The sequence below is a fragment of the Rhodovulum euryhalinum genome, assembly GCF_004342445.1.
GTDB lineage: Bacteria > Pseudomonadota > Alphaproteobacteria > Rhodobacterales > Rhodobacteraceae > Rhodovulum > Rhodovulum euryhalinum.
The window spans coordinates 52,667-163,915 of record NZ_SLWW01000008.1 but is presented as its reverse complement, the minus strand read 5'-3'; the positions used below and the strand labels follow the sequence as shown (position 1 = coordinate 163,915).

The following is a 111,249-nucleotide window of genomic DNA, read 5'->3' as shown; positions in this document are numbered from 1 at the left end:
GACGACCGCCGCCGCAATGCGGCCCTGAAGAGACGACGAGGCCCGGATCCCGGCACTGCCGGGGCCCGGGCCTTTCCTTTGGGCCCCTGGATGGGCGGCGACAGCGAAACCGGAGGAGCTTTGCCCATGAAACTCAACATCTTCCGCCGTGCCGAGGCGCGGGTGCCGGAAGCCAAGGCCTCGGCCACCGGACCGGTGATCGCCTGGGCGGGATCGGGGCGCGTGGCCTGGAGCCCGCGCGATACCGTCTCGCTGATCCGGAACGGCTTTGTCGGCAATCCGGTCGGATTTCGCGCGGTCAAGCTGATCGCCGAGGCGGCTGCGGCCCTGCCATTGGTCTGCCGGGACGCCGAACGGCGCTATGAAACCCACCCGTTGCTTGAGCTGATCGGCCGACCGAACCCGGCACAGGGACGGGCCGAGTTGTTCGAGACCCTTTACGGCCAGCTTCTGCTGTCGGGAAACGCCTATCTCGAGGCGGTTGGTGGCGAGGAGGGGATGCCCTTCGAGTTGCACGTGCTGCGATCGGACCGGATGCATCTGGTGCCCGGGCGCGACGGCTGGCCGGTCGCCTATGATTACGCCGTGGGGGGGCGAAAGCACCGGTTCGACATGACGGTGGCCGCGCCCCCGATCTGCCACATCAAGAGCTTTCATCCGCAGGACGACCATTACGGCCTGTCCCCGATGCAGGCGGCGGCGACGGCGATCGACGTGCACAATTCGGCCTCGCGCTGGTCGAAGGCGCTGCTGGACAACGCCGCGCGGCCTTCGGGCGCGATCATCTACCGGGGTTCGGACAGCAGCCAGACGTTGAGCGACGAGCAATATGCGCGGCTTCAGGACGAGATGCTGGCCTATCACCAGGGCGCGGCCAATGCAGGACGTCCGATGCTGCTGGAGGGGGGGCTTGACTGGAAGCCGATGGGATTTTCACCCTCGGACATGGAGTTTCACCGCACCAAGGAGGCTGCGTCCCGTGAGATCGCGACGGCCTTCGGGGTGCCGCCGATGATGCTGGGGATCCCCGGAGACGCCACCTATGCCAACTACCAGGAGGCCAACCGCGCCTTCTACCGGCTGACGGTGGTGCCGCTTGTGGCAAAGGTCGCGGGGACCGTGGCCGACTTCCTGTCACGTTTCTCGGGCGAGCCCGTGCAGCTTCGCCCCGATCTTGACCAGGTGCCGGCGCTGGCCGCCGAGCGTGACACCCAGTGGAAGCGCATCTCCGAGGCCGATTTCCTGACCGAGGACGAAAAGCGTGCCCTCCTTGGCCTGCCGAAGCGGCCGGAGGGGTCATGAAACCCCCGACCGAACGGTCGGGCTCCCGGTTTCTCTATGCGCCCTTCGAGGTGGCGAATGCACGGATCGACGCCAACGAGCGGGTCTGGGAGGAGCGCTGGACGGCGCTCGAATTCCGGCTGGTGCGGATCGAGACCGCACTCGAACGGCTGGAAAGAAGGATGTGGCTGACCGTCTACGGCGTGGTCGCGGTGATCTTGACCGAAGGTGTGGCCTCGCTGGTGACGGCCGTGCCGTGAAAGGAGTTCGCATGATCGGATATGACACGCAAACCGGGCTGGAGCGGAAGTTCTGCCCGCCGGACGCGCCGCTTGCCCTGGGCGAGGGCGCGATGATTGAGGGATATGCCTCGCTCTTTGGCGCGACCGACCAGGGCGGTGACGTGGTGCAGGCGGGGGCCTATGGCGCCTGCCTCAAGCGGATGGCGGCCGAAGGGCGGCGGGTCAAGATGCTGTGGCAGCACGACCCCGAGCAGCCCATCGGCATCTGGGACGAGGTCCGGGAGGACGGGCGCGGCCTTTACGTCAAGGGGCGGCTTCTGACCGAGGTTGCGCGGGGACGCGAGGCCGCCGCGCTGGTTTCGGCGGGGGCGCTGGACGGGTTGTCGATCGGCTATCGCACCAAGCGGGCCGAACGGGATGCAAGCGGGCGACGGCTTCTTTCGGAGCTCGAGCTTTGGGAGGTTTCGCTGGTGACCTTCCCGATGCTTGCCGATGCGCGGGTGGGTGCCAAGGCGGAGGACACCGCCGAGGCGCTCCTGCGCGATCTGGCGGAGGCCTTCTCGGGCGCCCGCCGCGTGTTGGCCGAGGGCTGATCGCCACAGGCCGCAAGGACCGATCTCAACAAGGACGAGCGTGATGACCGAGACCGAGACCAAGTCCGGCGGGAGCCAAGCCCCGGCGGCGGAAGTAAAGCAGGCGCTGAACTCTTTCCTTTACGATTTCAGGGAGTTCCAGGCCGACGTGAAATCCAGGCTGCAACAACAGGAAGAGCGACTGACCATGCTGGACCGGAAATCCCAAATGACCGCTTCTGCCGCCGGGCGCCCCGCGCTGTCGCGCGCCGCCGATCTCGACGCGCCGCACAAGAAGGCTTTTGCCTCGTATCTGCGCAACGGCGACGACGACGGCCTGCGGGGTCTGGAACTTGAGGGCAAGGCGCTTGGCGCCTCGGTCGCGGCCGAGGGCGGTTATCTCGTCGATCCGGAAACCTCTGAGGCAATCAAGTCTGTGCTGAGGTCGACCGCCTCGATCCGAACGATCGCGCAGGTGGTCACCGTGGAGTCGTCGTCCTTCGACGTGCTGGTGGACCATTCGGACATCGGTTCGGGTTGGGCGACCGAGACCGCGCATCAGGTCGAGACCGATACGCCACTGATCGAACGGGTCTCGATCCCGCTGCACGAACTTTCGGCCATGCCCAAGGCCAGCCAACGCCTGCTGGATGATTCTGCCTTCGACATCGAGGGCTGGCTGGCCGCGCGGATCGCCGACAAGTTCGCCCGTGCGGAGGCGGCAGCCTTCATCAACGGGGACGGTATCGACAAGCCGAAGGGGTTCCTGTCGCATCCCCTCGTGCCCGAGGGCGCCTGGGCCTGGGGCAGTCTCGGCTATGTCGCGACGGGCATGGATGGTGATTTCGACGCGGTGTCGCCGTCCGACGCGATCCTCGACCTCGTCTATTCTCTGGGCGCTGAATACCGTTCCGGCGCGGCCTTCGTGATGAACTCTCGGACCGCGGGTGCGGTGCGCAAGATGAAGGATGCCGATGGCCGTTTCCTGTGGTCGGATGGGCTGTCGGCGGGCGAACCTGCGCGGCTTCTGGGCTATGCGGTGCTGATTGCCGAGGACATGCCCGACATCGCCTCGGGCACCGTGGCGATCGCCTTCGGCAACTTCCAGGCCGGCTATACCATTGCCGAGCGGCCCGACCTTCGTGTGCTGCGCGACCCGTTCTCGGCCAAGCCGCATGTGCTGTTCTACGCCACCAAGCGCGTGGGTGGCGATGTGAGCGACTTTGCTGCGATCAAGCTGCTGAGATTCTCGGCCGCGTGAGGCCCTGATCGAAACGGCGCTCCCGGGTGATCCGGGAGTGTCCGGGCGCGCGCCGGGGCTCATCCGGTCTGTCCAGCTGTTCCCTCCGTCGGGATGGACCGGACCGGCGCGCGCCAGCACTCAGCGGGGGGCTAGCGGAGAGACGACACGATGATGCTGATCGAGCAGACGACGCTGCCCGCCGCGGCGCTGCCACTGGAGCGGTTCAAGGCACATCTGCGCCTTGGGACGGGGTTCACCGACGACGGGGCAGAAGATGCATTGCTGGAAGCATTCCTTCGGGCGGCGATTGCAGCGATCGAGGGACGAACGGCCAAGGTGCTTTTGGCACGAAGCTTCACATGGGTGGTGAGCGGCTGGCGCGAGGGCATGCGCGAGGCGCTGCCGCTTGCCCCGGTCACCCGCATCGCGGAATTGAGGCTGCTCGACCGGCACGGCACGGTCTGTGTCTGCGAGTCCGGCACCTACCGGCTGGAACGCGACATCAACTATCCGCGCCTCGCGGCGGCCGGGATGCTGTTGCCGACGATCCCGCCGGGCGGGTCGGCCGAGATCGACTTCGACGCGGGCTTTGGTCCGGACTGGAACAGCGTGCCCCCCGATCTTTGCCAGGCTGTGTTCCTGCTGGCCGCGCATTTCCACGAGAACCGGCATGCCGCTGGCACGGGTGACTTCCATATGCCGTTCGGCGTGTTGGCGCTTACCGATCGCTGGCGGCGGCTCAGGCTGACAGCGGGGGGCGAGGCATGAGACGTACTCCTGTCCTGAACCGCCGTCTGGTGCTGGAGGCGACGGAGCGGGTGCCGGACGGCGCGGGCGGGTTCGTCGAGACCTGGGGCGCGTTGGGTGTGCTCTGGGCGCAGATCACGCCCCGCACCGGCGGTGAACGCGCCGGCGAAGAGCTGACGTTGTCACGCGTGCCCTACACCATCGTGGTGCGCGGCGCCCCCCCGGGGGCGGCGCGGCGGCCCGAGCCTGGCGAGCGCTTTCGCGAGGGCCCCAGGGTCTTCAATATCCGCGCTGTCACCGAAGCCGACCGGCACGGCCAGTACCTCACCTGCTTTGCGGACGAGGAGATCCCGGCATGAGCTATGGCGCGGCGGCCGCCCTGCAGGCGGCGATCTACCAGCGACTCGCAGGCGATGCGGCACTTGCGTCGCTGGTGGGCAGCGCGATCTATGACGTGGTGCCCGCGGGCGAGTTGCCCCCGACATATGTCAGTCTCGGCCCTGAAGAAGCGCGCGATGCCTCGGACAAGACTGGCGAGGGGGCGCTGCACTACCTGACGATCTCGGTGGTGACTGTCGCGGCGGGCTTTGCCCAGGCCAAGACGGCGGCGGGCGCGATCTCGGATGCGCTGGTCGGCGCGTCGCTGACGCTGTCGCGCGGGCGCTTGGTGGGCCTGTGGTTCGATCGCGCCCGCGCCCGCCGGGTAGGCACCAAGGACGAGCGCCGGATCGATCTGCGCTTTGCCGCCCGGGTCGAGGACGACTGAACACCTAATCTGGAGTGAGCGACATGACCGTGCAGTACGGCAAGGATCTTCTCATCAAGCTCGACATGACCGGGAACGGCCACTTCGAGACCATCGCGGGGCTGAGGGCGACCCGCATCAGCTTCAACGCCGAACAGGTTGATGTCACCAGCCTTGAGAGCCAAGGCGGCTGGCGGGAACTCCTGGCTGGGGCGGGTGTCAAGTCGGCCGCGATCTCTGGCGGTGGCGTTTTCAAAGACGCCGAGACCGACGCACGGGCGCGGCAGGTCTTCTTCGACGCCGAGACGCCGGATTTTCAGGTCGTGATCCCCGGCTTTGGCCTCGTTGAGGGGCGGTTCCAGGTGGGCTCGCTGGAGTATTCCGGGAGCCACAACGGCGAGGCCACCTATGAGTTGACGCTGGCCTCGGCGGGCGTTCTGACCTTTACGGCGTTCTGATCATGGCAAATCCCCATGCGGGCGAAGTGGCGCTGATCGTCGATGGCGAGCGGCGCGTTCTCAAGCTGACGCTTGGTGCGCTGGCCGAACTTGAGGCGGCGCTTGGTGCGGACACGCTGGTGGCGTTGATCGAGCGCTACGAGGAGGGTGCGTTCGCTACCCGCGATGTGCTGGCGCTGCTTCTGGCGGGACTGAGGGGCGGGGGTTGGCAGGGCACGCCCGCGGACCTGGCGCGGGCCGATATCGGCGGCGGGCCGATCGTGGCGGCAAAGGCCGCGGCCCAGCTTCTGGCGCGCGCCTTCACGCTTCCCGAGGCGGGTCATGACGGGCTTTGACTGGGGGGCGCTGATGCACGCCGGCATCCGGGGACTTGGGTTGAAGCCCGCGGAATTCTGGGCGCTCACGCCCGCCGAACTGATGTTGATGCTGGGCGCCGGGCGTGGCCCCGCGCCGATGAGCCGTGCACGGCTGGAAGAGCTCGCGAGCGCCTTTCCCGACAACAGGATCGATCGAGGATAACACATGGCCCAGGCAGAGGATTTCGAAGCATTCGAGGCGCAGATCGAGGCGCTGGAGACAACGCTTGGCGGCGCGCGGGGGACCGCCGCGGCCTTCGAGGTGGAACTGGTACGGATGCGCGAGAGCATGACGCTGACCAACCGCGAGGTGGGCGGCCTGTCGCGCTCGATCGGCAGCGGGCTCCGGCGGGCCTTCGATGGGTTGGTGTTCGACGGGTTGAAGCTGTCGGACGCGCTGAAATCGGTCGCGAACTCGATCGTGAACGCGACCTATTCGGCGGCTATCAAGCCGGTGCAGAACCAACTGGGCGGTCTGATCGCTGGCGGGATCGAGGGGCTTGTCAATGCCACCGTGCCCTTTGCAAAGGGCGGGGCCTTCACGCAGGGCCGGGTGATCCCCTTCGCCACCGGTGGCGTGATCGACAGGGCCACCCATTTCCCGATGCGGGGCGCGACGGGTCTGATGGGCGAAGCGGGACCCGAGGCGATCCTGCCGCTGTCGCGCGGGACCGATGGCCGGTTGGGTGTGAAGAGCGACGGGGGCGGACGGCCCGTCCAGGTCGTGATGAACATCACCACGCCCGACGTGCAGGGCTTTGCCCGCAGCCAGAGCCAGATCGCCGCCGAGATGGGGCGGCTGATCGCCCGCGGGCAGCGAAACCGATGATCCGGAGGAAGATGCATGGCTTTTCACGAAGTTCGTTTCCCGGCCAACCTGAGTTTCGGCTCGGTCGGCGGGCCCGAGCGGCGCACCGAGATCGTTGCGCTGGCCAACGGGTTCGAGGAACGCAACACCCCATGGGAGCATGCCCGGCGCCGATATGATGCGGGCGTGGCGATGCGTTCGCTGGACGATGTAGAGGCGCTGATCGCCTTCTTCGAGGCGCGGCGCGGTCAGCTCTACGGATTCCGCTGGAAAGACTGGTCCGACTACAAGTCCTGCCCACCGTCGGGCGAGCCTGCCTTCGGCGATCAGGTGATCGGCCATGGTGATGGTGCACAGACCGTTTTCCAACTGACCAAGAGCTATGCCTCGGGTTCGCAAACCTACGTTCGTCCGATCACGAAACCCGTCGCTGGTACGGTCAAGGTCGGCGTTGACGGCAGCGAGTTGGTCGAGGGTCTGGGGTTCACGGTGGACAGCACGGCCGGGTTCATCACGCTGAACGCCGTGCCCGAACTCGGAGCGAGGGTGACCGCCGGCTTCGAGTTCGACGTGCCCGTGCGGTTCGACACCGACCTTATCCAGACCTCGGTGGCAAGTTTCGGGGTCGGGGACGTGCCGTCGGTGCCGGTGGTGGAGGTGCGCGTCTGATGGCGATACCCGAGGCATTGCAGGCGCATCTCTCGGGCGGGTCCACGACGCTGGCCCGCGCCTGGGCCATCACCCGTCGCGACGGTGTGGAGTTGGGGTTCACCGACCATGACCGCGATCTTTCCTTCGACGGTGTTGAGTTCCGCGCCGAGACCGGGATGAGCGCGCGCGCGCTGTCGCAGACCACGGGCCTGTCGGTGGATAACTCGGCGGCTGTGGGGGCGCTCAGTTCCGAGGCGATCACCGAAGCTGACATCGCGGCGGGACGCTATGACAGGGCGGAGCTTTGGATCTGGCTGGTGAACTGGACCGACGTGACCCAGCGGGTCGCGCTGTTTTCCGGCAGTCTCGGCGAGATCACGTGCGGCCGCGGAGGGTTCGAGGTCGAGATTCGCGGCCAGGCCGAGGCGTTGAACCAGCCCCAGGGCCGGGTCTACCAGAGGCCGTGCTCGGCGGTTCTGGGCGACGCGGCCTGCGGGTTCGACACGAGCCTGCCGGGCTATTCGGTCAATGTCACCGCAAACACGATCGAGTCGCGGCGTATCTTTCGCTTTGAGGGGGTGTCCGGGTTCCAACCGCGTTGGTTCGAGCACGGGCGGCTCGAGATCCTCGGCGGTGCTGCATCGGGGCTTGTCGGTGCGATCAAGACCGATCGCGAGGAAGGCGGCGCGCGGTTGATCGAGCTTTGGTCCGAGATCCGCGGTCCGGTGGCGCCGGGCGACGCGCTGCGGCTGATCGCGGGTTGCGATCGAACGGCGGACACCTGTCGCTGGAAATTCAACAACTTCATTGGATTTCGCGGATTTCCTCACATCCCGGGCGAGGATTGGCTGATGAGCTACCCGTCGAAGTCCGGGGTCAATGATGGAGGGAGCCTGAACCGATGAGCAGGATTGGAGAGCGCGCCGCGGCAGAGGCGCGGCGCTGGATCGGCACGCCCTATCGTCACCAGGGCTCGATGCTGGGCGCAGGGGCGGATTGTCTCGGGCTGTTGCGTGGAGTCTGGCGCACGCTTTACGGTGCCGAGCCCGAACGTGTGCCGCCCTATACCCCCGACTGGTCGGAACCCCAGGGCGAGGAAACGCTCTGGGATGCAGCGCGGCGGCACCTCTTCGAAAAGCCCCTCGAGGACGAGGCGTCGGGCGACGTGATCCTGTTCCGTCTGCGCGAGGCCGGTGTCGCCAAGCATCTGGGCATCCAGGGCGATGCCGGGCCCCATGCGACGTTCATCCATGCCTATCACGGGCACGGGGTTGTCGAGAGCCCGCTTTCGACACCCTGGGCCCGGCGCATCGTGGCGCGGTTCGCGTTTCCCGAAAGGACGTAGCACATGGCGACAATCGTTCTGTCCGCGGCAGGTGCCGCGGCGGGCTCGGCGCTGGGTGGCTCGGTGCTGGGGCTGTCGAGCGCCGTGATCGGCCGTGCCATCGGCGCCACGGTCGGGCGGGCCATCGACCAGCAATTGCTGGGGACCGGGTCGCAGGCCATCGAGACAGGCCGGGTTGAACGGTTTCGCCTGACCGGCGCCAGCGAGGGCGCACCTGTGGGGCGCCTCTGGGGTCGGTCGCGGCTGGCGGGGCAGGTGATCTGGGCGTCGCGTTTCAAGGAGAGCGTCGCGACGTCGGGTGGCGGCAAGGGCGCGCCGTCCAAGCCCAAGCTGCGCGAATACAGCTATTCGGTAAGCCTTGCCATCGCGCTTTGCGAGGGCGAGATCGCGCGGGTAGGCCGGGTCTGGGCGGATGGCACCGAAATTGCCCCCGACGAGATCAGCCTGCGCGTCTATTCCGGAAGTGCCGAACAACTGCCCGACCCGCTGATCGAGGCGGTCGAAGGGATGGGGCAGGCACCCGCCTATCGCGGCATCGCCTATGTCGTAATCGAGGATCTGGACCTTGGCCGCTTCGGCAATCGGGTGCCGCAATTCTCTTTCGAAGTGGTGCGCGCGGCGGCGGGGGATGTCGAGGACCTCGCCCATCTGTTGCAAGGCGTCGCGCTGATCCCGGGCACCGGGGAATATGCGCTGGCCACCACGCCCGTCCATTTCCAGGACGCGCCGGGCGTCGCGCGTTCGGCCAATGTCAACACGCCCGGTGGCAAGACCGATCTTGCCGTCTCGCTGGAAAAGCTCAGAGGAGAGTTGCCGCGCATTCGCTCTGTCTCGCTGGTGGTGAGCTGGTTTGCGGGCGACCTCCGCGCAGGGATTGCCCGAATTCGCCCGGGCGTCGAGCAGTCGTATGTCGACGGTACGCCGCTGCGCTGGTCCGTTGCCGGTCTGTCGCGCGGTCAGGCACCGGTGATCCCGCGCATCGACGGGCGCGCTGTCTATGGCGGCACACCGTCCGATCAGAGCGTGATCGAGGCAATTCGGGCGCTGGCCGAGGGGGGGCAGGAGGCGGTGTTCTATCCGTTCATCCTGATGGACCAGCTGCAGGACAACGCACTGACCGACCCCTATAGCGGTGAGGAGGGCCAGCCGCACCTTCCCTGGCGCGGACGGATCACGCTGTCCTATGCGCCGGGCCATCCTCTGTCGCCCGACGGTACCCATGAGGCCACGGCCGAGGTGGCCGAGTTCTTCGGCTCGGCCGTCCCGGACGAGTTCACCTTCGACGGCCAAACGGTGCGCTATGGCGGCAGCGATGGCTGGAGCTATCGCCGCTTCATCCTGCACTACGCCCATCTCTGCGCGGCGGCAGGCGGTGTTGGTGGCTTCTGCATCGGATCGGAACTGCGCGGGCTGACCACGATCCGAGGCCCCGGCAACAGCTTTCCCGCAGTAGAAGCGCTGCGCGCGCTAGCAGCCGACGTGCGCGCGGTGCTGCCCGACACCAAGATCGGCTATGCCGCGGACTGGAGCGAGTATTTCGGCTATCATCCCGCGCATGCGCCCGGCGATGTCTTCTTCCATCTCGACCCGCTCTGGGCAGATCCGAACGTCGATTTCGTTGGCATCGACAACTACATGCCGCTGTCGGACTGGCGAGAGGGCGAAACCCATGCCGACGCGGATTGGGGTGCGATCCATGCGCTCGACTATCTGAAATCAAATATCGAGGGTGGCGAGGGTTTTGACTGGTACTACCCGAGCCGCGAGGCCCGCGAGGCCCAGACGCGCGTCCCGATCACTGATGGCGCCCATGACGAGCCCTGGATCTGGCGCTACAAGGATATTCGCAGTTGGTGGCAGACGCCGCACCACGACCGCGTGGGCGGCGTGCGGCAGGAGACGGCCACGCCCTGGGTGCCGCGTTCGAAACCGATCTGGTTCACCGAGTTCGGCTGTGCAGCCGTCGACAAGGGCACCAATGCGCCGAACCTCTTCGTGGATCCGAAATCGTCCGAGAATGCGTTGCCGCCCCATTCCACGGGCGCGCGCGACGACCTGATCCAGCACCAGTATCTGCGCGCAGTACTAACTTACTGGGCGGATCCCGTGAAGAACCCGGTGTCCGAGGTCTATGGCGGCCCGATGATCGACCTTTCCCGCGCACATGCCTGGGCCTGGGACGCGCGGCCCTTTCCGCATTTTCCGGGCAACCGCACGCTCTGGGCCGATGGCGACAACTATGCGCGCGGCCACTGGCTGAACGGGCGGGCCTCGGCGCAGGCGCTGGATGCGGTGGTGACCGAGATCTGCGCTGCCTCCGGTGTAAACGCGCTTGATGTCAGCCGGCTCTATGGGCTCGTGCGCGGCTATTTGGTGAGCGAGGTCGAGGGTGCGCGCGCCGCGCTGCAACCGCTGATGCTCGCCTATGGGGCCGAGGCCGCCGAACGCGAGGGACGGCTTGTCTTCTTCAACCGCGACGGCCGGCCCAAGGCCGTGATCGAACCGGGCCTGCTGGCGGTGACCGACGATCTGTCAGGTGAAGTCGAGCATGTGCGCAGCCCCGAGGCCGAGACCGCGGGGCGGGTGCGGCTGTCCTTCGTCGAGTCGGACGGCGCCTATGAGACCCGAGCCGCCGAGGCGATCCTGCCCGACGAGAACAGCCGCACGGTGTCGTCCAGCGAACTGCCGCTGGTGTTGACTGGGAGCGAGGGGCAAGCGGTGGTGGAACGCTGGCTTGCCGAGGCGCGCGTTGCCTGCGACCGGGCGCGGCTTGCGTTGGCGCCGTCCACGCTGGGGTTGGGGGCAGGCGACGTCCTGCGCCTGCCGGGCGGCGATTTCCGCATTGACCGGGTGGACCTGTCCGGCGCCCGCGAGATCGAGGCGGTGCGGGTCGAGCGCGGTCTTTATTTACTGCCCAACCGCGACGAGGCCCCGGTGCGGCAGGCGGCCTTCATGGCGCCGGTGCCGGTCTGTCCGCTGTTTCTTGATCTGCCACTTCTGACCGGGGACGAGGTGCCGCACGCGCCTCACCTGGCGGTGGCGGCCCAGCCTTGGCCCGGTACGGTTGCCGTCTATTCCTCGGTCAGTGACGCGGGCTACGAACTGAACACATTGATCGGGCAGGCTTCCGTCATCGGCGTGACCGAAACCGCGCTCGCCGCGGCCAGGCCAGCGCGTTGGGACCGTGGCGCGGCGCTTCGGGTCAAGCTGTCGGCCGGGGCGCTGTCCTCTGTGGGGCTGCTGGAACTGTTTGCCGGGGCCAATGCCGCGGCGATCGGCGATGGCAGCCCGAACAACTGGGAGGTGTTCCAGTTCGCCGAGGCCGCACTGGTCGCGCCGCTCACCTACGATCTGCGCATCAGGCTTCGCGGCCAGGCCGGGACCGACGGGGTGATGCCCGCGCTCTGGCCCGAGGGCAGCCGCTTCGTGCTGTTGGACGGTCGGCCGGGACAGATCGACCTGCCGCTTTCGGCCCGGGGGCTTGGCCGGCACTACCGCATCGGCCCGGGTCTGCGGCCGTTCGACGACTCGTCCTTTATCCATCTCGCCCAAGCTTTTGACGGCATCGGGCTCCGGCCCTTTGCGCCCTGCCACCTGGTCGCGCGGTCTGACGGACAGGGCGGCCTTGCAATCCGTTGGACCCGGCGCTCGCGGATCGACGGGGACAGCTGGGCCTCGGTCGAGGTCCCGTTGGGCGAGGACCGCGAGGCCTATCACGTGCGGGTCATCGGGGCGGGAGGCGAGGTGCTGCGCGAGGCCACGCCCACAGCACCCAGATGGACCTACACGGCCGCGATGCGGGCGGCGGATGCGGGTGCGGGCCCGGCCGTCGTCGAGGTGGCGCAACTGTCCGATCAGTTCGGGCCCGGACCCTATCAGAGGATCAAGATCGATGAGTGAGACCGCCAACCTTTCCCTGCCGCTGATTCAGGCCGCGCAGGCGCAGAAGCATGTCACGGTGAACGAGGCGCTTGTGAAGCTCGACGCGCTGGTGCAACTGCGCCTGGAAAGTGTCAGCCTCTCCGCACCGCCCACCGGCGCATCCGATGGTCAGGCCTGGGGTGTTGCCTCGGCCGCCACGGGAGACTGGACTGGGCAGGAGGGCCGGATCGCGATTGCCGACAATGGCGGCTGGGTCTTCGTACGCCCCCATGCCGGTTGGCGCGCCTGGGTGATCGATGCGGCGGCCGAGATGCGCCAGGATGGCAGCGGCTGGGTGCCGGTCGCGTCCGGTGGCGCCGTCGGGGCCTCGGGCGCGGCCCTCGATCTGCGGGTTCTGGAATTCGACCATGTGCTGGCGGTGGGTGGGCCGCAGCTTACGGCGACCGGGATCCCGTCGCATGCCATGGTCTTCGGCGTGACCGCACGGGTGATCGGGGAAATTACGGGGACATTGGTCTCCTGGAGCCTAGGCACCGAGGGGGCCGAGGATCGGTTCGGCAGCGGGCTCGGGACCGGGCTGAATTCCTATGCCAAGGGCATCTTGGGCCAGCCGATGACCTATTACACGCCTGCGCCTCTGATGCTGAGCCCCGAGGGCGGTGATTTCGCGGGCGGAATCGTCAGGTTCGCCGTCCACTACGCCGAACTCGGCCTGCCGGCAGCGGTCTAGGCGGATGCGGCCCGTTCTGCATGGCGACGTGGTAGCGGCCGCGCGCGCGCTCTACGTCCGGTCACCCGAGGAACGCCTGGCTGCCATGGCACTCATGCTGGCGCGTGCCGACGCGGCCGATGCCTACCGCAAGCGGTTTCATCGGGCGCATCCCGAATGGGGTAACGGCTCGCTGATGGCGCTTGCGTGCCGTCAGGATCTGCCACCCGAGCCACCGCTTGACGATCCCGACTATTGCCGCTGTCTGGCACTGGTCCTTGCTTCGCTCGCCGACTCGCGTATGTCCAAGGCCGCGTTCAGCGGGCGCTGTTGATGCAGGTGGATATGGTCGGATCGAGGTCAAGCCGCTTTTCGGCGATCGGCTCGCCGCAGTCGGTGCAGTAACCGAACCCCCCTTCGTCGATCCGCGAGAGCGCTGCCCGGATGCGCCGTTCAGCCATCGCACGGCGCGCCTGTTGCGCCTTGGCCATGGCTTGCTTTTGCAGCGCGTCCATCCGGCTGAGCCGACCGACCGTTTGCTGGTCGAGCGCAACGGTCCTCGTTCTGTCCTCCCCCAGCGCCGTGTCGGTGTCCACCGCGTCCAGTATCGCCATCAGCCGGGCCCGGAACCTCGCGATCCTCGCTTCATCCATGCTCACGTCCTCGCGCGCGGGTTACGTCCTGACTTGGTTTCCCCGCCATGGCTGGTGTAGTCTTGTCCCGCAATGAAAGGGACTACCCATGGCCGAGACGAAACCGCGGCTGACCGAGCTTGATCCGGTCTGGAAACGCATCTGTGACGAAGCTGCCGCGGCCGTGATCGACGAGCCGCTGCTTGGCGGTCTGATGCATTCAAGCCTTCTGCACCATGGCGGCCTTGATGATGCGCTGGCCTACCGTTTTGCGTTGAAGCTCTCGTCGGGCGAGATGTCCGAACAGCTTTTGCGCGAGATCGCGGATGCAGCCTATGCCGACGATCCCGGACTTGGCAAGGCTGCCCGGGCCGACCTGATGGCAGTCTACGACCGGGATCCGGCCTGTCACCGCTTCATCCAGCCGATCCTGTTCTTCAAGGGCTTCCAGGCGTTGCAGGCCTATCGCGTTGGCCACTGGCTGTGGCAAAGCGGGCGCCTCGACATGGCCTATTTCGTTCAGATGCGCGTGTCCGAGGCGTTCGGCGTCGACATCCATCCCGCTGCCCGGCTGGGGCAGGGGATCATGATCGACCACGCCCATTCCATCGTGATCGGTGAGACCGCGGTCGTCGGCGACAACGTGTCGATGCTGCACTCGGTGACGCTTGGCGGCACCGGCAAGGAAGAGGGTGACCGCCATCCCAAGATCGGCAACGGCGTGCTGATCGGGGCAGGGGCCAAGGTATTGGGCAACATCACTGTCGGGTGCTGCTCGCGCATCGCGGCGGGATCGGTCGTGCTGCAGGACGTGCCGCCGAAATCGACCGTTGCGGGCGTGCCCGCCCGGATCGTGGGCGAGGCGGGCTGCGAGCAGCCCTCGGTCATGATGGATCACCGGCTGGCAAGTGGTTCGCAAAACTGATCGCAGCTCGTTTCCACGACATCTCCGAAAGAAAAGGGGCCGGCGTTGCCACCGGCCCCTTTCTTGGTTCATGCTGCGCGATCACTCGCGGTTGCCGAGGAACTGCAGCAGGAACATGAACAGGTTGATGAAGTCGAGATAGAGGTTCAGCGCCCCCATGATCGCCGATTTCGCCAGCCACTCGCTGTCCATCGCCTGGGCGTGCTGGATGTAGTCGGTCTTGATCCGCTGGGTGTCATAGGCGGTCAGCGCCGCAAAGATCAGCACGCCGATGATCGACACCGCGAACATGATCGCGGGCGACTGAAGAAAGATGTTCACGATCGAGGCGACGATCAGGCCGATCACGCCCATGATCAGGAACGACCCCCAGCCCGAGATGTCCTTCTTGGTGGTGTAGCCCCAAAGCGACAGACCGGCGAAGGCGATTGCGGTGATCAGGAAGGTCTGCACGATCGAGATTCCGGTGAAGACCAGAAAGATCGAGCTGAGCGACAGGCCCATCAGCGTGGCGAAGCCGTAGAAATACAACTGTGCTGCCGAGGCCGACAGCCGGTTCACAACGGCGCCAAAGCCGAACACCATGGCAAGCGGCGCGAACATGATTACCCATTTCAGCGGCGAAGCGTAGATCGCCTGGCCAAGACCCGACAGGGTGCCCTCAGGCGTCACGGCCAGCCCTGAGATCGCCCAGGCGGCCAGCGCCGTGATCAGCATGCCCACGGACATCGTGCCGTAGACCTTGTTCATGTGGGCGCGAAGACCCGCATCCACCTGCGCGGTGGTGCGCACACCAGCCGTCTGGCCCGCGCGGATCGTGTTGTAGTCAGCCATTGACTGCCTCCTTGTTGGTCAACCCGGCGGGCAAGCCAAGAAAAACCCCGCCATTGCCGGGCAATATCGGCCGGGGCGGGGCACATTTCAAGACGCGCGCGCCTTGAAACGGCGCGTTTGCTTAACCTTTTGGTGTGGCTCGGGACCGGGCCTTCGCCAGTTCAGCGCAGCCAGCTTTTCGGCACGTCCCAGACCGGGCGGCGGGCCTCGGCGCGGGCTTGTTCGCGGGTCAGGCCGATGTCGCGCAGCATGGCGTCGTCCAGATCGGCCAGCCGACGGCGCTGATGCGCGGCGCAGAGGCCAAGGCTGATCCGGCGGACAAGTCCCGAAAGCTCGGGAAGGCGGATCGCGCGGCGGGTGTTCGTGTCGATATGGGCCATCGTCGTGACTCTTTGTTTTTCGTGATGGGCCGGGCCCATCGGATCATTGGTCTTGATCTTTATGCGCCTCCGTGATCCATTCTTCAAACGAATGATAGTTATGAATTGAATCAGGGTTCGTGATGTGTCGCGCAATCTGGACCTGACCGCGCTCCGCTCCTTCGTGGCGGTGGCCGAGGCGGGCGGGGTGACCCGCGCCGCCGGGTTTCTGAACGTGACGCAATCGGCGGTCTCGATGCAGCTCAAGCGGCTGGAAGAGGCGCTGGATCTGCAATTGCTCGACCGGTCGGAACGCCGGGTCAAGCTGACTGCGGCGGGCGAGCAACTGCTGGGCTACGCACGCCGCATCCTTGCGCTGAACGACGAGGTCTATGCGCGGATGACGGCACAGGAATTCGAGGGCGAGATCGTCCTCGGCGTGCCCCATGACATCGTCTATCCGGCTATCCCGCGGGTGCTGAACCGGTTCGCCGCGGATTTCCCGAGGGTCAAGGTCCAGTTGCTGTCCTCCTACACGGTGCGGCTGAAGGAGCTGTTCCGCAAGGGAGGGGTCGACATCATCCTGACCACCGAGGACCGCTGCGGCGAGGGCGGCGAAACGCTGGCCGAACTGCCGCTGGTCTGGGTCGGCGCGATCGGCGGGCAGGTGTGGAAGCAGCGCCCCTTGCGGCTGGCCTACGAACATGCCTGCATCTTCCGACAGGGGGTGCAGGCGGCGCTCGACCGGGCGGGCATCCCCTGGGAGATGGCGGTGGAAAGCGAGTCGATCCGCACCGTCGAGGCCAGCGTCAGCGCCGATCTGGCGGTGCACACGGTGGTGGACGGCATGCTGCCGCCCTATGTCGAGCCGATCCAGCACGGTGGTGCGCTGCCCGAACTGGCCCGGACCAAGATCAACCTCTACGTCTCCGACCTGTCCTCGGCGCCCGTGGTCGGGGAACTGGCCGACCTGATCCGTCAGACCTATCGCGTCGGTTAGGAGCGGTGGCGCTTTCGGGCCGCGGACCGTTGGCAGGCGCCATCTATGCCCCTCAGCCGACCGGGATCGCCCGTTGCATCTTGACCGGCTCGCTTCGCGCGAGGCGGATGAAATGCGCGATATAGGGGCGGGCGGCGTCCTCGGCACGGGTCGCGGCATAGATGCGCTTGGTCAGACCTGCCTCGGTCACGCGCCGCACCGCCAGATCGGCCCCGCCGCGGGTGTCGCGCACCACCCAGTCGGGCAGCACCGTCACCCCCCGCCCAGAGGCCACCAGCATCAGGATCACCGCGGTCAGTTCCACCGGGCGCACCACCAGCGGCTCAACCCGCGCCGGTCCCAGCAGCCCGGTGAAGACGTCCAGCCGGGCGCGGTCCACCGGGTAGGTGATCAACGTCTGGTCGCGGAAATCCTCGGCCTCGACGAACGCCTTTTCGGCCAGCGGGTGCGTGGCTGCGCAGACGAAGACGGGTTCGTAGTCGAAGAGCGGCGCGAAGGTCAGCCCCTCGGCCTCTTCGGGATCCGACGAGATCACCAGGTCCACATCCTCGCGTTCGAGGGCGGGGATCGCGTCGAAGGACAGCCCGGGGCGGATGTCCACGTCAACCTCGGGCCAGGCCTTGCGGAAGGATTCCAGCACCGGCAACAGCCAGTCGTAGCAGGCGTGACATTCCAGCGTGATGTGCAGCCGCCCGGACCGGCCCGTTGTCAGGCCCAGGAACTCGGCCTGCAGCGCGGCGATCTCGGGCAGCACCTTTTCGGCCACGCGCAACAGCTTCAGCCCCGCCGCCGACAGCCGCAGCGGCTTGGTCCGGCGAACGAACAGCTCCATACCGACCTGTTCCTCCAGCCCCTTGACCTGATGGGACAGCGCCGACTGGGTGATGTTCATCCGCTCGGCCGCGCGCGCCAGTCCGCCCGCGTCGTGGATCGCCTTGATCGTGCGCAGGTGGCGCAATTCCAGGTGCATATTGTCACGCCACTCATATTCATGTTGAGAACTATGAGTTTGTTTCACAACTTGCGGTGTGCGACAAGCATGAGACGCCGAATCCAGCCGGAGCAAGCCCCATGTCCGCCCCCCGCGTTTCCTTCGAGTTCTTTCCCCCGCAATCGCTGGAGGGCAGCTTCCGCCTGTGGGAGACCGTGCAGGCGCTGGCGCCGCTGAAGCCGCAATTCGTGTCGGTGACCTATGGCGCTGGCGGGACCACGCGCAAGCTGACCCACGAGGCGGTCGAGACGATCCACAACCATTACGGCGTCAACGTCGCCGCGCACCTGACCTGCGTGGACGCGACCCGTGCCGAGACGATGGAAATCGTCGATGCCTATGCAAAGGCCGGCGTGACCGAGATCGTGGCGCTTCGGGGCGATCCGCCCAAGGGGCAGGGCGGCTTCACCCCGCATCCCGAGGGCTTTGCAAACTCCTGCGAACTGATCGAGGCGCTGGCCTCGCGGGCGGCCTTCACCATCCGCGTCGGCGCCTATCCCGACCCGCATCCCGAATCGCAGGGCGTCGGCCATGATATCCGGTGGCTGAAGAGGAAGTTCGAAGCGGGCGCGGATTCGGCGATCACCCAGTTCTTCTTCGAGGCCGAGACCTTCTTCCGCTTCCGCGACGAATGTGACGCGGCCGGGATTGATGGCTCGAAGATCATCCCCGGCATCCTGCCGATCGAGAAATGGGCGGGCGTGCGCCGCTTCGCCGAACGTTGCGGGGCGCGCATCCCGGCCTGGATCGACGAAGCCTTCGAGAAGGCCGTGCGCGACGACCGCGAGGAGCTGCTGGGCAAGGCGCTGGCGACAGAACTCTGCACCGCGCTGATGGAAGGCGGGGTGCAGGACTTCCACTTCTACACCCTGAACAAGCCGCACCTGACGCGCGACATCTGCCACGCGCTGGGCGTTCAGACCCCAGCCCATCTGGAAAAGGTCGCCTGAGCTTGCCAGCCGGTGCCGCCCCGGGCTAAGGGGCGGTCATGGTATCCGATCCTTCCGATTTCGACCGCACCCGCCTCATAGCCATGCACGGGCTGGACTACCTGCGCGCGATGCTGGCGGGCGACGTGGCGCCGCCGCCGATCTGGGCGCTGATGGGGCTGAGGCTGGTGCGCGCCGATCCCGGCGAGGTGGCGTTTCTTGCAACGCCCGGCCCCGAACACGGCAACGTCACCGGCACCACCCATGGCGGCTGGTATGGCACGCTGCTGGATGCCGCGATGGGCTGTGCGGTGATGACGACGGTGCCCGCCGGCGCCACCCATGCCACGCTGGAATACAAGGTCAACGTGGTCCGCGTGGTCCGTCCGGGTCTCGAGGTCGAGGCGATCGGCCGGGTCCAGCACGGCGGGCGGCGCACCGGCGTCGCGATGGGCGAGGTGCATGGCGTGGCCGATGGCAGGCTTTATGCAACCGGGTCGACCACCTGCATCGTGATGGAGGGCTAAGGCGCCTCAGCCCATCGTGATGACGACCTTGCCCGTCGCCTTGCGGGTGCGCAGCAACTCCAGCCCCTCGGCGGCACGCTCCAGCGGCAGGGTGTGGCTGACATGGGGCCGCAGCCGCCCCTCGGCATACCAGCCGAAGAGCGTGGCGAGGCTGTCCGTCAGCACCTCGGGCCGGAACGCGAGGTAGCCGCCCCAGTAAAGGCCCATCACGGTCAGGTTCTTGACCAGCAGGTGATTGGCCTTGATCTGCGGCACGTCCCCGCTGGCGAAGCCGATCACCAGGATCCGCGCGTCGGGCTTGCAGGCGCGCATCGCGGCGGTGAAGAGATCGCCCCCGACCGGGTCATAGACCACGTCCGCGCCGCCGAGCGCCGTCACCGCCTCGCGCAGGTCGTCCGTGTCGCTGTCGATCAGATGGTCGGCGCCCGCCTGCCGCGCGACCTCCAGCCGGTCGGCGCCGCGGGCGCAGGCGATCACTCTTGCCCCCATCGCCTTGCCGATCTCGACGGCGGTCAGCCCGACGCCGCCCGCGGCCCCCAGCACCAGAAGCGTTTCGCCCGGTTGCAGCCGCGCCTTGTGGTCCAGCGCCAGGTGGCTTGTGCCATAGGCCACCTGAAAGGCCGCGGCATCCTCGAAGGGCATCGCGTCGGGCAGCGGAACACAGCGTTCGGCCGCGAAGCAGCCCGCCTCGGCCAGCCCGCCCGTTCCCGCAAAGACCGCCACGCGCCGGTCCGTCAGGCCCGGCTCGACGCCCGCGCCCGCCGCCTCGACGGTGCCGGCCAGTTCCATCCCCAGGGTGACGGGCAGGGCGGGGCGTTCCTGATAGCGGCCCTCGATCATCAGCAGATCGGCAAAGTTGAGTCCGCAGGCGGCGATCCTGACCCGCACCTCGCCCGGGCCCGGATCGGGCCGGGCAACGGTGTCGATCTGCGGAACGGCGCCGAACTCGGCGATCCGGAAGGCGCGCATCGGGCTCTCCTGTCGTCGGTGATTCCGTCGGGGACGTTACCGGTGGCGGCCGGACAGGGCCAGTGGGGTGATGAATCGCAAAATGCAAACATTGCCTGCGGAATAGGATTTGCAAAGTGCAAACAGATCGGCGAAAGTTCGCGCTCCGCAACCCCTGCGCGAGCGTGAGTCGGCCTACTTTACCTGGAATATGTCTACTTCGCGCGGGTTGGGGAAAATAAATTTCTATCCGCGGCAAGGCTTTGATGGAAAAATACGCGCATAGACTGCATTCGGGCGCAATTTGGCACGCAACTTGCTTTATGATGAGTGTTAGAGGAGTTCTCAGATGAAACACCCTGTTGATGTCCATGTGGGCAAGCGTATCCGACATCGTCGCTGGATGGTGGGCATGACCCAGCAGCAGCTGGCCGAGAAGGTCGGGATCAAGTTCCAGCAGATCCAGAAGTATGAAACCGGCATGAACCGCGTCAGCGCGTCCCGCCTTTGGGACATCGCCGATGCGCTGGACGTGTCGGTCAGCTTCTTCTTCGAGGGGCTGGACGGCAAGGCTGCCGAGGCCGCAAGCCAGGGCATGCCTGACGACATCCTGTCCGACAAGGAGGCGCTGGAATTGGTGCGCTCCTACTACGCCATCCCTGAAAACCAGCGGCGCCGTCTGTTCGAGTTGGCGCGGGTGCTGAGCGACGTCGCCTGACGTTGGGCGCTTGACGGGATCAGGTCGGGCGGCTAGCGCCCGCACACCGGGGGTATGCTTCCCCGTCCCGCAGGTTTGCCCGGAGGCAGAATGCCCGAAATCGATGCCCACGATCTGATCGCCACGGCCCATGCGCTGGCAGAAGCCGCGCGTGGGGCGACGCTTGCCCATTTCCGTGCGGATGGGCTGGGAGTCGAGAACAAGGCGGGCGCCGGGTTCGACCCGGTGACGCGCGCCGACCGCGAAGCCGAGGCCGCGATGCGCGCGATCCTGGCAAAGCGGCGGCCCGAGGATGCGATCCTCGGCGAAGAACTCGATCTGGTGGCGGGCACCAGCGGCCTGACCTGGGTGCTTGACCCCGTGGACGGCACCCGAGGTTTCATGTGCGGCACGCCGACCTGGGGGGTGCTGATCGCCGTCGCGGACGAGACCGGGCCGCTCTTTGGCGTGATCGACCAGCCCTATATTGGCGAACGCTTTGTCGGCGGATTCGGACAGGCACGGTTGACCGGCCCGGCCGGGACCCGGCCCCTCGCCACCCGCCCGCCGCGGCCGCTGGCCGAGGCCTCGCTTTTCACCACCTTCCCCGAGGTCGGCAGCCCCGAAGAGGGCCGCGCCTTTGCCGAACTCGCCGCCCGCGTCCGGCTGACGCGCTACGGGATGGACTGCTATGCCTATGCGCTGGTGGCGCTGGGGCAGGTGGATCTGGTGGTCGAGGCGGGGCTGCATCCCTACGACATCCAGGCGCCGATCGCGGTGATCGAGGCGGCGGGCGGCATCGTCACCGACTGGCAGGGCGGCCCGGCGCACCGGGGCGGACGTGTCGTGGCCGCGGCGAACCGCGCAGTGCATGCCGAGGCGTTGGAAATCCTGTCCCGCGCCGCGGGCTAGGCCCGCCGCTCAGCCGCCGCGCACCCTTGTGCCGTTCACCCAGACCCCCGCGATCGCCCGGTCGTCGCCCATCATGATCGTCGGGAACACCGCCTCCCAGATATTCGTCGCCCGCGCCGCGCGCTGCGCGATGGCCGGTGTCGAGCCAAGGTCGAGCGCCACGATATCCGCCTCCATCCCGGGTGCCAGGGTGCCGATCCGGTCGTCCATCCGCAGTGCCCGCGCCGCGCCGGCGGTGGCCAGCCACCACAGTTCGGCGGGGTGCAGCGCCCGGCCGCGCAACTGGCCGATCTCGTAGGCCGCCGCCATGGTGCGCAGCATCGAAAAGGACGACCCCCCGCCGGTATCGGTCGCCAGCCCCACCCGCTGGCCCTCGTCCACAAGGCCGCCCATGTCGAACAGCCCCGAGCCGATGAACAGGTTCGAGGTCGGGCAATGCACGAGCGCCGCGCCGGTTTCGCGCAGGCGCATCCGCTCGCGTCCGGTCAGGTGGATGCAATGGCCGAAGACCGCTCCGGGTCCCAGCAGCCCCGCCCGTTCGTACACGTCCAGATAGTCGCGCGCCTCCGGGAAAAGTGCGCGCACCCAGTCGATTTCTTCCACCTGTTCGCTCAGATGCGTCTGCATCAGGCAGTCCGGGTGCTCGGCCCAGAGCGTCCCCAGCGCGTCCAGCTGTTCCGGGCTCGAGGTCGGCGCGAAACGCGGCGTGATCGCGTAGGTCAGCCGCCCCCGCCCGTGCCAGCGTCCGATCAGCGCCGCGCTTTCGTCATGGGCCCGCTCGGGCGTGTCGCACAGGCCCTCGGGCGCGTTGCGGTCCATGCAGGTCTTGCCCGCCACGACCCGCATCCCCCGCGCCTCGGCGGCCGCGAAAAAGGCGTCGACGCCGGCCGGGTGGGTGGTGCAGTAGCTTGCCACCGTCGTCGTGCCATGGGCGAGCAGCAGGTCCAGGTACCGCCCCGCGATATCGGCCGCGTATCCGGCGTCGGCAAAACGCATCTCCTCGGGAAAGGTATAGCCGTTCAGCCAGTCGATCAGCCGTTTGCCCCAGCTCGCGATGATGCCGGTCTGCGGGTAATGGGCATGCGCATCGACAAACCCGGCCGAGATCAGCGCGCCCCCCATGTCGGACACCCGCGCCCCCGGATGGGCCGCGCGCAGCGCCTCTGCCGCGCCCACCGCCACGATCCGGCCGCCCTCGACCAGCACGCCGCCGCTTTCGTCGATCCGCGCAGCCCCCGGGCCATCGGCGAAGGGATCGCCCGCAAAGCCAAGGATCCGTCCCAGGATCAGTTCCGCCCCCGCCATCGCCCAGACTCCATCCCGCGCGGACTGACCCTAGGGATGGTCCGCGCGGGCGTAAATCCCGCATCTCGCCCTGTTGCCCGGCGGCCCGTTTGGCTATGGTGCGGGCGACGCACAGGGCAGGGCAGGCCATGGACGACGAGGTCATCGACAAGACCGCCCCGGAAGAGGACGGCTACGGGCTAGATAACCGCACGGTGTCGGCGATTCTGCTGGCGGTGGCCGCAGGCGATGCCGCGCGCCTGGCCGATCTGTTCGAGCCGCTGCACCCCGCCGACATCGCCGACCTTCTGGAACAGGTGGACGCCGGCAAGCGGCGCGAGATCCTGCTGCTTGCGCCCCGCCAGTTCGACGGCGAGGTTCTGTCGGAACTCGACGAGACGCTGCGCGAGGAGGTGATCGCCTTCCTGCCGCCCGAGATCCTTGCCGAGGCGGTGCGCGAACTCGAATCCGACGACGTGGTCGACCTGATCGAGGATCTGGAAAAGCCGCAGCAGGATGCGATCCTTGACGCGCTCGAGATGGTCGATCGGGTCGCCGTCGAACAGGCGCTGAGCTATCCGGAATACTCCGCAGGCCGCCTGATGCAGCGCGAGGTGGTGCGCGCGCCCGAGCACTGGACCGTGGGCGAGACCATCGACCATCTGCGCGCCAACAAGAAGACGCTGCCCGACCAGTTCTACCACGTGATCGTGGTCGATCCCGGCATCAGGCCGGTGGGCTACGTGACGCTTGGCAAGCTTCTGTCCTCGCGCCGCTCGGTCCGGCTGACTGACCTGTTCGAGGACAGCTTCCGCCCGATCCCGGTCACCCAGCCCGATTCCGAGGTGGCCTATGCCTTCAACCAGTACCACCTGATCTCGGCCCCCGTGGTCGACGACGCCGGGCGGCTGGTCGGCGTGATCACCATCGACGACGCGATGAACGTGCTCGACGAAGAGCACGAGGAAGACATCCTGCGCCTCGCCGGTGTGGGCGAGGGCAGCCTGAACGACCGTGTGATCGAGACCACGCGCCAGCGCTTTCCCTGGCTCTTCGTCAACCTTCTGACCGCGATCGTCGCCTCGCTGGTGATCGCGCAGTTCGAGGACGCGATCGCGCAGGTGGTTGCGCTGGCGGTGCTGATGCCGATCATCGCCTCGATGGGCGGCAATGCGGGCACCCAGTCGCTGACGGTCGCGGTGCGGGCACTGGCGACCAAGGACCTTACCGGGTCCAACGTCTGGCGCGTGGTCCGCCGCGAGGTGGCGGTGGGTCTGGTGAACGGCGCGATCTTCGCCCTGGTGATGGGGCTTGTGGGGCTTGTCTGGTTCGGCTCGGCCCAACTCGGCGCGGTGATCGCCGTGGCGATGGTGGTCAATCTGAGTGTGGCGGCCCTTGCGGGCATCCTGGTTCCGGTCACGCTCGACAAGCTGGGGGTCGACCCTGCGCTTGCCTCGGGGACCTTCGTGACCACGGTGACCGACGTGGTGGGCTTTTTCGCCTTCCTCGGGCTGGCCAGCGTGGTGCTGTTGTGAAGGACGAAAAGGCGGCAATGCGCGCTGCGGCGCTGGAACGGCGGGCGGCGGCGCATGACCCGGCCCGGGGGGCGGCGGCAGTGGCGCGGCTCCTGGACGTTCTCGCACCGCATATGGGCCGTCCGGTGTCGGGCTACATGCCGATGCGCAGCGAGATCGATCCGCTGGCGGCGATGGCGGCGCTTGTGGGCCACGGCCCCGTGGGCGTGCCGGTGATCGAGGCCAGAGGCGCGCCGCTGGCCTTCCACCGTTGGACGCCCGGTTGCGCTATGCGCCCCGGCCCGTTCGGGGCACAGGTGCCCGACGGGGGCGTGCCGATGCTGCCCGAGGTGCTCATCGTCCCGCTTTTGGCCTTCGACCGCACGGGGGCGCGGCTCGGCTATGGCGGCGGGTTCTATGACCGGACGCTGGCGATGCTGCGGGCGCGGGGGCCGGTGCTGGCCGTGGGCCTTGCCTATGCCGCGCAAGAGGTGGCGCGCGTGCCGGTGGAACCCACCGACCAGTTGCTCGATGCGATCGTCACCGAGGACGAGACGATCCGGCCTGCGCTGGGCATGCCGGACAGGCCGCCGGTCTGAGGCCGGGATCGGTTGTGGGGACGGACCGGACCTTGGCGCGGGACATCACGGTGATGACAGCCGTCGCAAGGCAGCAAGGGCCGTCAGGGCTCCGGCGCGGGGCGGGTCGCGCCTGACCGCAACCGATGTGCCGCTTTCGGCATCGGGAAATGCCACCCGACCACCCCACTTGTGAAGCGATACGAAACCCTAGCGGATAACGATCTCGTCCGCGCGGATCAGGCCAAGGACGGTGCGGGCGCGCTCGTCCAGAAGGTCGAGGTCCAGATAGCCGTCGGACAGACGCATGGTCCGGTTCTCGAGGTCGGCCAGATCGGCCTCCAGCATCTCCTTCTCGGCGCGCAGCCGCGCGGCATCGGCCTCGATCTGGATGCGGCGGAACAGGCCGAAATCGCCCTGCACCGCGGCAAAGGTGAAATACATCGCGAGGGATGCGCCGAGCCCCAGAAAGACCAGCGCCCCAAGGGCCGGGCGCGTGTGCGAACCGCTCATGTCGTCTGCCTCTGGCGCCGCCTCTTCGGGGCGGCTGCAGGCAGTCTAGCCGAACCGGGGCCCTGGGGGAATCCCCCAGATTCGGGCCCCGCGTCGGGCAGGTCTCAGCCTTCCAGAACGGCGACGCCCGGCAGCGTCTTGCCCTCCATCCATTCCAGGAACGCGCCGCCCGCGGTCGAGATATAGGTGAAATCGTCGGCCACGCCCGCACCGTTCAGCGCCGCAACCGTGTCACCGCCGCCTGCGACCGAGACCAGAACACCGGCTTTCGTTAGATCTGCGGCCTTCTGCGCGGCCGCGTTGGTCGCCGCGTCGAACGGGTCGATCTCGAAGGCACCCAGGGGGCCGTTCCAGATCAGCGTCTTGCACTTGGCAAAGACCTCTTCGATCCGCTTCACGGTTTCGGGGCCCGCGTCCAGGATCATCGCGTCCGCCGGGCAGGCATCGGCCGCGACCGTCTCGTTCTCGGCACCGGCGCGGAACTCGCGCGCGCAGACCACGTCCACGGGCAGCACGATCTCGCAGCCCGCCACCTTGGCCTTGTCCATGATGTCGCGCGCGGTGCCCGCCATGTCGTGCTCGCAGAGCGACTTGCCGACATTGATCCCCTGCGCGGCGAGGAAGGTGTTGGCCATGCCGCCGCCGATCACCAGGTGGTCGACCTTGGCCACCAGATTGCCCAGCAGGTCGAGCTTGGTCGAGACCTTGGCGCCGCCCACCACCGCCACCACCGGCCGCACCGGGTTGGCCAGCGCGGCTTCAAGCGCCTTGAGTTCGGCTTCCATGTTGCGCCCCGCGCAGGAGGGCAGCAGCCGCGCGATGCCCTCGGTCGAGGCATGTGCGCGGTGGGCCGCCGAGAACGCGTCGTTCACGTAGATCTCGCCCAGCGCGGCCAGCGCGGCGGCCATCTCGGGGTCGTTCTTTTCCTCGCCCGCGTGAAAGCGGGTGTTCTCCAGCAGCAGGATGTCGCCTTCGGACAGCGCCGCAACGGCCTGTTTCGCCGGCAGCCCGATGCAGTCGTCGGCGAAGATCACGCCGCGCCCGAACGCCTGTTCCAGTGCGGGCAGGGTGACCTTGAGGCTCATCTCGGGCACGACCTGGCCCTTGGGTCGGCCGAAATGCGCCAGCAGTACCGGCTTGCCGCCCTTGGCCAGGATGTCCTTGACCGTGGGAACGATGCGTTCGATCCGGGTCGCGTCGGTCACCCGGCCATCCTCGACCGGCACGTTGATGTCGACACGCACCAGCGTCACCTTGCCGGCGAGGTCCATGTCGTCGAGGGTCTTCCAGGCCATGCGTCATCCTCCCGCGGGGTTCCAGGTTGGCGCTAGATCGCCCGAACCGGGTCGAAAGGTCAATCCTTGCATCCGCCATGGCCCTTTTCTTCGGCAATCCGTCGCACTAGGGTCGCCGCCGAAACTCTCAGGCAGGAGGAACCGGCATGGCCGAGATCAAGGACCCCGAGAACACGATCCTGATGGAACTGAAGGGCGGGCGCGTCACCATCGAGCTGTTGCCCGACATCGCGCCGAAGCATTGCGAGCGGATGAAGGAACTTGCCCGCGCCGGGGCCTATGACAACGTGGTGTTCCATCGCGTGATCGACGGCTTCATGGCGCAGACCGGCGACGTGGCCCACGGCAATGCCGAAAGGGACTTCAACCTGCGCCGGGCGGGCACCGGCGGGTCCGACCTGCCCGATCTGCCGGCCGAATTCTCGAAACTGCCCCATGATCGGGGCACGATCGGCGCGGCGCGGGCGCAGAACCCGAACTCGGCCAACTCGCAGTTCTTCATCAACTTCACGGACAACCACTTCCTGAACGGCCAGTACACGGTCTATGGCCGCGTCATCGAGGGGATGGAACATGTCGACGCCATCACCCGGGGCGAGCCGCCCAGCACGCCCGACCGGATGATCAGCGTCAAGGTGGCTGCCGATGCGTAATCTCGCGCTTGTCCTGATGCTGGCCGCCGGGCCCGCCGCCGCCACCGGCCTCGAGATCGAGGTGGCGGGCGAGGGGGCGAACGGCACGATCGTCATCGACCTGCTGGACGAGGTCGCGCCAAACCACGTGGCGCGCATCGCCGAACTGGCCGCGGCGGGTGCCTATGACGAGGTCGTGTTCCACCGCGTGATCGACGGGTTCATGGCCCAGACCGGCGATGTGGAATTCGGCAAGGCGGGCGGCGACATGGGCCGCGCTGGGATGGGCGGGTCCGACCTGCCCGATCTGGCCGCCGAGTTCTCGGACGAGCCTTTCGATCGCGGCGCGGTCGGCATGGCGCGCGCCGCCGATGAAGATTCGGCCAATTCGCAGTTCTTCATCATGTTCGCCCCCGCGCCGCATCTGGACGGGCAGTACACCGTCGTCGGCCGGGTGACCGAGGGGATCGAGGTGGTCGACGCGATCAAGCGCGGCACGGGCCGGAACGGCGCCGTCGTCGGCCAGCCTGATCGAATGGTCAAGGTCACCGTGACCGACTAGCGCCCGCGGGGATCAGGCCGCGGGTCAGCGCGGCGACGAGGCGGCTGCCGGGCGCATCCATCCAGGTTGCGCCCAGCTGCACCGGCGCGGCGCCGGTGCCCAGCTTGAACCGCGCGAGATCCGGCGTGCCGACCGTGTCGAGCACGCCAAGTTCCAGCGCCGTGATGCCGCGCGCCTTCAGCGCAACGATCGCACGCCACAGCATCAGCGTATGGGCGTTCTCGCGGCGCCCCTCTGCCGAGGTCCAGCCCAGGTGATAGCTTGCCCAGGGGCGGTGGATCAGGAACAGCATCCCGGCCTGCGGGCGCCCGTCCCTGGTGGCGGTGACAAGCAGCGTCTCGCCCAGCCGCGCCCAGGCCAGGGCAAAGGCGGGTGGCAGGCGGGCATAGCGTCGCGCGTGCGCCTGGACCGCCTCTTCGCGCAACAGCCAGTGGTCGGGAGCATCTGGAAAATCGCCCTCGTCCAGCGCAAGGCCGCCCGCCTCGGCCCGTTTCAGGCGATTGCGCCATTTCTGATGCAGCCCCGCCCGCAACCGGTCCGCGTCCGGCTCAAGTGACAGCCGCGCGACATGGGCCCCGCTGACCATCCTAAGGAACCGCCCGCCCGCAAGGGGATCGGCCCCCGCGATCCGGTCCGGCGTGGCCAGCACGCCCCGGTGATCGCGCGCCAGCGCGGTCAGCAGCGCGGCGATCGCCGCCCGTCGGGTTTCGGCGGGCAGGCCGGGGGCAAAGGCCGGGCCGCGCGACAACAGCGCGAATCGGCCGAACAGCGGCCAGCGGCGGCTCAGTACCTGGGCGGTGGCCAGCACCTCGCTGCCCTCGCGCCATTCGAACCAGGCCGGCGCGCTGCCCAGCGTCGCGCAGGCCATGCCATAGGCGGGGTGCTGCTGCATCGGCAGGCCCGCGCCGTCGGGCGCGCAGGGCAGGGCGGTCGGGGTCCAGAGCGGCGCCATGGCCCTGTTAACCATGTGAAAGGCTAAGGTGTGGTAAATGCGGCCATGGCCGAGCACAGGAAAACCGTGATGGGCGTGCACGCCCCGCCGCCAAAGCCCACGATCGCCGGGGGGATCTGGCTCGCGCTCGTGGTCACGGTGCCGCTTGCGGGGCTTCTGGGTGGGTACGAATTGATCCGCTGGCTGGTCGGTTGAGGAGTCGCGCCTTGCGGCGCCGCCGGGCCAACCGGGGGGAATCAAGCCCCCCAGCCGGTCCAGCCCCGCGCGGAAACCTGGTCTCTGGCGCGGAAAAAGTCGCCTCAGGCCTTGTCGGCCAGCGCCTTGCACCAGGTTTCCATTTCCCTCGTGGCGATCTCCATCGGCGGTTCCATGAACGAGATGTGGAACCGGTCGCCCAGGTCGGCCACCCCGATCGAGCGCGGCCGCACCGCCAGCACATGCGCGTTCGGAAGCGCGATGCCGAAGCAGAACACGATGTTTCGCGCGTCCTTGATGTCCCCGGCAATGGTGCCGCCGATGGCCGTCGTATGCGCGAAATGATCGAAGCTGGCGATATAGGCCACCTTGGGATGGGCGTCGATCTTCGCCTTGAGAACGGCGAGGATGTCATCGACGCTTGCGCAACTGGTTTCCGACTTCGGCAGGTCCATGTCGAAGACGGGATATTTCTCCATCAGAAGGGTCTGTTTCATCTGCTGTCCTGAGCTGTCTGGTAAAGGAGGGTCGCCACCTGACCTAGCGCACCGGACCGCCGGCGTATGTGACCAGATCACCGACGGCACAGACCAACCAGACCGGCGAGCCCTGCCCCGACCGCCAGCGCCCAGCCATAGCCCCAGAGCGCCCAGACCAGGACCAGCAGGGTGAACAGCGCAAGGAACCCGGTCACCAGGAACGGGCGGGTGAAATTCTCGACCGGTGTCACGGGGCGGTCACGCATGGGCCCATCCTGCCACGGATCCGCTATGCGGTGAGGGGATTCTTGCGGGAACCTCAGCCCCGGGCGGCCGCCAGTGCGGCGGGCAGTTCCTCGGCGAGAACAGCAAGGTGGTCCTCGGGCCCCGCCGAAACACGGATGCAGCGGTCGAGCGGCGCGACCCCCGGCATGCGCACGAAGACGTCCCGCCGGGCAAGCTCGGCCAGAACGGCCCGCGCGAAATCGCCGTCCGCGCCGCAATCGACGGTGACGAAATTCGCGGCGGACGGCAGGGGCGTCAGCCCGTTCTCGCGCGCGATTGACGCGATCCGGTCGCGCGCGGCAGCGACCTGCGCCTTGACCTCGGCAAGCCAGGCCGGGTCAGACAGCGAGGCCAGCGCGCCCGCCTGGCTGATCCGGCACATGCCGAAATGGTTGCGCACCCTGTCAAAGGCCGCGATCAGCGGCGCGGCCCCGATGGCATAGCCCACCCGCGCCCCCGCCAGCCCATGCGCCTTGGAAAAGGTGCGGAACCGGATCACGCGGGGATCGTCCGGGTCGATGGGCGGCGCCGTGCCCCCGGGCGCGAACTCGATATAGGCCTCGTCAAGGATCATCAGCGTGCCGTCCGGGACCGCCTCGATCATCTGCTGCACCCGCTCGGCGGGATGCCAGCTTCCCATCGGGTTGTCGGGGTTCGACAGGTAGACAAGCTTGGCCCCCACCGCGCGGGCCCGGGCGATCAACGCGTCGGGATCCTCGTGGTCACCCGCAAAGGGCACCATCTGCAGGAAGCCGCCAAAGCCCACCACGTGGTAGTTGAAGGTCGGATAGGCGCCGGCCGAGGTCACCACCGTGTCGCCGGGACCGACCAGCATCCGCACGAGATACCCCAGCAGCCCGTCGATTCCCTCGCCGACCATCACGTTTTCCGGCGCGACGCCCAGATCCGCCGCCAGCGCGGCGCGCAGGTCGTGGTTCTGCGAGTCTCCGTATTTCCAGGTCTCGCGCGCGGCCTCCTGCATGGCGGCCACGGCGCGGGGCGATGGGCCGAACAGGCTTTCATTCGCGCCGAGGCGGGCACGGAACGGGCGGCCGCGGGCGCGTTCCTGGGTTTCCGGCCCGACAAAGGGCACGCTGGCCGGCAGGCTCGCGACGAGATCGGTGAAACGGGGTCCGGTCATGGGCAGGAGCAAAGCGGAAAACACGCGCGCGGGCAAGGGGGCGGGGCTTGCGACCGGCCGCGTAGCTGCCTAGGCTCGCCCGCGTTCCAGGAGGTTCCCCGATGACCGCGCCCCAGTTCCTGACCACGCCCGAGGGCCGCCGACTGGCCTGGCACAAGACTCCCGGCGCCGCGCCCGGCGTGGTGTTCCTCGGCGGCTTCATGTCCGACATGGAGGGGACCAAGGCCACCCATCTCGAGTCATGGGCGCGCGCCGCGGGCCGCGCCTTCCTGCGATTCGACTATTCCGGCCATGGGCAAAGTTCTGGTACCTTCTCGGAGGGCTGCATCGGCGACTGGGCGGCGGATGCGGCTGCGGCGGTCACGGCGCTGACCGAGGGGCCGCAGGTGCTGGTCGGCTCGTCGATGGGGGGCTGGATCGCGCTGTTGCTGGCCCGCGCGATGCCCCGGCGGGTCGCGGGCCTGGTCGGAATCGCCGCCGCGCCCGATTTCACCGAGGACAGCATGTGGGCAGGTTTCACCGAGACCCAGCGCGCCGAGTTGATGGAGAAGGGCCGGATCGAGATCCCGTCCGGCTATGCCGACAGCCCCTATACGATAACGCGCCGCCTGATCGAGGACGGGCGCGCGAACCTGGTGCTGCGCGCGCCCCTGCACCTGCCCTTCCCGGTGCGGTTGCTGCAGGGCACGGCGGATGAGGATGTGGCGGTATCGGTTGCGCTGCGGCTGCTCGATCACATCGACTGCGCCGACGCCCACCTGACGCTCGTCAGGGGCGCCGATCACCGGTTCTCGGAGCCGGAAAACCTTGCCCTGATCGAAACCGCCATTGCCGAGGTGACGGCGGTCTGAACCGCCGCCACCCCTGTCTTCTTCTTGGTTCAAATACTCACGCGCCGAAGGCGCCCGCGCCCGGCGGGCGCGGCCCTTCAGACGGATCGCAGATGCGCGCGGCCCGGTTGCGGTGCGCCGGAATTCGCGTCGATGAAGTTCAGCACCAGCGGCCGGATGTTGTTGCGCCAGCTCTTGCCCGCGAAGATGCCGTAATGGCCTGCGCCCGGTTCCAGGTGGCTGGCCTTCTTCTCGTCCGGCAGCCCGGTCAGCAGGTCCAGCGCCGCGATGCACTGGCCCGGCGCCGAGATGTCGTCATTTGCCCCCTCGACGGTCTTGACCGCAACCTCGGTGATCGCGGCGATATCGACCTGGCGGCCCGCCACCTTGAAGACGTTGCGCGCGATCTCGCGGCGCTTGAAGACGCGCTCGACCGTCGACAGGTAGAATTCCGCGGTCATGTCCATCACCGCGAGATATTCGTCGTAGAACCGGTTGTGCTTGTCGTGGTCCCCCGCCTCGCCCTTGGCGACCTTGAGAACCTGTTCCGAAAAGGCGCGGCTGTGGCGGTCGCCATTCATCGACATGAATGAGGCAAGCTGCAACAGGCCCGGATAGACCAGCCGTCCGACGCCTTCGTACTTGAAGCCGACCCGCTGGATCGCAAGCTGTTCAAGCTGGCCCATGGTGACGCGGCGGCCGAAATCTGTGACGTCGGTCTTGGCCGCGTCGGGGTCGATCGGGCCGCCGATCAGTGTTAGCGACCGGGGCTGGGCATCCGGATCCTCAGCCGCCAGATAGGCGGTTGCGGCCAGCGTCAGCGGCGCGGGCTGGCAGACCGCGATCACGTGGGTGTCGGGGCCGAGGAACTTCATGAAATCGACAAGGTAGAGGGTGTAATCCTCGACATCGAACTTGCCGGCGGACACCGGGATGTCGCGCGCGTTGTGCCAGTCGGTGATGAAGACCTCGCAATCGGGCAGCAGACTGGCCACTGTCGAGCGCAGGAGCGTGGCATAGTGGCCCGACATCGGCGCCACCAGCAGGACGCGGCGGGCCTTGGGCGGGCGGCCGTGCACCTGGAACTGGATCAGGTCGCCAAACGGGCGCTGGACGGCCTTCTCGACCGACACGATATGGTCTCGCCCGTCTGCGCCGACCACCGAGTTGATGTTCCAGTCGGGCTTGGCGACCATGCGCGCAAAGGTGCGTTCGGTCACCTCGCCCCATGCGGCAATCAGCCGGAAGAACGGGTTCGGCACCATGCTGACGGCCGGATACGAACCAAGCGCCTGCGCGGTCGCGCCCAGCCACTGGTTGGTGTTGCGCGCCGTCTCCATCAGGTCGTAGGTCGCCATGTATTTCATTCGCCACTCCTTTTCCGATAGGATATCGGAGATGCAGGCTCAGCGATAGCCGGGGAGGCGGCGATGCTGCGACTGCGAAAAGTAAGGGGGAAACCGCGCCGTGACAACTGAAGAAGATGCGCCGGGCACGAATCTCGAACGTCTGAACGAGAACCTCGCCAAACTCGAGGGGCTGACCGAACGGTTGATGGGCGCGGTATCCAGGAAGCGGAGGATCGATCCGAACCTGCAGGGGCCGGGCCACGACCTCTACATGAAGGCCGCCGCCGCCTACATGGTCGAGATGATGCGCAACCCCTCGAAGCTGATCGAGCATCAGGTCGCCTATTGGGGCAAGTCATTGAAACATTTCGTCGAGGCGCAGGAGGCGCTGGCGCGCGGTACGCTCAAGGCGCCCGAGGACCGCACGCCGCCCGATCCGCGGTTCTCGAACCCGCTGTGGCAGACCCACCCCTATTTCAACTTCGTCAAGCAGCAATACCTGATGAACGCCGAGGCGATCGCAAGTGCGGTCAAGGGTATCGAGGGGCTCAACCCCAAGGATGCCAGGCGGCTGGAATACTTCACCCAGCAGATCGTCGACCTGATGTCGCCCGCGAATTTCCTCGGTACGAACCCCGAGGCGCTGGAAAAGGCGGTGGCGACCGACGGCCAGTCGCTGGTCGACGGGCTGGAGAACCTGGTACGCGACATCGAGGCGAACGAGGGCGAAATCCTGGTGACGCTGGCCGATCGCGACGCCTTTACGGTGGGCGAGAATCTGGCGACGACGTCTGGCAAGGTCGTCTATCGCAACCGGATGCTGGAGTTGATCCAGTATGCGCCCAGCACAGAGACGGTGCATGCCACGCCGCTGATCATCTTCCCGCCCTGGATCAACAAGTTCTACATCCTCGACCTGACGCCGAAGAACTCGCTGATCAAGTGGATCGTCGACCAGGGCTACACCCTGTTCGTGGTGTCTTGGGTGAACCCCGACGCGAGCTATGCCGATGTCGGCATGGATACCTATGTCGAAGAGGGCTATCTGACCGTCGTAGAGCAGGTGAAGAAGATCACCGCCGAGGACAAGGTCAACGTGATCGGCTATTGCATCGCGGGCACCACGCTGTCGCTGACGCTGGCGCTGATGGAAAAGCGCAAGGACCGCTCGATCCGCTCGGCCACCTTCTTCACCACGCTGACCGATTTCTCGGACCAGGGCGAGGTGGGGGTGTTCCTCGACGACGATTTCGTGGACGGGATCGAACGCGAGGTGACCGAAAACGGCTATCTCGACAGCTTCTTCATGTCGCGCACCTTCTCGTTTCTGCGCTCGAACGACCTGATCTACCGGCCCGCGATCCGCAACTACATGATGGGCGAACGTCCGCCGGCCTTTGACCTGCTGTTCTGGAACGGCGATTCGACGAACCTGCCAGCGCGGATGGTGGTCGAATACCTGCGCGGACTCTGCCAGGGCGACCGCTTCGCCCGTGACGGGTTCGAGATCTGCGGCGAGACCGTTAAGATTTCCGAGGTGAAGGTGCCGCTTTGCGCCGTGGCCTGCGAGACCGACCATATCGCGGCCTGGGCCTCGTCCTACGAGGGCGTGCGCCGGATGGGCAGCCGCGACAAGACCTTCATCCTCTCGCAGTCGGGCCATATCGCGGGCATCGTGAATCCGCCGGCCAAGCGGAAATACGGCCACTACACGAACGACGCCCCGACGAAGGACATGACCGCCGAGGTATGGCGCGCGGGGGCCGAGTTCCACGAGGGGTCGTGGTGGCCGCGCTGGGAGGCGTGGCTGAGCCGGCGGTCCGGCAAGCAGGTTCCTGCCCGCATCCCCGGAGAGGGTCCGCTGCAGGCGCTATGCGACGCGCCCGGCACCTATGTGCTATCGGCCGGACCCGACTGAAACCGGCCATTCGCGGGAATTGCTGCGACGCAGCAAAAGACACTTGAAATGCTGCGGCGCAGCATGTATGTTCGTGTTCAGGATCACAGCAGAGACGGGCGGTACGCCCGCAACAGGAGACCCCCAATGGCTGACACCCAGGATTTCACCAAGATGATGCAGGACATGATGTCCGCGTTCTCGATGGACCCGACCGTGATGCAGGACGCGTTCAAGACCCAGGCCGCGCTGGCCGAGAAGATGTCGAAGGTCGCGCTCGAAGCCGCCGAGAAATCCACCGAGATTTCCGCCAAGTGGACCAAGGACACGCTGGCCAAGTTCGGCGAAGTGGCCACCGTCAAGGACGAGCCCACCGACTACACCAAGGCGATGACCGATTTCGCGTCCTCGACGGCCGAAATGGCTGCCGAGAACATGGCCGCCTTCGCCGAAGTCGCCAAGAAGGTTCAGATGGAAACCGTCGAGCTGATGCTGGCCGCGGGCAAGGACTTCTCTCAGGACGCCACCACGGCGATGAAGAAGGCCACGACCACGGCGACCAAGACCGTCAAGAAGGCGACCACCGCCACTGCGGTCTGAACCGATACCGATTTGACCTCGACTCCTCCTCCCTGTCGATAGGTCAATACCTGGGGCGGGCCTTGTGCCCGCCCTTTCTTTTTGCGTTTGCAGCGCTTAAGCTGCGAACCGCTGCTGCTGCAGCATCGCCATCGAGGGAGGCCCGCCCGTGACCGACGCGAAAGATCCATTGCTGATCAAGCGCTATGCCAGCCGCCGTCTCTACAACACCGAGACAAGCGACTACGTCACGCTGGAGGACATCGCCAAGGTCATCCGCGAGGGCCGCGAGGTCAAGATCGTCGACCTGAAAAGCGGCGACGACCTGACCCGGCAGTACCTTCTCCAGATCATCGCCGAGCACGAGAGCAAGGGCGAAAGCGTGCTGCCGATCAACGTGCTGACCGACCTGGTGCGCAGCTATACGACATCGGCCAACAGCATCGTGCCGCAATTCCTGGCCCAGAGCTTTGACATGCTGCGCGAGAGCCAGGCGAAGATGATGGAGAACATGGGCCGGATGAACCCGATTGCGGCCATGCCCGGCTTCGAGGCGTTGCAGGCCCAGCAAGAGGCGTTCCTCAAGGCAATGACCGCGGGCTGGGCGGGCAGTTCCGGTCCCGCGCGCGACGACGAGGATGCACGCGGCGGAAGCGGTGAACTGGACGATATCCGCCGCGAGCTGGCCGAGTTGCAGCGCAAGCTGTCCAAGCTGAACGGCTGAGGAGTCAGGTGCCGTAGGCGCGGGTGTCCGCCCCCTTCACGGCCTCGACCGCCCCGATCAGCGCATCCGCAATCAGATCGAGCTCCCCGCGCGTCAGCCGCGCGGGCAGCCGCGTGTCGCAGGCCCGCATCAGCATCGCACGCGTCTTCGGCAGGTCGGGTTGCGGCCCCTCGATGAACCGCCAGTTCCAGAAGGCGCGCGCATTGTCCTGGCTCAGGCCGAAGACCTGCACGCCGACCCCGCGCGCCCGGGCTTCGTCCTGAAACGCGATGGCCTCCGCGTCGCTGTCAAGGCCGACAAGGTTGAACTGGATCGAATCGGGCGCGCGTTCCTCGGGCGGCAGGGGCGGGGGCACGTCGAGCCAGGCGCAGGTATTCAGGCGGCCCGCGACGTAGTCGTGGTTCGCCCTCCCGTCGCTGACCCGGCGGTCCACCTCGGCCAGTTGCGGGCGGATCACCGCGGCCGACAGGTTCTGCATCCGCATGTTGTAAAGCGGCAGCCGGTTCTGCCAGTGGGCAAAGCTGTTCTGCAGGCCGTCATGCTTTTTCCAGTTGTGCTCGTAGGCGCCCGACATGATGACCGCGCGGGCCGCAAGGTCGGGGTCGTCGGTGATCAGGATGCCGCCCTCGCCCGCATTGACCAGCTTGTAGGACTGGAAACTGAAACAGCCGATCGCGCCCAGCGTGCCGATCTTCCGCCCGTGCCAGAGCGTGCCCAGCGAATGGGCGGCGTCCTCGATCACCGGGATCTGCCGTGCGGCGCACAGGGCCATGATGGCATCCATGTCCGAGGTATGCCCGCGCATGTGGCTGACGATGACGGCGGCGATACCCTCGTCCAGCTTCGCCGCGAAATCCCCCATGTCGATCCGGTAATTTGCGCCCACCTCGACCAGAACCGGCTGGCAATCGGCGTGCACGATGGCCGAGGGCACCGCGGCGAAGGTAAAGGCCGGGATCATCACACGCGCCCCGCGCGGCAGGTCCAGCGCCTTGAGCGAGAGAAACAGCGCCGCCGAGCAGGACGACACCGCCACCGCGTAGCGGGCGCCCATGAACGCGGCGAACTCCCGTTCCAGCAGTGTCACGGGCGCGTCCTTGGCGGCGGTATAGCGGAACAGGTCGCCCGATTGCAGCAGCCGGTCGATCTCGGCCCGCGCCGCCTCGGGGATCGGTTCGGCGTCGTAGACATTGGGGGCGAGGGCCATGGGTTTCGCCTTTCCTGAACATCGCTTTCAGGTTTTCTGTAAAGCAAAGCCCCGTGACAGACAAATGGCAGCCGCGATCCGCCCGGATCAAAACCCCAGCGTGTCGCGCAGGCCATACCACGCCATGGCAAGCGCCAGCAGCGGCGTACGCAAGGCGGTCCCGCCCGGGAAAGGCGGGCAGGGCAGGCGCGCAAAGCTCTCGAAACCGGCGCTGGGCCCGCGGCTCGCCTCGGCCAGAAGGCGCCCGGCCAGCGTCGCCAGTGCCACCCCGTGACCCGAATAGCCGCCCGCTGACAGGATACCCGGCGCGGGTGCGGCCAGATGGGGCAGGCGGGTGCGGGTGATCGCAAGCGTGCCGCCCCAGGCATGCGTCAGCGCGACATCGGCCAGTTGCGGAAAGACCTGGAGCATCGGCTTGCGCACCTTCGCCCGGATATCCCCGGGAAAGCGGTAGCCATAGCTCTCACCGCCGCCGAACAGCAGCCGATGGTCGGGTGTCAGGCGGAAATAGTTCACCACGAAACGGCTGTCGGCCACTGCGATCTCGCGCGTCAGCACGCCCGCGGCGCGCTCGCCCAGGGGCTCGGTCGCGACGATGAAATTGTTGATCGGCATGACGCGCGCGGCAATGGTTGGCTCCAGCCCGCCAAGATAGCCGTTCGCGGCCAGGATCACCGTGTCGGCCGTCACCCGGCCTTTGTCGGTGACGACAACGGGGCGGGCGCCCGGTTCGACCCGTTCCACCAGCGTGCCCTCGTGGATCACGGCCCCGGCCGCCGCTGCGGCGCGCGCCAGTCCCAGTACGAAGGCCAGCGGGTTCAGGTGTCCCGCACCCCAGTCCACCACGCCGCCCTTGTAGGCGGGCGACCCCACCAGCGCACGCATCTCGTCGCCTGTCAGCGGCTCGACGAGATCGTATTCGTAGTCACGCAGCAGCTTTTCGGCATAGGCATGCGCTGCGTCCACGCCGCGGTTCGTCCATTCCGCATGGGCCACGCCCGGGCGATAATCGCAGGCGATGGCATGCGCGGCAATCAGGTGGGCCACCAGCGCCTTGGCGTCCTCGGCCAGGTGCCACAGCCGGGCCGCCGCGGCATCGCCCAGCATCCGCTCCAGCGCGTCCTGGTGCAGCCGCTGGCCCGACCCGACCTGTCCGCCATTCCGCCCGGATGCGCCGAACCCCACCCGGTGCGCCTCGACCAGCACCACGTCGGCCCCGGCCTCGGCCGCGTGCAGCGCCGCCGACAGCCCGGTATAGCCGCCCCCCACCACGCAAAGATCGGCTCGCCGGTCACCCGCCAGCGGCGCGAACGGCGCCAGCGGCGGCGTCACCTCGGCATACCAGCTCTCGGGATAGGCCCCCGGGCGGTCGTTGGCGAACAGCAGGTTCATACGTTCAACAACAGATGTTCGCGCTCCCACGGGCTGATGACCTGCAGGAACTCCTTGTATTCCAGCGTCTTGACCGACTCGTAGACGGCGCAGAACTCTTCGCCCAGGACCTGCCGCATGGCCTGGGACGCGCCGAAGATGTCCAGTGCCTCGCTGACGTTGCGCGGGATCGATTCGTCGCCGGAATAGGCGTCGCCCTTGTATTCCGCCTTGGGCTGGGTGCCCTCGATCAGGCCCAGATAGCCACAGGCCAGCGACGCCGCGATGCCGAGATAGGGGTTGCAATCCATCCCTGCCAGCCGGTTTTCGACCCGCCGGGCCTCGGGTTCGGCCACCGGCACCCGCAGGCCGGTGGTGCGGTTGTCGCGCCCCCATTCCAGGTTGATCGGCGCGGCGAAGTCGGGGACGTAGCGGCGATAGCTGTTCACATAGGGCGCCAGCAGTGCAACCACCGAGGGCATGTGGGTCTGCAGCCCGGCGATGAAATGCATGAAGGCCGGGCTTTCGCCCCCGTCGGGTTCCGAAAAGATGTTCCGCTCGGTCGCAATGTCGACCACCGAATGGTGGATATGCATGGCCGACCCCGGTTCGTCCTCGATCGGCTTGGCCATGAAGGTGGCATAGCAGTCGTGCCTGAGCGCCGCCTCGCGGATCAGCCGCTTGAAGAAGAAGATCTCGTCGGCCAGCCGCACCGGGTCGCCATGGCGCAGGTTCAGCTCCACCTGGCCCGCGCCGCCCTCCTGCAGGATGCCGTCGATCTCGAGGCCCTGCGCCTCGGCGAAATCGTAGATGTCGTCGATCACGGGGCCGTATTCGTCCACCGCACTCATCGAATAGGCCTGCCGCGCGGCGGCCTTGCGGCCCGACCGGCCGATCGGCGCCTCGACCGGCTCGGCGGGGTTGACGTTGCGCGCGACGAGGAAGAATTCCATCTCGGGCGCGACGATGGGTTTCCAGCCGCGGGCGTTGTAAAGTCCCACGATGCGCTTCAGCACGTTGCGGGGCGCGATCGGCACCGGGTTGCCGGCCTGGTCGGCAATGTCGTGGATCACCTGCAACGTCAGGTCGGCGGTCCAGGGCGCGGCCGTCGCGGTGGTGAAATCCGGCGTCAGGATCATGTCGGGCTCGGTGAATTCCTGGCCCGGAATGTCGGCCCAGTCCCCGGTGATCGTCTGCAGGAAGATCGAGTTGGGCAGGTAGAACCGCGTCTGGGTGGCGAATTTCGAGGCGGGCATCGCCTTGCCGCGGGCGATCCCGGCGATGTCGGCCACGATGCATTCCACCTCGTCGGGCTTGCGCCCGTCGAGATAGACGCTCGTGGCCTCGGGGAGCTGGTCAAGCCAGGTGGACATGGGGTCAGTGCCTTTCGCGGAAGAATCGTGTGATGCGCTCGGCCATCGCGCCCGCATCGGTGGGGGTGTCGAGCCGTGCCCGCGCCTCGGCCAGAACCGGTTCGGGCACAACACCGGGCGCGCGGGTCTCCATCAGCCCCGTGATGAAGTCGCGGTCGAATTCGGGATGGGGCTGCACGGAAAAGGCGCGGTCGCCATAGATCAGCGCCGCATGGGCGCAGAATGCGTCGTGGCCTACGGTCTCGGCGCCCTCGGGCGGACGGATCACCTGATCCTGATGCCAGGCGTTCAGCGTGACGCACCGCCCCTCGATCTGATAGGTGCGGGGGCCGACCGACCAGCCGCCGGCATATTTCTCGACCTGGCCGCCAAGCGCCTGCGCGATGATCTGGTGGCCAAAGCAGATGCCGACGACGGGCACGCCCGCGTCAAGGGCGGCGCGGATGAACGTCTCGAGCGGCGGGATGAAAGGGTGCTCCTCGTAGACCCCGTGGCGCGATCCGGTGATCAGCCAGCCCTCGGCCGCGTGCACCGAGCCGGGAAAATCCATCGCCTCGACATCCCAGGTTCGAAAGGTGAACCCATGACCGCGGAAAAGCCGCGCGAACATGTCGGGATAGTCGCCCTGCGCCACCCGAAGCGCATCGGGCGCGTGGCCGGTCTGCAAGATGCCGATCTGCATGGAGGTTCCGTGGATTGTCCGCTGCCAACCTAGTCAGCGGCTTGCGGTCCGGCAAGCCCTCTTGGGCGCTACCCGGCCCGGATGCGCAGCACCTTGTGCCACCGCCCCGGATCGCCGCGGTGCGGTAAAGCTGCCGCCCGCGCAAGGGCTTCCCGTCGTTGCTTCTTCTTGGTGGAAATACTCCGGGGGTCCGGGGGCAGAGCCCCCGGCGGGGCGCCTTGCGCAGCAAGGCGAAACCCGCTGTCCTTCAAGGTTGGGCCCCGTCGTCCGGTGGTCGGCCCCGCGCTACACCGTGTCGAGATACAGCGCCAGGCGCTGGTCCGCGTCGAGCGCGGCGACGCGGCGGGCTTCCTGCCGCTTGGTCATCACCAGGTTGCCGATGAGCCCGGGCGCAAAGATCCGCGCGATCCTCGGGCTGTTCTCGAACGCGTCGATCGCCCCCAGCCAGCAGGTCGGGATTTGCGGCAGGTCCTGGTCGTAGGCGTTGCCGGTGACCGGCGGCGGTGGCACAAGCCCGTCCTCGATCCCGATCAGCGCGGCGCCCAGAACCGCGGCGATCATCAGATAGGGGTTGATGTCGCCGCCTGCGACGCGATGCTCGATGCGCCGCGCGCGCGGCGAGCCGCCGGGGATGCGCAGCGCCGCGGTGCGGTTCTCCTGTGCCCAGCAGATGCCGGTTGGTGCATGCGCGCCGGGCACGAGGCGGTCATAGCTGTTGGCATGCGGTGCCAGCACCAGCGTCATGTCGGGCAGCGCCGCAAGGCAGCCCGCGACCGCCTGGTGCAGCAGCTTGGGGCCGTTCGGGCGGGCGTCGTCGAAGATGTTGGCGCCATCGGCATCCAGCACCGAGAAATGCATGTGCAGCCCGTTGCCCGCGTGCTCGGCATAGGGCTTGGCCATGAAGCTGCCGGCAAATTCGTGGCGCCGCGCCACGCCCTTGACCAGCATCTTGAACAGCCACGCGTCGTCCGCGGCCTTCATCGCCGGCCCGTGCATCAGGTTGACCTCGAACTGCCCCATCCCCGCCTCGGAAATCAGCGCATCGGCGGGAATGTCCATCGCCTCGCAGGCGTCGTAGAGGTCGGTGAAGAAGCCGTCGAAGGCGTCGAGCGTGCGCAGGCTCAGGATCTCGGCCGCCTTGCGCCGCTTGCCCGACCTGGGCGAGCGGGGGGCGTTCGGCCGCTTGCCCGAATCGTCGATGAGGTAGAATTCCAGTTCGGTCGCCACCTGCGGCTGCCAGCCCCGCGCGGCATAGGCGTCCAGCACCCGCGCCAGCGCCTGGCGCGGACAGCCCTCGAAGGGGGCCCCCTCCTCGGTGAACATCCACAGCGGCAACAGCGCCGTCGGCGCCTCCAGCCAGGGCATAGGGACAAAGCCGCGCCCGGTGGGCATCAGCACCCCGTCGGCGTCGCCCGTCTCGAAGACCAGCGGGCTGTCCTCGATATCCTCGCCCCAGATATCGAGATTCAACACCGACAGCGGAAACCGCGTGCCCTCCTCGGCGACCTTGCCGGCAAAGCGCGAGGGCAGGCGCTTGCCGCGGGCCTGGCCGTTCAGGTCGCAGGCGGCCACGCGGATCGTGCGCACCTCGGGGTGTTCTTCCAGCCAGCGCGTCATCGGATCACCTGCGGGCGTATCCTCAGCCGAGGCCTGGCGGCCGGCGCGAGGTGGCGGTTCAGCCGCCGGTTCATCAGTTCGAACAAACCGATCACGACCAGCGTCAGCAGGATGAAATAGCCCGCCACGATCGGGTAGGGGATGAACGGGTTGAAGGTCTTGTCGGCGAAGTAGCTGGCATAATAAAGCGCGTCGCCCTTCTGCTGCCAGGCCGGGAAGCCCGAGAAATAGACCAGAGTGGTGGCATGGAACAGGAAGATCGCCTCGTTTGTGTAGGCCGGCCAGGCCAGCCGCAGCATCGTGGGCCAGACCACCCGGCGGAACCTGGCCCAGCCCGACAGCCCATAGGCGTCGGCGGCCTCGAGGTCGCCCTTGGGCACCGAGCAGAGCGCGCCATAGAAGATCTCGGCCGAATAGGCGGCGGTGTTCAGAAACAGCACGATCAGTGCCCCTGCCCAGGCCCGCGTCAGCCAGCGCGTGTCGGCGGTGATCTCGATGAAGATCAGGTTCAGCTCGATCCCGGTCTTCGGCAGCAACACGAAGGCCTCGTAGGCCAGGAAGAACTGGATGAACAGCGGCGATCCGCGGAAGATGAAGATGAACCATTCCGCGGGCTTGCGCACCGCCCAGACCGGGCTGAGCCGCGCCAGCGCCACCGCGGTGGCAAGAAAGAATCCCGCGGCGAGCGCGACGAATCCGAAATAGACGTTCCAGATCATGCCCGACCCGATCAGCGTGACCTGCTCGCACAGCGTGAAGTCGGACCGCGGCAACAGCCGCTCGCCGATGCCGACCGAGCGCAGCGCGTAGTCCTGGATCGTCTGCAGGCAGCTCATTGGGTGGCCTTTCGCTGGGACTCGCCCGCAAGCGTGGCCTGCCCCCGGGACAGACGTACCGTGACCCGGCCCAGCACCGCCTCGGAAACCCTGGTCAGCGCAAGGTAGAAGACCAGCAAGCCGAGGAAGTAGTAGAGCCGCCAGTCGGGATGGGGATAGTCGTAGATCTGGGTCTTGGACCCGCCCAGTTCGCGTGCCCAGTAGACGATGTCCTCGACCCCCAGCAGGAACAGAAGCGGCGTCGCCTTGATCAGGATCATCCAGAGATTGGACAATCCGGGCAGCGCATAGACCCACATCTGCGGGACCAGGATGCGCCAGAACGACTGGCGCGGCGTCATGCCATAGGCCTCGGCCGTCTCGATCTGCGCCCGCGGCACCGCCCGCATCGCGCCGTACAGCACGTTTGCCGCGAACGCCCCGAAAACCACGGCAAAGGCCAGAACGGCCAGCGCAAAGCCATAGCTCTCATGCACCCATTGCGCGCTGGTCGAGAGCGGCAGCTTGGCCTCGGCGCAGACGACGAAATCGCTGCCCCGCCGCACCGGCTCGGTCCAGTCGGGGCATTTCACCTGGTGGCGCAGCCATTCGATCCCCTGGTCAAGCGCGATCGGCACGAACAGGAAGAACACGATGTCCGGCACGCCCCGCACCATCGCGGTATAGGCGCGGCCCAGCCATTGCAGCGGCCAGAACCGCGAGCGCGCCGCCATCGCACCGCCGAAGCCGAACAGAAGCGCGACGGGCGCGGTGATCGCCAGAAGCAGCAGCACCGTCCCGAAGGCCGCATAGAACGCCATGTGCTTGCCACTGGTCAGGTAGCAGGCAAGCCAGGACAGGCCATCTAGGGTACCGGGATCGGCGCAGGACGCGAACATGGCGGATGCGGCCGGGACAGACATGCCGTCCCGGCCATGGGGGCGTCAGTTGCCGCCCTCGGCATCGCCCCAGACAAGCGCTTCGTCGCCGAACCATTTCCGGATCATGTCGTTCAGCGTGCCATCCGCCTTCATGCTCTGGATCGCGGCATCGACCTTGGTCTTGAGGTCGGGGTCGGATTCGCGGAACGCCATGCCGATGCCATTGCCTAGCGGAACGTCCTCGCCGACGAAGATCATGTCGCCCTCTGCGACGACCGGTACCAGGAAGTCCTTGTCGGCGATCACCGCGTCGGCCTCGCCGTTCCTCACGGCTGCCACCGTCTCGTCGGGCGTCGGGAATTCCAGCAGGGTCGCGCCGGTGTCGACGACGTGGTTGGCCTGGATCGTGCCGGTCTGGGCCGCGACGACGCCGCCTTCGATGTCGGCATCCTCGCTGGTCGCGGCATAGGCGGACGGCGTGGGCGGGACGTAGGCCTCGGAGAAATCCACCACGGCGTCGCGTTCGGGCGTGATGCTCATGCCGGCGATGATCGCATCGTAATTTCCCGAGACGAGGTTCGGGATGATCGAATCCCAGTCGTTCGTCACCCATTCACAGGTCAGTTCGGCCCGCGCGCAAAGCTCGTCGCCCAGTTCACGCTCGAAGCCGTCGACTTCGCCGTTGTCATTGATGAAGTTGTAGGGCGGGTAGGCGCCCTCGGTGCCCAGGCGCACGACGTCCTGCGCCAGTGCCATGCCGGCCGAAAGCGCCAGGGCGGCGGTCCCGAGGATCAGCTTGTTCATTTGTTACTCTCCCGTTGGGTTGGTTCGGCGGCTCAGGCCGCCACGGTTGCACTCAGGAATTGTCTCAGGCGTTCCGATTTCGGGGCGCCGAACAGCCGGTCGGGCGGGCCTTCCTCCTCGATCAGGCCCTGGTGAAGGAACACCACGTGGTCGGATACGTCCGCGGCAAGCCGCATGTCGTGGGTGACCAGGATCATGGTTCGACGCTCGGCGGCCAGCGCCTTGATGACGCGCACCACCTCCTGCTGAAGCTCGGGGTCCAGCGCCGAGGTGGGCTCGTCGAACAGCAGCGCGCGGGGCTGCATCGCCAGCGCGCGCGCGATCGCGGCGCGCTGCTGCTGGCCGCCCGAAAGCTGTGCCGGCCAGGCATCGGCCTTGTCGCCGATTCCCACCTTGTCGAGAAGCCCGCGAGCCCGGGTCTCGACCTCGGCCCGGTCCTCGCCCAGCACGGTGACGGGCGCCTCCATCACGTTCTGCAGGATCGTCATGTGGGACCACAGGTTGAACTGCTGGAACACCATCGACAGGTTGGTGCGGATGCGGATCACCTGGCGGCGGTCGGCGGGCTGGCGGGCGGGGCCGCGGCCCTTCCATGTGACGGGCTCGCCCTCGAACAGGATCTCGCCCTGCTGGCTGTCCTCCAGCAGGTTCGCACAGCGCAACAGTGTCGACTTGCCCGACCCCGACGAGCCGATCAGCGAGACGACATCGCCCTGGCGCGCGGCGAGGCTGACGCCCTTCAGCACCTCAAGCGCGCCATAGCTCTTGTGGAGATCGCGGATTTCCAGGACAGGCGTGGTGTTTTCAGTCACGGGGCGCGGCCGGTCGGGTTGCTTGACGGCCCCGAAGTAGGGCGCAAATCCGCCCCGATTGCAACGGGTAACTGGCGTAAGGTGCGGCGAATGCCCAGGATTTGGGCAGAACGGCCGGGGTTGCTCGCCCCAAGGTTTTCCTTGGAAGCCCTTGGCAGAATACGTGCAGGATGTCTGTCCGTGGACTCAGCCGCCGTGCCTGGACTCGGCGCGGTGGCGCGCCAGCGCGCTGTCGCGGTCGTTGACGCCCAGAAGGTTGGCCACAAGGCGCAGCAGCCCGTCCTCCTCCGCGTCGCGCACGCCGTCGGCCAGAACAACCTCCCACAGCGCCTCGACGACGCCTGCGCGATCCTCGTAGGCCACCGCGTCCTTGATCGCGCGGGTGAACCGCACCGTGTCGGGTGCCTGGGATTCCAGCGTTTCGGCCTGCTGGCGCAGCCGCTGCGCGTCGGCCGGGGCCAGCCCGTAGCGGAGCGAGAGGATCCGGTCGATCCGGTCGGCCTCTTCGTGGGCATATTCCCCGTCGGACCGCGCGATGCGCACCAACAGGGCGCCCAGCGCGAGGCGGGCGTCGGCATCGGGCAGGGTTTCGGGCTCGGGCCTGATCAGGCGGCTGAGGAATTCGGCGAACATGGGGCCGATATAGCCCTCCGATGCCGTCCGGAAAAGCCGGATTTCAGCCGTCGTAACCGGCCACGATCACCAGATCGCCCTCGGACACCGGGTCGCGCAGCGCCTTGGCGGCCTGGTAGGCAGGGCTTTCATAGCAGGCGATGGCCGCCTCGAGGCTGGGAAACTCGATCACCACGGTCCGCGTCTTCGCGGCGCCTTCGCGCACCTGCTGCGCGCCGCCCCGCACCAGGAACCGTGCTCCGTATTCGGCGAAGGGCGCGGCGTTGGCGGCCTTGTAGCGTTCGTAGGCCTGCGGGTCGCGGACATCGACATGGGCGACCCAGTATCCCTTGGGCATGGCTTTCATCCTTTCAGCGTTTCGAAAAGCGTGGTGAGGCGGGCGGTCTCGTCTGCCGTGCCCCAGGGTGGGTTGACGATGAACATGCCCGAGCCGATCAGCCCATGGCCCGGCCGCGCGGGGGCAAAGCGGACCTCATGGGCCAGCGCGCCGGGGAAGCTTTCGCACAGCGCGGCGACCATAGGGGCATGGGGCGCGGCGGGCAGGATCGGATACCACAGCGCCAGCGTGCCGACATTCCACTTGCGATGGATCGCGGCCATGTGCCCCGGGATCGCGGCATAATCGGCCTTCACCTCGAAGCTGGGGTCGATCAGCATCAGGCCGCGCCGGGGCACCGGTGGCGCGATCGCGCTTGCCGCCCGGAACCCGTCTTCCTGGCGCAGATGGGCGCCGAAGGGGGCCATCACGTCGGCAAGCGTACGGAATTCCTGCGGGTGCAACTCGGCCAGGTGGATCACGTCGCCGGGGCGCAGCGACAGCGCGGCCAGCAGCGGCGAACCGGGATAGGCGGTCGCGCCGAACCGCGCGCGGACCTCGGCAAGGCGCCGGAGATAGGGGTGGCCGGCGGGCAGCCGCGGTTCCATCGCGACGATGCCCCGCGCGGCCTCGCCGGTCCTGACCGCCTCGGGCGCGGCCAGGTCGTAAAGGCCGCGGCCCGCATGGGTCTCGATATAGCTGAGCGGCTTGTCCTTGCGGGTCAGGTAGTCGAGCATCGCGCACAGAAGCGCGTGCTTGTGCACGTCGGCGAGGTTTCCCGCGTGGTAGATGTGCTGGTAGGACAGCATCCCGCGCGCCCCCGCGGCCGGTCTCAGACCAGCCGCGACACCTCGACCGCGGCGCGCACGAAATCGGCGAACAGCGGATGCGGCGCGAAGGGTTTGGATTTCAGTTCCGGGTGGAACTGCACGCCGATGAACCAGGGATGGTCCTTCCACTCGACGATCTCGGGCAGGCGGCCGTCGGGCGACATTCCCGAGAACACGAGGCCACATGCCTCCAGCTTGTCGCGGTACTTGATGTCCACTTCGTAACGGTGGCGGTGGCGTTCCTCGATTACGGTCGTGCCATAGATGCCAGCCACCCGCGACCCTTCGGCCAGATGGGCGGTATAGCTGCCCAGCCGCATCGTGCCGCCCTTGGCGTCGTCTGCCTTGCGGGTGACGGTGGCGTTGCCCTGCACCCATTCCTTGAGGTGATAGACGACGGGTGTGAAGCGCTTTTTCCCCGCCTCGTGGTCGAATTCCTCGGATCCCGCGTCGGTCAACTGCGCTACGTTCCGCGCCGCCTCGATGACTGCCATCTGCATGCCCAGACAGATACCCAGATAGGGGATCTTGCGGGTGCGGGCGAACTCGGCGGCCTTGATCTTGCCCTCGGTGCCGCGTTCGCCGAACCCGCCGGGCACCAGGATCGCGTGGAACCCCTCAAGCCAGGGCGAGGGGTCTTCGCGCTCGAAGATCTCGGCGTCGATCCATTCTGCCTTGACCCGGACGCGGTTGGCCATGCCGCCATGGGTCAGCGCCTCGGCGATGGATTTGTAGGCGTCTTCCAACTGGGTATACTTGCCGACGATGGCCACCCGCACCTCGCCCTCGGCGTTGAAGATGCGGTCGGACACGTCCTCCCATTTCGAGAGATCGGGTTTCGGCGCGGGGCTGATCTGGAAAGCGTCAAGCACCGCCTGGTCCAGCCCCTCGCGGTGATAGGCAAGCGGCGCCTCGTAGATCGACTTCAGATCCTGCGCGGCGATCACGGCGTCGGGGCGCACATTGCAGAACAGCGCCAGCTTTTCGCGCTCCTTGGCCGGGATCGGCCCTTCGGACCGGCAGACCAGAACGTCGGGCGCGATGCCGATCGAGCGCAGTTCCTTGACCGAGTGCTGGGTGGGCTTGGTCTTCAACTCGCCGGATGCACGGATATAGGGCAACAGCGTGAGGTGCATGAAGATGCACTGCCCGCGCGGCTTGTCCTGGCCGAACTGGCGGATCGCCTCGAAGAAGGGCAGCCCCTCGATATCGCCGACCGTGCCGCCGATCTCGCACAGCATGAAATCGACCTCGTCCTCGCCGATGCGGATGAAGTCCTTGATCTCGTTGGTCACGTGCGGGATCACCTGGATGGTCTTGCCGAGGTAGTCGCCGCGGCGTTCCTTTTCCAGCACGTTGGAATAGATGCGCCCCGAACTGACCGAGTCGGTTGCGCGCGCGGCCACCCCGGTGAAGCGCTCGTAATGGCCGAGGTCCAGGTCGGTCTCGGCCCCGTCATCGGTGACGAAGACCTCGCCATGCTCGAACGGGCTCATCGTGCCCGGGTCGACGTTCAGATAGGGGTCGAGCTTTCGCAGCCGCACGCTGAATCCGCGCGCCTGCAACAATGCCCCCAGCGCCGCCGAGGCCAGACCCTTGCCCAACGACGAGACCACGCCGCCCGTGATGAAGATGAACCGTGCCATTTGGCTGGCGTGCCCCCGTGATTTGCTTGCCTGACTGCCCGATTCGGCGCCGAGACGCCGCGGTATCACGGGATTCAAGCTATAGTGGATTCTGCGGCCGTCCGCAACCGGACCGCAAGATGCTGTTAAGGATTTCGGTTTCGCCTCAACTGCTTGTGGAAAATCCGCGCCTTGCCAGCGAAGGTTCGGGTGCTGGCGCAGGGCCGGCCGCGCCGCGGGATGCCGCGGCGAAACCGGCGGTGTCAGGGGCGGATCAGTCGGCGCGCGGCGGCATCAGCGGCGCGTCGCCGCCGGGGGCCACGGGCGCGGGCGGCAACAGGTCCTCGCCCGAGGGCAGGCCCGGCGCCGTTTCCGTGGGGGTGGACTGTTCGGTCTGGGCCGGGCTGCCGCCGATCCGGTCGATGACCGAGGTGCCCGCGGCGTTCTGCGCGGCAATGATCGTCAGCACGATCGAGGTGCCGATGAAGCAGATGGCGAAGAACCAGGTCAGCTTGCCCAGCGGTGTCGAGGGGGAGCGGCCGGTGATTGCCCCGCCGCCGCCCATACCGAGCCCACCCCCTTCGCTGCGCTGCAACAGCACGATGCCGATGAGGCAAAGCGCAAGGATCAGGTGGACGATAAGGATAATGTTTTCCATGCGAGGCGGCCCCGGGCTTGGTCTGGCGGTCTACCTAAGCCCAACGGGCCGCCCCCGCAACCCCTCAGGCGCTGGCCTTCGAGGTGGCTTTCTTCTTGCTGCTTCCGCCCATGCTGGTCGCAATCGCGAGCAGCAGCGAGATCACGGCGAGGCCGCCCCAGATATTGGTGGCGGTCAGGCCGGTGTCGATCACGCCCTTCATCTGAAGGATGTAGGCAAGAAGCCCGAGGATGATCACCACCAGCACCAGCCCCACCAGGCCCATCGTCCTGAGCATGGTGACGAGGTACATCAGGATGGCCAGCCCCAGCATCACGCCGATGCCGACGACGAGCGCCTTGTTGTCGGTTTCGAAATTGGCCTGGGCCCAGGTGATGTAGTTGTAGGTCGTCGGGTTGTAGGTGGCAGCCAACAGGATGAAGGCTAGCACCCACCGAAGAATGAATCCGGACATTTGTCGTCCTCCGCGGTTATATCCTAGACAGTTGCCGACTCGCGGCAGAGTCTAACTCTGGATAGACCGCCTGAGGCCAGAATTGGCCGGTCTCATCGTCGCAGGTGCGTTCTGGCAAGGGGGTGCGACAACTGGACTGCCCCTGCGTCACTCGTCCACGTCGTCGACATCGGCCTGTCCGGACAGCCGGCGGCGGATCAGGCTCCAGGACAGTCCGACGCCCAGAATCACGGACAAGGCGGCGATTCCGATCCAGGTGTTCAGCCCCGGATTGTCGAGGCTGACAAAGCCGCGGTCGACCAGCACCCACAGAAGCGCCGCCACCAGGGCGGCCACCAGCGCCATGCCGAACGCGCCGATCGAGCGCAGCGTGGCGCGCAGGTAGATCACGTAGCCCGTCAGCAGCAACAGCCCCGCCAGCGCCACCATCGGCATGTCCTCGGCCCAGGCGCCCCGAGCCCAGTGGACGAAGTTCCACCGCGTCGGGTTGTAGGTCAGCGACAGGAGTACGAAGGCGATCAGGCAGCGCAGCAGCAATCCCGGCATCTGTGGACATCCTCCGTTCCGGTCCGACTCGGGGCGCAGTCTAGCGCCCCGGCCGCAAGCGTCCCGCGAAAAATCGGCTTGCCTCGTCGTCGCAGCCCGATATACCGGCGCGGGTTTGCACGGGGCATCGCAAGGAGCAGGGCCATGGCCAATGTCGTCGTCGTCGGCGCCCAGTGGGGCGACGAGGGGAAGGGCAAGATCGTCGACTGGCTGTCCGAGCGCGCCGATGTGGTGGCGCGCTTCCAGGGTGGGCATAATGCGGGCCACACGCTGGTGATCGAGGGCGTCACCTACAAGCTGAACGCGCTGCCCTCGGGCGTGGTGCGCGGCGGCAAGCTGTCGGTCATCGGCAATGGCGTCGTGCTGGATCCCTGGCACCTGCTGAAGGAGATCGAGGCGATCCGCGGCCAGGGTGTCGAGATCACGCCCGAAACGCTGATGGTCGCCGAGAACACGCCGCTGATCATGCCGTTCCACGGCGAGCTTGACCGCGCGCGCGAGGGCCAGACCACGGTCGCCCGGATCGGCACCACGGGCCGCGGGATCGGGCCGGCCTACGAGGACAAGGTGGGCCGGCGGGCGATCCGGGTTGCCGACCTTGCCGATGACGCGACGCTGGAACTGCGGGTCGACCGGGCGCTGGTGCATCACAACGCGCTGCGTGCCGGGCTTGGCCTGCCCGAGATCGACCGCGCCGCGCTGCTGGCCGACCTGCGCGCCGTGGCGCCCGAGGTGCTGCGCTATGCCGCGCCGGTCTGGAAGGTGATGACCGAGGCGCGCCGGGCGGGCAAGCGCATCCTGTTCGAGGGGGCGCAGGGCGCGCTGCTGGACATCGATTTCGGCACCTATCCCTTCGTCACCTCGTCGAACACCATCGCCGGGCAGGCCGCCACCGGCACCGGCATTGGCCCGGGCGCCGTCGATTTCGTGCTCGGCATCGTCAAGGCCTACACCACGCGGGTGGGCGAGGGGCCGTTCCCGACCGAATTGCAGGATGCGGACGGCCAGCGGCTGGGCGAGCGGGGCCGGGAATTCGGCACGGTCACGGGGCGCAAGCGCCGCTGCGGCTGGTTCGATGCGGTCCTCGTGCGCCAGACCTGCGCCACCTCGGGCGTGAACGGCATCGCGCTGACCAAGCTCGACGTGCTGGACGGGTTCGAGATGCTGAAGATCTGCACCGGCTACGAACTGGACGGCGTGCGGCTGGACTATCTGCCGACCGCCGCCGACCAGCAGGCGCGCTGCACGCCCGTCTACGAGGATCTGCCCGGATGGTCGGAATCCACCGAAGGCGCGCGCAGCTGGGCGGATCTGCCCGCCAACGCGATCAAGTATGTCCGCCGAGTCGAGGAGTTGATCCAGTGCCCGGTCGCGCTACTCTCAACCTCGCCCGAACGTGACGACACGATCCTTGTAACGGACCCCTTCGCAGACTGATGGCCCTGTCCTGGAAAGCACGCCGCCGCTGGTCGCTCGTGATCCTCCTGATCGGGCTGCCCGCCTATGTCGTGACCGCGGTGACGGTGATGAACCTGATCGGGCGGCCGCCGTTCTGGGTCGAGCTACTGGTCTATGTCGTGCTGGGGATTGTCTGGGCGCTGCCGTTCCGTTTCGTCTTCCGGGGCATAGGGCAACCCGATCCCGACGCCGCGCCGACCCCGCAGGACCCCGGCAAAACGACCCGGCGCTGACGACGCCCGTCGCATCCAACCCGCGGTTCAGGCGTGGCGGCGCTGCGCAGCCTCGGAGGCGTCTCCGCCCTTGTCGCGCGACGCCAGAACGAAATCGCCCCGCCGCAACTTCTTGAACGTGCCGATCCGGAGCAGGCTGCCAAAGGCGCGCAGGACGTCCTCACGCGGGATGTCCCGGCCCAGATGGTCCATCGCCACGCGCAGCACCTGCGGGCGCGAGAAATGGTCCTGTCCCTCGTGCTGGTGCAGGAAGGCCGCTGCCGCCTCCAGCACGCCGGTGATCCCGGTCGTGCCACGCTCGGCGACGAATGTCTCGAAGCTGCTCGACCTGGCGAGAGCGGCATCCGGGATGGCCTTGTCGTCCCCGCCCGCCGAAACGCGACGCGGGCGGATCGCCTCGTGTGCGGTACGCGGGTCGGGCTGTGGCTGGTCGATGCGCTGTTCCGACACCAGCATAAGCGGCGCAAGCCGGCCTGACCCGTCGGGGTGGTCGGTGGCCGTCGCCTCGCGGTTGCCGCGCACGACCTTGGCGAGCACCTGGCGGTAGGGGCGGCGGTCGCGTTCCTCGTCGGCCCTGCCTTCGGGCCCGGCACCGGCCTTGCGGTCGGCAAAGGTCGCCGCGACGGCGGCCTTCAGATGCGCGATCGAGGCGCGGCGGCGCTTCTGCTCGACGCCCTCCAGCTTGGTGTTGGTCTCATCCCACAGCCGCTGCAACGCAATCTCGACCTGTTCGCGGCCGGCCTCGGGCAGGCCCTCTTTGGTACTGGCCGTACCGGCGTCCGCCATGCTGCCCGCAGACAGGTTGTCCCCTGCCTCTTCGCCGCTTTCGGTCATCTCCGGCGCTGCATCGGCCTTGGCGGCCGGATGCGAGGGGGGCGGAGACGGGCTTTGAACCGGGCTTTGCAGCAACAGGGGGCCTTGTCGGGGGGGCGAGGTTTCCACCTTGGCCAACCCGGCGTCGGGACTGTCGAACTCGGCGCGGAGTGCGGCCAGTTCCGCCTGAAGCTCGGCTTCCAGCGCCGCTGGAAGGCGGGCTTCATCCTGTGCTGCCGCGGCGGGCGGCCGGGCAACGGGGTGGGGGGCTGCGGCGGGCCAGTGCACCGCGAGATCCTCTCGCTTGAGCTTCAGTACCCGGGCGCGGGCGCGCGGCGCGGCGGTTGCCTCGGGGCCGAGGCCGGAGGCGGGCCGACCAGCGGTTCCCAGTACCGTCAGGACGCGGGCGGCCGCGCCCGCGGCATCACTGGACCCGGTCCCGTACGGGATCGCTCCCGGGGCCTGCACGTCTGCAACGACCGTTTCTGCCGGGATGCCGATCCCGGTCGCCGCAACGCCCCTCTCCGCCAGGAAGGAAGGCCCCGCACCCTTGGGGCTGCCGGCCTCGGCTTCGGCGGCTGCGTCTCCAGTCTCGGCGCGCGGTTCTGCGGCCGGACGGGCATGGCGTCGTTCCGGCGCTTCTGCAGCCGGATCAGGCAACTTTGGGTCGGGGGGACCCTCCGTCCGGGGGGCGGGGCGGATCGCATCGAGGTCATTGCCCGAGCCCGGCTCGCCATACATGGCCGGGGCTGCGCTGCGGGCCTTCTCGACCACGGCGCGGATCCGGGCAAGTTTGGCCGCGACCGATTCCGGTTCGTCCTCCGGGCGCGTCCTGGATGCGGGCATCGGGTCGGCATGGATCGACCGTGCCTCGGGCGCCTCGTCGGCGAAGACCGGCGGGCCATCGTCCCCCGGCAGTGCCGCGGGCCGCAGCACGATGCCGTCCTCTCCCACCCGCGCCTCGACCCGCTTGCGGATCTCGCGTTCGGCGATGCGTTGCAGCATCTCTGCATCGGGGGTTGGCGGTTCGGCCCCGAAATAGCGATCATCCGCCGCGAGGTCACGGAAATACTCGGCAATCGCCTTCATCGTGTCGAAGGAATCCTCGAACCCTTCGAGGGTGCACGAAAAGGTGCCGTAGGACACGGTAAGGATCTTACTCGCACCAACCATAAGCCGCTCGCTTTCTCCGCGCACCAATTCCCTTATGTTTACCATAGTGTGGTTCTCAAAGATGAACAGAAAGCGGTTTTTTAGTGGATTTTTCAGTGTTTTGGTTGCGCCGGACCCAATCCTGACCCATTGCTGCCACGATGTCGCCACAATTGCTCCACAGTCCCGCCGCAATCGCAATCATCGGCGGAGGTTTCATTAACCCGAATCACCTTGCGCGTGTGTGCCGCCTGGCCGCCGAGGTGGTCGCGGCCGATGGCGGCGCCGATCTGGCGCTGGCGGCCGGGCTGATGCCCCGGCTGGTGATCGGGGATTTCGACTCGATCTCGGACCGGGCCCGCGCGACGCTGCCTCCCGACCGGCTGCACCATGTCACCGAGCAGGACAGCACCGATTTCGAGAAATGCCTGCGGGCGGTTGCGGCCCCGCTGATCCTGGGGGTCGGCTTCATGGGCGCGCGGATCGACCATGCGCTTGCGGCGATGAACGTGCTGGCCCGCCACCCCGACCGGCGCTGCATCCTGGTGGGCGAGGCGGATATCTGTTTCCTCTGCCCGCCCGAGCTGTGTCTCGCCCCGCCGCCGGGCTCGCGCCTGTCGTTGTTCCCGCTTGGCCCGGTGCAGGGCGAAAGCGAGGGCTTGCGCTGGCCGATCGGCGGGATCGACTTCGCGCCGGACGGGCGGATCGGCACCTCGAACGAGGTGACGGGGCCGGTGCGGATCCGGATCGGGTCGGGCGCGATGATCGCCATCCTGCCCGAGGCCGAACTCGAGGCCACCGCCGAGGCGGTCATGGCGGGGGCGGCGGCGGGCGGCTGAGGTGACGCTCGCGCAGGAAGACATAGAGCCCCGCGCCCATGATGATCGCGATGCCCGCGAAGGACTGCGCGTCGGGCAGGTCGTCGAAGATCAGGTAGCCGAGTGCCGCGGCGGCGACGATTTCCAGATATTGCAGCGGCGCGATCACCGCGGTCGGGGCAAGCCGCAGCGCCGCGCTGATGAACAGGTGCGAGATCGTTGCGGCAAGCCCCACGCCCAGCAGCCACAGCCAGAACACGCCTTGCGGCATCACCGGGTCCAGCGGCGCGACGCCCGAGCCATCGAACAGCACCAGCGCGGGCAGCACGATCACGCAGGCGGCCAGCGCGGTCCAGGCCTGCAACGCCACCGGATGGCTTTGCCGCGCGACATGGCGGGTCAGCACCACGTAGCAGGCAAAGCAGAACGCGGTCAGCAGCGGCAACAACGCCACGGCCCCGAAGGCGGCAAAGCTGGGCCGGATCACCATCAGCGCACCGCCAAAGCCGACGAGACAGGCAACCACCCGGCGCCAGCCCACGGATTCGCCCAGCACCAGCGCGCCCAGCAGCGTCAGGATGAACGGCTCGACAAAGAAGATCGCGATTGCATCGGCCAGCGGCATCGACCGAAGCGCGGCGAAAAAGGCGGTGGTGGCCGCAACGATCAGGCCCGCGCGCGCAAGGTGCTGCGCGGCCTCGCGCGCGCCGGGCCGGGCCAGTGTCCCCAGCGCCGCGGCGACGGGGAAAAGCAGCACGATCTGGACGGCAAAGCGCGCGGCGACGATCTGGCCCACGGGGATATCTGCCGCGGCGAGCTTGGCGAAACTGTCCATCACCGGCGCGGTGACGGTAAAGCCGATCATCAGCAGGATGCCGGGGACGATGCGGTCGGGGGCGTGGATCATGGCAGAGTGTTGCACCGGTCTGCGCCGCCGCGTCCAGCGTCATTCGTACTGTCCCGGCCGCGGCTGTCTCAGCAGTTCGGCACGTTCACGGCAAGCCCGCCGAGGGCGGTTTCCTTGTACTTGTCGCTCATGTCCCGGCCGGTCTGGCGCATCGCCTCGATGCAGTTGTCGAGCGGCATGAAATGCTCGCCCGTCCCCCGCAGCGCCAGCGAGGCCGCCGAGACCGCCTTGATCGCGCCAAGCCCGTTCCGCTCGATGCAGGGCACCTGTACCAGCCCCTTGACCGGGTCGCAGGTCATGCCGAGGTGATGCTCCAGCGCGATCTCGGCGGCGTTCTCGACATGGGCCGGGCTGCCGCCCATCACCGCCGCCAGCCCCGCCGCCGCCATCGCCGCGGCCGAGCCGACCTCGGCCTGGCAGCCACATTCGGCGCCCGAGATCGAGGCGTTGCGCTTGATGATCCCGCCGATCGCCGCTGCGGTCAGCAGAAAGTCCCCCACCTTCGAGGGCTGCGCGCCGGGCACATGGTCCAGCCAGTAGCGGATCGTGGCGGGCACCACGCCCGCCGCGCCATTGGTGGGGGCCGTGACCACCTGGCCCCCGGCGGCGTTCTCCTCGTTCACGGCCATGGCGTAGACGCTCATCCAGTCGTTGATCGTGTGGGGCGGCGTCAGGTTCAGCCCGCGCTCGGCCAGCAGCGTCTGGTGGATCGCGTGGGCGCGGCGGCGGATGTTCAGCCCGCCGGGCAGGGTGCCGCCGGTGGCAAGCCCCCGGTCGATGCACCCGGTCATCGCCGCCCAGATCGCCGCGAGCCCGTCATCAAGCACCCTGGGGCTGCGCAGCGTCAGTTCGTTGGCCCGCTTCATCTGGGCGATTGACCGGCCCGAGCGCGCGGCCATGTCAAGCATCTCGGCGGCGTTGTGGAACGGGTAGGGGACGGGGGCGCCTGCCTCATCGTCGGCGTCGCCCGAGTCCAGTTCCGCCGCGCTGCGCACGAAGCCGCCGCCGATGGAATAGTAGGTCTCGGCCAGGATCACGTCGCCCTGCGCGTCCGTGGCGCTGAGGATCATGCCGTTCGCGTGGCCGGGCAATGCCCGGTCATAGTCGAACACCAGGTCGCGCGCCGGATCGAAGACCAGCGGGCCCAGCCCTTCGGGCGCGACGCGTCCCTCGCGCCGGATGCGGGCCAGGGCGGTCTCGGCCGCCTCGGCGTCGTAGGTTTGCGGTATCACCCCGTCGAGGCCGAGGATCACCGCCCGGTCGGTGGCATGGCCCACGCCCGTGAAGGCCAGCGAGCCATGCAGCGACGCGCGCAGCCCGTGGGCGTGGAAGGGCGAGGCGCGCAACAGGTCCAGAAACCGTGCGGCCGCCACCATCGGTCCCATCGTGTGCGAGGACGACGGGCCGATCCCGATCTTGAAGATGTCGAAGACGGACAGGTACATGATTGCCTCCCTTTGTCCAAAGGTGGCACGCCCGCGCGCGCTTTCCATCCCGAAAGCGACGCGTCGCGGACCGCGCCGCGTTGGCCGCGGTCCGCGCAATTGCCCCTCGCGGCCCTGATCCTTCTTGCCTATAAGGGCAAGGACCCGAGAGAGGAGACCTGCCCATGCCCGGAGAGCTTTCCCCCATAGACAAGGCCAAGTTCGCCGCCGCCAAGCGCGCCAGCGCCTTTGTCGAAAGCGGCATGAAGGTCGGGCTTGGCACCGGATCGACGGCCGCCTGGATGGTGCGCTGCCTGGGCGAGCGGGTGCGCGACGAGGGGCTGCGGATCAAGGGCGTGCCGACCTCGACCCGAACCGCGGATCTGGCGCGCGAGATGGGGATCGAGGTGATCTCGCTGGACGAGGCGGGCTGGCTGGACCTGACCATCGACGGCGCCGACGAGTTCGACGCGGAGCTGAATCTGATCAAGGGCGGGGGCGGTGCGCATCTGCAGGAAAAGATCGTTGCGACCGCGTCCGACCGGATGATCGTGATCGCCGACCCGGCCAAGGAGGTGGCACATCTGGGCGCCTTCCCGCTGCCGGTCGAGGTGATCTCTTTCGGCTGGACCGCCACGCGCAAGCTGGTCGAAGAGGCGCTGGAGGGGCTTGACGTGCTGGGCCGCGAGGTGACCTTGCGCATGGATGGCACGGCGCCCTTCGTCACCGACGAGGGCAACCGCATCCTCGACCTGCATCTCAAACGCATCGGCAACCCGCGGCAGCTGTCGCTTCTGATCAACCAGATCCCCGGCGTGGTCGAGAACGGCCTGTTCATCGACATCTGCGACGTGGTGGTGATCGGCCATGGCGACGGCCGGGTGGAAATCCGCGACATCACCGCCGGGACCGTCGCCGAGGATCGCGTGGCGTTCGCCGACGGCGACAACCTGTTCAGCAACATCTGAGCCGATGGCCATGGCGTTCGACTACGATCTCTTCGTCATCGGCGGCGGCTCGGGCGGCGTGCGCGCGGCCAGGCTGGCGGCGGCCGAGGCGGGCGCCCGGGTGGGGCTTGCCGAGGAATACCGCATGGGCGGCACCTGCGTGATCCGCGGCTGCGTGCCGAAAAAGCTGATGGTCTTCGCCTCGGGCTATGCGGGCGCCATGCAGGATGCGCGCGCCTATGGCTGGGACGTGAGCGCGGGCGGCTTCGACTGGACGGCGTTCCGGGGCAAGCTGGATGCGGAACTGAACCGGCTCGAGGGCATTTACAGGGGCAACCTGGAAAAGGCGGGGGTGGAGATCTTCGACACCCGCGCGGTGCTGGCCGATCCGCATACCGTGCGGCTGGCCGACGGCATCGAAAAGACCGCGCGCCATATCCTGGTCGCGACCGGCGGGCGGCCCTTCGTGCCCGAGTTCCCGGGGGTCGAGCACACGATCACCTCGAACGAGGTGTTCCGGTTCGAGACGCTGCCCGGCAGGATCTTGATCGTCGGCGGCGGCTATATCGCGTGCGAGTTTGCCTGCATCCTCAACGGGCTGGGTGTTGAGGTCACGCAATATTACCGTGGCGCCCAGATCCTGCGCGGCTTTGATGAGGAGGCGCGGGGGCATATCGCGGGGGCGATGCAGCAGCAGGGCATCGACCTGCGGCTGGGCTGCAACGTGCAGCGGATCGACCGGGTCGAGGACGGGTTGTGGGTGAAATCCACCGACGGCCATGACGCGGTGTTCGACGCGGTGCTGTACGCGACGGGCCGGGTGCCCAATACCCAAGGGCTGGGCCTTGCCGAGCTTGGCGTGGGCCTGAAGCAGAATGGCGCGGTCGAGGTGGACGGCTATTCCCAGACCGCCGTGCCTTCGATCTATGCCGTGGGCGACGTGACCGACCGGATCAACCTGACCCCCGTGGCGATCCGCGAGGGCGCGGCCTTCGTCGAGACCGTGTTCAAGGGCAATCCGACGCGGGCCGATCACACGCTGGTGCCCGGCGCGGTGTTCACCCAGCCCGAGTTCGGCACCATCGGCCAGACCGAGGAAGAGGCCCGCGCGCACGGCCCCGTCGAGATCTACGCGACCGCGTTCCGGCCGATGCAGTCGGGCTTTGCCGGGCGCGAGGACCGGGTGCTGATGAAGCTGATCGTCTGCGCCAGCACACGCAAGGTTCTGGGCTGCCATATCGTGGCCGACCACGCGGGCGAGATGATCCAGTTGGCCGCCATCGCGATCCGGATGGGCGCGACCAAGGAGGATTTCGACCGGACGGTCGCGGTGCATCCCACGATGGCCGAGGAACTGGTGACGCTCAAGGCGCCAGTCAGGACCTTCGGATGACGGGTTGAATTCGATCCCCGGACGACCAGTTAGGTCACACGGGTTCGCGAACCGAGCGACAAGAGCAACAGAAGAGGTAAGACCTGCATGGCTGGAAATAGTGGCGGCCCCTGGGGAAGCGGAGGCTCTGGGCAGGGCGGCGGCAACCGCGGTTCTGGCGGGGGCGGCGGTGGCCGTGGCCCGGGCGGCGAGCCGCCCCAGATCCCGGAAATCGACGAGCTGATGCGCCGCGGACAGGAACAGCTGCGCGTCCTGATGGGTGGCCGTGGCGGCCGCGGCGGCGGGCCGAAGCTGACCCGGGGTGGCATCGTGCTGGGCCTTCTGGCGGCGGCGGCGGTCTGGGTCTTCGCCTCGTTCTACACGGTCCGGCCCGAAGAGCAGTCCGTCGAACTCTTCCTCGGCAAGTATCACGCCACGGGCAGCCCAGGCCTCAACTTTGCGCCCTGGCCGGTCATCACGCGCGAGGTGATCAATGTCACCAGCGAACGGACCGAGACCATCGGCCAGCGCCGCGGCGGGGCCGAGGAAGGGCTGATGCTGACCACCGATGCGAATATCGTCGATATCGACTTCCAGGTGGTCTGGAACATCAACGACCCGGCCAAGGTGCTGTTCAATATCCGCGACCCGCAACTGACCGTGCAGGCCGTGTCGGAATCGGTGATGCGCGAGATCATCGCCGCCTCTACCCTGGCGCCGATCCTGAACCGTGACCGGGGCCTCATTGCAGACACCGCGCGCGAAAGCATCCAGGCGACGCTGGACGAATACGAAAGCGGTATCACCGTCGTCCGCGTCAACCTCGACAAGGCGGACCCGCCCGCCGAGGTGATCGACAGCTTCCGCGAGGTGCAGGCCGCGGAACAGGAACGTGACCGGCTGCAACGCCAGGCCGACGCCTATGCCAACCAGGTGGTTGCCGAGGCGCGTGGTAACGCGGCACAGATCGTCGAGCTTGCCGAAGGCTATCGCGCCCGCGTGGTGAACGAGGCGCTGGGTGAGGCCAGCCGGTTCAGCGCGGTTCTGGCCGAATACGAGAAGGCGCCCGAGGTGACGCGCAAGCGGCTTTACCTGGAAACCATGGAAAAGGTGATGGGCGAGGTGGACAAGACCATTCTCGACAACGCGATCATCGGCGGCGAGGGCGGCCAGGGCGTCGTGCCCTACCTGCCGCTGAACGAGTTGCGCCGCAACACCACTGGCGGGGAGAACTGATCATGCGCAAATCCTTGTTTCTTCTGCCGATCCTGTTCGTGGCGCTGATCCTCGGGCTGTCCTCGGTCTTCGTCGTGGACGAGCGCGAGAAGGCGCTGGTGCTGCAATTCGGCCAGATCAAGGCCGTGAAGGAGCAGCCCGGGCTCGCCTTCAAGATCCCGCTGATCCAGGAAGTCGTGAAATACGACGACCGCATCCTGTCGCTGGATACCGACGTGATCGAGGTCACGCCCTCGGACGACCGGCGCCTGGTGGTCGACGCCTTCGCGCGGTTCCGCATCTCCGACGTTGTGCAGTTCCGCCAGGCGGTCGGTGTCGGCGGGTTGCGGGCGGCCGAGGATCGGCTTTCGTCGATCCTCAACGCCCAGATCCGCGAGGTGCTGGGTGCCGATCAGGTGACGTCCGACACGATCCTGTCCGAGGACCGGCGCGAGCTGATGACCCGGATCCGCGACCAGTCGCGCGCGCTGGCGCGCAGCCTCGGGCTCGACGTGGTCGACGTGCGGCTCAAGCAGACCAACCTGCCCGAGCAGAACCTGGAAGCGACCTTCGCCCGGATGCGGGCCGAGCGTGAACGCGAGGCCGCCGACGAGATCGCCCGCGGGAACGAGGCCGCGCAGCGGGTGCGGGCGCTGGCCGACCGGACCGTGGTGGAACTGGTGTCCGACGCCGAGCGCGTGGCGCAGATCACACGAGGCGAGGCGGATGCCGAACGGAACCGGGTCTACGCAGAAGCCTTCGGCGCCGACCCCGAGTTCTTTGCCTTCTACCGCTCGCTCAGCGCCTACGAGACCGCGCTGACCGGCGGGAACTCGTCGATGGTGATGACACCGGACAGCGAGTTCTTTGACTATCTCAAGGGCGCAGACCGGTCGCGCGCCGGCATCGGGGACGCGGCGGCGCAATGAGCTTCGTCGTTCTGGCCATAGGGCTGGTTCTGGTGGTGGAGGGGCTGGTGTTCGCACTGGCCCCTTCGCGTCTTGACGACGTGGTGGACCTGATCCGCCAGATCCCGCCCGAAACGCGGCGCATGATCGGCCTCGCCGCGGTAGCGTTGGGCACGGCCCTCGTTTGGCTTGCCCAACGGCTTGCGGGGTGAAACACTGCGCTCATCACGCCCAGTTGACGCGCCGCGACGGGCATTGAGTTGCACGATGCCCGCCGCGTTTCATATCGCAGGGCAGAGAGGTCCGCGCCCATGGGGACGCCGGGCCTGCCAGGACCGAAACCAGGAGGAACCACGCGTGACATCGCAGGTCATTTCCATCGCAGTCCCCGGCGCGCAGGCGCGGCTTCGCCCGGTCTGGGCGCTGATGCTTGCCGTAGCCCTCGTGTTGGGCCAGGCAAGCCTGGCGCTGGCCCGGGCCGCCCCCGAAAGCTTTGCCGACCTCGCCGATCAGGTCAGCCCGGCGGTGGTGAACATCACCACCTCGACGACCATCGCAGGCCATACCGGCGTGACGCCCATGGTGCCCGAAGGGTCGCCCTTCGAGGATTTCTTCCGCGACTTCATGAACCCCGAGGGGCCGGACGGCCAGCGCCCGCCGCGCCGCAGCCAGGCGCTGGGCTCGGGCTTCGTGATCTCGCCCGACGGCTACATCGTCACCAACAACCACGTGATCGAGAAGGCCGACGAGATCGAGATCGAGTTCTTCTCGGGCCAGATTCTCGAGGCGACGGTTGTCGGCACCGACGCGAAGACCGACATTGCGCTGCTGAAGATCGAGAGCGACGACCCGCTGCCCTTCGTCCCCTTCGGCGATTCCGATGCGATGCGCGTGGGCGACTGGGTGATGGCGATGGGCAACCCGCTGGGCCAGGGATTTTCTGTCTCGGCGGGAATCGTCTCGGCCCGCGGCCGGGCGCTGTCGGGAACCTATGACGACTACATCCAGACCGACGCGGCCATCAACCGCGGCAACTCGGGCGGGCCCTTGTTCAACATGGAGGGCGAGGTCGTCGGCGTGAACACCGCGATCCTGTCGCCCACCGGCGGTTCGATCGGCATCGGCTTTGCGATGTCGTCGGCGGTGGTGACGAATGTCGTCGACCAGCTCAAGGAATTCGGCGAGACGCGGCGTGGCTGGCTTGGCGTGCGCATCCAGGACGTGACCCCCGACATGGCCGAGGCCCTGGGCCTCGAAAAGGCACGCGGCGCGCTGGTGACCGACGTGCCCGAGGGGCCGGCCGCCGAGGCCGGCATGGAATCGGGTGACGTGATCCTGTCCTTCGACGGCGCCGATGTGGCCGATACCCGCGGGCTGGTCCGCCGGGTGGGCAATACCGCGGTCGGAAAAAGCGTCGAAGTCACGGTCTTCCGCAACGGCGAGATCGAGACGCTGGCGATCACGCTCGGCCGCCGCGAGACCGCCGAAGGTGCTGTGCCCGCCGTCGCCTCGCCCGACTCCGCCCCGCCGCAGGAGCGGGAGATGCTCGGCATGACGCTGTCGCCGGTTACCGACGAACTGCGCCAGCAACTCGACCTTGGCGCCACGGCCGAGGGGCTGGTGGTCAAGGATATCGACGAGATGGGCGAGGCCTACGAAAAGGGCCTGCGCGCGGGGGATCTGATCACCGAGGCGGGCCAGCGCAAGGTGGCCAGCGTCAAGGATCTGACGGACCGGATCGAAGAGGCGCGCGACGCCGGGCGCAAGTCGCTGCTGCTGCTGGTCCGCCGCCAGGGCGAGCCGCGCTTCGTCGCATTGTCGGTGGTCGAAAAGGGCTGATCCCGCGCGCTGCCGGAACAGACGACGGGGCGCCCGCCATCGGGCGCCCCTTTTTCGTATCACCCCATGCCACTGGCCGCGCCGCTCAGTAAAGCCCGGCCACCCGCGCCCTCAGCGTCACCAGTGCCAGCACCGTGTCGATCGTGGGCGTCGGCGTGCCGGTGACCCGGCCCAGCTCCTGCACCGACCGGACCAGCGCGTCGATCTCCATCGGTCGGCCCATGTCCAGGTCCTGCAGCATCGAGGTTCGGTGCGCGCCCACGGCCGCGCCGCCGTCGATCCGGCGGTCCACGTCGATGGGGAACTTCACCCCCAGCGCCTCGGCGATCTGTTGCGCCTCCAGCATCATCGCCCGCGCCACGCCGCGCGTCCCCGGATCGGTGCACAGCACGTCCAGCGTCGCATGCGTCAGCGCCGAGATCGGGTTGAACGACAGGTTGCCCCACAGCTTGACCCAGATCTCGTCGCGCAGCTTGGGCCGCACCGGCGCCTTCAGCCCCGCCGCCGCCAGCGCCTCGGACAGCCGCACTGCGCGTTCGGATTTCGACCCGTCCGGCTCGCCCAGCGAAAACCGGTTGCCCTCGATATGCTTGACCACGCCCGGCTCGATCACCTCGGCCGCCGGATAGACCACGCAGCCCAGCACCCGGTCGGGGCCGAACCCGTTCCATTGCGCGTCGCCCGGATCGACCGAGGCCAGCCGCGTGCCCTCCAGCGGGCCGCCGATCTTGTGGAAATACCACCACGGCACGCCGTTCACGCCCGACACGATGGTCGTGCCCTCGCCGATCAGGGGCTTCATCTTGTCGACCACCGGCGGCACCGAATGGGCCTTGAGGGTGACGATCACGTAATCCTGCGGGCCCAGGTCGGCCGCGTTGTCGGACGCGGTGACCGGCACGGTCACGTCGGTGCCGCTCTCCTCCTCGATCAGGCGCAGCCCCTTTTCCTGCATCGCCGCCAGGTGCGGCCCGCGCGCCACCAGGCTGACCTTGGCGCCGGCCTGCGCCAGCTTGGCGCCCATGTAGCCGCCGATGGCGCCGGCGCCGAACACACAAATCTTCATGGCCTAATCCCTCGCTTCGCCGCGGACTCGCGCCCGCCGCTTCCAGCTTCTTCTGGCTTCAAATATCCCCGCCGGAGGCAGCCCGGCCGCAGGCCGGGCCCCCCTTTCAGGCCGCGCCTTCGACCAGCCCCAGCTTCTCGGCCAGGCCGATCCGCTGCAGCTTGCCGGTCGCGCCCTTCGGGATCTCGTCAAGGATCACCACCTTGCGCGGCACCTTGAAGTCGGCCACCCGCGCGGCCGCGAAGTCGCGGATCTCGCGTTCGGTCGCCTCCATGCCCTCCCGCAGCACCACCGCCGCGGCGACCTCTTCGCCCAGCTTGGGGTGGGGCAGGGCGAAGGTCACGCATTGCGCGATCGCCGGGTGTTCCATCAGCACGCCGTCGACTTCCAGCGGGCTCACCTTCTCGCCGCCGCGGTTGATGATCTCCTTCAACCGCCCGGTCAGGTGCAGATAGCCGTCCTCGTCGAACGCGCCCTGGTCGCCGGTGCGGAACCAGCGCCGGCCATCCGCCTCGAAGAAGCTCTTGGCGTTCGCGTCGGGGTTGCCCTCGTAGCCCGGCGTCACGTTGGGGCCCGAGATCACCACCTCGCCGGTACCCTCGACCAGCCGGTCCTCGACCTCATGGGCGGTGCGCACCAGCGGGCCCGCCTCGACACCGACCGAGCCCGGCTTCTGCGCGCCCCGCGGCAGCGGGTTGCAGCACATCTGGTGGCTGGCTTCGGTCATGCCATAGGCCTCGACCACGGGCGCGTCGAAGGTCTCTTCCAGTTCCTTCATCACCTGCGCGGGCAGCGAGGCCGACGAGGACCTCAGGAACCGCAGGCGCGCGGCCTCGATGATGTCCTTGTTGCGGCCCGCGCGGCTCAGGATCGCCTGGTGCATGGTCGGCACGGCCGTGTACCAGGTGGGTTTCGCATCGGCCAGCCAGCCAAAGAACTTCAGCGCGTCGAAGCCCGGCGCGCACCAGATCGAGGCGCCCGCCGACAGCGAGGCGGTGACCGCCGCGACCAGCCCGTGGATATGGAACAGCGGCATCACGTTCAGGCAGCGGTCCGCGGGCGTCAGGTCCAGCGAGCGGGCGATGTTGCCCGCCGAGGCCGCGACGTTCGTTTGCAGCAGGGGCACGATCTTGGGCCGCGAGGTGGTGCCCGAGGTGTGCAGGATCAGCGCCACATCGTCCGCCTGCGGCTCGGAGGTGTCGCAGGTGCCGCCGCCGCCCTCGGGCCGCAGATCGAAGCTGCCCGCGGGCTGGGCGGGGTCGGACGCCAGGCGCAGCACGGTCAGGCCCGCACGGTGTGCGGCCGCCAGCGCCGGGCCGTCATAGCCCTCGGCCAGAACGATCGCCTTGGCCTTCAGGTCGTCGAGGTAGAAGGCGTATTCGTCCTCGCGATACGCGGGATTCAGCGGCGCCGTGGTCGCCGCCTGGGCGACGGTCACGAAGGCGGTCGCCATTTCCGGCCCGTTCGGCAGCACGATCGCCACCCGGTCTCCGCGCCCCACGCCTGCCTTGTGCAACTGTCCCGCGACCTTGTCCGCCAGCGCGCGCAGATCGCCATAGCTCAGCCAGCCGCGGCCCGGCGCGCCGATCGCGGGGCTGTTCGCATCATGTCCGTGCAGGAGTGCCTTGATGGTCGTCACCTGAATACCCTCTCCTTGGTCTTGCCCGATCCGGTCGCCCGGCCGATCACTCGGCCGGCGCCGGGGATTTGGATTTGCGCTGCCGGACCAGCTTGATCACCGGCAACACGAAGAACAGAACCGACAGCCCCACGAAAGTCGCCGACAGCGGCCGTTCGACGAAGGTCATCATGTCTCCCTGTGAACTGATCAGTGCCTGGCGAAAGCTTTTCTCCATCAGCGGGCCCAGCACAATGGCCAGCACCAGCGGCGCCAGCGGATAGTCCGCCTTGCGCAGGACATAGCCCGCGATGCCGAAGCCCGCGATCAGCCAGACATCGTGCAGCTTCTGGCTGGGCGCATACCCGCCGACGATGCACAATACCAGCACCACCGTGCAGAGCACGGAGAACGGCATCCGCAGCGCCCAGACGAACAGCGGGATCAGCGCGATGTTGATGACCACCGCCGCCACGTTGGCGGTATAGAGCGAACTGATCAGGCCCCAGACGAAATCGGGCTCTTCGATGAACAGCATGGGCCCCGGCACCAGCCCCCACATCACCATGCCGCCCAGCAGCAGCGCGGTGGTGGGCGAGCCGGGGATGCCCAGCGTCAGCATCGGCAGAAGCGAGCCGGTCGAGGCCGCGTTGTTCGCCGTCTCGGGCGCGGCCACGCCCTCGATATTGCCGCGCCCGAAGGTCTCGGGCTTCTTCGAGAAGGTCTTGGCCAGGCCATAGCTCATCAGCGCGGCGGGGGTTGCGCCGGCGGCCGGCAGCATGCCGACGAAAAAGCCGAGGAACGAGCCGAAGCTCATCGTCTTCCACAGCTTGTTCATCTCGCGGATGCCCTCGCCGAGCGCGCGCATGGTCAGCTTGGCCGCGGTGACCGAGGGCGCTGTGCGCGAGGTCTCGATGGTGTAGAGCACCTCACCGACACCGTAGACACCGATCGCCAGCACCAGGAAGCTGATCCCCGAGTAGAAACCCGGCAGGTCGCCGAAGATCAGCCGCGGCTGGCCCGAGATCAGGTCCAGCCCGACGGTGGACAGCACGAGGCCGAGGCAGATCATCACTATGGTCTTCATCACGTCGTCGCCGCCCAGCCCCACGAAGGTGGTGAACGCCATCAGCACCAGGGCGAATTCCTCGGCCGGGCCGAAGGCCAGCGCCAGGTCGGCCAGCGGCACCGCGAACAGCGTGAACAGGATGACCGAGATCGTGCCGCCCACGAAGGACGCCACGGCCGCCGCGATCAGCGCCAGCCCCGCCTTGCCCTGCTGCGCCATCGGCCGGCCGTCGAACGTGGTCGCGACCGCGGTCGAGGCGCCGGGGATGCCCAGCAGGATCGAACTGATTGCACCGCCATACATCGCGCCGTAATAGATCGCCGCCAGCAGGATGATCGCCGAAGACGGCGGCACGATGAAGGTCAGCGGCAGCACGATCGCCACGCCGTTGACCGATCCGAGCCCCGGCATGGCCCCGATGAACAGGCCCGCCGTGACCCCGATCACCACGACCATGATGTTGATCGGCGTCAGCGAGGTGGCGAAGCCGTCGGCGAGAAGCGACAGGATTTCCATGGTCCGGCCCTCCTCAGAAGAATGCCGCGTAGAGCGGGATGAACAGCGGTTCGGTCAGGCCCTTGGGCAGAAGGATCTTCAGCGTCACCTCAAAGAAGAAGAACAGGAAGACCGGCGTGGCCAGCGTCAGGATCGCGATCAGCGTCCATCCGTGCCGGCCGAAGACGCGCAGGTAAATCGCCATGAAGGCCATCAGCGCGACGTAGGCGCCGACGAAGGGGATCGCCGCGATGGTCGCGATCAGCAGCCCCGCAACGCCCGCCACCTGCGGGATCGCGTCGGCATCGGGGAAGAACCTCTCGCCCTCGTGCGGGTGCGAGATGAAGCTGCGGATCAGGATGATCGCCGAGGCGGCCAGCATTGCCGCCGACAGCCAGAACGGAAATGCCCCGCCCCCCGGTCCCGCGCCCTCTTCCCAGCCGATCGGCAGGACCGTGGCGTGCCACATGAAGTAGATCGAAAGGCCCATGAGGGCGAGCGCGATGATGCGATCGGCGGCGAGCATGGCGGCTCCGTTGATGGTCGCTGGACACGAAGGACCGGGCGGACACAAGGTCCGCCCGGCTGTGACGGGGCAGGGCGGCTCAGGAGCCGAGTTCGCCCATGCCGGCCAGGATTTCCCGGTGCACCTCGCGGCCGTTCAGCAGGAACTCCTGCAAGGCGTCGCCGCTGAGGAACGTCGCGTCCAGCGCCTCGTCGGCGGCGTAGGTCTGCCATTCCTCGGTCTGGCTCAGTTTCTCGAACATCTCGGTGTAGAAGGCCGCGGCCTCGGCGGGCATGTCCTTGGGCCCGACAAAGCTGCGCTGCATCGTGTAGACCACGTCATGGCCAAGCTCGCGCATGGTGGGCACGTCCGGGAAGGCCTCCAGCCGCTCTTCCGAGAAGGTGGCGATCGGACGGGACTTTCCGGCCTTGTAGAAGCCCATCTGCTCGGCCGGGTTGTTCACCGTCGAGTCGATGTGGTTGCCGACCAGGTTCTTGGCCACCGTGCCGCCGCCCTCGAAGGGCACATAGGTGAACTTGATGCCGAACTCGTTCTCGAGCATCGCGGTCACAAGGCTGTCCTCCTGCCCGGTCCCCGTGCCGCCCATCTTGAAGCTGTCGCCGGCTTCCTTCACCGCGGCCACGAAATCGTCCAGGTTCTGGATGTCGCTCTCGGCGCTGACCCAGAGGATGAAGTTGTCGTTCGCCATCCGCGCCAGCGGCGTGAATTCCTCGATATCGACGCCGATATTGGTCCGGAGCGGCGTGGTGTAATAGCTGTTCAGCGTCGCCATGATGATGTGGGCGTCGCCTTCCTTGTCCTTGAGATAGCGCAGCGCCTCTGCACCCGACCCGCCGCCCTTGTTCACCGGCAGCACCGGCATCGGCGAGAAGTCGTTCTTCTGGATGATCGACTGGAACAGCCGCGCCAGAAGGTCGGCGCCGCCGCCGGCCCCGGCCATGATGACCATCTCTACGGGCTTGTTGGGCTTCCACGATTCGGCGGAGGCGGGCGCCCCCAGCACGAGTGCGGCCGAAGCCATCAGCGCCATGGCACCACGGCGTGTGAATGTGTTGATCATGTTCTTCCTCCCTGTTCGAAACGGCAACGTCAACGCGGTACGATCCGTTCGCAGGCCAACCCGGCTGCGCCATTTCATGTCCCGAGAATTACGGCGCAGGCAGAAAATTCCACACCTAAAAGGGTTGTTGTGATAAGAGTGAAGACAACAAGCCTATCATTTTGTAATGTTGTAAACATGCGGAAGGCCCTGATCGGATCACAACTGCGGCAGCTGCGCCGCGACCATGGCCACACCCAGGCCGAGATGGCCCGTCGGCTGAAGATCAGCCCGGCCTATGTGAACCTTCTGGAGAACAACCAGCGCGCCCTGTCGGTGCCGGTCCTGATGGCCCTGACCGAGGCCTATGGTATCGACATGCGCGAGTTGCTGAGTGATCGCGATGCCGCGCGGCTGGCGGAACTGCGCTCGGCCGTGGCCGATCCCGCCTTTGTCCGCGACCGGCCCGACCTGCCGGAACTTCGTGGCGCGGTGGATCATGCGCCGCGGCTGGTCGACCTGTTTCTTCAGCTTTATCGCAGCCACCGCAGCGCGGTCGAACGTCTCTCGCGGCTGGGCGACGCCGCGGCGGCGGGCGATCTGCTCAGTTCCTCGCCCGAGACGCTGATCCACGACTTCTTCCGCGACAACTCGAACTATTTCGCCGCGCTCGAGGCGGCGGCCGAAGAGATCCGCCGCCAGATCGTCGGCGCGCCGGACGACATGTATGCGCTGCTCAAGCGCTATCTCAGGGTGAAGTTCCAGATCGACGTGCGCCAGACCGGCATCGACGAGATGCCCGACACGCTGCGCGTGTTCGACGACAGCGCAGGCAGGGTGCTGCTGTCCGAGGCGCTGGATCATCCCAACCGGGTGTTCCAGGTCGCCCATGTTCTGGCCCTGGTCGAACTGCCCGGCCTGCTGGACGATCTGATCGCCGAAAGCGGGATCGCGACCGAGCAGGCGCGCGCCCGCTGCCGGGTCGAACTGGCCAACTACTTCGCCGCTGCCCTGCTGATGCCCTACATGCCATTCCTCGAACTGGCCGAGAAGACCGCCTATGACATCGACCGGCTGGCCGCCGCCTTCGGCACGACCTTCGAACAGGTGGGCCACCGGTTGACGACGCTGCAACGCGACGGGGCGCGGGGAATCGGGTTCTTCCTGCTCAGGATCGACAAGGCCGGCAACGTGACCAAGCGGGTCAATGCCACCCCCTTTGCGCTGGCGGAAAAGGGCGGGTCCTGCCCGGTCTGGAACATCCACAACGCCTTTGCCATGCCCGACATGGTGCTGCCCCAACTGGTCGAGATGCCCGACGGGGCGCAGTTCTTCACCTTCGGCCGCACCTCGCCGCGACCGGTGCTGGGCCGGCATCTGCAGGACAACCGCCTTGTCGTGGCGCTCGGCTGCGAACGCTCCGACGCCCACCGCATCGGCTATGCCCGCTCGATCAACCTGGACCGCGAGGCGGGCACGGTGGCGAGGATCGGGATCGCCTGCCACATCTGCCCGCGCCAGGCCTGTTCGCAGCGTGCGCATCAGCCGATGCACATCATCCTTCCGATCGACGCCAAGCGGCGCGGCAAGACCCGCTACGAAAGCTGAGGGTCGGGCGGGGTCAGGCCGCCTCGTGCCAGAAATCGCACAGGAACGACAGCGCGCCCTGCATCCCGCCGGGGCCGCAGCGGTCCTGGAAATGTGGCGCGCACAGCTCGGCAAAGCGGGGGTGGTGGCGCAGGTCGGATTTCTCGACCGTGCGGAAGGCCATCGACCAGTCGGGGAAGTCGCGCTTGTCCTTAACGCCGCGTTCCAGCACGATCTTGGTGTGGTGCCGCGGGTCCGAGAAGATGCGCTTGCGCAGTGCCTCGATTGCGGCCTCGTCGCCCTCGAGCAGTTGCATGAAGCTGCCGCGATAGCGCCCCTCGCCCTCGGCGAACAGCAGGACTCCGGTGATCCCGTGCCGTGGATTGTAGCTGTGCGCACTCTCGAGAATGTTCTCGAGATCCTTCGGCGTCAGCGCCGAGTCCGCCTGGCTGACATAGACGATGTAATGGGTGCTCACGTGCAGCGCTCCGGTTCCAGGTGGCGGGGCCTCCCTGATGGGGCGGTATAGGACTGCATCTCGACAAGTCAAGCGAACATTTTGGAGTTTATTTCACAATGTCAAATACACTTCGATATATAGAAAATAACTTGACGCGAATCCAACCATGGGCCAGCGTCTGTGCGGGGAGGACATCGTGACCGAAACTGCGCGAACACATGCCGTGCGGCAGGACGGGCCGGCGGGGCTTGCCGCCGGGGGCGCGTCGGACGCGTCCGCCGACAAGGGCGCACGGCGCATCCAGTCGGTCGAACGTGCCCTGACGATCATCGAGATCCTCGCCGCCGCGCCGGATGCGCTGGCGCTGGGCGAGGTCGCGGCCCGCGCCGGGCTGAACGTCTCGACCTGCCACCACCTGATCGCCACCCTGGTCGAGCGTGGCTATGTGCTGAACGCCGGGCGCAACCGTGGATACATGCTGTCCTCGCGGTTGCAGGAACTGACCGAGACCAACGCACGCAAGGCGGACCTGTCCGATTTCGCGCGCACCGACCTGATCGGCCTGTCGGGCCAGTTGGGGCTGAGCGTGCAACTGGCCGAGATGCAGGGCGCCGCGCTGGTGACCCGGTTCAAGGCCAACGTGGCCGAGACCCACGTGATCGAGGCCGACGAGGTGGTCAAGATGCGCGCGGCCCATGCCACGGCCACGGGCAAGGCGATCCTTGCCTGGCTGCCCGAGGACCAGGTGCTCAAGATCATCTCGGAAAACGGGCTGCAACGCTTCACCGACCGGACGATCACCAGTCTTGCGGATCTGACCGAGGAGTTGCGCTGGGTCCGCCGCAACGGCTTTGCGGTCGACAACGAGGAGTTGAAGACGGGCGTGGTCTGCTATGGCGCGGCGCTCAGGGACGAGAAGGGCGCGGTGATCGCCTCGATCTCGGCCTCGATGCCGGTGGCGCTGGCGACCGAACCTTGCCGCGAGCATGTCGCGCAAGAGGTCGTGGGCTGCGCCCGCAAGCTGTCGGACCGGCTGCGTCTGAGCCGCCACTAGGGAGAGGGGCGGCACATCTGAAGCGGGAAAGACACGGGAAAACAGGGACCAAAGGGAGGAAATCCAGATGGCGATGCCAGCGGGCGTAAGGACGGATAGCGCCTATCCGATCCCCGAGACGATGAAGGCCTGGGTGCTGGGCGATCCGGGCGAGCTGACGCTTGCCGAGAAGCCGGTACCGGTGCCGAAGCGGGCCGAGGTGCTGGTCCGGATCGACGCGGTGGCGATCTGCGCGACCGACCTCGAGATCATCTATCACGGGCCGCCGGCCCAGATCGAGGGCGGTGCGCCCTTCAACAAGAACTTCACGCCGGGGCACGAATACATGGGCACCGTGGTGGCGCTGGGCCCGGGCGTCGATGAATACAGGATCGGCGAGCGGGTGACCGTGGAAATCCACGCCGGCTGCGGCCAGTGCAAGCGTTGCCGGCAGGGCATGTACACGTCCTGCCACAACTACGGCAAGAATTACGGCGACGTGGACAAGGGCCACCGCGCCAACGGCTTCACCACCGATGGTGGGTTCTGCGAATACCAGGTCAACAACATCAACACGCTGATCCATGTCGATGACAGCATGTCGGACGAGGAGGCGACGCTGGTCGTGACCGCCGGCACCGCGATGTATGGCCTGACCGAGCTTGGCGGGCTGGTCGCGGGCGAAAGCGTGGTGGTCACGGGGCCCGGCCCGATCGGCCTTCTGGGCGTGGCGGTCGCCAAGGCGCTGGGCGCGCAGCCCGTCATCCTGACCGGCACCCGCGACAACCGGCTGGAAATGGGCAAGAAGCTGGGCGCCGATTACGTCGTCAACGTCCGCAACGAGGACCCGGTCGAGGCGGTCAAGCGTCTGAACGGCGGGGTGGGCGTCGATTACGTGCTGGAATGTTCCGCCGCGGCCAACGCGATCAACGAGGCCTGCCAGATGGTCAACCGCGGCGGCAAGGTCTGCCTCGCCGCCTTCCCGGGCGAGCCGCCGCAGGTCGACGTGGCGCATCTGGTGCGCAACAACATCTACGTCTACGGGATTCGCGGCGAAGGGAAATCCGCGACCCATCGGGCCGAGGCGTTCATGCGGCAGAAGCGGTTCGACGCCACGCTGATCCACACCCATACCTTCGAGATGGAGGACCTCAAGGAGGCGATCCGCTACGCCAAGGACCGGGTCGAGGACGCGATCAAGGTCGTGGTGAAGAACAAGCACGCCGAGGCCAGGCGCGTGGCCGCCGAATGACCCTTCGGGGCCGCCCCGGGACAGGCGGCCCCGTCCATGGCCAAGGGAGGGGCCAGGGACATGCTGACATTCGACCGATACGAGATGCCCGCGACGCTGCCCGAGGCGCTGGCGCTGTGGGCGGATGCCCCCGAGGGCGCGCGGCTGGTGGCGGGCGCGACCGACATCCTGCCCTGGGCGCGCGAGGGGCGCGCGGGCGACGTGGACCTGCCGCTGGGGATCGACCTCAGCCGGGTCGCGGAATTGCAGGGCCATGAACGTCATGGTTCCCGGGTCCGACTGGGCGCCAACACCGTCTGGCAGGATTTCCTGGACGACGCGCAACTCGCTCGCTGGCTGCCGGTGATGCCCCATTGCGCGGTCTGGTTCGCCGACGACCAGATCCGCCAGCAGGCGACGCTGGCGGGCAACCTGGTGAACGCCTCTCCGGCGGCCGACGGCACGCCGCCCGTCCTTGCGCTGAACGGCGAACTGGAACTGTGCCGCTGGGCGGGCGATCACATCCTGTGCCGCACCATGCGGGTCGAGGATTTCGTGACCGGCCCCGGCGCCACGCGGCTTGCTCCCGGCGAGCTTGTGAATTCCGTGACGCTCGACTGCGCCGACGGCTATGGCGCGTCGTTCCAGAAGGTCGGCCAGCGCCGCTCGCTGGTCATTTCCGTCGCCTGCGTCGCCGCCCTGGTGAAACTGGACGAGACCGGCACCCGCTTCGCGGACGTGCGCCTCGCCTTGGGCGGTGTCGGCCCGGTGCCGGAACGCCTGCGCGATATCGAGGACCGTCTGAAGGGCGAACCGGTCGACACCCGCCTGATCGAAGATGCCGCCGCGGCCACGGCTGCCCGCGTCGCCTCGCGGAGCCGCGTCGACTATCGCCGCCGCGTGGTGCCGGGCTTTGTCTGCGCCGCGCTGGAAGAGGCCGCAGAGCGGGCGCGTGTCGCCCAACGCAAGGAGGCTCTCCATGCCTGAGATGACACTGGACATGCGGGTGAACGGCCGCAAGGTGACGCGCCGTGCCGACCCCGGCCAGCGCCTGCTGGATTTCCTGCGCGATGAACTCAACCTGACCGGCACCAAGGAAGGCTGCGGCGCCGGGGAATGCGGCACCTGTAGCGTGTTCGTCGATGGCAAGCTGGTGAAATCCTGCCTGATGCCCGCCGCCAAGGCGCAAGGCGCCGATATCCAGACCGTCGAGGGGCTGGCCAGGCCGGGCGAACTGGACGTCCTCCAGAAGGCGTTCCACAAGACCGGGGCCAGCCAGTGCGGCTATTGTATCCCCGGCATGGTGATGGCCGCGACCTCGCTGCTGCGCGAGGCGCCCGAGGCCAGCCTTGACGAGATCAAGGAACGCATGGGCGGCAATATCTGCCGCTGCACGGGGTATACCAAGATCATCGAGGCCGTGGCGCTCGCCCGCGACGTGGTGACGGGCCGCGCCAGCCCCGCCGTGCTGGAGCCGGAAGGCGTGGGCGAGAGCTATATCGGCCACAATGTCCGGCGGCTGGATGCGCCCTCCAAGGTGACCGGGCGGCTGAAATACGCGGGCGACATGGTGATGCCGGGCATGCTGCACATGGCCGTCCTGCGCTCGCCCCATGCCCATGCCGAGATCGTCTCCATCGACACCTCCGAGGCCGAGGCGGTGGAGGGCGTGGCCTGCGTCATTACCTCGGCCGATGTGCCGGGCAAGGACGGCTTCGGCGTCTTCGTCCATGACCAGCCGGTGATGGCCCGCGGCAAGGTTCGCCATGTCGGCGAGGCGGTCGCCGCGGTGGCCGCCGAGGACGTCGCCACCGCCCGCCGCGCGCTTGCGAAGATCAGGGTCGAGTACCGGGAATTGCCGGGCCTCTTCGACCCCGAGGACGCGCTGAGACCCGGCGCGCCCGTCATCCACGACTACGCCCCCGACAACGTGGTGAAGCACATCCCGATCCGGAAGGGCGACGTGGACAAGGGCTTCGCCGAGGCCGACCTGATCCTCGAGGACGAATTCTCGACCCAGCAGGTCGAACATGCCTATCTCGAACCCGAGGCGGGGCTGGCCTACGTGGATGCCGATGACGTCGTGACCGTCATTTCGCCCAGCCAGAACATCACCCACCACCGCCACATGCTGTCCGAGATCATCGCGAGGCCCATCAACAAGGTGCGCTTCATCATGTCGCCCGTCGGCGGCGGCTTCGGCGGCAAGGAGGACATGATCTACCAGGGCATGCTGGCCTTGGCCGCGATGAAGACCGACCGCCCCGTGCGCCTCGTCTTCACCCGCGAGGAATCGATCATCGCCTCGGCCAAACGCCACCCCTCCCGCGTGAAATACCGCATGGGGCTGACGAAGGACGGCCGCATCACCGCGATCCGGTTCGAGATGCTGTCCGATGGCGGCGCCTATGGCATGTCGTCCGAGGGCGTGATGCGCAAGGCAGCGATCCTGTCCTGCGGCCCCTACGAGATCGAGAACCTCCAGGTCGACACCACCGCCGTCTACACCAACAACACGCCGTCGGGTGCCTTCCGCACCTTCGGCGGCATGCAGGCGCAGTTCGCCACCGAAAGCATGATGGACATCGCCGCCGAACGGTTGGGCCTCGACCCGTTCGAGATCCGGCGGCGCAACATGATGCGGGCGGGCTCGCTCACCCACACGCAGCAACGGCTGACCTCGGCCTCGATCGACCGGGTGCTGGAGGCGGCCGAACAGGCGTCACGCTGGGAGCCGGGTGCGCCCACCATGCGCGGACCGATGCGGGGCGACCTTGGGGGCCCGGGCACGCGGGCGCCCTGCACGCTGGGCGCGCGGTTCGAGACGCCGAAGGACAGCAAGGAAAGGGTGGCCTGATGCAACGCAAGATGCGCGGCCGCGGCGTCGCGGCAAGCTGGTACGGCATCGCGCGGACCGCCACGGTGGACCGCGCCGGCGCCTGGGCGGAACTGGATGACGGCGGCACCGCCAAGGTGGTGACCGGCGTGACCGAGATCGGCGAGGGCATCCTGACGGTGCTCGCCCAGATCGCCGCCGAGGAACTGGGCATCCGCCCCGAGGACGTGACCATCGGCGACAACGATACCGCGCGCTCGCCCGAGGCGGCCCATGCGGGCGCCACGCGCCAGACCTACATGATCGGCAATTCCGTGGCGCTCGCCTGCCGCGAGGCGAAGGCCCGGCTGTTCGCGGAAATCGCCGCCCATTGGGAGGTGGACGCGGGCACGCTGGTCGCCTTCGACGGCGAGTTGCGCGCCGAGGGCACCAACCTCGCCATGACCATGGCCGAGGCGGTGGACCTGTGCAAACGGCGCGGCGTGGTGCCGGTGGGCGCGGGACATTTCGCCGCGCACGGCACGGGGCTGAACCCCGAGGACGGCTCGGGGGCGCCCTGGCAGGCCTATGTCTTCGGCACCCAGGTCGCCGAGGTCGAGGTCGATACGGTGACCGGAGAGGTGCAGGTCCTCGGCCTCTGGGCCGCCCATGACGTGGGCCGGGTCATCAACCCCCGCGGCGTCGAGGGCCAGATCGAGGGCGGTGTGGTGCAGGGCCTGGGCCAGGCGCTGATGGAGGATTACCAGACCGCGAACGGCCATCCGGTGACGCATGGGTTCGCGAAATACATCCTGCCGACCGCGCTGGACGTGCCCGAGATCACCTCGATCCTGGTCGAGGACCCCGACCCCCTCAGCCCGCTGGGCGCCAAGGGGATCGGCGAGCCCGCGCTGGTGCCGACCGCGCCCGCGATCATCAACGCGATCCACGACGCGGTGGGCGTGCGCATCCGGTCGCTGCCCGCGACGCCGGAAAAGGTGCTGGCGGCCATCGCCGAGAAACAGGCCCGCGCGGCGGCCGCCCGCGAGGCCGCGGAATAGCAAGGGGTGCCGCGAGGGCGGCACGAGGGACAGGGAGAGAGCATGGAAACCTCGATGTACAGCGCGATGCGGGTCGGCATCGTCCATTTCAAGGCCTTCCCCGGCATCGAGACGGGCGCGGGGCCCATCGTCGAGACGCTGGAGAAGATCTGCGCCGACGAGTTCTGGACCGCCGTCGAGGTGGGCTGGATGAAGGATTACCGGGTCAGGAACACCGCCCGTCACCTGCTGGACCAGAGCCACCTGTCGGTCGCCTATGCCACCCAGCCGAAATCGCTGACCAACAAGCTGAACCTCAACCATTTCGACACGGGCGAACGTGCCAAGGCGGTGCAGGAGATCAAGAGCGCGGTGGACGAGGCGCGCCAGCTCGGCGCCGAGGTGGTCCGCCTGATCGCCGGCAAGGACCCGGGCGACGCCAAGCGCGACGAGGCCAAGAAGTTGCTGATCGACTCGCTGCACCAGATCCTTGACTACGCGGCCGAGGAGAAGGACGGGCTGGCCTTCACGCTGAAGATCTTCGACCGCGGCATCGACAAGAAGAACCTGATCGGCCCGGTGGGGGATGCGGTGGACATCGCCAAGGCCATTCGCCCGGACTACCCGAATTTCGGCCTGCTGACCGATCTCAGCCATTTCCCGCTGCTCGACGAAAAGCCCGAGGAAAGCATTCCCCTCATGGCCGAGTGGCTGGACGCCGTGCACCTGGGCAACTGCGCCTTCCGCGACAAGTCGCACCCCGCCTATGGCGACATCCAGCCCCGCTTCGGCATCCCCGGCGGCGAGACGGATACGCCCGAGGTCGTGACCTTCTTCAGGGAGCTTCGCAAGGTCGGCTTCTTCGACAAGCCCGTGCGCCCGGTGGTCAGCGCCGAGGTGCGGCCCGTGCTGGCCGGCGAGGTCTCCGAGGTGATCATGGCCAACGCCAAGCGGGTGATCCGCGACGCCTGGGCGCTGTCCCAGCGACCAGACTGACCAAAGGGACGGGTCGCCCGCGGGAGGGGCGAGCCGCAGAATGAACTGGCAGTGGAGGACTGCCGCACGCCGCGCCAAGCGGCATTTCGAGAGGGAGGAGAACCACGATGACGAAGGGGATTTTCGCGTCCGTCCTTGTGTCGGCGGCGATGGCCGTGGGCCTTGCGGCCCCGGCCCGGGCCGAGTTTCCGGAAAAGCCGGTCGAGATGACCATCCTGTTCGGCAGCACCGCCCAGACCATCGGGCAGTTGCTGGCGGACCTGATGTCCAAGCACATGCCCGAACCTGTGGTGCCGGTCGCGCGCACCGGCGGCGGCGGGGCGGTCGGCTATCAGCATGTCCACGGCACGGCCGCGGACGGCTACAACATCGTCTGGAACTCGAACTCGATCAGCACCAGCTATCACGGCGGCAAGATCGGCTTCGACCATACCGCGTTCCAGCCCATCGCCAAGATCTCGGTCGAGGTGCCGGCCTTTGCGGTGCGTGCCGATTCCGGCTGGGATTCGCTGGCCGACATGGCCGCCGACATCAAGGCGAGCGGCGCCAAGCTGAAGGTCGGGGCCTCGGGCAAGGGGTCGTTCACGCACCTGTCGACCGAGGCGATCCTCGCCGCGGTGGGGCTGTCGGACATGGCCGTGCACGTCCCCTATGACCAGGGCCGCGCGCCGGTCGAGCTGATCGCAGGCCGTCTGGACGCCGCGCTGCAATGGCCGGGCCAGTTCATCTCGCACCACGAGGCGGGCACGCTCAAGATCCTGTGCGTCACCTCGGCCAAGCGGATATCGCAACTGCCCGACGTGCCGAGCTGCGCCGAAAGCGGGGCCGAGGGCCTGGATCTGGTGATGTGGCGGGGCCTGGCCGCGCCCGCGGGCACGCCACCCGAGACGGTCGCCAAGCTGGAGGAGGCCGCGAAGATGGCCACCGAAAGCGAGGAGTTCAAGGCCGCCGCGCAGACCATCGGCTTCGAGGTCGACTATGCCGATCACGCCGCCTTCGGCGAGCTGATCGCCCGCGACGACAGGACGATCGCGGACCTGATGGGCCAGCTCGGCCTCAAGGCGCAGTGATCCGATGAGCGCGGAGCCCGACCAGAGCCGCCGCCTGGACCTGATCGCGGGGGGCATCCTTCTGCTGTTCGCGCTGGCCTGGACGGCGACGGTCTGGCGGACGGTGCCGCCGGGCTTCGACGGCATCGGGCCCCGAGCCTTTCCGTTCTGGCTCGGGGTCGCGCTGGCGGTGCTGTCGGCGGTGCTGTTCGGCCGGGGGTTGCGCGGCAGTCCCCCGCCCGCGGACGCCGAGGACGACGACCCGCCCGCGGGCGCCACGGTCTCGACCGGGTTGCGGCTCGGGCTGGTCGCGGCGGTCTGCGGTATCATCGCGGTCTACGGCGTGCTGATGCAGAAGATCGGCTTCCTGCCCGCGACCGCGCTGACCGTGGCGGCGACGCTGGTGGTCGTCCTCGGCGAACGCCGCCCTCTGATCGTGGCGGGCATGGCGCTGGGGATCGCGGTGGGCGCGTGGCTCGCCTTCGGTCAGGTGCTCGGCGCCTACATGCCGCGGGGCACCTGGATATCGCTCTTCTGAACGCGCGGCGGGGCCCGCATCCCGGGGCCCGCCGTTCAACGACGGGAAGGAACCCATGGACCTCTTGCTGACCGCAGCCCAGGTGGCGCTTGCGCCCGCGGCCCTTCTGGCGGTCCTGGCGGGCACGCTTCTGGGGGTGATCTTCGGGGCGATCCCGGGGCTGACCTTCACGGTGGCCATGGCGCTGGTGGTGCCGATGTCCTTTTCGCTGGAGACCGCGCCGGCCATCGGGCTGTTGCTCGGCACCTATATCGGCGGCATGACCGGGGGCTCGGTCCCGGCGATCCTGCTGGGCATCCCCGGGACGCCCTCGGCGGCGGCGACGGTGCTGGACGGCTATCCGCTGACGCGCCGGGGCAAGGCGTCGCTGGCGCTGGGCACGGCGGTCGTGGCCTCGGCCTTCGGCGGCATCGTCAGCCTGATCGTGATGGTCGTCTCGGTCGACATGGTGGCGAAACTGGCGCTGCGCTTCGGCCCGGCCGAGACCTTCGGCCTGCTGGTCTTCGGGCTGTCGACGATCTGCGGGCTGGCGCAGAAATCGCTGGTCAAGGGGCTGATCGCGGGTGTGCTGGGGCTGATGGTGATGACCATCGGCATCGACGAGATGGAGGGCGTGCAGCGGCTGACCTTCGGCACGGTGGTGATGCAGCAGGGCATCAGCCTGCTGGTCGCCATGATCGCGCTTTTCGCCGTGCCGCACGTGATCGACGCCTTTGTCGACCACTACACCGGCGGTCGCCGGATCGAGGCGGTGGCCGATGTCCGCGCCGAACTGCCCACCATCCGCGACATCCTGCGGGATTTCTGGCTGATGCTGCGCTGCGCGCTGCTGGGCACGGGCATCGGCGCGATCCCCGGCACGGGCGGGCCGATCGCGGCGTTCCTGGCCTATGCCCATGCGCAGAAATCCTCGAAACGCCCCGAACGCTTCGGCAAGGGCGAGATGGCGGGCGTCGTCGCGCCCGAAACCGCGAACAACGCGGTGACGGGGGGCGCGATGATCCCGCTGCTGTCCTTGGGCATCCCCGGGGACCCGGCCACCGCGATCCTGCTGTCGGGGCTGCTGATCCACGGTCTGATCCCGGGGCCCATGCTGTTCATCCAGAACCCCGGCGAGATCTACCAGATCTACCTTGCCATCATCGTGGCCTATGTCTCGGTCGTCGCGATCCAGCTTCTGGGCATCCGCTTCTTCGTGCAGGTGCTGCGCGTGCCCGCCCACCTTCTGGCGGTCGGGATCATCATCATGTGCGCCTATGGCGCCTTCGCGATCCGCAACTCGGTCTTCGACGTGATCTCGGTCGCGGTGCTGGGGGCCATGGCCTACGGGCTGATGCGGGTCGGCATCCCGCTGACGCCGATCATCCTGGGCCTCGTGCTTGGCCCCGCGATCGAGCGCGAGTTCCGCACCGCCATGATCCTGTCCGAAGGCGATCCGTCGGTCTTCGTCGGATCCCTTCCCGCCGCCGTGTTCCTGGGCCTCGCGGTGCTGATCGTCGGCACCCAGGTCGTCCGCGCCACCCGCGCCACGCTTTCCGCCCGCAGAACGGAGGACAAGGCAAGTGCTTCAGTCACCCCATCCGAATGACCGCCCCGATACGCCCCTTGAGGCCCAGATGCGCGAGCGTGCCCGCGCGCTGGCCGAATCCGGGGGCGTCGCCCAGGCGCTGGCCGCCGGCCGCCTGCCCGCGCAGGCCACGCTGACGCTGTCCGAGGGGCTGGTGCTGGGCCTGTTGCGGCAGGGGGTGCGCACCTTCTTCGCGATCTTCGGCCATGGCTCGACCGATCTGGGCAACGTGCTGCGCGTCTATGCCGAGGAGGGGCAGGTCAGCGTGATCCACTGCCGCAACGAGGTCGAGATGGCACATGCCGCCACGGCGCACGCCTGGGTCTACGGCGAAACCCCCGCCGTGGTCACGTCGATCGGGCCGGGCGCGCTGCAGGCGATGGCGGGCTCGCTCGCGGCCGCCTCGAACGGCATCGGCGTCTACCACATCTACGGCGACGAGACGACCCGGGGCGAGGGCTACAACATGCAGCAGGTGCCCAAGCCCGAACAGGGCATGTTCGGCCGGATCACCGCGCTGATGGGCCAGTCCTACACGCTCCACACGCCCGAAGCCTTGCGCGAATGCCTGCGCCGCGGCACCGCCTGCACCCATCACCCCTACAAGGCCGGGCCGTTCTACATCCTTCTGCCGATCAACACCCAGCCGCAGCAGGCCGAACTGAACCTCGCCACGCTGCCTGGCCGGCTGGACGTGCCGCGCATGGCCCCCGCGGGCGGCAGCGGCGTGTTCGAGCGGGCAGGGGAGCTGCTGGCGAAAGCCGAACGCCCCGTGATCAAGGCCGGTGGCGGCACCCGCGGCGCGCCCGGGGCGATCCGGCGGCTGGCCGAACACCTGGGCGCGGCGGTGGTCCTGTCGCCCGGCTCCACCGGCGTGTTGCCCGACGCGCATCCGCAGAACATGCATGTGGGCGGCTCCAAGGGCTCGATCAGCGGCAATTTCGCGATGGAAGAGGCCGACCTGGTGATCTTCGCGGGCTCCCGCGGCGTCTGCCAGGCCGATTGCTCGGGCGTGGGCTATCCGAACGCGCGCGCTGTCATCAACATCAACGGCGATCTGGACGATGTCAGCCACTACGCCAACACCATCTGCCTGCCCGGCGACGTGGGCGCGGTGGCCGAGCGCCTGATCGCCGCCACCGAACGGGCCGAGCGGCCCGAGTGGCTCGCCGCCTGCGCCGCCAAGAAAGCCGAATGGACCGCCTTCAAGCAAAGCCGCCTCTCGGCGCCGCCCTTGCACGACGCGACCTTCGGGCGCGACTGCCTCACCCAGCCCGCCGCCATCGGCGCGGTCGCCCGTTTCGCCAAGGCCCACGATGCCATCAAGTTCTTCGACGCGGGCGACGTGCAGGCCAACGGCTTCCAGATCGTTGAGGATGACGCGCCGGGCGAAACCTTCACCGAAACCGGCGCCTCCTATATGGGTTTCGCGGTCTCGGCGCTGATGGGCGCGGCGGGCGCGCGCGACCCGAAATACGCCATCGCCTTCACCGGCGACGGGTCGTTCATGATGAACCCGCAGGTGCTGATCGACGCGGTGGAACATGGGGTGCGCGGCATGATCGCGCTCTTCGACAACCGCCGGATGGCCGCGATCACCGGCCTGCAATACGCGCAATACGGCGTGGAATTCGCCACGAACGACAGCGTCGCCGTCGACTACGTCAAGATGGCCGCCGCGGTCGCGGGGGTGAAGGCGCTTTACGGCGGCCATTCACTCAAGGACCTCGAGGCGGCGCTGCAACAGGCCCACGCCCATGACGGGCTCTCGCTGGTCCATATCCCCGTCTACAACGGGCGCGATCCGATTTCGGAAATGGGCGCCTATGGCAGCTGGAATGTCGGCAACTGGGTCGACGACGTCCAGTCGCGCTACCTGCAACAGAACATCTGAGGGACACATGTATCACGATCTGGACCTGTTCATCGGCGGCGACTGGCGCGCGGCCAGCGACGGGGCGACCCGTGGCGTCCACGACCCCGCGACCGAGGAGCAGCTTGGCACCATCGCGGTGGCGACCGAGGCCGATATCGACGCGGCCCTTGCCGCCGCCAGGGCGGGCTTTGCCCAGTGGCGCCAGACCGGGACGTGGGAGCGCGGCGCGATACTGCGCCGCGCGGCGGACCTGATCCGCGCCCGCGTGGACGAGATCGCCACGCTGATGTCGCTGGAAACCGGCAAGCCGCTGGCCGAGGCGCGGGGCGAGACAGGCGCCGCCGCCGACCAGTTCGAATGGTATGCCGAGGAGACCAAGCGCATCTACGGCCAGATCATCGAGGCGCGCACGCCCGATGCCCGCATGGCCGTGATCCATCAACCCGTGGGCGTGGTCGCCGCCTTCAGCGCCTGGAACTTCCCCGCGCTGCTCCCGGCGCGCAAGATCGCCGCCGCCCTCGGCGCGGGCTGTTCGATCATCGTGAAACCCGCGGGCGAGGCCCCCGCCTCCTGCGCCGCCCTCATCCGCGCCTGCCACGATGCGGGCGTGCCCGCGGGGGCGGTCAACTTCCTGACCGGCAATTCCGGCCTGATCGCCGAGCGCCTGATCGCCTCGCCCATCGTGCGCAAGGTGTCGGTCACGGGGTCGGTCCCCGTCGGCAAGGAGATCCTGCGGCTGGCCGCTGACGGCGTCAAACGCGTGTCGATGGAACTGGGCGGCCACGGCCCGGTGCTGATCTTCGACGATGTCGACCCCGAGAAAGTCGCCGAGACCTGCGCCGCCACCAAGTTCCGCAATTGCGGCCAGGTCTGCATCTCGCCCACCCGGTTCTACGTCCACGACTCCCTTTACGACCGGTTCTCCAAGCGCTTCGCCGAGGTGGCGAACGGGCTGAAGCTGGGTCGCGGCCTCGACGAGGGCGTGCAGATGGGCCCGATGGCGAATGCCCGCGGCCTCTCGACCATCCAGGACCTCGTGGCCGACGCGGTGGACCGGGGCGCGGAAATCCTCGCCGGCGGCCGCCGCCCCGAGGGCATCAACCGCGGCTTCTTCTTTGCGCCCACGGTGCTGGGCCACGTCCCCGACGACGCCCGCGTGATGCGCGAGGAACCCTTCGGCCCCATCGCCCCCATCACCCCCTTCCGCACCTATGACGAGGTGATGGAACGGGCGAACTCGCTGCCCTTCGGGCTGGCGGGCTACGTCTTCTCGAATGACCTGACCACGGCGACGAAAGCCTACGAAGACCTCGAATGCGGCATGATCGGCGTGAACGAGATGCTGCTCGCCACCGCCGAAGCCCCCTTCGGCGGCATCAAGGAAAGCGGGATGGGCCGCGAGGGCGGGTCGCTGGGCCTCCACGATTATCTCGATCCGAAATACGTCAAGATGAAGCTCGCGCGGTAAGGGTTTAAAATGAGTGACGAAACCACGGACCGGGGCCTTGCCCGCGGTCTCACGAATTACGGCGACCGCGATTTCTCGGTCTACCTGCGCAACTCCTTCGCAGCCTCGATGGGCTACTCCCGCGAGGTGCTGAAGAAACCCATCGTCGGCATCGCCAACAGCGCGTCGGGTTTCAACAACTGCCACCGGCATTTCCCCGAGTTGATCGAGGCCGTCAAACGCGGCGTCCTGCTGGGTGGCGGGCTGCCCATCGAGTTTCCCACCATCTCGCTGGGCGAGGTGTTCCTGAACCCCACCAGCCTGAAATTCCGCAACCTCATGGCCATGGACACCGAGGAGATGATCCGCGCCCAGCCGATGGATGCCGTCGTGCTGGTGGGCGGCTGTGACAAAACGGTGCCCGCCCAGCTGATGGGTGCGGCCTCGGCCGACCTGCCGGCGGTGCAACTGGTCGCCGGGCCGATGATGACCTCGCGCTATGGCACTGAACGGCTGGGCGCCTGCACCGATTGCCGCCGCTTCTGGGGCAAGTATCGCGCGGGCGAGATTTCCACCGCGGAAATCAACGAGATCGAGGGGCGGCTGGCCACCACCGCGGGCACCTGCGCGGTTATGGGCACGGCGTCGACCATGGCCTGCATCGCCGAGACGCTGGGCATGGCGCTGCCCGGAACCGCGGCGATCCCGGCGGTCCATGCCGACCGCCTGCGCGCGGCCGAGGCCTCGGGGCTGGCCGCCGCAAGGATGATCGATCATCCGATCCGGCCCAGCCAGGTCATCACCGGGAAATCGGTCGAGAACGCGCTGCGGGTGCTGCTGGCGCTGGGCGGGTCCACCAACGCGGTCATCCACCTGACCGCGGTCGCCGGACGGCTTGGGATCGACATTCCGCTCGCCCGCCTCAATGAACTTTCCGACGAAACCCCGGTGCTGGTGAACCTCAAACCGGTGGGCAACCACTACATGGAGGATTTCTTCTTCGCGGGCGGGGTAGGGGCCGTGCTGCGCGAACTGAAACCCTTGCTGCATCTCGACACGCTGACCGTCACCGGCGAAACGCTGGGGGACCGGCTGGAAACCGATCCCGGCTTTGTCGACCGCAACGTGATCGCCTCGGCCGAAGCGCCGCTGGAACCTCAGGGCGGCCTCGTCGCGCTGTTCGGCAACCTCGCGCCGCGGGGCGCGATCCTGAAACGCTCGGCCGCCGACAAAAGCCTGTTCGAGCACGAGGGCAGGGCGGTGGTCTTTTCCTCGCTCGAAGACCTCGCCGCGCGCATCGACGACCCCGATCTCGACATCACCGCCGACGACATCATGGTGCTGCAGAACGCCGGGCCGAAAAGCGCCTCCGGCATGCCCGAGGCGGGCTATCTGCCGATCCCGAAGAAGCTGTCGTCGAAGGGGCTCAAGGACATGATCCGCATTTCGGACGCGCGGATGTCGGGCACCGCCTTCGGCACCATCGTCCTGCATGTCGCCCCCGAGGCCGCGATCGGCGGGCCGCTGGCGCTGGTGCGCACGGGCGACCGGATCCGCCTGTCGGTGGCAGGGAAGCGGATCGACCTGCTGGTGGACGACGCGGAACTCGACCGCCGCCGCGCGGACTGGAGCCCCGGCATCGTGCCGCCCGAGGCGCGGCGGGGCTATGACCGGCTCTATGCCGAGCACGTGCTTCAGGCCGACGAGGGCTGCGACTTCGCCTTTCTCAAGCCCGTCAGCGGCAGCGCCTGACCTCCGTCCCCGGTGGTGCCGCCACGGGAACGGATTGTGACGGAATTGCGGCGTTGTTCCGTGGGTGCCGTTTGCGTATGATGACAGACGGGGGATGCGGACTGCCATTCCGCATCTGCACGGGGGACGTTTTCTCCCGATGATGCCGCGATGCTTTTGCTGGCCGGGTATCCCACTTTGGGGGGTTGGGATTCGATGGGCGAGAGGACGGGTGCGGGGTCATCGCCGTCGGTTTCCGGCGTTTGCGGCGATGATCGCGCGAGGATAGTCGAACTCCTGAACTCCGAGGCGTGGGAGAAGCGCCTTGATGAGGCGCGTCGCCAGCGCGAGAAGGCCCTTGCCGCGAAGGCCGCCCAGGCAAAGCCTGCGCAGCTGTGTTCCGAGGTTCACACCGCGCCTGCCACGCCGGGGCAGGGGGCTGCGCGCGTCGTCGCCGCGCTGCGGGCGCTGCGCGAGGCTGAGGCCGGCGCGGTAGAGCGCGGCGTCGGTCTTGACGCGCCGTTCCGTCAGGTGCCGCCCGCCCCGCCACCCATGGCCGAGCCGAATCGCCCCGTGCCGCATGCCGCCGATGTGCCGCGGCGGGCTGCTGCTTCCGCGCCGCAGCCCGCGTTCGGGCAGCCGCCCGCCATGGCCGCGCCGGTCGGCCCCGGTCCTGCGCTCGCCGTGCCGATGGCACCCCGGCTCGAGACCGCGCTTGCCCGGGCGCGCGCCGGCCAGCGCGACGCCGCAGCCCCCGCGCGCGACCGAAGCCGGTGGACGGTGCTCGTTGCAGGTGCGTTCGGGATGGGGCTGGCCGTCGGTATCGGGGCGATGCAACTGCCGGCTCTGCTGGAGCGTGCGGGCGCGACGCTGGCCAAGGCGCCCGCGCCTGCCGCTCCGGCATCGGTACCGGCACCCGTCGCCATGGCCGAGCCCCCGCGGACCGCGGCTCCCGGGGCGCCACCGCCCGCGCCGCCTCTTGCCGAGGGGCCCGCCGCCTCCGCGCCGGTGGTGGCAATGCGGATCGCCGCCCCTATGGTACCCGCCACCGAGACACCCGTCGAAACCACCGCGTTTGCCGAGCGCGGTGTTGTCGGTCTGCCGGTGCTGCTGCGGCTCCGCACCGAAACGGCCGGATCGGGTCTTTTGCCCGTGGCGCCTGGCCCGCCGGAACGGCCTGCGGTCCTGACCGACGCCGACGCGCTGACCGGGCCGGCCGCCGAACCGGCCCCAGCCCCCGTCTTGGCCGCAGCTCCGGCCGGGCTTCCCGGCTTTCCGGCGCCCGGTCGGCGGCCCGTCGTAACGGCACCTGACGAGGCCGCGCCACAGCCGCCGGCCCGGCCTGTCCCGGTGCTTGCGGCCAGGCTCGTCCCGCTGGCCAGTCCCGAGGCCGAGCCCGCGCCGCGGCATTTGCTTGCCGTGCTCGGTACCCCCGCTTTCCCGTCTCCCGCCCCGCAGCCGGCCCTGCCCGAGCCGGGTCCGGCCGGTTTCGCGCCGCCTGTGCCGCAGCCGATTGCCGCGGTCTGGTCGAAAGCCGATCCCGGAGCGGTTCCCGCCGCGACCGCTTCCGGGCGCGCGCTGCCACGGGTCGAGGCGCCGGGCGTCTCGTTCGCCGTTCCGCGCGCGCCGCACGGTCGGCTCGACATCGGCAGGCCACCCGACCCGCAGCCCGCCGCGGCGCCGCCACCGCCGCGCCCGCCCGTGCCCGATGTTCTTGTCAGTGTTTATGCGCCAAGCGCCCTTGCAGAGGACACGCTTGGCGCGCTGACCGAGACGCTGACCGGGGTCGGCTACCGGCTGGCCGATCCCGCGCGGGTGCAGGTCAGGCTGGCCGAGACGGATGTGCGGTACTTCCACCGCGGTGATGCCGCGGCAGCCGAGACGCTGGCCGCGGAGATTGGTGCGGTGGTGCGCGACTTCACCGATTTGGCGCGCAAGCCGCTGCCGGGGCGGCTCGAGCTTTGGCTTGCGGGCCCGTCCCGGGCGCCGGCCCAGGTGGCAAAGCCCGTTGCCATCCGCCGCAGCGCACAGCCCACCGACGCCCAGATCGCCGCGCGGCTGAAGACCCGGCTGATCCGCAAGCTCAGACAGGCGGCTGGCCCATGACCAAGGGACGGGATATCAGGGAACGGCCCCGGGGGGCAGGCCGCGGCAACCAGAAGGGTGCGAGGAACGGGCATGCCCGATAGAAGACTGATCGCCATCGTGACGGGGCTCATGCTGATCGTCGGATCGCTCGCGGCGCGGGCGGCCGAACCGACGCTTGATCAGCTGCGCGTCATTGATGCGCTTCTGACGCGCAACGACACGCGCGGGCTGCTTGCGTTTCTCGAGCAGAACCCCGACCTGCTGCTGGGCGAGGACGAGCTGTCGGCGGAACTGCGGAGATTTGCCACGACCGTGTCCGGCGGGCGGCTGAGGGTCGATTTCGTGGCTGCTCCGCCCCTTGAACAGAGGGACGGCGTGGTGTCCCGCGGGGCCGCGTTCCCCGGGATCTACTGACCCCGATGGCTGCACCCGGAACGCCCCGCCAGCCGCGCGCGCCGCACCTTGCCTATGTGATCGACCCGCGTTTCTCGGGCGGCACATCGGCGGCGGTGGCGGCAGAGTTGCGCGTTGCCGCGCGGCTGGCGCGGGTCACGGTCCATGCCCGCAGTTCGGCGATGCTCGGACCCGAGCGGCAGGTGGCGCCGCCGCTCCGCGAGGTGCTGGACGATCTGGGCCTGCCGCTGGAATGGAACGCGGCCGAAATCAGCGCCGATCTTGTCCTCCTGCACAACCCGGTCTTCCTCAAGGCGCAGCCTTCCTTCGGCGGCCGGATCGTCGCGCGCCACCTTGTCGTCGTCGCGCACGAGAATTTCCTGCGGCCGGGCGGGGCCGAGGGGTTCGACGTGGCTGCCTGCCTCGACCGGATCGACCGCGCCTCGCTTGCGCTCAGCAAGTCGATCGCGCCGGTGTCGGCGCATAACCGCGCCACGGTGACCGACTGGTTGGCCTCCCGGCCCGGGCGCCCGTGCTGGAAGGTGCTGGAGGCGGACTGGTTCAACATCTGCGAGATGCCGCGCACTGCGCCAGCCGTCCTGCCGCGCGACCGTCGCGGACGACATTCCCGCCCCAGTTTCGAGAAATTTCCACCGCTTGCCGATCTCGACCGTTGCTTTCCGCCGCATGCCGAGGCCAACGTGATCCTCGGGGCGGACATGCTGCTTGCGGCCGAAGTGCTGCGGCCGCACTGGACGCTTTTGCCGTTCCGCGCGATCGGGGTCGAGGCGTTTTTCGGGATGATTGATTTCCTTGTGTATTTCACGGCGCCGACATGGCGCGAAAGCTTTGGCCGGGTGATTGCCGAGGCGCTGGCCGCGGGCAAGGTCGTGCTGACCGACCCCGAGACCGGCGCCGCATTTGGCCCGGGCGTGGTGGCCTGCACGCCTGCCGAGGTGGACGGGGCCATCGCGCGGCTGGTGGCCGATCCGGCGGCCTACGCGGCGCAGGCGGCGCGCGGTCAGGCGGCGCTCGACCGGTATTCCGAGACGGCTTTTTCCGCCCGGTTCGAGGCGCTCATATCGGGTGAACTTCAGGGCAGGGCGGCATGATCCTTGTCGAGGCGGGCAGCCGCAGCCAGCGGTCCTTTGACGCGCAACTGATCCTTGCCGCGCAGCTTGCCGCGCGCGGCCACCGGGTGGCGATCGATGCGGGCGGGTTGCCCGGTGACCTGGACCGCGGCCGCACCTACGAGGCCGCGCCCTTCCTTGTCGATCCCGGGGATCTGTCGGTCGAGGCCGTCTTCCTGCTCGGGGCCGAGGATCTCGAGGACCGGGTGCTCGCCGCGCTGCGCGAGCGGTCGCTGGGTCCCGATGTGCCGGTGGTCGCCACCGGGCGGTTCGCCGACCACCAGGGCTATCTGGGCGCGCGTGCGAGGATTGCCTACGCGCTTGGCCGCGAGCCCAGGGTCATCGACCTGTCCGAGATTCAGCCCCGTCCCCTGATCGCCCGCGCAAAGACGCCCCTGCTGGCTGAACGTGCCGCCCGGCCGCGCCCGATCGGCCGGGTGCCGGTCCTGACCGTGGCGCTGGGGGCGAACGTGCTCAAGGGGGCGAATGTGCTGCCGCTGCTTGCCCAGATGAGCCAGCGCGCGGCCTTCGGCCTGCGGCTGATCGTCAATGCCGAGCAACGGGACCGGATCCGGGGCTCGCGCCACCACGACCTGCCGGTGGTCACGTTCACCGAACTTTCGCCGGTCACGCAGGCTGCGGGCACCGATGTCTTCGCGGTCTTCGGGCAGGGCGTCCCGGGCGAGCGGATGGCCGCGCTGGCGGTCTGCCTGATGGCGTCGGGCGGCGTGGTGATCGACTGCACCGAGGACCGGGCCTTCCTCGGTCAGGGTGCGCCGGTGCTGCGGGGGCCGCAGGATCTGGCTGCGCTTGACCCCTACCTGACCGACACGGTGTTCGTGAACCTCGCCCAGATCGGCGCGCAGGTCGTCAACTCGCCCTGGGTCACCGCCGCCGATATCGTGCGGCTCGAGACGGCGGCGGGGCTTGTCCCGTCCAGCCCGGCGGCCGCGCCCGCCGCGGTCCCCGCGCGCCGCACGCTGTTCCTGCCCACGAACGGGGTGGGGCTTGGCCATGCGCAACGCTGCGCGGTGATCGCCGATGCGATGCCCAGGGACATTCATCCGGTTTTTGCCGCCTTCCCGTCCTGCGTGCCGATGATCCAGCGGCGCGGCTATGACTGCCTGCCGCTGGTGCAGAAAAGCGAGGCCCATCCCGAGTCCTACGCCAATGACGTGCTGAGCTATCTCCGCCTGTCGCGCACGCTGGGCCGCGGCGACCGGCTGGTGTTCGATGGCGGCTATGTCTTCGATTCGATCTTCCGCACGGTGCAGGAACGCAGCCTGTCGGCGATCTGGATTCGCCGCGGACTGTGGCCGCAAGGGCAGTCGAGCGACGCCGCGCTGGACCGGGAGCGGATCTTCGACAAGGTGATCGTGCCCTCCGAGGCGTTCCCGGAACTGAACGACATCTACAGCTTCAGCCCGCGCGTGCATTACGTGGGGCCGATCGTCCGTCAGGCCGCTGCCGATCCCGGGGCGACCGTCAGCCTGCGCGCACGCCTCGCCGAACGGTTTGCCCGGCCGTTCGAGCGGTTGGTGATCTCGATGCTCGGGGGTGGGGTCGCGTCGGACCGGACCGCGCAGTTGCAGGCGATCGCGGGGATGGTGGCCAGCCGGGTCCTGCACCTCGTCGTGGTCTGGCCCGGCGCGAACGTGTCGGCGGGGCTTTACGCCTGGCCCAATACCCGCGTGGTGCAAACCTTCGAGGCGCTGTCGCTTTGCCTTGCCGCAGACCTGGTGATCTCGGCCGCGGGCTACAACTCGGTCCACGAGATCCTCTATCATCGCATCCCCGCGGTGCTGCTGCCGCAAAGCGCGCCCTATCTCGACGATCAGGCCCGCCGCGCCGCGGCGCTGGCCGAACGCGGCCTGTGCGAGACCATCGCCGAAACCGAACTCTTGCGGCTGGAACGGGTGCTGGCCGATTTCCTCGACGGCGATGCGGCCGCTCGGTTCCGCACGGCGCTTGCCGCGGTCGACTTGCCCGCGCCCGGGGCGGCCGAGGCCGCGCGGCTGATCCTGAGCACCGGGGAGGATGGATGATGGATCCGGCATGGAGCGCCGTTCTGGGCCGGATCACGACCGCCCGGCCCGATGATCTGGATGCGCTGATCCGCGACGGTGCGGCGGGCCCCGCCCACGGCCGGATGCTGCCGGCGGGCGGCGCGGTGCCTCCCTCGGCCGCGCTCTGGCGGCGGGCCGAAGGTGACGCGACGTTGTCGCGGATCGGCGTGCGCATCGCCGAGCCGCTGGCGGATCCGGCCCGGGCGGCGCTGCGCCTTTCGGCTGCGGCGATCGAACGGCGGGTGATCCCGGTGATCCTGTCGCGGCTCGACCAGTCGGGGTTCGAACGGTTCGGCTTTCGGGTCGAACGCGTGCCGGCGGGCGACGAAGCCGCCGCGCGGGCGGTCGAGGCCGAACTGACGCGGTTCTGGGACCTCGCGATCATCGTCGATGGCCGTGATATCGGCCTGCTGGGCTAGGGACGGTCCGGTGCGGCGCCCGCGCGATCCCCGTTCCGCCGCGACCGGATGACCCTTGACGGAGGATCGCTGAAGATGGACGTCCCGCCCCGGGTCGCCGAAACCGCCGCCGCACTTGCCCTGCGCATCGAGGCACTGCCCCCCGCGGACCGGCGCCGCCTGATCGCCATCGCGGGTCCGCCCGGGGCGGGGAAATCGACGCTGGCCGAGGCGGTGACGGCGGCGCTTGTCGCCCGCGGCCATGGCGCGGCGCTGTTGCCGATGGACGGCTTTCACCTCGACAATCGGCTGCTGGAACCGCGCGGGCTCTTGCCGCGCAAGGGTGCACCCGAGAGTTTTGATTTCGACGGGTTCGCGGCGACGCTGGCCCGCGTCCGGACCGAGCCCCGGGTGATCCTGCCGGTCTTCGACCGCGCCCGCGACATCGCCATCGCCGGGGCGGCCGAGATCGGACCCGGCACAAGGCTGGTGGTCGTCGAGGGAAACTATCTCTGCCTCGACGAGGACCCGTGGCGGCGCCTTGGCCCTCTCTGGGACCATTCCGTGTTCCTCGATGTGCCGATGCCAGAGCTTGAACGCCGTCTGGTGCAGCGTTGGCGTAACCATGGGCTTGACCCGGCGGCGGCGCGCGCGCGGGCGCTGGGCAATGACATTCCCAACGCCCGGCGGGTGGTCGAGCGGCGCGGGCCGGTCGGACAGGTCATCGGTGACCGGGGCGGACAGGCGGGGGCTGAAGGCGGCTGACCGCCGGGGAACCTTCGGGTTCCGCCTTGGCTGTTGCGCTGTCCCCCTGCGGCGCACTGGCGCGACACACCGCGTCTTCCGGAAAACCGGCACCCGCCGCCCCGCGCGGGCCATTCGCTTTGCGGCGTCAGCGCAACCCTTCGCGGGCGATCAGCGTGGCGAGGTCGCGTACCGCCTGCCCGCGCGCCGCCGCAATCGCGGCGGGGCCGGCACCGGACGCGATCGGGATCGCGAGGGCAAAGCTGCCCGACCGCCCGCGCCCGCCGTGTTCGGGCGCCACGAAATACTGGCCCGCCAGCCGGAACCGCCCGTCCGCCTCGGCCAGCATGTCCGAGACGCGCAGTTCGAGCGTGGCCTGGGCGCGGTCGAAGAAAGGCCAGGGCTCGGCGGCGACGGTCGCGCCGGTCATCTGGCCCAGATAGCGCGCGAGATCGCCGGTGATCGCGCGCGTCGGATCGTCTGCCCACAGCACGTCCGGCGAGGAGGTCAGCGCCCCATCCAGGCCGCGGAAATGGATCTCGCCCGAGGCGGCATAGGCGGGCAGCGCCACCTCGCGCAGCGCCACCGTGCGATAGGCCGAGGGCAGGCGCGGCCCGGCCACCGGCGCCTCGGGCACGGTATAGAGCGCGGGGCTGCCGGAACAGCCGGCCAGAAGCGCGGCGAGAAGCGCGGCGGGGAAAAGGCGGGCGTGGGTCATGGCTAGCGTCCGAACAGGATCGAGTTGGGGTTGCGTTCCAGCGTCCGGGCAAGGTCGCTGACGGCCTTGGCCGCGCGCTCCACCTCGCGGATCGCGGGGCCGAGGTCGCGGCCCACGCCGCGCGCGGCGTCATAGCCGCGGATCGTCGCGGCGGCCTCGTCCAGCACGGCTTGGGCGCGGGCCAGCACGCCCGGCAGATCCTGCGCGGCGGCCGAGATGTCGTCGGCGGCGGCGCGGGCCGAGGCCAGCGTGGCGTTGGCGTTCTCGACCACGCCGCCTTCGCGCAGTTCGGCCAGCACGGCGCGCAGTTCCGCCAGCGCGGCGGACAGATCGGCGGGCAGGGCGCGGGCCGCGTCGGTGTCGATCAGCCGGTCGGCGGCATCCATCAGCGCCGAGAGCCGGTTGGCCAGTTCGTCCAGCGGCACGGTTTCCGCGTTGGCTGCGATGGCGGTCAGTCGCGCGACCAGCTCGGGCACGCCCTCGACCGAGCTTTCCACGGTGCCCGCCGCCGCCGCCGCCGCGTCGATCGCGGCGCTCAGCCGCCCGGCCGCGTCGCTTTCGTTCAGCCGGCCGACAAGGGTTTCCAGTTCGCCCACCGTGGCCGACAGCCGCGCGGGCAAGCCTTGCGTTTCCTCGGCACCGACGATGCCCCGGGCCTCGCCCAGCAGCGCCCGAACCTCGCCGGGCACCGCGCGGATGTCGTCGCTGCCGGTCAGCCGCGCGATGTTGTCGAGCGCGGCGATGGCGCTGTCCATCACCTGTTCGATCGGCAGGGCGTTGATGCGGTTGTAAAGTCCTTCGGCGGTGGCGGCGACATCGGCGATCCGGGCCGGGGCGGTGGGGATCAGCGGGTTCGGCGCGGCGGATCGGTCGAGCGTGGCGGCGGGAGCATCGGCGATCTCGACCAGTTCCACCTTGAGCCCGCCGGTCAGGATCGAGGCGGTGACGAGCCGCGCACGCAGCCCCTCGGCGACCCGCCCCGCGAGGTAGTCGAGCGCTGCCCCGGCCGCGGCCGCCTCGCCCAGCCCGAGTTGCCCGGGCCGGATCGCCAGCGTCACCGCCAGCCGCACACGATCGTCGCCGAACCGCGCGGAATCGACGATGCCCGACAGCGCGGCGACCCGGCCAACCCGGATGCCGCCCAGATCGACCGGCGCGTCCACCGCCAGCCCGGCCACGTTCTCGTCAAAGATCGCGGTCAGCGTCAGCGCCTCGCCCGCCTCGGCGCCGAACACGCTGGCCCTTGCTGCGCCCTCGTCGGGATAGACGGTGAACAGCGCCTCGGGCACGACCTGCGTGCCGCCCGAGACCTCGGTCCGGAAGGTGATCCCGCCCGAAACCAGCGAGGCGATGGAATCGAAATCGAGCCGCGCGCCGCCCGGGCCCAGGGTGAAGCGGAACCCGGACGTGTCCCAGAACCGGGTGGAGGAGGAGATCAGCCGGTCATGGGGGGCAAAGACGATGGCCTCGGCCTCGACCGTGGCGCCATCGGCCGAGACCTCGGCCCGGCCGATCCGTCCGACCTCGATGCCGCGATAGACGATGGGCGCGTTCTCGGTGAACGTGGCCGTTCCCGCCGCGCGCAGCCGCAACCGCAGCCCCGCGCGGCCCTCGCGGTTCAACGGCGGCTCGGTCGCGGCGGCGTGGCGGGCGACAAAGCCTTCGGCCGTGTCGTCCCAGATGCCTTCGATGAAGGTGCCCGACAGCACGGTTTCCAGTCCGCGCACGCCCTGTGGCGTCACCTCGGGGCGAACCGCCCAGAACTGTGCGTCGTCGTCCACATATTCGGCCACGTCGCGGTCCAGCCGCACGCCCACCAGCACCCGGTCGAGCCCCTCGGTGAAGGCCACGCTTTCGACCAGCCCCACGGTCACGTCGCGGAAGCGCAGTTCGGTTTCCCCCGCGCGGATTCCCGAGGCGGTCTGGAAGGTCAGTTCCAGCAGCGGGCCGCGTTCGGCATAGCTGTTCCACGCCACCCCCAGCGCGATGGCCAGCGCCGCGGCCGGGATCACCCAGACGATGGACAGCCGCTGGAGCAGGCTGCGGCGGGCGGGTTCGACCGGGGTTTCGGGCGGCAGGTCGGTCATGCGGGGCGGCCCCCGGGCAGGGGCGGCGCCAGCGGCGCGGGTTCGGCATCCCAGATCAGCCGGCTGTCGAAGCCTTGCGCGGACAGCATGGTGAAGATCACCGACAGTGCGAAGAACAGGCTGGCCGGTCCCGGGCTGACCTGGGCCACGGCGCCCAATTGTACCAGCGAGGCCAGGATCGCCACCACGAAGACGTCGATCATCGACCAGCGGCCAATATACTCGACCACCTCGTAAAGTTGCTGGCGCCGCGCCTGCGGCAGTGCGCTGCCGTGGCGCACGCCCAGCGCAAGGCTTGCGATGGCGAGGAACTTGCCGACGGGGATCGCCACCGAGGCGGTCAGGATGACCAGCGCGATGCCCCAGTTGCCGTGGCGGGCCAGCTCGACCGCGCCGCCGACGATGGTGCTGTGCTGGGTCGAGACCAGCGTACGGGTTTCCAGCATCGGCCAGAGATTGGCGGGGACATAGGCCATCAGCCCGACCGCCCAGAATGCCCAGACCCGTTGCAGCGCCTTCGGCTCGCGCGAATGAAGGCGCTGGCCGCAGCGGGCACAGCGGCCGGTGCCCGCGGGCCAGACACGGGTGCAGCGGGTGCACGCCACCAGCCCCATCTCGCGCGCGGTTCTCAGCGCTCCAGCGACTTCCATACCGAATACCTGCACATGAAGCCGTCCTGGATCACCACCAGCACGACGAGGGCGGCGAACATCCAGAAGGCGGGGCCGAAATGGACCTGCGCCAGATCGGCGATCTTGACCAGTGCGACGGCGCAGCCGATGGCAAAGATCTCGGCCATCGACCAAGGGCGCAGCGCCTCGGACAGGCGGAACGCGGCGGCGGCCCGGGGCGCGGGCGGGCGGTTCGCGACGATGGGGGCCAGCACGTAGATCACCAGCAGCGCGCGCAGCACCGGGATGAACACGATCAGCGCCGCGACCGCCAGCGCAAGGATCGCGGCCGGTCCGGCCGAGGCAAAGGCCAGCGCCGCGTCCAGCACCGAACTGGCATGCGCCCGCCCGCCCGCCTCGATGGCGAGGAAGGGGGCAAGCGTGGCGGCCACCACCAGCACGACCACGGCCAGCGCGACGGCGATGATCTGCTCGCCCGCGCGGCGGCGGGGCGCGATCAGCACCGCGTCGCAGCGCATGCAGACCGCGCGTTCGCCCGGCGCGGGCTGCACCGCGCGATAGACCGCGTCGCAGCGCGGACAGGCGATCAGCCCGGCAAGCTGGGCCGCGGACAGCCCGGGGCGGGGCGGGGCGGGGGCGTGCGATGTCTGGGTCGGCGTCATGGCCCCAGCATAGGGACCGGCGCCGCGCATTCCAGTGCTTTCCGGCGCACCTCTCAGGTGAAGCTGTCGGCGTAGCGCTCGCGCAGGATGTTCTTCTGCACCTTGCCCATGGTGTTGCGCGGCAGTTCCTCGACCGTCACGATCCGGCGTGGCAGCTTGAACCCCGCCAGCCGGTCGCGCAGCGCCGCGGCGATGGCCTGCGGATCGGGGCTGGCCCCGGCCTCGGGCACCAGCACGGCGACCACGCTTTCGCCGAAATCGGGATGGGGCACGCCGATCACCGCGCTTTCCTTGACGCCGGGCTGGTCGTCGAGCGCCAGTTCGACCTCCTTGGGGTAGATGTTGTAGCCGCCCGAGATGATCAGATCCTTGGCGCGGCCAACGATGTGGACATAGCCCCGCTCGTCGATCCGGCCCAGATCGCCGGTCAGGAAGAACCCGTCCTCGCGCAGTTCCTCGCGGGTCTTTTCCGGCATCTGCCAGTAGCCCTTGAAGACGTTGGGGCCGCGCACCTCGATCTGGCCGATCTCGCCCCGCGGCAGGTCGGCGCCGGTCTCGGGGTCGCAGATCTTCAACTCGACCCCCGGCAGGGGCAGGCCGACGGTGCCCGCGATGCGCTCGCCCTCGTAGGGGTTCGAGGTGTTCATGTTGGTCTCGGTCATACCGTAGCGTTCGAGGATACGGTGGCCGGTGCGGGCCTCGAAATCGCGGTGGGTGTCCGCCAGCAGCGGCGCCGAGCCCGACACGAACAGCCGGAAATGGGCGACCAGGTCGCGGGTGAAGCGCGGGTCGTCCAGCAGGCGGGTGTAGAAGGTCGGCACGCCCATCATCGCGCTTGCCCGGGGCAGGGCGGCGATCACCTGGTCGATGTCGAATTTCGGCAGGAAGATCATCGCGCCGCCCGCCAGCAGCGTGATGTTGGTGGCCACGAACAGGCCGTGGGTGTGAAAGATCGGCAGGGCGTGCAGCAGCACGTCCTCGGCCGTGAACCGCCAGCAGTCGGCCAGAACCTCGGCGTTCGACAACAGGTTCCGCTGGGTCAGCATCGCGCCCTTGGACCGGCCCGTGGTGCCCGAGGTGTAGAGAAAGGCCGCCAGGTTGTCCTCGCCGCGCGGCTCGGTGTCGAATTCCTCGGGCATGTCATGGGCGGCGACCGCGAAGCTGCCCGAGCCGTCGGCGTTCAGCGTGGCCAGGTGGCTGCCCGCCTTGTGTGCCACCGCGGTCAGCGTGCCGGCATGCGCGCCGTCGCAGACGAACAGCCGAGCGCCCGAGTTTTCCAGGAAATAGCTGACCTCGGCCGGGGTATAGGCGGTATTCAGCGGCAGGAAGATCACGCCCGCCTGCACGCAGGCGGCATAAAGCGCCAGCGCGGCGGGCGATTTCTCGACCTGCACCGCCAGCCGGTCGCCATGGGTCAGGCCGAGCGCGTGGATCGCGTGGGCGAAGCGCGCGGCCTTTCGCAGGAAGGCGTCATGGCTGAGGGTGGTGCCGTCCGGCAGGTGCAGGAAGGGCGTGGTCTGGCCGGCATGGCGGCCGAAAAGCGTGTCGTAAAGCGGATTTGCCACGGGTCAGGTCCCTTGGATCTCGGTCTTGTGGGCGGCGCGGGCGAGGGTCTTGATCTGGGCCGAGGCCGCGATCTGGTGCGAATCCGCGAACGCCTCGCAGTTCTGCGGGATGCGGGTCAGATCGTAAAGGTAGTTCACCATCGCCCCCCCCGACCGCGCCAGCCCCGCCTCGGAGCTGTCCGCGCCCGCATGGATCGCGTGGACCAGCGCGCCGTTGCCCAGGTGGAAGCGGGCGACCGGATCGCGGGGGGCGCCGGTGTTGTCCTTCGCCTCGGTCAGGTACAGCGCGGCAAGGCGGCGCAGCGCCTCGGGGTCGGCGGCGGCGGCCCGGGCGCGGGCGGCGTCCTCTTTCAGCCAGGCCATCAGCCCGGGGATCGGTGACAGGGTGACGAAGGTCCTGAGCTGCGGCAATTCGGCGGACAGGTCGCGGACCACCTGCTTGATCAGCGAATTGCCGAAGGAAATGCCCGCCAGCCCCGCCTGGCAATTGGTGATGGAATAGAACACCGCCGTATCGGCCTGGTCGCCCGCGATCTGCGCGCGGCCTTCGGCCAGCAGCGCATCGACCGAGCCGGGGATGCCGCGGGTCAGCGCCACCTGCACGAAGATCAGCGGCTCGTCCGGCATCGCCGGGTGGAAGAAGGCGAAACAGCGCCGGTCGGCCGGTTGCACCCGGCGGCGCAGGTCATCCCAGCTGTCGATGGCGTGCACCGCCTCGTAGGCGATGATCTTTTCCAGCACATGCGCAGGGCTTTCCCAGCTGATCGGCAACAGCACAAGAAAGCCGCGGTTGAACCAGGACGCGAAGAGGTGGCGGAAATCGAGGTCGAGGGCGGCAATCTGCGGATGGTCGCGGGCAAGGCGGCGCAGGTCGGCCCGCATGGCCACCAGCCGCCCGGTGGCGCCCTGCACGCGGTTCAGTTGCCGTATGAATTCCTGCCGCCGCGGTTCGGCCGCCGCCATGTAGGCGGCATAGCTGTCGCGCCCGGGGGCGGCCTCGTAGGCGTCGAGGGCGGCGCGCACCGTGTCCGGGTCGATATCCAGCCGGGTCGTCAGCATGGTGAAGAAGGCGGTTCTTTCGGCCTCGTCCATCCGGGCGTAGCGGTCGAGGATCTGGCCCGCAATGGCCAGCCCCGAACCCTCGCCCCGGCTGCCGAGCAGGCGGTCGGCCAGGTCCTCCATCGCCAGCCCCGACCATTCGCCACGCGCGGCGCCGACATAGCGGCGCTCGAAGATCGTGGACATCAGGTTGGCCAGCAGCGTCATGTCCCCGGCCCCATCACGACATCGGGCAGCCAGGTGGCAAGGCCCGGGAACAGGCACAGAAGCACGATCGCCAGCACCATGCAGCCGACATAAGGCAGCGAGCCGACCAGGATGGTGCGAAGCGAGATGTCGGGCGCGATGCCGTTGATGACATAGAGGTTCAGCCCCACCGGCGGCGAGATCAGCCCGATCTCCATGTTGATGGTCAGCACCACGGCGAACCAGATCGGATCGAAGCCTGCGGTGGTGATGATCGGCAGCAGGATCGGCGCGGCCATCAGGATCACCGCGACGGGCGGCAGGAAGAAGCCTGCCACCAGCAGGAACAGGTTGATTGCCGCCATCAGCACCCAGCGGTTCACCTGCAACGTGCCGATCCATTCCGCGATCGACTGGGTGATGAACAGCGAGGACAGCATGTACGAGAACACCCCCGCGGCGCCGATGATGAACAGGATCATCACCGACTCGCGGGTGGAATCGCGCAGCACCGTCCAGATCGCGCGCGGGCTCCATAGCGAATAGATCACCATCGCCATCACCAGGCACAGCAGCGCGCCGACCGCCGCGGTTTCCGACGGCGTGGCGATGCCGCCATACATGGCGAACAGCACGCCCAGGATGATCGCGAGGAAGGGCAGGACGCGGGGCAGAATCTCCACCTTCTCGCGCCAGGAATAGCGATTGGCGGTCAGCACCTGCATGTTGCCCGATTTCCAGGTCGAATAGATCGACCAGGCCATGAACAGCGCGACCAGCATGAGGCCGGGGACCACTCCCGCCAGGAACAGCCGCCCGATCGAGGTTTCGGTGGCGATGCCGTAGACGATCATCGTCACCGAGGGCGGGATCAGGATGCCCAGCGTGCCGCCCGCCGCGATGGACCCGGCCGCCACGCTGTCGGGATAGCCGCGCTTGCGCATCTCGGGGATGCCCATCTTGCCGATCGCCGCGCAGGTCGCCGGGCTGGAGCCCGACATCGCCGAGAACAGCGCGCAGGCCCCGAGATTCGAGATGACAAGCCCGCCGGGCACCCGGGTCAGCCAGCGTTCCAGCGCCTCGTACAGGTCGGCGCCCGCCCGGGTCGAGGCGATGGCCGCGCCCATGATGATGAACATCGGGATCGACAGCAGCGCGAAATTGTCGAGCTTGCCGAACAGGATCTCGGGCATCAGTTCGAGCGAGCGCATGCCGTCGAAGACCACGAGAAACCCCGCCGAGACGATCAGCAGCCCCAGCGCCACGGGAATGCCCGAGAACAGCACCAGCACGGTCGCCACTGCGACGATCAGGCCAAGCAGCAGCGGGTCCATCAGACCTCCTCCAGCCCGAAGGGCGTGTCGATGCGTTTGACCAGCGCGAAAAGGTCGGCCACCAGTTGCAGCAGCAACAGCCCGAACCCCACCGGGATCGCCAGATAGGGCTTCCACAATGCCACGCCCCAGATCGTCTGCGACCGCCAGCCGCGGTCCAGCGCGAAATGCCAGAACTCGAAGCCGTACCAGAGCAGCACGCCGACGATCAGGATCGAGACCGACAGCGTGGTGACGGCGAAGCCGCGGCGCAGGCGCGGCGGCAGGGCCAGCGGCACGAGGTCGACATTGACGTGGCCGCGCAGCCGCTGGACATAGGCCAGCCCGACCAGCGTGGCGCCGATCATCAGGTAGATCACCGCCTCGGTCTGCCAGATTGTGGACCCGTTCAGCACGAACCGGACGAAGATCATCTGGCAGGTGATCGCCACCGCAGCGACGATCATCGCCGCCGAGCACCAGCCCGCCACGGTCGAGATCGCGGCGACGGCGCGCAGGAACGGATGCCCGCCCGTCGGCGCGGCGCCGCCAAAGACTTGCGTGGACATGTCAGGACCTTTCCCGAACGGCCCCGGGCGGCAGGCGTGCCGCCCGGACGCCTTGCGTCACTCGACGGCCAGCGCCAGATCCAGCAGCGCCTGCCCGTCGGGCACGTCCTCGACGAAAGCCTTGTAGGAGGTTTCCTGCGCCAGCGCGCGCCAGGCCTCGAAATCCTCGGCCGTCATCTCGGCGATCTCGACGCCCGCGGCACGGAACACCTCGGCCGCGGCGGCGTCCTCCTTCTTGGCCTCGTCGAGGTAGAAGGCCTGCGCCTTTTCGGCGGCGGCCAGCAGGGCGGCCTGCTGCGACTCGGTCAGCCCCTCGAAGGTGGTCTTGTTCATCAACAGCGGCTGGTACATGAACCACAGCGCGATCTCGCCCGCGGGGGTATAGCAGGCGGTCTGTTCGAACAGCCGGTAGGACACGAAGGACGAGGACGAGGTGTTCACCGCGTCCAGCACGCCGGTCTGCATCGCGTTGTAGATCTCGGACGACGCCATCGAGGCGATGGACGCCCCCGCGCCCGCCAGCATCTGCTCGAACGCCTTGCCCGCGGCGCGCATCTGCATGCCCTGCACGTCCGCGGGTTTGGTGATGCACTTGTCCTTGCCGGCGAAACCGCCCGCGAGATAGCCATGCACCAGCACCATCACGTCGTCCTCGGCCATCTTTGCCTCGAGCGCCTCCATGAAGGGGCTTTCGTTCATCCGCGCGGCGTGGTCGTGGTTCTTCACCAGCCCCGGCATCAGCGTCAGGTTGTAGGCCGGTTGCTGGCCGCCCGCGTAGGACAGCGGCAGAACCGTCATGTCCAGCTGGCCGCGGGACAGCGGCGTATACTGTTCGGACGCCTTGAACAGCGAGGACGAGCCGTAGATCTTGATGTCCAGATCGACGCCCGCGGCGGCCACCTCGTCGGCGACGATCTGCGCGACCTTGTGGCGGATGTCCTGGTTGGACCACTGGTGCGACAGGCGCAGGTCCGTGGCCCCGGCACTGCCCGCAACGATGCAGAGCGCGGCAGCCGCGCCCAAGACGATGGGTTTCATGATTTCCTCCCTGGTCGTTCCGGCCACGGCGATCCGAGTCACGCCGCACCGGGGCTGAGCATCGAAGGTCGGTTCCGGCCTGTCAATCATTTTGTATACAAGAAGTTCAGCCTTGCATTTCGAATCCGGTCTGCTGCTATACAGGTGCCATGGATATGCGCCGCGCCGACACCATCGCCAGCGAGATCGAGGAGGCGATCCTCACCGGCGAATTCGCCGATGGCGACCGGCTGGACGAACACCGGCTGGCCGATCGGTTCGGCGTGTCGCGCACGCCGGTCCGCGAGGCCTTGCTGAAACTCGCGCAATCGGGGCTGGTCGAGCATGCACCGCGCCGGGGTGTGTTCGTGCGCCACCCCGGCCCGGTCGAACTGATCGAGATGTTCGAGGTGATGGCCGAGATCGAGGCGCTGTGCGGGCGCCTTGCGGCACGGCGCATCTCGGACGCGGCGCTGGACGAGTTGCGGGCGGCCAACGCGCGCTGCCGTGCGGCGCTGGGCCGGGGCGATGCGGATGCCTATTACGCCGAGAACGAGGGGTTCCACCGCATCGTCTATCGCGAATCCGGCAACGGGTTCCTGGCGTCCGAGGCGGGGCGGCTGCACCGGCGTCTGCAACCCTTCCGGCGGCTGCAACTGCGCGCGCGGGGGCGGATGGCGCAGTCGATGGCCGAGCATGAGGCGGTGGTGGATGCGCTGGCCGCGGGCGACGCCGAGCGCGCCGCGGCGGCGCTGCGCGGCCATGTTGCGGTGCAGGGCGAAAAGTTCCACGACCTGATGGCGGGGCTGCGCAGGGCAGCCCTCTGACCTTGCGGCCATGCCCCTTATCCACAGGAATTTTCAGCAAACACCCCGCATGTCGGCAGGGTGGTTTCAGGGTTTCTTAACCTCTGGGCGATGATCTGGCCGCGACCTTCCGGACCAGGGATGCGGGGAAAGAGATGCAGACGCTCGGGATCGACATAGCGTTCGGAAATCGCGTGGTGGGGGCCGAAACGGTCACGGCAGACCAGTTCGGCGGAATCCAGACCGGCTATTCCGGCTTCGGTACGTTCGACGCACAATTCACCGAACTCGGGTTGTCGACCCTGCGCTGGCCGGGCGGGACGCTGGCCGAGACCGATCCGGATGTCTATGGATTTGATATTGATGGTCTTTTCGATGGAACGCAGCTTAACACCCCCGATCCCGATCGTGTCCGCCCCGACCTGAGCGAGACGCTGGCCCATTGCGTCGAGAACGAGCTTGGCTTCTCGATGATCATCCCAACCCTGCGCTATGCCGACGATATCGACCGCGGCGTGGCCGAGCTTGCGGCCTTCCTGCAGGATCTGCTTTCGGGCCGTTACGGTGCACTGCCTGCGGATTTCACGCTGGAAATCGGCAACGAATACATGGCCCATTCGGTGCTTGCCGCGGACCCCGGCCTTTATGGCGCGATCGCGGATCGCTTCATCGCGACGATCGCCGAGGCGCTGGCCTCGCCCGCGATCAACATTCTGGGCGCGGATCTGACCATCGCGGTGCAGATGGGCGCCAACGCGGCGGACGACGCCGCGATCCGCGCCGAGATCGCGCCGGAAAACCTTGTCCATGTCGACAGCCTGGTGGCGCACGCGCTGCCCTTCAATTTCGGCGCCATCGACAAGGTCGAGGATGATCCCGACGCCCATGCCCAGGACTATGGCGAGACCGCCTGGCAGAACCGCGCCGATTATCTGGCGGCCTGGAGTGCCGCCATCACGGCCGCGGGCGGTGACGGGGCCGGGGTCGAGCTGTTCATGTCGGCGATGAACGTGGGCAAGGCCGCGCAGGATCTGGCCGATGTGAACCTCAACTACCAGGATTACGGGCTGCGCGCGGCCGGCGCCTACCTGGAGCTTTTCGCCACCTACCAGTCGATCGGCATGGACGCCGCGGCGATCTGGGGCATCGCGGGCAAGCAGTTCAACGCGGTCAGCCACGAGGTGGACGGCGCGATCGTGCTGGACCCGGGCGGCGCGCTGTTGATGCTGATGGCCGGCAACATCGAGGGGATGGCGCTGGTCGACGGATTCCAGGCCAATACCCGCGACGATCTTGCCATGGCCTATGCCTGGGAGAACGACGCCGAGGCGGTGATCTTCCTGGCCGCGAACGACATCGCGGCCGACGGTCTGGGGATCGACCTCGACCTCGGCTTGCTGACCGATGCCGTCCTTCTCGAGGCGGTGCGCCTGTCGGCGGTGCTGTCCGAAGACACCCCGCCCGGCGCAACCGGGCTGGACCTGATGGTCTACGAGGAGGCGCGGCTGGAGGCGCTCGTGCCCGTGGTCCAGGGCGACGTGCTGTCCTTTGCCTTCGGGGCCGACTACGAGGTGGTGATGCTGCGGCTCGCCAAGACCCCGGTTCCGGCGGACCCTACTCCGGTCGAGGGCGGCTCGCGCGCCGACACGATCGACGGCACCGCCGGGGCGGACGTGATCCTGGGGCATGGCGGCAATGACAAGCTCTACGGCAATGACGGCGATGACCTGCTGGTGGGCGGGGCGGGCAACGACCTGCTGCGCGGCGGGCTTGGCGATGACCGGCTCGAGGGCGAGGCGGGCAATGACCGGCTTCATGCCGGGGCGGGTCAGGACACGGTCTTCGGCGGCGACGGCGACGACGAGATCCTCGGTCATGGCGACGACGACCTGCTGTTGGGCGAACTGGGCAACGACACGATCCTCGGCGGCGCGGGCGCCGACCGGATCGATGGCGGTGACGGTGCCGACTGGATCGACGGCGAGATCGGTGATGATCGCATCCACGGCGGTGCAGGGCAGGATGCGCTTTACGGCGGGCTGGGCAGCGACACGATCTTCGGCGGTGCGGACGATGACCTGCTGGACGGCGCGGGCGGGTTCGACGCGCTTTACGGCGGGGCGGGCGGCGATACGCTGCTGGGCGGCGACGGCAACGACGTCCTGGCGGGCGATGACGGCGATGACCATCTCGACGGCGGCACGGGCCATGATGCGCTGGCGGGCGGAGCAGGGGCCGACACGCTGCGCGGCGACCTGGGCGATGACGTGCTGTCCGGCGGCGCGGGGGCCGATCTCTTCGTCTTCGATACGGCGGGCTTCGGTACCGACCGGATCGACGATTTCGCGGCGGGGCTCGACCTGATCGACCTCTGCGGCCTGGGCCTTGGCCTGTCCTGGGCCGGATTTGCGTCGGCCTGCCTGTCCGAAGACGCCTTTGGCGTGACCGTGACGGCCGGCGGCGGCGCCATCGACCTGGCCGGTGTGGCGCTGGCTGACCTGTCGGAGGCCGATTTCCTGATCTGACGCGGCGCAGGGCGGTCAAGTCCCCGAGCGACCGCTTGGCGCGGCGCGCGGAATCGGCATAGCTGATCCGCGCCGCATCCTATTCCGCAGGTCTCCCATGACACCCCCCGCCACCGCCGTTTCGCTCTGGCCCGCGCTCGCCCCGTTCGTGCTGTTGAGCCTGTCCAACGTCTTCATGACGCTGGCCTGGTATGGCCACCTCAAGTTCCCGCAAAGCGCGCTCTGGGCGGCGATCCTTGTCAGCTGGGGGATCGCGCTGATCGAATACGCGATCGCCGTGCCCGCCAACCGGATCGGCGCGCAGGTCTGGTCGCCCGCGCAGCTCAAGACCATCCAGGAGGTGATCACGCTGGTCGTCTTCGTGATCTTTGCCTGGCTCTATTTCGGCGAAAGGCCCACCTGGAACCACGCCATCGGCTTTGCCCTGATCGCGTCGGGCGCGGGCTTCGTGTTCCTCAAGCCGCTCTGAGCCTCGCGCGCAAAGCGATGGACCTGTGCCGGGCCTTCCCTTAACACTTGGAGCCAGGGGAGGATCGCCGGCGCCGCAGCGCGACGGCCGCGATGCCTGTCCCCGCCACAAGACCGACCGCCCCAAGGGCGGAGACGCAGGGAGGATTGCCATGAGAGTCAACATGTTCCGCCGCGGGCTGGCCGTTCTGGCGCTGGCGGCCGCGCCGCTGGCCGCACCGGCGCAGGACTTCACCCCCGAGACGCCCGAATGTATCGCCCCCGCGAACCCGGGCGGCGGCTGGGACTTCACCTGCCGCCAGGTCGGCAAGGTGTTGCAGGACCTGGGCCTGATCCCGTCCACCATGCAGGTGGTGAACATGTCCGGCGGCGGCGGCGGCGTGGCCTATGCCGAGGTGGTCAACAAGCGCAACGACGACAACGACCTGATCGTGGCGGCGTCGTCCGCGACCGCCACCCGGCTGGCGCAGAACGCATTCCCCGGCAACACCATGGATCAGGTGCGCTGGCTGGGCTCGGTCGGCGCCGATTACGGCGTGATCGCGGTGGCCAAGGACAGCCCGGTCTCGACCCTGCCCGATCTGATGGCCCAGATGAAGGCCGATCCCTCCTCCATTGCCATCGGCGGCGGCTCGGCGGTCGGCGGCTGGGACCACCTCAAGGTGCTGATCGCCGCCCAGAAGGCCGGCATCGCCGATGTCCGTTCGGTGAAATACATCGCGTTCGCCGGCGGCGGCGAGGCGGTGACGCAGCTTCTGGCGGGCTCGCTCCAGGCCTTCACGGGCGATCTCTCCGAGGCCAAGGGGTTCGTCGAATCGGGCGACATCAAGGTGCTGGCCGTGCTCGCGCCCGAGCGGCTGGCGGGCGAGTTCGCCGAGTTCCCCACCGCGCGCGAGCAGGGGATCGACGCGATCGGCGCCAACTGGCGCGGGTTCTACGCGCCGGGGGGGATGTCGGACGCGGCCTATGACTACTGGGTGGCCCGGCTCGACACACTCTATGCCAGCCCCGAGTGGCAGGCGGTGATGGAGGCCAACGGGCTCGCCCCGCTCGACCTGCAGGGTGCCGAGTTCCAGGCCTTCGTGGCCGACTCGGTCGGCAGCATCGAAAGCCTCTCGCGCGAGATCGGCATCCTGAAATAGGCCTGCCGGGGGGTGCCCGCCCGGGTGCCCCCCATGCCACAGGGAGGGGCGCCCATGAGCGACCGCATCTTCGGCGGCATCGGGCTGGTGCTGGCGATCTTCTTCGCCTGGCAGGCCGCGATCATCGAGGAAAGCTTCCTCACCGACGAGGTCGGGCCCAAGGTATTTCCCTGGATCATCGCCGCGATCATGGGGCTTGCCTCGCTGTGGTTCCTCGTCAAACCCGACCCCGAGCCCGAATGGCCCCGGCTCGGCCGGCTGGCCGAGATCGCCATGGCCGCGCTGGTGATGGTCGCCTATGCGCTGGCCCTGCCCGGGCTTGGCTTCCTCATCGCCACCGCTATTGCGGCGGCCTACCTGACCTGGCGGCTGGGCTCGCGGCCGCTGGAAAGCGTCGTGATCGGCCTGGGCACCTCGGTCGGCATCTACGTGGTGTTCCGGCTGATCCTCGGGCTCAGCCTCGCCCGCGGGCCGCTGGGATTCTAGGGGGCTGACATGGACACACTCGCCAATCTCGCCGACGGCTTCGCCGTCGCGCTGACCTTCCAGAACCTCGGCCTTGCGCTGATGGGCTGTTTCCTCGGCACGATCATGGGCGCGCTGCCGGGGCTGGGGCCGTCGAACGGCGTGGCCATCCTTATCCCCTTGGCCTTCACGCTGGGGCTTGGCCCCACGCCCTCGCTGATCCTGCTGACCTCGGTATACTACGGGGCGATGTACGGGGGCCGGATCAGTTCGATCCTGCTCAACATCCCCGGCGACGAACCGGCGATGATGACCTGCCTCGACGGCTATCCCATGGCCCAGAAGGGCCAGGCGGGCGAGGCGCTGGCGCTGTCGGGCGTCGCGTCCTTCGTCGGCGCCTTCTTCGCGACCTGGGGGCTGGTGCTGCTGGCGCCGCAACTCGTCAAGGTGGCGCTCCTGTTCGGCCCGGCGGAATATTTCGCCCTCTTCACGCTCGCCTTCGCCACGCTCGGCGGGGTGTCCTCGACGAATCAGTCCAAGGCCGCCTTCGCCGCGGCCCTCGGCCTTGGCCTTGCCATGGTGGGCGTCGACACCCAGACCGGGGTGCCGCGCTTCACCTTCGGCGAGGTGCACCTCTATGACGGGATCGACTTCCTCGTGGCCATCGTCGGGCTGTTCGCCCTGTCCGAGGTCTTCGTCTTCCTCGAACACCGCGGCACCGACCGGGACATCTCGACCAAGCCCAAGGTCGAGATCGGCCGCATCATCCCGCCCTGGTCGATGATCCGGTCCTGCCTGCCCACGATGGGGCGCACCACGATCCTGGGATTCATCGCGGGCGTGCTGCCCGGGGCCGGGGCGTCGCTGGGCTCGTTCATCTCCTACACGATGGAAAAGCGGCTGGTGGACCGCAAGGGCACCTTCGGCTCCGGCGATCCCCGCGGCGTGGCCGCGCCCGAGGCGGGCAACAACGCCGCCGCGGGTGGCGCGCTCGTGCCGATGCTGGCGCTCGGCGTGCCGGGCTCTGGGACGACCGCAGTCCTGCTGGCGGTGCTCTTGGCGCTGAACGTCACGCCCGGGCCGCTTCTGTTCGCCAACAATCCCGATGTCGTCTGGGGCCTGATCGCCGCACTGTTCATTGGGAATGTCATGCTGCTGGCGATGAACATCCCGATGGTGGGGCTCTTCACCCGCGTGCTGCTGATCCCGCCGCGGGTGCTGATGCCGATCGTGGCGATGATCTCCTTCGTCGGGATCTACGGCATCTCGGGGTCCAGCTTCGACCTGCTGGTGATGGTCGGTTTCGGTGTGCTGGGCTGGGTCTTGCGCAAGCTCGACGTGCCGCTCGTGCCGGTGATCCTCGGCACGCTGCTCGGCAACGAGATGGAGGTGAACTTCCGCCGCGCGGTCGAGATCGCGAACGGGGATTACAGCGTGCTGGTGGGCTCGCCGCTCTCGATCGGGCTCTGGTCCGTAGCGGTGATCGGCTTCGTCCTGCCGATCCTGTTCGGCGCCCGGCTCAAACGGCGGATGCGCCTGCCCGAAGACGCCGAGGGCGGTCTGACCCGCGACTGACCGGGCGTGGTCCGGTCTGGCGTTCTTCTTGGTGAAAATACTCCGGGGGGTCGCGGGGGGCAGCGCCCCCCGCGTCGGTCGGCTCGCCAAAGGCGAGCCGAAACCGGGGCCGTACAGCCGTCCCGCCCGCCGCGGCCGCGGCATCG

The 111,249-nt window shown here is 68.2% G+C and carries 113 protein-coding genes; 66 read left to right on the top strand and 47 right to left on the bottom strand.

From position 1 onward, the window contains the following. Nucleotides 1-126 precede the first annotated feature (126 nt). The 17 genes from EV655_RS11410 to EV655_RS11330 all read left to right on the top strand — a co-directional run bounded on the left by EV655_RS11410 (nt 127) and on the right by EV655_RS11330 (nt 13,373). Nucleotides 127-1,302 (top strand): phage portal protein, encoded by a 1,176-nt coding sequence (locus EV655_RS11410; RefSeq protein ID WP_132544923.1) that lies wholly within the window; start codon nt 127-129, stop codon nt 1,300-1,302. Next, nucleotides 1,299-1,541, top strand: coding sequence for a GTA head formation protein, RCAP_rcc01685 family (locus tag EV655_RS11405; RefSeq protein ID WP_132544921.1), 243 nt, complete (start codon nt 1,299-1,301; stop codon nt 1,539-1,541). The genes EV655_RS11410 and EV655_RS11405 overlap by 4 nt, the downstream gene beginning before the upstream one ends. An 11-nt stretch (nt 1,542-1,552) precedes the next feature. Then, a complete protein-coding gene (locus EV655_RS11400) occupies nt 1,553-2,116 on the top strand; it encodes an HK97 family phage prohead protease (RefSeq protein WP_132544919.1) in 564 nt (187 codons plus the stop codon). A gap of 43 nt (nt 2,117-2,159) precedes the next feature. Further along, entirely contained in the window at nt 2,160-3,356 is a 1,197-nt protein-coding gene (locus EV655_RS11395) for a phage major capsid protein (RefSeq protein WP_132544917.1), read from the top strand. A gap of 150 nt (nt 3,357-3,506) precedes the next feature. Continuing rightward, nucleotides 3,507-4,106 (top strand): head-tail connector protein, encoded by a 600-nt coding sequence (locus EV655_RS11390; RefSeq protein WP_132544915.1) that lies wholly within the window; start codon nt 3,507-3,509, stop codon nt 4,104-4,106. Continuing rightward, nucleotides 4,103-4,444: a head-tail adaptor protein gene (locus tag EV655_RS11385; RefSeq protein WP_132544913.1), complete on the top strand. Its 342-nt coding sequence runs from the start codon at nt 4,103-4,105 to the stop codon at nt 4,442-4,444. The genes EV655_RS11390 and EV655_RS11385 overlap by 4 nt, the downstream gene beginning before the upstream one ends. Next, nucleotides 4,441-4,851 (top strand): DUF3168 domain-containing protein, encoded by a 411-nt coding sequence (locus tag EV655_RS11380; RefSeq protein ID WP_132544911.1) that lies wholly within the window; start codon nt 4,441-4,443, stop codon nt 4,849-4,851. The genes EV655_RS11385 and EV655_RS11380 overlap by 4 nt, the downstream gene beginning before the upstream one ends. A 23-nt stretch (nt 4,852-4,874) precedes the next feature. Beyond that, entirely contained in the window at nt 4,875-5,288 is a 414-nt protein-coding gene (locus EV655_RS11375; RefSeq protein WP_132545061.1) for a phage major tail protein, TP901-1 family, read from the top strand. Between the two features lie 2 nt (nt 5,289-5,290). Then, entirely contained in the window at nt 5,291-5,623 is a 333-nt protein-coding gene (locus EV655_RS11370; RefSeq protein ID WP_132544909.1) for a gene transfer agent family protein, read from the top strand. Further along, the gene (locus EV655_RS11365) at nt 5,610-5,807 is read left to right on the top strand and encodes a rcc01693 family protein (protein WP_132544907.1); all 198 of its coding nucleotides are present in this window, start codon (nt 5,610-5,612) and stop codon (nt 5,805-5,807) included. The genes EV655_RS11370 and EV655_RS11365 overlap by 14 nt, the downstream gene beginning before the upstream one ends. Before the next feature lie 3 nt (nt 5,808-5,810). Then, nucleotides 5,811-6,473, top strand: coding sequence for a phage tail tape measure protein (locus EV655_RS11360; protein ID WP_132544905.1), 663 nt, complete (start codon nt 5,811-5,813; stop codon nt 6,471-6,473). 15 nt (nt 6,474-6,488) lie between these two features. Continuing rightward, nucleotides 6,489-7,121 (top strand): DUF2460 domain-containing protein, encoded by a 633-nt coding sequence (locus tag EV655_RS11355; RefSeq protein ID WP_132544903.1) that lies wholly within the window; start codon nt 6,489-6,491, stop codon nt 7,119-7,121. Then, entirely contained in the window at nt 7,121-8,008 is an 888-nt protein-coding gene (locus tag EV655_RS11350; protein WP_132544902.1) for a DUF2163 domain-containing protein, read from the top strand. The genes EV655_RS11355 and EV655_RS11350 overlap by 1 nt, the downstream gene beginning before the upstream one ends. After that, complete coding sequence (locus EV655_RS11345; RefSeq protein WP_132544900.1) at nt 8,005-8,448, top strand: NlpC/P60 family protein; 444 nt, start codon at nt 8,005-8,007, stop codon at nt 8,446-8,448. Before EV655_RS11350 ends, EV655_RS11345 begins: the two co-directional genes overlap by 4 nt. 3 nt (nt 8,449-8,451) lie before the next feature. Then, nucleotides 8,452-12,348 (top strand): baseplate multidomain protein megatron, encoded by a 3,897-nt coding sequence (locus tag EV655_RS11340; protein ID WP_132544898.1) that lies wholly within the window; start codon nt 8,452-8,454, stop codon nt 12,346-12,348. Further along, the gene (locus tag EV655_RS11335; protein WP_132544896.1) at nt 12,341-13,060 is read left to right on the top strand and encodes a DUF2793 domain-containing protein; all 720 of its coding nucleotides are present in this window, start codon (nt 12,341-12,343) and stop codon (nt 13,058-13,060) included. Before EV655_RS11340 ends, EV655_RS11335 begins: the two co-directional genes overlap by 8 nt. A gap of 4 nt (nt 13,061-13,064) precedes the next feature. Beyond that, complete coding sequence (locus tag EV655_RS11330) at nt 13,065-13,373, top strand: DUF7742 family protein (protein WP_132544894.1); 309 nt, start codon at nt 13,065-13,067, stop codon at nt 13,371-13,373. Here the strand turns inward: EV655_RS11330 and EV655_RS11325 are convergent. Next, the gene (locus tag EV655_RS11325) at nt 13,357-13,692 is read right to left on the bottom strand and encodes a TraR/DksA family transcriptional regulator (protein WP_132544892.1); all 336 of its coding nucleotides are present in this window, start codon (nt 13,690-13,692) and stop codon (nt 13,357-13,359) included. The two genes, EV655_RS11330 and EV655_RS11325, sit on opposite strands and share 17 nt — an antisense overlap. A gap of 88 nt (nt 13,693-13,780) precedes the next feature. Here EV655_RS11325 and cysE point away from each other — a divergent pair, with 88 nt between their 5' ends. Then, nucleotides 13,781-14,596 carry a serine O-acetyltransferase gene (gene cysE, locus EV655_RS11320; protein WP_132544890.1) on the top strand — a complete coding sequence of 272 codons (816 nt, stop codon included), beginning with the start codon at nt 13,781-13,783 and terminating at the stop codon, nt 14,594-14,596. Nucleotides 14,597-14,677: 81 nt separating this feature from the next. Here the strand turns inward: cysE and EV655_RS11315 are convergent, their stop codons facing one another. Both EV655_RS11315 and EV655_RS11310 read right to left on the bottom strand, forming a co-directional pair. Beyond that, nucleotides 14,678-15,430, bottom strand: coding sequence for a Bax inhibitor-1/YccA family protein (locus tag EV655_RS11315; protein ID WP_132544888.1), 753 nt, complete (start codon nt 15,428-15,430; stop codon nt 14,678-14,680). A 161-nt stretch (nt 15,431-15,591) separates the two neighbouring features. Next, nucleotides 15,592-15,810: a DUF1127 domain-containing protein gene (locus EV655_RS11310; RefSeq protein ID WP_132544886.1), complete on the bottom strand. Its 219-nt coding sequence runs from the start codon at nt 15,808-15,810 to the stop codon at nt 15,592-15,594. A gap of 124 nt (nt 15,811-15,934) precedes the next feature. Between EV655_RS11310 and EV655_RS11305 the strand changes: the two genes are divergently transcribed. Then, nucleotides 15,935-16,789, top strand: coding sequence for a LysR family transcriptional regulator (locus EV655_RS11305; RefSeq protein WP_132544884.1), 855 nt, complete (start codon nt 15,935-15,937; stop codon nt 16,787-16,789). Between the two features lie 52 nt (nt 16,790-16,841). On the opposite strand, the gene EV655_RS11300 is transcribed toward EV655_RS11305, so the two are convergent. Then, a complete protein-coding gene (locus EV655_RS11300; RefSeq protein WP_132544882.1) occupies nt 16,842-17,759 on the bottom strand; it encodes a LysR family transcriptional regulator in 918 nt (305 codons plus the stop codon). 101 nt (nt 17,760-17,860) lie between these two features. Here EV655_RS11300 and metF point away from each other — a divergent pair, with 101 nt between their 5' ends. Further along, the gene (gene metF, locus EV655_RS11295) at nt 17,861-18,730 is read left to right on the top strand and encodes a methylenetetrahydrofolate reductase [NAD(P)H] (protein WP_132544880.1); all 870 of its coding nucleotides are present in this window, start codon (nt 17,861-17,863) and stop codon (nt 18,728-18,730) included. Between the two features lie 38 nt (nt 18,731-18,768). Then, on the top strand, nt 18,769-19,236 hold the full coding sequence (locus EV655_RS11290; protein ID WP_132544878.1) for a PaaI family thioesterase: 468 nt from the start codon (nt 18,769-18,771) through the stop codon (nt 19,234-19,236). A 6-nt stretch (nt 19,237-19,242) separates the two neighbouring features. On the opposite strand, the gene EV655_RS11285 is transcribed toward EV655_RS11290, so the two are convergent. Beyond that, nucleotides 19,243-20,205, bottom strand: coding sequence for an NADPH:quinone oxidoreductase family protein (locus EV655_RS11285; protein ID WP_132544876.1), 963 nt, complete (start codon nt 20,203-20,205; stop codon nt 19,243-19,245). Nucleotides 20,206-20,533: 328 nt separating this feature from the next. Here EV655_RS11285 and EV655_RS11280 point away from each other — a divergent pair, with 328 nt between their 5' ends. Continuing rightward, the gene (locus EV655_RS11280) at nt 20,534-20,902 is read left to right on the top strand and encodes a helix-turn-helix domain-containing protein (RefSeq protein ID WP_132544875.1); all 369 of its coding nucleotides are present in this window, start codon (nt 20,534-20,536) and stop codon (nt 20,900-20,902) included. 90 nt (nt 20,903-20,992) lie between these two features. Next, complete coding sequence (locus EV655_RS11275; protein ID WP_132544873.1) at nt 20,993-21,793, top strand: inositol monophosphatase family protein; 801 nt, start codon at nt 20,993-20,995, stop codon at nt 21,791-21,793. 9 nt (nt 21,794-21,802) lie between these two features. Here EV655_RS11275 and guaD read toward each other — a convergent pair whose 3' ends face one another. After that, nucleotides 21,803-23,098, bottom strand: a complete 1,296-nt coding sequence (guaD, locus tag EV655_RS11270) for a guanine deaminase (protein WP_132544871.1) — start codon at nt 23,096-23,098, stop codon at nt 21,803-21,805. A 128-nt stretch (nt 23,099-23,226) separates the two neighbouring features. Between guaD and mgtE the strand changes: the two genes are divergently transcribed. Together mgtE and EV655_RS11260 are read left to right on the top strand one after the other, a co-directional pair. Further along, nucleotides 23,227-24,612 carry a magnesium transporter gene (gene mgtE / locus EV655_RS11265; RefSeq protein ID WP_132544869.1) on the top strand — a complete coding sequence of 462 codons (1,386 nt, stop codon included), beginning with the start codon at nt 23,227-23,229 and terminating at the stop codon, nt 24,610-24,612. A gap of 17 nt (nt 24,613-24,629) precedes the next feature. Then, nucleotides 24,630-25,190 (top strand): 5-formyltetrahydrofolate cyclo-ligase, encoded by a 561-nt coding sequence (locus tag EV655_RS11260; protein ID WP_132545059.1) that lies wholly within the window; start codon nt 24,630-24,632, stop codon nt 25,188-25,190. Nucleotides 25,191-25,379: 189 nt separating this feature from the next. On the opposite strand, the gene EV655_RS11255 is transcribed toward EV655_RS11260, so the two are convergent. After that, nucleotides 25,380-25,682 (bottom strand): FtsB family cell division protein, encoded by a 303-nt coding sequence (locus EV655_RS11255; protein ID WP_132544867.1) that lies wholly within the window; start codon nt 25,680-25,682, stop codon nt 25,380-25,382. 104 nt (nt 25,683-25,786) lie between these two features. Then, complete coding sequence (locus EV655_RS11250; RefSeq protein ID WP_132544865.1) at nt 25,787-26,977, bottom strand: phosphoglycerate kinase; 1,191 nt, start codon at nt 26,975-26,977, stop codon at nt 25,787-25,789. Nucleotides 26,978-27,123: 146 nt separating this feature from the next. On the opposite strand from EV655_RS11250, the gene EV655_RS11245 reads away from it, so the two are divergent. Then, nucleotides 27,124-27,630 carry a peptidylprolyl isomerase gene (locus EV655_RS11245; protein WP_132544863.1) on the top strand — a complete coding sequence of 169 codons (507 nt, stop codon included), beginning with the start codon at nt 27,124-27,126 and terminating at the stop codon, nt 27,628-27,630. Continuing rightward, complete coding sequence (locus EV655_RS11240) at nt 27,623-28,171, top strand: peptidylprolyl isomerase (RefSeq protein WP_132544861.1); 549 nt, start codon at nt 27,623-27,625, stop codon at nt 28,169-28,171. Before EV655_RS11245 ends, EV655_RS11240 begins: the two co-directional genes overlap by 8 nt. On the opposite strand, the gene EV655_RS11235 is transcribed toward EV655_RS11240, so the two are convergent. Beyond that, nucleotides 28,155-29,138: a GNAT family N-acetyltransferase gene (locus EV655_RS11235; protein ID WP_243645057.1), complete on the bottom strand. Its 984-nt coding sequence runs from the start codon at nt 29,136-29,138 to the stop codon at nt 28,155-28,157. The genes EV655_RS11240 and EV655_RS11235 overlap by 17 nt on opposite strands. Before the next feature lie 30 nt (nt 29,139-29,168). Between EV655_RS11235 and EV655_RS18670 the strand changes: the two genes are divergently transcribed. Then, nucleotides 29,169-29,318: a hypothetical protein gene (locus EV655_RS18670; RefSeq protein WP_165905332.1), complete on the top strand. Its 150-nt coding sequence runs from the start codon at nt 29,169-29,171 to the stop codon at nt 29,316-29,318. Between the two features lie 104 nt (nt 29,319-29,422). Here EV655_RS18670 and EV655_RS11230 read toward each other — a convergent pair whose 3' ends face one another. The 3 genes from EV655_RS11230 to EV655_RS11225 form a co-directional block, all read right to left on the bottom strand. Next, a complete protein-coding gene (locus EV655_RS11230) occupies nt 29,423-29,815 on the bottom strand; it encodes a DUF6858 family protein (protein WP_132544859.1) in 393 nt (130 codons plus the stop codon). Nucleotides 29,816-29,892: 77 nt separating this feature from the next. Then, nucleotides 29,893-30,063, bottom strand: coding sequence for a hypothetical protein (locus tag EV655_RS18665; RefSeq protein ID WP_165905331.1), 171 nt, complete (start codon nt 30,061-30,063; stop codon nt 29,893-29,895). A 53-nt stretch (nt 30,064-30,116) separates the two neighbouring features. Next, entirely contained in the window at nt 30,117-31,223 is a 1,107-nt protein-coding gene (locus EV655_RS11225) for a pyridoxal phosphate-dependent aminotransferase (protein WP_132544857.1), read from the bottom strand. Between the two features lie 101 nt (nt 31,224-31,324). Here EV655_RS11225 and EV655_RS11220 point away from each other — a divergent pair, with 101 nt between their 5' ends. After that, nucleotides 31,325-32,074, top strand: coding sequence for an alpha/beta hydrolase (locus EV655_RS11220; RefSeq protein WP_132544855.1), 750 nt, complete (start codon nt 31,325-31,327; stop codon nt 32,072-32,074). 77 nt (nt 32,075-32,151) lie between these two features. On the opposite strand, the gene phaZ is transcribed toward EV655_RS11220, so the two are convergent. Continuing rightward, entirely contained in the window at nt 32,152-33,420 is a 1,269-nt protein-coding gene (gene phaZ, locus EV655_RS11215) for a polyhydroxyalkanoate depolymerase (RefSeq protein WP_132544853.1), read from the bottom strand. 100 nt (nt 33,421-33,520) lie between these two features. Here phaZ and EV655_RS11210 point away from each other — a divergent pair, with 100 nt between their 5' ends. From EV655_RS11210 to phaR, 3 genes are all read left to right on the top strand, one after another. Beyond that, nucleotides 33,521-35,320 carry a PHA/PHB synthase family protein gene (locus EV655_RS11210; RefSeq protein ID WP_132544851.1) on the top strand — a complete coding sequence of 600 codons (1,800 nt, stop codon included), beginning with the start codon at nt 33,521-33,523 and terminating at the stop codon, nt 35,318-35,320. Between the two features lie 126 nt (nt 35,321-35,446). Further along, nucleotides 35,447-35,899, top strand: a complete 453-nt coding sequence (locus EV655_RS11205) for a phasin family protein (RefSeq protein ID WP_132544849.1) — start codon at nt 35,447-35,449, stop codon at nt 35,897-35,899. A gap of 148 nt (nt 35,900-36,047) precedes the next feature. After that, nucleotides 36,048-36,602 (top strand): polyhydroxyalkanoate synthesis repressor PhaR, encoded by a 555-nt coding sequence (phaR, locus tag EV655_RS11195; protein WP_132544845.1) that lies wholly within the window; start codon nt 36,048-36,050, stop codon nt 36,600-36,602. Between the two features lie 4 nt (nt 36,603-36,606). Here phaR and EV655_RS11190 read toward each other — a convergent pair whose 3' ends face one another. The 16 genes from EV655_RS11190 to EV655_RS11115 form a co-directional block, all read right to left on the bottom strand. Beyond that, nucleotides 36,607-37,809 carry a DegT/DnrJ/EryC1/StrS family aminotransferase gene (locus EV655_RS11190; protein WP_132544843.1) on the bottom strand — a complete coding sequence of 401 codons (1,203 nt, stop codon included), beginning with the start codon at nt 37,807-37,809 and terminating at the stop codon, nt 36,607-36,609. Nucleotides 37,810-37,896: 87 nt separating this feature from the next. Beyond that, nucleotides 37,897-39,201 (bottom strand): NAD(P)/FAD-dependent oxidoreductase, encoded by a 1,305-nt coding sequence (locus EV655_RS11185; RefSeq protein ID WP_132544841.1) that lies wholly within the window; start codon nt 39,199-39,201, stop codon nt 37,897-37,899. Continuing rightward, nucleotides 39,198-40,553 carry a glutamine synthetase family protein gene (locus EV655_RS11180; RefSeq protein ID WP_132544839.1) on the bottom strand — a complete coding sequence of 452 codons (1,356 nt, stop codon included), beginning with the start codon at nt 40,551-40,553 and terminating at the stop codon, nt 39,198-39,200. The genes EV655_RS11185 and EV655_RS11180 overlap by 4 nt, the downstream gene beginning before the upstream one ends. A gap of 4 nt (nt 40,554-40,557) precedes the next feature. Further along, nucleotides 40,558-41,235, bottom strand: coding sequence for a type 1 glutamine amidotransferase (locus EV655_RS11175; RefSeq protein ID WP_132544837.1), 678 nt, complete (start codon nt 41,233-41,235; stop codon nt 40,558-40,560). Nucleotides 41,236-41,520: 285 nt separating this feature from the next. Then, nucleotides 41,521-42,852 (bottom strand): glutamine synthetase family protein, encoded by a 1,332-nt coding sequence (locus tag EV655_RS11170; RefSeq protein WP_132544835.1) that lies wholly within the window; start codon nt 42,850-42,852, stop codon nt 41,521-41,523. Beyond that, nucleotides 42,849-43,688, bottom strand: coding sequence for an ABC transporter permease (locus tag EV655_RS11165; RefSeq protein WP_132544833.1), 840 nt, complete (start codon nt 43,686-43,688; stop codon nt 42,849-42,851). Before EV655_RS11165 ends, EV655_RS11170 begins: the two co-directional genes overlap by 4 nt. Then, nucleotides 43,685-44,566 carry an ABC transporter permease gene (locus EV655_RS11160; protein WP_132544831.1) on the bottom strand — a complete coding sequence of 294 codons (882 nt, stop codon included), beginning with the start codon at nt 44,564-44,566 and terminating at the stop codon, nt 43,685-43,687. The genes EV655_RS11165 and EV655_RS11160 overlap by 4 nt, the downstream gene beginning before the upstream one ends. 45 nt (nt 44,567-44,611) lie before the next feature. Further along, nucleotides 44,612-45,352: a transporter substrate-binding domain-containing protein gene (locus tag EV655_RS11155; protein WP_132544829.1), complete on the bottom strand. Its 741-nt coding sequence runs from the start codon at nt 45,350-45,352 to the stop codon at nt 44,612-44,614. 32 nt (nt 45,353-45,384) lie between these two features. Beyond that, nucleotides 45,385-46,164, bottom strand: coding sequence for an ABC transporter ATP-binding protein (locus tag EV655_RS11150; protein WP_132544827.1), 780 nt, complete (start codon nt 46,162-46,164; stop codon nt 45,385-45,387). Between the two features lie 186 nt (nt 46,165-46,350). Further along, nucleotides 46,351-46,797 carry a tellurite resistance TerB family protein gene (locus EV655_RS11145; protein WP_132544825.1) on the bottom strand — a complete coding sequence of 149 codons (447 nt, stop codon included), beginning with the start codon at nt 46,795-46,797 and terminating at the stop codon, nt 46,351-46,353. A gap of 43 nt (nt 46,798-46,840) precedes the next feature. Continuing rightward, entirely contained in the window at nt 46,841-47,134 is a 294-nt protein-coding gene (locus EV655_RS11140) for a DUF1330 domain-containing protein (protein WP_132544823.1), read from the bottom strand. 5 nt (nt 47,135-47,139) lie between these two features. Then, nucleotides 47,140-47,922: a 23S rRNA (adenine(2030)-N(6))-methyltransferase RlmJ gene (gene rlmJ, locus EV655_RS11135; RefSeq protein ID WP_132544821.1), complete on the bottom strand. Its 783-nt coding sequence runs from the start codon at nt 47,920-47,922 to the stop codon at nt 47,140-47,142. Nucleotides 47,923-47,945: 23 nt separating this feature from the next. Continuing rightward, complete coding sequence (locus tag EV655_RS11130; RefSeq protein WP_132544819.1) at nt 47,946-49,589, bottom strand: CTP synthase; 1,644 nt, start codon at nt 49,587-49,589, stop codon at nt 47,946-47,948. A 253-nt stretch (nt 49,590-49,842) separates the two neighbouring features. Then, a complete protein-coding gene (gene secG, locus EV655_RS11125) occupies nt 49,843-50,226 on the bottom strand; it encodes a preprotein translocase subunit SecG (RefSeq protein WP_132544817.1) in 384 nt (127 codons plus the stop codon). A 64-nt stretch (nt 50,227-50,290) separates the two neighbouring features. Beyond that, entirely contained in the window at nt 50,291-50,680 is a 390-nt protein-coding gene (locus EV655_RS11120) for a DUF6524 family protein (RefSeq protein WP_132544815.1), read from the bottom strand. Between the two features lie 147 nt (nt 50,681-50,827). After that, complete coding sequence (locus EV655_RS11115) at nt 50,828-51,226, bottom strand: DUF6524 family protein (RefSeq protein ID WP_132544813.1); 399 nt, start codon at nt 51,224-51,226, stop codon at nt 50,828-50,830. 144 nt (nt 51,227-51,370) lie between these two features. Between EV655_RS11115 and EV655_RS11110 the strand changes: the two genes are divergently transcribed. Continuing rightward, nucleotides 51,371-52,663, top strand: a complete 1,293-nt coding sequence (locus EV655_RS11110; RefSeq protein ID WP_132544811.1) for an adenylosuccinate synthase — start codon at nt 51,371-51,373, stop codon at nt 52,661-52,663. Next, complete coding sequence (locus tag EV655_RS11105; protein ID WP_132544809.1) at nt 52,663-52,917, top strand: DUF2842 domain-containing protein; 255 nt, start codon at nt 52,663-52,665, stop codon at nt 52,915-52,917. Before EV655_RS11110 ends, EV655_RS11105 begins: the two co-directional genes overlap by 1 nt. A gap of 27 nt (nt 52,918-52,944) precedes the next feature. On the opposite strand, the gene EV655_RS11100 is transcribed toward EV655_RS11105, so the two are convergent. After that, nucleotides 52,945-54,903, bottom strand: a complete 1,959-nt coding sequence (locus tag EV655_RS11100) for a hypothetical protein (protein ID WP_165905323.1) — start codon at nt 54,901-54,903, stop codon at nt 52,945-52,947. A 140-nt stretch (nt 54,904-55,043) separates the two neighbouring features. Between EV655_RS11100 and EV655_RS11095 the strand changes: the two genes are divergently transcribed. Next, the gene (locus EV655_RS11095) at nt 55,044-55,721 is read left to right on the top strand and encodes a thiamine diphosphokinase (protein WP_132544805.1); all 678 of its coding nucleotides are present in this window, start codon (nt 55,044-55,046) and stop codon (nt 55,719-55,721) included. Here the strand turns inward: EV655_RS11095 and EV655_RS11090 are convergent. Both EV655_RS11090 and EV655_RS11085 read right to left on the bottom strand, forming a co-directional pair. After that, nucleotides 55,693-56,607 carry a DMT family transporter gene (locus EV655_RS11090; protein ID WP_132544803.1) on the bottom strand — a complete coding sequence of 305 codons (915 nt, stop codon included), beginning with the start codon at nt 56,605-56,607 and terminating at the stop codon, nt 55,693-55,695. The genes EV655_RS11095 and EV655_RS11090 overlap by 29 nt on opposite strands. Nucleotides 56,608-56,675: 68 nt before the next feature. Continuing rightward, nucleotides 56,676-58,052, bottom strand: a complete 1,377-nt coding sequence (locus tag EV655_RS11085; protein ID WP_132544801.1) for an L-serine ammonia-lyase — start codon at nt 58,050-58,052, stop codon at nt 56,676-56,678. 164 nt (nt 58,053-58,216) lie between these two features. Between EV655_RS11085 and rpiA the strand changes: the two genes are divergently transcribed. From rpiA to EV655_RS11055, 6 genes are all read left to right on the top strand, one after another. Next, complete coding sequence (gene rpiA / locus EV655_RS11080; protein ID WP_132544799.1) at nt 58,217-58,999, top strand: ribose-5-phosphate isomerase RpiA; 783 nt, start codon at nt 58,217-58,219, stop codon at nt 58,997-58,999. A gap of 10 nt (nt 59,000-59,009) precedes the next feature. Then, nucleotides 59,010-60,371 (top strand): glutathione-disulfide reductase, encoded by a 1,362-nt coding sequence (gene gor / locus EV655_RS11075; RefSeq protein ID WP_132544797.1) that lies wholly within the window; start codon nt 59,010-59,012, stop codon nt 60,369-60,371. 87 nt (nt 60,372-60,458) lie between these two features. Continuing rightward, a complete protein-coding gene (gene hflK, locus EV655_RS11070; RefSeq protein WP_132544795.1) occupies nt 60,459-61,586 on the top strand; it encodes an FtsH protease activity modulator HflK in 1,128 nt (375 codons plus the stop codon). A gap of 2 nt (nt 61,587-61,588) precedes the next feature. After that, nucleotides 61,589-62,494 (top strand): protease modulator HflC, encoded by a 906-nt coding sequence (hflC, locus tag EV655_RS11065; protein WP_132544793.1) that lies wholly within the window; start codon nt 61,589-61,591, stop codon nt 62,492-62,494. Then, on the top strand, nt 62,491-62,685 hold the full coding sequence (locus tag EV655_RS11060; RefSeq protein WP_132544791.1) for a DUF2065 domain-containing protein: 195 nt from the start codon (nt 62,491-62,493) through the stop codon (nt 62,683-62,685). The genes hflC and EV655_RS11060 overlap by 4 nt, the downstream gene beginning before the upstream one ends. Before the next feature lie 214 nt (nt 62,686-62,899). After that, nucleotides 62,900-64,312, top strand: coding sequence for a DegQ family serine endoprotease (locus tag EV655_RS11055; RefSeq protein ID WP_243645065.1), 1,413 nt, complete (start codon nt 62,900-62,902; stop codon nt 64,310-64,312). Nucleotides 64,313-64,397: 85 nt separating this feature from the next. On the opposite strand, the gene EV655_RS11050 is transcribed toward EV655_RS11055, so the two are convergent. The 5 genes from EV655_RS11050 to EV655_RS11030 form a co-directional block, all read right to left on the bottom strand. Next, nucleotides 64,398-65,378, bottom strand: a complete 981-nt coding sequence (locus tag EV655_RS11050) for a 2-dehydropantoate 2-reductase (protein ID WP_132544787.1) — start codon at nt 65,376-65,378, stop codon at nt 64,398-64,400. A 106-nt stretch (nt 65,379-65,484) separates the two neighbouring features. Next, on the bottom strand, nt 65,485-67,017 hold the full coding sequence (locus EV655_RS11045) for an acyl--CoA ligase (RefSeq protein ID WP_132544785.1): 1,533 nt from the start codon (nt 67,015-67,017) through the stop codon (nt 65,485-65,487). A gap of 46 nt (nt 67,018-67,063) precedes the next feature. Further along, a complete protein-coding gene (locus EV655_RS11040; protein ID WP_132544783.1) occupies nt 67,064-68,581 on the bottom strand; it encodes a tripartite tricarboxylate transporter permease in 1,518 nt (505 codons plus the stop codon). 13 nt (nt 68,582-68,594) lie between these two features. Further along, nucleotides 68,595-69,086 (bottom strand): tripartite tricarboxylate transporter TctB family protein, encoded by a 492-nt coding sequence (locus EV655_RS11035; RefSeq protein WP_132544781.1) that lies wholly within the window; start codon nt 69,084-69,086, stop codon nt 68,595-68,597. Nucleotides 69,087-69,165: 79 nt separating this feature from the next. Next, nucleotides 69,166-70,146, bottom strand: coding sequence for a Bug family tripartite tricarboxylate transporter substrate binding protein (locus EV655_RS11030; RefSeq protein WP_132544779.1), 981 nt, complete (start codon nt 70,144-70,146; stop codon nt 69,166-69,168). Between the two features lie 177 nt (nt 70,147-70,323). On the opposite strand from EV655_RS11030, the gene EV655_RS11025 reads away from it, so the two are divergent. Continuing rightward, nucleotides 70,324-71,733, top strand: a complete 1,410-nt coding sequence (locus EV655_RS11025) for a helix-turn-helix domain-containing protein (RefSeq protein ID WP_132544777.1) — start codon at nt 70,324-70,326, stop codon at nt 71,731-71,733. A gap of 13 nt (nt 71,734-71,746) precedes the next feature. Here the strand turns inward: EV655_RS11025 and EV655_RS11020 are convergent, their stop codons facing one another. Next, nucleotides 71,747-72,190 carry a BLUF domain-containing protein gene (locus EV655_RS11020; RefSeq protein ID WP_165905330.1) on the bottom strand — a complete coding sequence of 148 codons (444 nt, stop codon included), beginning with the start codon at nt 72,188-72,190 and terminating at the stop codon, nt 71,747-71,749. Nucleotides 72,191-72,338: 148 nt separating this feature from the next. On the opposite strand from EV655_RS11020, the gene EV655_RS11015 reads away from it, so the two are divergent. From EV655_RS11015 to EV655_RS10935, 18 genes are all read left to right on the top strand, one after another. Then, nucleotides 72,339-73,226: an IclR family transcriptional regulator gene (locus EV655_RS11015; RefSeq protein ID WP_132544773.1), complete on the top strand. Its 888-nt coding sequence runs from the start codon at nt 72,339-72,341 to the stop codon at nt 73,224-73,226. A gap of 67 nt (nt 73,227-73,293) precedes the next feature. Then, nucleotides 73,294-74,457, top strand: coding sequence for a zinc-dependent alcohol dehydrogenase (locus EV655_RS11010; RefSeq protein WP_132544771.1), 1,164 nt, complete (start codon nt 73,294-73,296; stop codon nt 74,455-74,457). Nucleotides 74,458-74,517: 60 nt separating this feature from the next. Next, nucleotides 74,518-75,423, top strand: coding sequence for an FAD binding domain-containing protein (locus EV655_RS11005; RefSeq protein ID WP_132544769.1), 906 nt, complete (start codon nt 74,518-74,520; stop codon nt 75,421-75,423). Then, nucleotides 75,416-77,293 carry a molybdopterin-dependent oxidoreductase gene (locus tag EV655_RS19020; RefSeq protein ID WP_165905329.1) on the top strand — a complete coding sequence of 626 codons (1,878 nt, stop codon included), beginning with the start codon at nt 75,416-75,418 and terminating at the stop codon, nt 77,291-77,293. The genes EV655_RS11005 and EV655_RS19020 overlap by 8 nt, the downstream gene beginning before the upstream one ends. Further along, nucleotides 77,293-78,312: a xanthine dehydrogenase family protein molybdopterin-binding subunit gene (locus EV655_RS19015; RefSeq protein WP_165905328.1), complete on the top strand. Its 1,020-nt coding sequence runs from the start codon at nt 77,293-77,295 to the stop codon at nt 78,310-78,312. The genes EV655_RS19020 and EV655_RS19015 overlap by 1 nt, the downstream gene beginning before the upstream one ends. 42 nt (nt 78,313-78,354) lie before the next feature. Beyond that, entirely contained in the window at nt 78,355-79,287 is a 933-nt protein-coding gene (locus EV655_RS10995; protein WP_132544767.1) for a sugar phosphate isomerase/epimerase family protein, read from the top strand. Between the two features lie 107 nt (nt 79,288-79,394). Continuing rightward, entirely contained in the window at nt 79,395-80,357 is a 963-nt protein-coding gene (locus EV655_RS10990; RefSeq protein WP_132544765.1) for a Bug family tripartite tricarboxylate transporter substrate binding protein, read from the top strand. Between the two features lie 4 nt (nt 80,358-80,361). After that, nucleotides 80,362-80,874, top strand: coding sequence for a tripartite tricarboxylate transporter TctB family protein (locus EV655_RS10985; protein ID WP_132544763.1), 513 nt, complete (start codon nt 80,362-80,364; stop codon nt 80,872-80,874). A 55-nt stretch (nt 80,875-80,929) separates the two neighbouring features. After that, nucleotides 80,930-82,462: a tripartite tricarboxylate transporter permease gene (locus tag EV655_RS10980; RefSeq protein ID WP_132544761.1), complete on the top strand. Its 1,533-nt coding sequence runs from the start codon at nt 80,930-80,932 to the stop codon at nt 82,460-82,462. A gap of 28 nt (nt 82,463-82,490) precedes the next feature. Next, the gene (locus EV655_RS10975) at nt 82,491-84,335 is read left to right on the top strand and encodes a thiamine pyrophosphate-binding protein (protein WP_132544759.1); all 1,845 of its coding nucleotides are present in this window, start codon (nt 82,491-82,493) and stop codon (nt 84,333-84,335) included. 7 nt (nt 84,336-84,342) lie between these two features. Then, the gene (locus tag EV655_RS10970) at nt 84,343-85,785 is read left to right on the top strand and encodes an NAD-dependent succinate-semialdehyde dehydrogenase (protein ID WP_132544757.1); all 1,443 of its coding nucleotides are present in this window, start codon (nt 84,343-84,345) and stop codon (nt 85,783-85,785) included. 9 nt (nt 85,786-85,794) lie between these two features. Next, nucleotides 85,795-87,516: an IlvD/Edd family dehydratase gene (locus tag EV655_RS10965; RefSeq protein WP_132544755.1), complete on the top strand. Its 1,722-nt coding sequence runs from the start codon at nt 85,795-85,797 to the stop codon at nt 87,514-87,516. 150 nt (nt 87,517-87,666) lie between these two features. Then, complete coding sequence (locus EV655_RS10960) at nt 87,667-89,601, top strand: hypothetical protein (RefSeq protein ID WP_165905327.1); 1,935 nt, start codon at nt 87,667-87,669, stop codon at nt 89,599-89,601. A 72-nt stretch (nt 89,602-89,673) separates the two neighbouring features. Continuing rightward, the gene (locus EV655_RS10955) at nt 89,674-89,997 is read left to right on the top strand and encodes a hypothetical protein (protein WP_132544751.1); all 324 of its coding nucleotides are present in this window, start codon (nt 89,674-89,676) and stop codon (nt 89,995-89,997) included. 5 nt (nt 89,998-90,002) lie between these two features. Next, the gene (locus EV655_RS10950) at nt 90,003-91,088 is read left to right on the top strand and encodes a glycosyltransferase family protein (protein ID WP_132544749.1); all 1,086 of its coding nucleotides are present in this window, start codon (nt 90,003-90,005) and stop codon (nt 91,086-91,088) included. Further along, nucleotides 91,085-93,151, top strand: coding sequence for a glycosyltransferase (locus tag EV655_RS10945; protein WP_132544747.1), 2,067 nt, complete (start codon nt 91,085-91,087; stop codon nt 93,149-93,151). Before EV655_RS10950 ends, EV655_RS10945 begins: the two co-directional genes overlap by 4 nt. Then, nucleotides 93,151-93,591 carry a hypothetical protein gene (locus EV655_RS10940; protein ID WP_165905326.1) on the top strand — a complete coding sequence of 147 codons (441 nt, stop codon included), beginning with the start codon at nt 93,151-93,153 and terminating at the stop codon, nt 93,589-93,591. Before EV655_RS10945 ends, EV655_RS10940 begins: the two co-directional genes overlap by 1 nt. 75 nt (nt 93,592-93,666) lie before the next feature. Beyond that, nucleotides 93,667-94,335, top strand: coding sequence for a nucleoside triphosphate hydrolase (locus tag EV655_RS10935; RefSeq protein ID WP_132544743.1), 669 nt, complete (start codon nt 93,667-93,669; stop codon nt 94,333-94,335). A gap of 127 nt (nt 94,336-94,462) precedes the next feature. Here EV655_RS10935 and EV655_RS10930 read toward each other — a convergent pair whose 3' ends face one another. Genes EV655_RS10930 through dctP form a run of 9 tightly spaced genes read right to left on the bottom strand, consistent with a single transcriptional unit; the run spans nt 94,463 to nt 104,143 of the window. Next, nucleotides 94,463-95,032 carry a PqiC family protein gene (locus EV655_RS10930; protein ID WP_132544741.1) on the bottom strand — a complete coding sequence of 190 codons (570 nt, stop codon included), beginning with the start codon at nt 95,030-95,032 and terminating at the stop codon, nt 94,463-94,465. A 2-nt stretch (nt 95,033-95,034) separates the two neighbouring features. Then, a complete protein-coding gene (locus EV655_RS10925) occupies nt 95,035-97,119 on the bottom strand; it encodes an MlaD family protein (RefSeq protein ID WP_132544739.1) in 2,085 nt (694 codons plus the stop codon). Then, complete coding sequence (locus tag EV655_RS10920; RefSeq protein ID WP_243645055.1) at nt 97,116-97,769, bottom strand: paraquat-inducible protein A; 654 nt, start codon at nt 97,767-97,769, stop codon at nt 97,116-97,118. The genes EV655_RS10925 and EV655_RS10920 overlap by 4 nt, the downstream gene beginning before the upstream one ends. Continuing rightward, entirely contained in the window at nt 97,748-98,413 is a 666-nt protein-coding gene (locus EV655_RS10915; RefSeq protein ID WP_132544738.1) for a paraquat-inducible protein A, read from the bottom strand. Before EV655_RS10915 ends, EV655_RS10920 begins: the two co-directional genes overlap by 22 nt. A 53-nt stretch (nt 98,414-98,466) precedes the next feature. After that, nucleotides 98,467-99,978 (bottom strand): malonate--CoA ligase, encoded by a 1,512-nt coding sequence (locus EV655_RS10910; RefSeq protein ID WP_132544736.1) that lies wholly within the window; start codon nt 99,976-99,978, stop codon nt 98,467-98,469. A 3-nt stretch (nt 99,979-99,981) separates the two neighbouring features. Next, the gene (locus tag EV655_RS10905; protein WP_132544734.1) at nt 99,982-101,244 is read right to left on the bottom strand and encodes a malonyl-CoA decarboxylase domain-containing protein; all 1,263 of its coding nucleotides are present in this window, start codon (nt 101,242-101,244) and stop codon (nt 99,982-99,984) included. Beyond that, on the bottom strand, nt 101,241-102,557 hold the full coding sequence (locus EV655_RS10900; RefSeq protein ID WP_132544732.1) for a TRAP transporter large permease: 1,317 nt from the start codon (nt 102,555-102,557) through the stop codon (nt 101,241-101,243). The genes EV655_RS10905 and EV655_RS10900 overlap by 4 nt, the downstream gene beginning before the upstream one ends. Then, on the bottom strand, nt 102,557-103,105 hold the full coding sequence (locus tag EV655_RS10895) for a TRAP transporter small permease (RefSeq protein ID WP_132544730.1): 549 nt from the start codon (nt 103,103-103,105) through the stop codon (nt 102,557-102,559). Before EV655_RS10895 ends, EV655_RS10900 begins: the two co-directional genes overlap by 1 nt. 57 nt (nt 103,106-103,162) lie before the next feature. After that, a complete protein-coding gene (gene dctP, locus EV655_RS10890) occupies nt 103,163-104,143 on the bottom strand; it encodes a TRAP transporter substrate-binding protein DctP (protein WP_132544728.1) in 981 nt (326 codons plus the stop codon). A gap of 149 nt (nt 104,144-104,292) precedes the next feature. Between dctP and EV655_RS10885 the strand changes: the two genes are divergently transcribed. The 6 genes from EV655_RS10885 to EV655_RS10860 all read left to right on the top strand — a co-directional run bounded on the left by EV655_RS10885 (nt 104,293) and on the right by EV655_RS10860 (nt 111,103). Beyond that, the gene (locus EV655_RS10885) at nt 104,293-104,949 is read left to right on the top strand and encodes a GntR family transcriptional regulator (protein ID WP_132544726.1); all 657 of its coding nucleotides are present in this window, start codon (nt 104,293-104,295) and stop codon (nt 104,947-104,949) included. Between the two features lie 134 nt (nt 104,950-105,083). Further along, entirely contained in the window at nt 105,084-107,453 is a 2,370-nt protein-coding gene (locus EV655_RS10880; RefSeq protein WP_132544724.1) for a calcium-binding protein, read from the top strand. A 97-nt stretch (nt 107,454-107,550) separates the two neighbouring features. Further along, entirely contained in the window at nt 107,551-107,922 is a 372-nt protein-coding gene (locus EV655_RS10875; protein WP_132544722.1) for a DMT family protein, read from the top strand. A 151-nt stretch (nt 107,923-108,073) separates the two neighbouring features. After that, nucleotides 108,074-109,063 carry a Bug family tripartite tricarboxylate transporter substrate binding protein gene (locus EV655_RS10870; protein ID WP_132544720.1) on the top strand — a complete coding sequence of 330 codons (990 nt, stop codon included), beginning with the start codon at nt 108,074-108,076 and terminating at the stop codon, nt 109,061-109,063. A 54-nt stretch (nt 109,064-109,117) separates the two neighbouring features. After that, complete coding sequence (locus EV655_RS10865; RefSeq protein WP_132544718.1) at nt 109,118-109,549, top strand: tripartite tricarboxylate transporter TctB family protein; 432 nt, start codon at nt 109,118-109,120, stop codon at nt 109,547-109,549. Nucleotides 109,550-109,558: 9 nt separating this feature from the next. Then, nucleotides 109,559-111,103 carry a tripartite tricarboxylate transporter permease gene (locus tag EV655_RS10860; RefSeq protein WP_132544716.1) on the top strand — a complete coding sequence of 515 codons (1,545 nt, stop codon included), beginning with the start codon at nt 109,559-109,561 and terminating at the stop codon, nt 111,101-111,103. The last annotated feature ends 146 nt before the right edge of the window (nt 111,104-111,249 follow it).

Coding starts and splice junctions, on each gene's coding strand:
- EV655_RS11410 (WP_132544923.1), top strand. CDS start 127: ATGAAACTCAACATCTTCCGCCGTGCCGAGGCGCGGGTGCCGGAAGCC.
- EV655_RS11405 (WP_132544921.1), top strand. CDS start 1,299: ATGAAACCCCCGACCGAACGGTCGGGCTCCCGGTTTCTCTATGCGCCC.
- EV655_RS11400 (WP_132544919.1), top strand. CDS start 1,553: ATGATCGGATATGACACGCAAACCGGGCTGGAGCGGAAGTTCTGCCCG.
- EV655_RS11395 (WP_132544917.1), top strand. CDS start 2,160: ATGACCGAGACCGAGACCAAGTCCGGCGGGAGCCAAGCCCCGGCGGCG.
- EV655_RS11390 (WP_132544915.1), top strand. CDS start 3,507: ATGATGCTGATCGAGCAGACGACGCTGCCCGCCGCGGCGCTGCCACTG.
- EV655_RS11385 (WP_132544913.1), top strand. CDS start 4,103: ATGAGACGTACTCCTGTCCTGAACCGCCGTCTGGTGCTGGAGGCGACG.
- EV655_RS11380 (WP_132544911.1), top strand. CDS start 4,441: ATGAGCTATGGCGCGGCGGCCGCCCTGCAGGCGGCGATCTACCAGCGA.
- EV655_RS11375 (WP_132545061.1), top strand. CDS start 4,875: ATGACCGTGCAGTACGGCAAGGATCTTCTCATCAAGCTCGACATGACC.
- EV655_RS11370 (WP_132544909.1), top strand. CDS start 5,291: ATGGCAAATCCCCATGCGGGCGAAGTGGCGCTGATCGTCGATGGCGAG.
- EV655_RS11365 (WP_132544907.1), top strand. CDS start 5,610: ATGACGGGCTTTGACTGGGGGGCGCTGATGCACGCCGGCATCCGGGGA.
- EV655_RS11360 (WP_132544905.1), top strand. CDS start 5,811: ATGGCCCAGGCAGAGGATTTCGAAGCATTCGAGGCGCAGATCGAGGCG.
- EV655_RS11355 (WP_132544903.1), top strand. CDS start 6,489: ATGGCTTTTCACGAAGTTCGTTTCCCGGCCAACCTGAGTTTCGGCTCG.
- EV655_RS11350 (WP_132544902.1), top strand. CDS start 7,121: ATGGCGATACCCGAGGCATTGCAGGCGCATCTCTCGGGCGGGTCCACG.
- EV655_RS11345 (WP_132544900.1), top strand. CDS start 8,005: ATGAGCAGGATTGGAGAGCGCGCCGCGGCAGAGGCGCGGCGCTGGATC.
- EV655_RS11340 (WP_132544898.1), top strand. CDS start 8,452: ATGGCGACAATCGTTCTGTCCGCGGCAGGTGCCGCGGCGGGCTCGGCG.
- EV655_RS11335 (WP_132544896.1), top strand. CDS start 12,341: ATGAGTGAGACCGCCAACCTTTCCCTGCCGCTGATTCAGGCCGCGCAG.
- EV655_RS11330 (WP_132544894.1), top strand. CDS start 13,065: ATGCGGCCCGTTCTGCATGGCGACGTGGTAGCGGCCGCGCGCGCGCTC.
- EV655_RS11325 (WP_132544892.1), bottom strand. CDS start 13,692: ATGGATGAAGCGAGGATCGCGAGGTTCCGGGCCCGGCTGATGGCGATA.
- cysE (WP_132544890.1), top strand. CDS start 13,781: ATGGCCGAGACGAAACCGCGGCTGACCGAGCTTGATCCGGTCTGGAAA.
- EV655_RS11315 (WP_132544888.1), bottom strand. CDS start 15,430: ATGGCTGACTACAACACGATCCGCGCGGGCCAGACGGCTGGTGTGCGC.
- EV655_RS11310 (WP_132544886.1), bottom strand. CDS start 15,810: ATGGCCCATATCGACACGAACACCCGCCGCGCGATCCGCCTTCCCGAG.
- EV655_RS11300 (WP_132544882.1), bottom strand. CDS start 17,759: ATGCACCTGGAATTGCGCCACCTGCGCACGATCAAGGCGATCCACGAC.
- metF (WP_132544880.1), top strand. CDS start 17,861: ATGTCCGCCCCCCGCGTTTCCTTCGAGTTCTTTCCCCCGCAATCGCTG.
- EV655_RS11290 (WP_132544878.1), top strand. CDS start 18,769: ATGGTATCCGATCCTTCCGATTTCGACCGCACCCGCCTCATAGCCATG.
- EV655_RS11285 (WP_132544876.1), bottom strand. CDS start 20,205: ATGCGCGCCTTCCGGATCGCCGAGTTCGGCGCCGTTCCGCAGATCGAC.
- EV655_RS11280 (WP_132544875.1), top strand. CDS start 20,534: ATGAAACACCCTGTTGATGTCCATGTGGGCAAGCGTATCCGACATCGT.
- EV655_RS11275 (WP_132544873.1), top strand. CDS start 20,993: ATGCCCGAAATCGATGCCCACGATCTGATCGCCACGGCCCATGCGCTG.
- guaD (WP_132544871.1), bottom strand. CDS start 23,098: ATGGCGGGGGCGGAACTGATCCTGGGACGGATCCTTGGCTTTGCGGGC.
- mgtE (WP_132544869.1), top strand. CDS start 23,227: ATGGACGACGAGGTCATCGACAAGACCGCCCCGGAAGAGGACGGCTAC.
- EV655_RS11260 (WP_132545059.1), top strand. CDS start 24,630: ATGCGCGCTGCGGCGCTGGAACGGCGGGCGGCGGCGCATGACCCGGCC.
- EV655_RS11255 (WP_132544867.1), bottom strand. CDS start 25,682: ATGAGCGGTTCGCACACGCGCCCGGCCCTTGGGGCGCTGGTCTTTCTG.
- EV655_RS11250 (WP_132544865.1), bottom strand. CDS start 26,977: ATGGCCTGGAAGACCCTCGACGACATGGACCTCGCCGGCAAGGTGACG.
- EV655_RS11245 (WP_132544863.1), top strand. CDS start 27,124: ATGGCCGAGATCAAGGACCCCGAGAACACGATCCTGATGGAACTGAAG.
- EV655_RS11240 (WP_132544861.1), top strand. CDS start 27,623: ATGCGTAATCTCGCGCTTGTCCTGATGCTGGCCGCCGGGCCCGCCGCC.
- EV655_RS11235 (WP_243645057.1), bottom strand. CDS start 29,138: ATGGTTAACAGGGCCATGGCGCCGCTCTGGACCCCGACCGCCCTGCCC.
- EV655_RS18670 (WP_165905332.1), top strand. CDS start 29,169: ATGGCCGAGCACAGGAAAACCGTGATGGGCGTGCACGCCCCGCCGCCA.
- EV655_RS11230 (WP_132544859.1), bottom strand. CDS start 29,815: ATGAAACAGACCCTTCTGATGGAGAAATATCCCGTCTTCGACATGGAC.
- EV655_RS18665 (WP_165905331.1), bottom strand. CDS start 30,063: ATGCGTGACCGCCCCGTGACACCGGTCGAGAATTTCACCCGCCCGTTC.
- EV655_RS11225 (WP_132544857.1), bottom strand. CDS start 31,223: ATGACCGGACCCCGTTTCACCGATCTCGTCGCGAGCCTGCCGGCCAGC.
- EV655_RS11220 (WP_132544855.1), top strand. CDS start 31,325: ATGACCGCGCCCCAGTTCCTGACCACGCCCGAGGGCCGCCGACTGGCC.
- phaZ (WP_132544853.1), bottom strand. CDS start 33,420: ATGAAATACATGGCGACCTACGACCTGATGGAGACGGCGCGCAACACC.
- EV655_RS11205 (WP_132544849.1), top strand. CDS start 35,447: ATGGCTGACACCCAGGATTTCACCAAGATGATGCAGGACATGATGTCC.
- EV655_RS11190 (WP_132544843.1), bottom strand. CDS start 37,809: ATGGCCCTCGCCCCCAATGTCTACGACGCCGAACCGATCCCCGAGGCG.
- EV655_RS11185 (WP_132544841.1), bottom strand. CDS start 39,201: ATGAACCTGCTGTTCGCCAACGACCGCCCGGGGGCCTATCCCGAGAGC.
- EV655_RS11180 (WP_132544839.1), bottom strand. CDS start 40,553: ATGTCCACCTGGCTTGACCAGCTCCCCGAGGCCACGAGCGTCTATCTC.
- EV655_RS11175 (WP_132544837.1), bottom strand. CDS start 41,235: ATGCAGATCGGCATCTTGCAGACCGGCCACGCGCCCGATGCGCTTCGG.
- EV655_RS11170 (WP_132544835.1), bottom strand. CDS start 42,852: ATGACGCGCTGGCTGGAAGAACACCCCGAGGTGCGCACGATCCGCGTG.
- EV655_RS11165 (WP_132544833.1), bottom strand. CDS start 43,688: ATGAGCTGCCTGCAGACGATCCAGGACTACGCGCTGCGCTCGGTCGGC.
- EV655_RS11160 (WP_132544831.1), bottom strand. CDS start 44,566: ATGTTCGCGTCCTGCGCCGATCCCGGTACCCTAGATGGCCTGTCCTGG.
- EV655_RS11155 (WP_132544829.1), bottom strand. CDS start 45,352: ATGAACAAGCTGATCCTCGGGACCGCCGCCCTGGCGCTTTCGGCCGGC.
- EV655_RS11145 (WP_132544825.1), bottom strand. CDS start 46,797: ATGTTCGCCGAATTCCTCAGCCGCCTGATCAGGCCCGAGCCCGAAACC.
- EV655_RS11140 (WP_132544823.1), bottom strand. CDS start 47,134: ATGCCCAAGGGATACTGGGTCGCCCATGTCGATGTCCGCGACCCGCAG.
- rlmJ (WP_132544821.1), bottom strand. CDS start 47,922: ATGCTGTCCTACCAGCACATCTACCACGCGGGAAACCTCGCCGACGTG.
- EV655_RS11130 (WP_132544819.1), bottom strand. CDS start 49,589: ATGGCACGGTTCATCTTCATCACGGGCGGCGTGGTCTCGTCGTTGGGC.
- secG (WP_132544817.1), bottom strand. CDS start 50,226: ATGGAAAACATTATCCTTATCGTCCACCTGATCCTTGCGCTTTGCCTC.
- EV655_RS11120 (WP_132544815.1), bottom strand. CDS start 50,680: ATGTCCGGATTCATTCTTCGGTGGGTGCTAGCCTTCATCCTGTTGGCT.
- EV655_RS11115 (WP_132544813.1), bottom strand. CDS start 51,226: ATGCCGGGATTGCTGCTGCGCTGCCTGATCGCCTTCGTACTCCTGTCG.
- EV655_RS11110 (WP_132544811.1), top strand. CDS start 51,371: ATGGCCAATGTCGTCGTCGTCGGCGCCCAGTGGGGCGACGAGGGGAAG.
- EV655_RS11105 (WP_132544809.1), top strand. CDS start 52,663: ATGGCCCTGTCCTGGAAAGCACGCCGCCGCTGGTCGCTCGTGATCCTC.
- EV655_RS11100 (WP_165905323.1), bottom strand. CDS start 54,903: ATGGTTGGTGCGAGTAAGATCCTTACCGTGTCCTACGGCACCTTTTCG.
- EV655_RS11095 (WP_132544805.1), top strand. CDS start 55,044: ATGTCGCCACAATTGCTCCACAGTCCCGCCGCAATCGCAATCATCGGC.
- EV655_RS11090 (WP_132544803.1), bottom strand. CDS start 56,607: ATGATCCACGCCCCCGACCGCATCGTCCCCGGCATCCTGCTGATGATC.
- EV655_RS11085 (WP_132544801.1), bottom strand. CDS start 58,052: ATGTACCTGTCCGTCTTCGACATCTTCAAGATCGGGATCGGCCCGTCG.
- rpiA (WP_132544799.1), top strand. CDS start 58,217: ATGCCCGGAGAGCTTTCCCCCATAGACAAGGCCAAGTTCGCCGCCGCC.
- gor (WP_132544797.1), top strand. CDS start 59,010: ATGGCGTTCGACTACGATCTCTTCGTCATCGGCGGCGGCTCGGGCGGC.
- hflK (WP_132544795.1), top strand. CDS start 60,459: ATGGCTGGAAATAGTGGCGGCCCCTGGGGAAGCGGAGGCTCTGGGCAG.
- hflC (WP_132544793.1), top strand. CDS start 61,589: ATGCGCAAATCCTTGTTTCTTCTGCCGATCCTGTTCGTGGCGCTGATC.
- EV655_RS11060 (WP_132544791.1), top strand. CDS start 62,491: ATGAGCTTCGTCGTTCTGGCCATAGGGCTGGTTCTGGTGGTGGAGGGG.
- EV655_RS11055 (WP_243645065.1), top strand. CDS start 62,900: ATGCTTGCCGTAGCCCTCGTGTTGGGCCAGGCAAGCCTGGCGCTGGCC.
- EV655_RS11050 (WP_132544787.1), bottom strand. CDS start 65,378: ATGAAGATTTGTGTGTTCGGCGCCGGCGCCATCGGCGGCTACATGGGC.
- EV655_RS11040 (WP_132544783.1), bottom strand. CDS start 68,581: ATGGAAATCCTGTCGCTTCTCGCCGACGGCTTCGCCACCTCGCTGACG.
- EV655_RS11035 (WP_132544781.1), bottom strand. CDS start 69,086: ATGCTCGCCGCCGATCGCATCATCGCGCTCGCCCTCATGGGCCTTTCG.
- EV655_RS11030 (WP_132544779.1), bottom strand. CDS start 70,146: ATGATCAACACATTCACACGCCGTGGTGCCATGGCGCTGATGGCTTCG.
- EV655_RS11025 (WP_132544777.1), top strand. CDS start 70,324: ATGCGGAAGGCCCTGATCGGATCACAACTGCGGCAGCTGCGCCGCGAC.
- EV655_RS11015 (WP_132544773.1), top strand. CDS start 72,339: ATGGGCCAGCGTCTGTGCGGGGAGGACATCGTGACCGAAACTGCGCGA.
- EV655_RS11010 (WP_132544771.1), top strand. CDS start 73,294: ATGGCGATGCCAGCGGGCGTAAGGACGGATAGCGCCTATCCGATCCCC.
- EV655_RS11005 (WP_132544769.1), top strand. CDS start 74,518: ATGCTGACATTCGACCGATACGAGATGCCCGCGACGCTGCCCGAGGCG.
- EV655_RS19020 (WP_165905329.1), top strand. CDS start 75,416: ATGCCTGAGATGACACTGGACATGCGGGTGAACGGCCGCAAGGTGACG.
- EV655_RS19015 (WP_165905328.1), top strand. CDS start 77,293: ATGCAACGCAAGATGCGCGGCCGCGGCGTCGCGGCAAGCTGGTACGGC.
- EV655_RS10995 (WP_132544767.1), top strand. CDS start 78,355: ATGGAAACCTCGATGTACAGCGCGATGCGGGTCGGCATCGTCCATTTC.
- EV655_RS10990 (WP_132544765.1), top strand. CDS start 79,395: ATGACGAAGGGGATTTTCGCGTCCGTCCTTGTGTCGGCGGCGATGGCC.
- EV655_RS10985 (WP_132544763.1), top strand. CDS start 80,362: ATGAGCGCGGAGCCCGACCAGAGCCGCCGCCTGGACCTGATCGCGGGG.
- EV655_RS10980 (WP_132544761.1), top strand. CDS start 80,930: ATGGACCTCTTGCTGACCGCAGCCCAGGTGGCGCTTGCGCCCGCGGCC.
- EV655_RS10975 (WP_132544759.1), top strand. CDS start 82,491: ATGCGCGAGCGTGCCCGCGCGCTGGCCGAATCCGGGGGCGTCGCCCAG.
- EV655_RS10970 (WP_132544757.1), top strand. CDS start 84,343: ATGTATCACGATCTGGACCTGTTCATCGGCGGCGACTGGCGCGCGGCC.
- EV655_RS10965 (WP_132544755.1), top strand. CDS start 85,795: ATGAGTGACGAAACCACGGACCGGGGCCTTGCCCGCGGTCTCACGAAT.
- EV655_RS10960 (WP_165905327.1), top strand. CDS start 87,667: ATGCTTTTGCTGGCCGGGTATCCCACTTTGGGGGGTTGGGATTCGATG.
- EV655_RS10955 (WP_132544751.1), top strand. CDS start 89,674: ATGCCCGATAGAAGACTGATCGCCATCGTGACGGGGCTCATGCTGATC.
- EV655_RS10950 (WP_132544749.1), top strand. CDS start 90,003: ATGGCTGCACCCGGAACGCCCCGCCAGCCGCGCGCGCCGCACCTTGCC.
- EV655_RS10945 (WP_132544747.1), top strand. CDS start 91,085: ATGATCCTTGTCGAGGCGGGCAGCCGCAGCCAGCGGTCCTTTGACGCG.
- EV655_RS10940 (WP_165905326.1), top strand. CDS start 93,151: ATGGATCCGGCATGGAGCGCCGTTCTGGGCCGGATCACGACCGCCCGG.
- EV655_RS10935 (WP_132544743.1), top strand. CDS start 93,667: ATGGACGTCCCGCCCCGGGTCGCCGAAACCGCCGCCGCACTTGCCCTG.
- EV655_RS10930 (WP_132544741.1), bottom strand. CDS start 95,032: ATGACCCACGCCCGCCTTTTCCCCGCCGCGCTTCTCGCCGCGCTTCTG.
- EV655_RS10925 (WP_132544739.1), bottom strand. CDS start 97,119: ATGACCGACCTGCCGCCCGAAACCCCGGTCGAACCCGCCCGCCGCAGC.
- EV655_RS10920 (WP_243645055.1), bottom strand. CDS start 97,769: ATGGAAGTCGCTGGAGCGCTGAGAACCGCGCGCGAGATGGGGCTGGTG.
- EV655_RS10915 (WP_132544738.1), bottom strand. CDS start 98,413: ATGACGCCGACCCAGACATCGCACGCCCCCGCCCCGCCCCGCCCCGGG.
- EV655_RS10905 (WP_132544734.1), bottom strand. CDS start 101,244: ATGACGCTGCTGGCCAACCTGATGTCCACGATCTTCGAGCGCCGCTAT.
- EV655_RS10900 (WP_132544732.1), bottom strand. CDS start 102,557: ATGGACCCGCTGCTGCTTGGCCTGATCGTCGCAGTGGCGACCGTGCTG.
- EV655_RS10895 (WP_132544730.1), bottom strand. CDS start 103,105: ATGTCCACGCAAGTCTTTGGCGGCGCCGCGCCGACGGGCGGGCATCCG.
- dctP (WP_132544728.1), bottom strand. CDS start 104,143: ATGAAACCCATCGTCTTGGGCGCGGCTGCCGCGCTCTGCATCGTTGCG.
- EV655_RS10885 (WP_132544726.1), top strand. CDS start 104,293: ATGGATATGCGCCGCGCCGACACCATCGCCAGCGAGATCGAGGAGGCG.
- EV655_RS10880 (WP_132544724.1), top strand. CDS start 105,084: ATGCAGACGCTCGGGATCGACATAGCGTTCGGAAATCGCGTGGTGGGG.
- EV655_RS10875 (WP_132544722.1), top strand. CDS start 107,551: ATGACACCCCCCGCCACCGCCGTTTCGCTCTGGCCCGCGCTCGCCCCG.
- EV655_RS10870 (WP_132544720.1), top strand. CDS start 108,074: ATGAGAGTCAACATGTTCCGCCGCGGGCTGGCCGTTCTGGCGCTGGCG.
- EV655_RS10865 (WP_132544718.1), top strand. CDS start 109,118: ATGAGCGACCGCATCTTCGGCGGCATCGGGCTGGTGCTGGCGATCTTC.
- EV655_RS10860 (WP_132544716.1), top strand. CDS start 109,559: ATGGACACACTCGCCAATCTCGCCGACGGCTTCGCCGTCGCGCTGACC.